This window comes from Comamonas sp. Tr-654 (assembly GCF_011752915.1).
Lineage (GTDB): Bacteria > Pseudomonadota > Gammaproteobacteria > Burkholderiales > Burkholderiaceae_C > Comamonas.
Window position 1 is genome coordinate 340451 of the sequence record NZ_VWWQ01000005.1, and the last position, 112305, is coordinate 452755.

General features: G+C 61.4%; 107 protein-coding genes, 1 tRNA gene and 1 pseudogene (2 of these 109 only partly in view). 50 read left to right on the plus strand and 59 right to left on the minus strand.

What is annotated here, in order from left to right:
- Together F3J24_RS24955 and F3J24_RS24825 are read right to left on the minus strand one after the other, a co-directional pair.
- A protein-coding gene (locus F3J24_RS24955) for a hypothetical protein (RefSeq protein ID WP_167008965.1) crosses the window boundary here: on the minus strand, positions 1–445 show its 5' portion. It extends 44 nt beyond the left edge of the window; 445 of the gene's 489 nt are visible here — the first part of the coding sequence; it begins with the start codon at positions 443–445; its stop codon lies off the left edge, out of view.
- Positions 446–584: 139 nt separating this feature from the next.
- On the minus strand, positions 585–914 hold the full coding sequence (locus F3J24_RS24825) for an HNH endonuclease (protein WP_370527740.1): 330 nt from the start codon (positions 912–914) through the stop codon (positions 585–587).
- 154 nt (positions 915–1068) lie between these two features.
- On the opposite strand from F3J24_RS24825, the gene F3J24_RS17275 reads away from it, so the two are divergent.
- Entirely contained in the window at positions 1069–1527 is a 459-nt protein-coding gene (locus tag F3J24_RS17275) for a hypothetical protein (protein WP_205244826.1), read from the plus strand.
- Positions 1528–1659: 132 nt separating this feature from the next.
- On the opposite strand, the gene F3J24_RS17280 is transcribed toward F3J24_RS17275, so the two are convergent.
- From F3J24_RS17280 to F3J24_RS17305, 6 genes are all read right to left on the minus strand, one after another.
- Positions 1660–2094, minus strand: coding sequence for a hypothetical protein (locus tag F3J24_RS17280; protein ID WP_167008973.1), 435 nt, complete (start codon positions 2092–2094; stop codon positions 1660–1662).
- A 2-nt stretch (positions 2095–2096) separates the two neighbouring features.
- A complete protein-coding gene (locus F3J24_RS17285) occupies positions 2097–2432 on the minus strand; it encodes a hypothetical protein (RefSeq protein ID WP_167008976.1) in 336 nt (111 codons plus the stop codon).
- A gap of 385 nt (positions 2433–2817) precedes the next feature.
- Positions 2818–5553 (minus strand): VapE domain-containing protein, encoded by a 2736-nt coding sequence (locus tag F3J24_RS17290; RefSeq protein WP_167008979.1) that lies wholly within the window; start codon positions 5551–5553, stop codon positions 2818–2820.
- A 77-nt stretch (positions 5554–5630) separates the two neighbouring features.
- Positions 5631–5939, minus strand: coding sequence for a hypothetical protein (locus tag F3J24_RS17295; protein ID WP_167008981.1), 309 nt, complete (start codon positions 5937–5939; stop codon positions 5631–5633).
- The gene (locus F3J24_RS17300; protein ID WP_167008984.1) at positions 5936–6457 is read right to left on the minus strand and encodes a hypothetical protein; all 522 of its coding nucleotides are present in this window, start codon (positions 6455–6457) and stop codon (positions 5936–5938) included. The genes F3J24_RS17295 and F3J24_RS17300 overlap by 4 nt, the downstream gene beginning before the upstream one ends.
- Before the next feature lie 207 nt (positions 6458–6664).
- Positions 6665–6904 (minus strand): helix-turn-helix domain-containing protein, encoded by a 240-nt coding sequence (locus F3J24_RS17305; RefSeq protein ID WP_167008987.1) that lies wholly within the window; start codon positions 6902–6904, stop codon positions 6665–6667.
- Positions 6905–6974: 70 nt separating this feature from the next.
- Here F3J24_RS17305 and F3J24_RS17310 point away from each other — a divergent pair, with 70 nt between their 5' ends.
- Complete coding sequence (locus F3J24_RS17310; RefSeq protein WP_167008991.1) at positions 6975–7718, plus strand: helix-turn-helix transcriptional regulator; 744 nt, start codon at positions 6975–6977, stop codon at positions 7716–7718.
- On the opposite strand, the gene F3J24_RS17315 is transcribed toward F3J24_RS17310, so the two are convergent.
- Genes F3J24_RS17315 through F3J24_RS17325 form a run of 3 tightly spaced genes read right to left on the minus strand, consistent with a single transcriptional unit; the run spans position 7715 to position 9455 of the window.
- On the minus strand, positions 7715–8074 hold the full coding sequence (locus F3J24_RS17315; protein WP_167008994.1) for a HEPN domain-containing protein: 360 nt from the start codon (positions 8072–8074) through the stop codon (positions 7715–7717). The two genes, F3J24_RS17310 and F3J24_RS17315, sit on opposite strands and share 4 nt — an antisense overlap.
- The gene (locus tag F3J24_RS17320) at positions 8074–8616 is read right to left on the minus strand and encodes a hypothetical protein (RefSeq protein ID WP_167008997.1); all 543 of its coding nucleotides are present in this window, start codon (positions 8614–8616) and stop codon (positions 8074–8076) included. Before F3J24_RS17320 ends, F3J24_RS17315 begins: the two co-directional genes overlap by 1 nt.
- An 8-nt stretch (positions 8617–8624) precedes the next feature.
- A complete protein-coding gene (locus F3J24_RS17325; protein WP_167009000.1) occupies positions 8625–9455 on the minus strand; it encodes a TIGR04255 family protein in 831 nt (276 codons plus the stop codon).
- A 101-nt stretch (positions 9456–9556) separates the two neighbouring features.
- On the opposite strand from F3J24_RS17325, the gene F3J24_RS17330 reads away from it, so the two are divergent.
- Positions 9557–9787, plus strand: a complete 231-nt coding sequence (locus F3J24_RS17330) for a hypothetical protein (protein ID WP_167009003.1) — start codon at positions 9557–9559, stop codon at positions 9785–9787.
- 700 nt (positions 9788–10487) lie between these two features.
- Here F3J24_RS17330 and F3J24_RS17335 read toward each other — a convergent pair.
- Positions 10488–10805 carry a hypothetical protein gene (locus F3J24_RS17335; protein WP_167009006.1) on the minus strand — a complete coding sequence of 106 codons (318 nt, stop codon included), beginning with the start codon at positions 10803–10805 and terminating at the stop codon, positions 10488–10490.
- On the opposite strand from F3J24_RS17335, the gene F3J24_RS17340 reads away from it, so the two are divergent.
- The 10 genes from F3J24_RS17340 to F3J24_RS17395 all read left to right on the plus strand — a co-directional run bounded on the left by F3J24_RS17340 (position 10804) and on the right by F3J24_RS17395 (position 18581).
- Entirely contained in the window at positions 10804–11070 is a 267-nt protein-coding gene (locus tag F3J24_RS17340) for a hypothetical protein (RefSeq protein WP_167009009.1), read from the plus strand. The genes F3J24_RS17335 and F3J24_RS17340 overlap by 2 nt on opposite strands.
- 142 nt (positions 11071–11212) lie before the next feature.
- Complete coding sequence (locus tag F3J24_RS17345; RefSeq protein WP_167009012.1) at positions 11213–11356, plus strand: hypothetical protein; 144 nt, start codon at positions 11213–11215, stop codon at positions 11354–11356.
- Positions 11357–11501: 145 nt separating this feature from the next.
- The gene (locus tag F3J24_RS17360) at positions 11502–12494 is read left to right on the plus strand and encodes a hypothetical protein (protein WP_240154358.1); all 993 of its coding nucleotides are present in this window, start codon (positions 11502–11504) and stop codon (positions 12492–12494) included.
- The gene (locus F3J24_RS17365) at positions 12491–12766 is read left to right on the plus strand and encodes a hypothetical protein (protein WP_167009021.1); all 276 of its coding nucleotides are present in this window, start codon (positions 12491–12493) and stop codon (positions 12764–12766) included. Before F3J24_RS17360 ends, F3J24_RS17365 begins: the two co-directional genes overlap by 4 nt.
- A gap of 14 nt (positions 12767–12780) precedes the next feature.
- Entirely contained in the window at positions 12781–15108 is a 2328-nt protein-coding gene (locus tag F3J24_RS17370) for a ParB/RepB/Spo0J family partition protein (RefSeq protein WP_167009024.1), read from the plus strand.
- Positions 15105–16463 carry a hypothetical protein gene (locus F3J24_RS24830; RefSeq protein WP_205244827.1) on the plus strand — a complete coding sequence of 453 codons (1359 nt, stop codon included), beginning with the start codon at positions 15105–15107 and terminating at the stop codon, positions 16461–16463. Before F3J24_RS17370 ends, F3J24_RS24830 begins: the two co-directional genes overlap by 4 nt.
- Complete coding sequence (locus F3J24_RS17380; protein WP_167009027.1) at positions 16460–16855, plus strand: hypothetical protein; 396 nt, start codon at positions 16460–16462, stop codon at positions 16853–16855. Before F3J24_RS24830 ends, F3J24_RS17380 begins: the two co-directional genes overlap by 4 nt.
- Positions 16852–17376, plus strand: coding sequence for a hypothetical protein (locus F3J24_RS17385; RefSeq protein WP_167009030.1), 525 nt, complete (start codon positions 16852–16854; stop codon positions 17374–17376). Before F3J24_RS17380 ends, F3J24_RS17385 begins: the two co-directional genes overlap by 4 nt.
- Before the next feature lie 2 nt (positions 17377–17378).
- Entirely contained in the window at positions 17379–17654 is a 276-nt protein-coding gene (locus tag F3J24_RS17390; protein WP_167009033.1) for an AlpA family transcriptional regulator, read from the plus strand.
- Positions 17655–17783: 129 nt separating this feature from the next.
- The gene (locus F3J24_RS17395) at positions 17784–18581 is read left to right on the plus strand and encodes a hypothetical protein (protein ID WP_167009036.1); all 798 of its coding nucleotides are present in this window, start codon (positions 17784–17786) and stop codon (positions 18579–18581) included.
- A gap of 59 nt (positions 18582–18640) precedes the next feature.
- Here F3J24_RS17395 and F3J24_RS17400 read toward each other — a convergent pair whose 3' ends face one another.
- Entirely contained in the window at positions 18641–19930 is a 1290-nt protein-coding gene (locus tag F3J24_RS17400) for an integrase arm-type DNA-binding domain-containing protein (RefSeq protein ID WP_167009039.1), read from the minus strand.
- Between the two features lie 242 nt (positions 19931–20172).
- Between F3J24_RS17400 and mutS the strand changes: the two genes are divergently transcribed.
- On the plus strand, positions 20173–22764 hold the full coding sequence (mutS, locus tag F3J24_RS17405; RefSeq protein WP_167009042.1) for a DNA mismatch repair protein MutS: 2592 nt from the start codon (positions 20173–20175) through the stop codon (positions 22762–22764).
- Positions 22765–22826: 62 nt separating this feature from the next.
- On the opposite strand, the gene F3J24_RS17410 is transcribed toward mutS, so the two are convergent.
- Complete coding sequence (locus F3J24_RS17410; RefSeq protein WP_167009045.1) at positions 22827–24752, minus strand: methyl-accepting chemotaxis protein; 1926 nt, start codon at positions 24750–24752, stop codon at positions 22827–22829.
- Between the two features lie 273 nt (positions 24753–25025).
- On the opposite strand from F3J24_RS17410, the gene F3J24_RS17415 reads away from it, so the two are divergent.
- Positions 25026–26009 (plus strand): proteasome-type protease, encoded by a 984-nt coding sequence (locus F3J24_RS17415; protein WP_167009048.1) that lies wholly within the window; start codon positions 25026–25028, stop codon positions 26007–26009.
- Between the two features lie 60 nt (positions 26010–26069).
- Complete coding sequence (locus F3J24_RS17420; RefSeq protein ID WP_167009051.1) at positions 26070–26945, plus strand: alpha/beta fold hydrolase; 876 nt, start codon at positions 26070–26072, stop codon at positions 26943–26945.
- 137 nt (positions 26946–27082) lie between these two features.
- Here F3J24_RS17420 and F3J24_RS17425 read toward each other — a convergent pair whose 3' ends face one another.
- On the minus strand, positions 27083–27907 hold the full coding sequence (locus tag F3J24_RS17425) for an undecaprenyl-diphosphate phosphatase (RefSeq protein WP_043374335.1): 825 nt from the start codon (positions 27905–27907) through the stop codon (positions 27083–27085).
- A 213-nt stretch (positions 27908–28120) separates the two neighbouring features.
- Here F3J24_RS17425 and F3J24_RS17430 point away from each other — a divergent pair, with 213 nt between their 5' ends.
- Positions 28121–28399: a PsiF family protein gene (locus F3J24_RS17430; RefSeq protein WP_167009054.1), complete on the plus strand. Its 279-nt coding sequence runs from the start codon at positions 28121–28123 to the stop codon at positions 28397–28399.
- Positions 28400–28471: 72 nt separating this feature from the next.
- Here the strand turns inward: F3J24_RS17430 and F3J24_RS17435 are convergent, their stop codons facing one another.
- On the minus strand, positions 28472–29725 hold the full coding sequence (locus F3J24_RS17435) for a PepSY domain-containing protein (RefSeq protein WP_167009057.1): 1254 nt from the start codon (positions 29723–29725) through the stop codon (positions 28472–28474).
- Entirely contained in the window at positions 29725–31914 is a 2190-nt protein-coding gene (locus tag F3J24_RS17440; protein WP_167009060.1) for a TonB-dependent siderophore receptor, read from the minus strand. The genes F3J24_RS17435 and F3J24_RS17440 overlap by 1 nt, the downstream gene beginning before the upstream one ends.
- A 271-nt stretch (positions 31915–32185) precedes the next feature.
- On the opposite strand from F3J24_RS17440, the gene F3J24_RS17445 reads away from it, so the two are divergent.
- The 4 genes from F3J24_RS17445 to F3J24_RS17460 are packed head-to-tail and all read left to right on the plus strand — an operon-like array spanning position 32186 to position 34809.
- Positions 32186–32590, plus strand: a complete 405-nt coding sequence (locus tag F3J24_RS17445) for a DUF2306 domain-containing protein (protein WP_167009063.1) — start codon at positions 32186–32188, stop codon at positions 32588–32590.
- 36 nt (positions 32591–32626) lie between these two features.
- Positions 32627–32911 (plus strand): 2TM domain-containing protein, encoded by a 285-nt coding sequence (locus F3J24_RS17450; protein WP_167009065.1) that lies wholly within the window; start codon positions 32627–32629, stop codon positions 32909–32911.
- Positions 32912–32935: 24 nt separating this feature from the next.
- Positions 32936–33997: a sensor histidine kinase gene (locus tag F3J24_RS17455; RefSeq protein WP_167009067.1), complete on the plus strand. Its 1062-nt coding sequence runs from the start codon at positions 32936–32938 to the stop codon at positions 33995–33997.
- Complete coding sequence (locus F3J24_RS17460; RefSeq protein WP_167009069.1) at positions 33994–34809, plus strand: LytTR family DNA-binding domain-containing protein; 816 nt, start codon at positions 33994–33996, stop codon at positions 34807–34809. Before F3J24_RS17455 ends, F3J24_RS17460 begins: the two co-directional genes overlap by 4 nt.
- On the opposite strand, the gene F3J24_RS17465 is transcribed toward F3J24_RS17460, so the two are convergent.
- Positions 34796–35467: an ATP-binding cassette domain-containing protein gene (locus F3J24_RS17465; protein ID WP_167009070.1), complete on the minus strand. Its 672-nt coding sequence runs from the start codon at positions 35465–35467 to the stop codon at positions 34796–34798. The genes F3J24_RS17460 and F3J24_RS17465 overlap by 14 nt on opposite strands.
- Before the next feature lie 117 nt (positions 35468–35584).
- On the opposite strand from F3J24_RS17465, the gene F3J24_RS17470 reads away from it, so the two are divergent.
- A complete protein-coding gene (locus tag F3J24_RS17470; RefSeq protein ID WP_167009072.1) occupies positions 35585–35950 on the plus strand; it encodes a hypothetical protein in 366 nt (121 codons plus the stop codon).
- A gap of 92 nt (positions 35951–36042) precedes the next feature.
- Positions 36043–36538: pseudogene (locus F3J24_RS25170) on the plus strand (SRPBCC domain-containing protein).
- A 159-nt stretch (positions 36539–36697) separates the two neighbouring features.
- Here the strand turns inward: F3J24_RS25170 and F3J24_RS17480 are convergent.
- The 6 genes from F3J24_RS17480 to F3J24_RS17505 all read right to left on the minus strand — a co-directional run bounded on the left by F3J24_RS17480 (position 36698) and on the right by F3J24_RS17505 (position 47322).
- Complete coding sequence (locus F3J24_RS17480; RefSeq protein WP_167009074.1) at positions 36698–36994, minus strand: hypothetical protein; 297 nt, start codon at positions 36992–36994, stop codon at positions 36698–36700.
- A gap of 197 nt (positions 36995–37191) precedes the next feature.
- Positions 37192–37515 carry a hypothetical protein gene (locus F3J24_RS17485; RefSeq protein ID WP_167009076.1) on the minus strand — a complete coding sequence of 108 codons (324 nt, stop codon included), beginning with the start codon at positions 37513–37515 and terminating at the stop codon, positions 37192–37194.
- 63 nt (positions 37516–37578) lie between these two features.
- Positions 37579–39156: an efflux transporter outer membrane subunit gene (locus F3J24_RS17490; RefSeq protein WP_205244828.1), complete on the minus strand. Its 1578-nt coding sequence runs from the start codon at positions 39154–39156 to the stop codon at positions 37579–37581.
- Between the two features lies 1 nt (position 39157).
- The gene (locus F3J24_RS17495; RefSeq protein WP_167009078.1) at positions 39158–42331 is read right to left on the minus strand and encodes an efflux RND transporter permease subunit; all 3174 of its coding nucleotides are present in this window, start codon (positions 42329–42331) and stop codon (positions 39158–39160) included.
- Complete coding sequence (locus F3J24_RS17500; RefSeq protein WP_167009080.1) at positions 42328–45528, minus strand: MdtB/MuxB family multidrug efflux RND transporter permease subunit; 3201 nt, start codon at positions 45526–45528, stop codon at positions 42328–42330. Before F3J24_RS17500 ends, F3J24_RS17495 begins: the two co-directional genes overlap by 4 nt.
- A 24-nt stretch (positions 45529–45552) precedes the next feature.
- Positions 45553–47322, minus strand: coding sequence for an MdtA/MuxA family multidrug efflux RND transporter periplasmic adaptor subunit (locus tag F3J24_RS17505; protein ID WP_167009083.1), 1770 nt, complete (start codon positions 47320–47322; stop codon positions 45553–45555).
- 268 nt (positions 47323–47590) lie between these two features.
- Here F3J24_RS17505 and F3J24_RS17510 point away from each other — a divergent pair, with 268 nt between their 5' ends.
- Positions 47591–47974 carry a nuclear transport factor 2 family protein gene (locus F3J24_RS17510; RefSeq protein WP_167009086.1) on the plus strand — a complete coding sequence of 128 codons (384 nt, stop codon included), beginning with the start codon at positions 47591–47593 and terminating at the stop codon, positions 47972–47974.
- A gap of 63 nt (positions 47975–48037) precedes the next feature.
- Here the strand turns inward: F3J24_RS17510 and F3J24_RS17515 are convergent, their stop codons facing one another.
- The 6 genes from F3J24_RS17515 to F3J24_RS17540 form a co-directional block, all read right to left on the minus strand.
- Positions 48038–48685 carry a CoxG family protein gene (locus F3J24_RS17515; protein WP_167009089.1) on the minus strand — a complete coding sequence of 216 codons (648 nt, stop codon included), beginning with the start codon at positions 48683–48685 and terminating at the stop codon, positions 48038–48040.
- A 13-nt stretch (positions 48686–48698) separates the two neighbouring features.
- Positions 48699–49940 carry a VWA domain-containing protein gene (locus F3J24_RS17520; protein WP_167009092.1) on the minus strand — a complete coding sequence of 414 codons (1242 nt, stop codon included), beginning with the start codon at positions 49938–49940 and terminating at the stop codon, positions 48699–48701.
- Positions 49927–50847 (minus strand): MoxR family ATPase, encoded by a 921-nt coding sequence (locus F3J24_RS17525; RefSeq protein WP_167009095.1) that lies wholly within the window; start codon positions 50845–50847, stop codon positions 49927–49929. Before F3J24_RS17525 ends, F3J24_RS17520 begins: the two co-directional genes overlap by 14 nt.
- A gap of 177 nt (positions 50848–51024) precedes the next feature.
- Positions 51025–51810, minus strand: coding sequence for a xanthine dehydrogenase family protein subunit M (locus tag F3J24_RS17530; protein ID WP_167009098.1), 786 nt, complete (start codon positions 51808–51810; stop codon positions 51025–51027).
- A gap of 35 nt (positions 51811–51845) precedes the next feature.
- On the minus strand, positions 51846–54233 hold the full coding sequence (locus tag F3J24_RS17535) for a xanthine dehydrogenase family protein molybdopterin-binding subunit (protein ID WP_167009101.1): 2388 nt from the start codon (positions 54231–54233) through the stop codon (positions 51846–51848).
- Positions 54234–54266: 33 nt separating this feature from the next.
- Positions 54267–54737 carry a (2Fe-2S)-binding protein gene (locus F3J24_RS17540; RefSeq protein WP_167009104.1) on the minus strand — a complete coding sequence of 157 codons (471 nt, stop codon included), beginning with the start codon at positions 54735–54737 and terminating at the stop codon, positions 54267–54269.
- A 158-nt stretch (positions 54738–54895) separates the two neighbouring features.
- Here F3J24_RS17540 and F3J24_RS17545 point away from each other — a divergent pair, with 158 nt between their 5' ends.
- The 4 genes from F3J24_RS17545 to F3J24_RS17560 all read left to right on the plus strand — a co-directional run bounded on the left by F3J24_RS17545 (position 54896) and on the right by F3J24_RS17560 (position 59314).
- A complete protein-coding gene (locus F3J24_RS17545; protein ID WP_167009106.1) occupies positions 54896–56068 on the plus strand; it encodes a helix-turn-helix domain-containing protein in 1173 nt (390 codons plus the stop codon).
- A gap of 345 nt (positions 56069–56413) precedes the next feature.
- Entirely contained in the window at positions 56414–57034 is a 621-nt protein-coding gene (locus tag F3J24_RS17550) for a TRAP transporter small permease subunit (protein ID WP_003069181.1), read from the plus strand.
- Positions 57035–57053: 19 nt separating this feature from the next.
- Positions 57054–58892: a TRAP transporter large permease subunit gene (locus F3J24_RS17555; protein WP_167009109.1), complete on the plus strand. Its 1839-nt coding sequence runs from the start codon at positions 57054–57056 to the stop codon at positions 58890–58892.
- A 215-nt stretch (positions 58893–59107) separates the two neighbouring features.
- Positions 59108–59314: a hypothetical protein gene (locus F3J24_RS17560; protein WP_167009112.1), complete on the plus strand. Its 207-nt coding sequence runs from the start codon at positions 59108–59110 to the stop codon at positions 59312–59314.
- On the opposite strand, the gene F3J24_RS17565 is transcribed toward F3J24_RS17560, so the two are convergent.
- The 5 genes from F3J24_RS17565 to xseB form a co-directional block, all read right to left on the minus strand.
- Positions 59287–60369: a TRAP transporter substrate-binding protein gene (locus F3J24_RS17565; RefSeq protein WP_003052850.1), complete on the minus strand. Its 1083-nt coding sequence runs from the start codon at positions 60367–60369 to the stop codon at positions 59287–59289. The two genes, F3J24_RS17560 and F3J24_RS17565, sit on opposite strands and share 28 nt — an antisense overlap.
- 185 nt (positions 60370–60554) lie before the next feature.
- Positions 60555–61637: an ABC transporter substrate-binding protein gene (locus F3J24_RS17570; RefSeq protein ID WP_167009114.1), complete on the minus strand. Its 1083-nt coding sequence runs from the start codon at positions 61635–61637 to the stop codon at positions 60555–60557.
- 189 nt (positions 61638–61826) lie between these two features.
- Positions 61827–63695 (minus strand): 1-deoxy-D-xylulose-5-phosphate synthase, encoded by a 1869-nt coding sequence (gene dxs / locus F3J24_RS17575; RefSeq protein WP_167009117.1) that lies wholly within the window; start codon positions 63693–63695, stop codon positions 61827–61829.
- A 66-nt stretch (positions 63696–63761) separates the two neighbouring features.
- Positions 63762–64703 (minus strand): polyprenyl synthetase family protein, encoded by a 942-nt coding sequence (locus F3J24_RS17580; protein WP_167009120.1) that lies wholly within the window; start codon positions 64701–64703, stop codon positions 63762–63764.
- A 38-nt stretch (positions 64704–64741) separates the two neighbouring features.
- Entirely contained in the window at positions 64742–64981 is a 240-nt protein-coding gene (gene xseB, locus F3J24_RS17585; protein ID WP_003052843.1) for an exodeoxyribonuclease VII small subunit, read from the minus strand.
- A 434-nt stretch (positions 64982–65415) separates the two neighbouring features.
- Here xseB and F3J24_RS17590 point away from each other — a divergent pair, with 434 nt between their 5' ends.
- From F3J24_RS17590 to flhC, 5 genes are all read left to right on the plus strand, one after another.
- A complete protein-coding gene (locus tag F3J24_RS17590) occupies positions 65416–66555 on the plus strand; it encodes an aromatic ring-hydroxylating dioxygenase subunit alpha (RefSeq protein WP_167009123.1) in 1140 nt (379 codons plus the stop codon).
- An 83-nt stretch (positions 66556–66638) separates the two neighbouring features.
- Entirely contained in the window at positions 66639–67553 is a 915-nt protein-coding gene (locus F3J24_RS17595) for a DMT family transporter (RefSeq protein WP_167009126.1), read from the plus strand.
- A gap of 197 nt (positions 67554–67750) precedes the next feature.
- Complete coding sequence (locus F3J24_RS17600) at positions 67751–68662, plus strand: sulfurtransferase (RefSeq protein ID WP_167009129.1); 912 nt, start codon at positions 67751–67753, stop codon at positions 68660–68662.
- A 580-nt stretch (positions 68663–69242) separates the two neighbouring features.
- Complete coding sequence (gene flhD, locus F3J24_RS17605) at positions 69243–69569, plus strand: flagellar transcriptional regulator FlhD (RefSeq protein ID WP_003069145.1); 327 nt, start codon at positions 69243–69245, stop codon at positions 69567–69569.
- A 38-nt stretch (positions 69570–69607) separates the two neighbouring features.
- Positions 69608–70159 (plus strand): flagellar transcriptional regulator FlhC, encoded by a 552-nt coding sequence (flhC, locus tag F3J24_RS17610; protein ID WP_003052834.1) that lies wholly within the window; start codon positions 69608–69610, stop codon positions 70157–70159.
- Positions 70160–70389: 230 nt separating this feature from the next.
- On the opposite strand, the gene ppc is transcribed toward flhC, so the two are convergent.
- On the minus strand, positions 70390–73239 hold the full coding sequence (ppc, locus tag F3J24_RS17615) for a phosphoenolpyruvate carboxylase (protein WP_167009132.1): 2850 nt from the start codon (positions 73237–73239) through the stop codon (positions 70390–70392).
- Positions 73240–73317: 78 nt separating this feature from the next.
- On the opposite strand from ppc, the gene hemC reads away from it, so the two are divergent.
- Genes hemC through F3J24_RS17635 form a run of 4 tightly spaced genes read left to right on the plus strand, consistent with a single transcriptional unit; the run spans position 73318 to position 77549 of the window.
- Positions 73318–74262 carry a hydroxymethylbilane synthase gene (gene hemC, locus F3J24_RS17620; protein WP_167009135.1) on the plus strand — a complete coding sequence of 315 codons (945 nt, stop codon included), beginning with the start codon at positions 73318–73320 and terminating at the stop codon, positions 74260–74262.
- 13 nt (positions 74263–74275) lie between these two features.
- Positions 74276–75109 (plus strand): uroporphyrinogen-III synthase, encoded by an 834-nt coding sequence (locus F3J24_RS17625; RefSeq protein ID WP_167009138.1) that lies wholly within the window; start codon positions 74276–74278, stop codon positions 75107–75109.
- A complete protein-coding gene (locus tag F3J24_RS17630) occupies positions 75106–76221 on the plus strand; it encodes a uroporphyrinogen-III C-methyltransferase (protein ID WP_167009141.1) in 1116 nt (371 codons plus the stop codon). The genes F3J24_RS17625 and F3J24_RS17630 overlap by 4 nt, the downstream gene beginning before the upstream one ends.
- 17 nt (positions 76222–76238) lie before the next feature.
- Positions 76239–77549 (plus strand): heme biosynthesis protein HemY, encoded by a 1311-nt coding sequence (locus F3J24_RS17635; protein WP_167009145.1) that lies wholly within the window; start codon positions 76239–76241, stop codon positions 77547–77549.
- Between the two features lie 122 nt (positions 77550–77671).
- Here the strand turns inward: F3J24_RS17635 and F3J24_RS17640 are convergent, their stop codons facing one another.
- The 3 genes from F3J24_RS17640 to F3J24_RS17650 are packed head-to-tail and all read right to left on the minus strand — an operon-like array spanning position 77672 to position 82327.
- Positions 77672–78958: a cytochrome c gene (locus tag F3J24_RS17640; protein ID WP_167009148.1), complete on the minus strand. Its 1287-nt coding sequence runs from the start codon at positions 78956–78958 to the stop codon at positions 77672–77674.
- A complete protein-coding gene (locus F3J24_RS17645) occupies positions 78951–79520 on the minus strand; it encodes a (2Fe-2S)-binding protein (protein ID WP_003052822.1) in 570 nt (189 codons plus the stop codon). Before F3J24_RS17645 ends, F3J24_RS17640 begins: the two co-directional genes overlap by 8 nt.
- Positions 79520–82327 carry a molybdopterin cofactor-binding domain-containing protein gene (locus F3J24_RS17650; RefSeq protein ID WP_167009151.1) on the minus strand — a complete coding sequence of 936 codons (2808 nt, stop codon included), beginning with the start codon at positions 82325–82327 and terminating at the stop codon, positions 79520–79522. Before F3J24_RS17650 ends, F3J24_RS17645 begins: the two co-directional genes overlap by 1 nt.
- Positions 82328–82851: 524 nt before the next feature.
- Here F3J24_RS17650 and F3J24_RS17655 point away from each other — a divergent pair.
- The 4 genes from F3J24_RS17655 (at position 82852) to F3J24_RS17670 (ending at position 85609) form a co-directional block, all read left to right on the plus strand.
- On the plus strand, positions 82852–83400 hold the full coding sequence (locus F3J24_RS17655) for a cytochrome b (RefSeq protein ID WP_167009154.1): 549 nt from the start codon (positions 82852–82854) through the stop codon (positions 83398–83400).
- A gap of 148 nt (positions 83401–83548) precedes the next feature.
- Positions 83549–84112, plus strand: coding sequence for a YceI family protein (locus F3J24_RS17660; RefSeq protein WP_003052816.1), 564 nt, complete (start codon positions 83549–83551; stop codon positions 84110–84112).
- 82 nt (positions 84113–84194) lie between these two features.
- A complete protein-coding gene (locus tag F3J24_RS17665; protein ID WP_003052814.1) occupies positions 84195–84770 on the plus strand; it encodes a YceI family protein in 576 nt (191 codons plus the stop codon).
- A gap of 182 nt (positions 84771–84952) precedes the next feature.
- Positions 84953–85609, plus strand: coding sequence for a VOC family protein (locus F3J24_RS17670; RefSeq protein WP_003052811.1), 657 nt, complete (start codon positions 84953–84955; stop codon positions 85607–85609).
- Positions 85610–85724: 115 nt separating this feature from the next.
- Here F3J24_RS17670 and F3J24_RS17675 read toward each other — a convergent pair whose 3' ends face one another.
- The gene (locus F3J24_RS17675) at positions 85725–86066 is read right to left on the minus strand and encodes a zinc ribbon domain-containing protein YjdM (RefSeq protein WP_167009156.1); all 342 of its coding nucleotides are present in this window, start codon (positions 86064–86066) and stop codon (positions 85725–85727) included.
- Between the two features lie 269 nt (positions 86067–86335).
- Here F3J24_RS17675 and F3J24_RS17680 point away from each other — a divergent pair, with 269 nt between their 5' ends.
- Together F3J24_RS17680 and galU are read left to right on the plus strand one after the other, a co-directional pair.
- A complete protein-coding gene (locus F3J24_RS17680; protein WP_167009160.1) occupies positions 86336–89227 on the plus strand; it encodes a valine--tRNA ligase in 2892 nt (963 codons plus the stop codon).
- A gap of 72 nt (positions 89228–89299) precedes the next feature.
- Positions 89300–90187, plus strand: a complete 888-nt coding sequence (gene galU / locus F3J24_RS17685) for a UTP--glucose-1-phosphate uridylyltransferase GalU (RefSeq protein WP_003052802.1) — start codon at positions 89300–89302, stop codon at positions 90185–90187.
- Between the two features lie 70 nt (positions 90188–90257).
- Here the strand turns inward: galU and F3J24_RS17690 are convergent, their stop codons facing one another.
- The 3 genes from F3J24_RS17690 to cysM all read right to left on the minus strand — a co-directional run bounded on the left by F3J24_RS17690 (position 90258) and on the right by cysM (position 92280).
- Positions 90258–90485 carry a sulfurtransferase TusA family protein gene (locus tag F3J24_RS17690; RefSeq protein WP_003052800.1) on the minus strand — a complete coding sequence of 76 codons (228 nt, stop codon included), beginning with the start codon at positions 90483–90485 and terminating at the stop codon, positions 90258–90260.
- Between the two features lie 68 nt (positions 90486–90553).
- Positions 90554–91177 (minus strand): NUDIX domain-containing protein, encoded by a 624-nt coding sequence (locus F3J24_RS17695; protein ID WP_167009165.1) that lies wholly within the window; start codon positions 91175–91177, stop codon positions 90554–90556.
- Between the two features lie 197 nt (positions 91178–91374).
- Positions 91375–92280: a cysteine synthase CysM gene (gene cysM, locus F3J24_RS17700; RefSeq protein WP_167009168.1), complete on the minus strand. Its 906-nt coding sequence runs from the start codon at positions 92278–92280 to the stop codon at positions 91375–91377.
- 40 nt (positions 92281–92320) lie between these two features.
- Between cysM and F3J24_RS17705 the strand changes: the two genes are divergently transcribed.
- The 3 genes from F3J24_RS17705 (at position 92321) to F3J24_RS17715 (ending at position 95104) form a co-directional block, all read left to right on the plus strand.
- Positions 92321–92405, plus strand: a tRNA-Leu gene (locus tag F3J24_RS17705).
- Between the two features lie 220 nt (positions 92406–92625).
- The gene (locus tag F3J24_RS17710) at positions 92626–93123 is read left to right on the plus strand and encodes a thermonuclease family protein (RefSeq protein ID WP_167009171.1); all 498 of its coding nucleotides are present in this window, start codon (positions 92626–92628) and stop codon (positions 93121–93123) included.
- A gap of 295 nt (positions 93124–93418) precedes the next feature.
- Positions 93419–95104, plus strand: coding sequence for a DUF262 domain-containing protein (locus F3J24_RS17715; protein WP_167009174.1), 1686 nt, complete (start codon positions 93419–93421; stop codon positions 95102–95104).
- A gap of 341 nt (positions 95105–95445) precedes the next feature.
- Here F3J24_RS17715 and F3J24_RS17720 read toward each other — a convergent pair whose 3' ends face one another.
- Both F3J24_RS17720 and F3J24_RS17725 read right to left on the minus strand, forming a co-directional pair.
- Positions 95446–96111 carry an SOS response-associated peptidase gene (locus tag F3J24_RS17720; protein WP_167009177.1) on the minus strand — a complete coding sequence of 222 codons (666 nt, stop codon included), beginning with the start codon at positions 96109–96111 and terminating at the stop codon, positions 95446–95448.
- Complete coding sequence (locus F3J24_RS17725; protein WP_167009180.1) at positions 96111–96725, minus strand: hypothetical protein; 615 nt, start codon at positions 96723–96725, stop codon at positions 96111–96113. The genes F3J24_RS17720 and F3J24_RS17725 overlap by 1 nt, the downstream gene beginning before the upstream one ends.
- A 92-nt stretch (positions 96726–96817) precedes the next feature.
- On the opposite strand from F3J24_RS17725, the gene F3J24_RS17730 reads away from it, so the two are divergent.
- The 4 genes from F3J24_RS17730 (at position 96818) to F3J24_RS17745 (ending at position 98333) form a co-directional block, all read left to right on the plus strand.
- Positions 96818–97039, plus strand: a complete 222-nt coding sequence (locus tag F3J24_RS17730; RefSeq protein WP_167009183.1) for a hypothetical protein — start codon at positions 96818–96820, stop codon at positions 97037–97039.
- A gap of 259 nt (positions 97040–97298) precedes the next feature.
- Positions 97299–97553: a hypothetical protein gene (locus F3J24_RS17735; RefSeq protein ID WP_167009186.1), complete on the plus strand. Its 255-nt coding sequence runs from the start codon at positions 97299–97301 to the stop codon at positions 97551–97553.
- Positions 97554–97613: 60 nt separating this feature from the next.
- On the plus strand, positions 97614–97898 hold the full coding sequence (locus F3J24_RS17740) for a hypothetical protein (protein WP_167009189.1): 285 nt from the start codon (positions 97614–97616) through the stop codon (positions 97896–97898).
- A 39-nt stretch (positions 97899–97937) separates the two neighbouring features.
- On the plus strand, positions 97938–98333 hold the full coding sequence (locus tag F3J24_RS17745) for a hypothetical protein (protein ID WP_167009192.1): 396 nt from the start codon (positions 97938–97940) through the stop codon (positions 98331–98333).
- 52 nt (positions 98334–98385) lie between these two features.
- On the opposite strand, the gene F3J24_RS17750 is transcribed toward F3J24_RS17745, so the two are convergent.
- The 14 genes from F3J24_RS17750 to F3J24_RS17815 all read right to left on the minus strand — a co-directional run.
- A complete protein-coding gene (locus F3J24_RS17750; protein WP_167009195.1) occupies positions 98386–99528 on the minus strand; it encodes a tail fiber domain-containing protein in 1143 nt (380 codons plus the stop codon).
- Between the two features lie 3 nt (positions 99529–99531).
- A complete protein-coding gene (locus tag F3J24_RS17755; protein WP_167009198.1) occupies positions 99532–100149 on the minus strand; it encodes a GCN5 family acetyltransferase in 618 nt (205 codons plus the stop codon).
- A 70-nt stretch (positions 100150–100219) separates the two neighbouring features.
- Positions 100220–100468, minus strand: coding sequence for a hypothetical protein (locus F3J24_RS17760; protein WP_167009201.1), 249 nt, complete (start codon positions 100466–100468; stop codon positions 100220–100222).
- Positions 100469–100497: 29 nt separating this feature from the next.
- Positions 100498–101193, minus strand: coding sequence for a DUF4376 domain-containing protein (locus tag F3J24_RS17765; RefSeq protein WP_167009204.1), 696 nt, complete (start codon positions 101191–101193; stop codon positions 100498–100500).
- Positions 101194–101261: 68 nt separating this feature from the next.
- On the minus strand, positions 101262–101927 hold the full coding sequence (locus F3J24_RS17770; protein WP_167009207.1) for a hypothetical protein: 666 nt from the start codon (positions 101925–101927) through the stop codon (positions 101262–101264).
- A gap of 337 nt (positions 101928–102264) precedes the next feature.
- Positions 102265–106134 (minus strand): hypothetical protein, encoded by a 3870-nt coding sequence (locus tag F3J24_RS17775; RefSeq protein ID WP_167009211.1) that lies wholly within the window; start codon positions 106132–106134, stop codon positions 102265–102267.
- Positions 106134–107801, minus strand: coding sequence for a hypothetical protein (locus F3J24_RS17780; RefSeq protein ID WP_167009214.1), 1668 nt, complete (start codon positions 107799–107801; stop codon positions 106134–106136). Before F3J24_RS17780 ends, F3J24_RS17775 begins: the two co-directional genes overlap by 1 nt.
- Before the next feature lie 9 nt (positions 107802–107810).
- Positions 107811–108374 carry a hypothetical protein gene (locus tag F3J24_RS17785; protein WP_167009217.1) on the minus strand — a complete coding sequence of 188 codons (564 nt, stop codon included), beginning with the start codon at positions 108372–108374 and terminating at the stop codon, positions 107811–107813.
- A complete protein-coding gene (locus F3J24_RS17790; protein WP_167009220.1) occupies positions 108371–109087 on the minus strand; it encodes a DUF6682 family protein in 717 nt (238 codons plus the stop codon). The genes F3J24_RS17785 and F3J24_RS17790 overlap by 4 nt, the downstream gene beginning before the upstream one ends.
- 3 nt (positions 109088–109090) lie before the next feature.
- Positions 109091–109744: a SlyX family protein gene (locus F3J24_RS17795; RefSeq protein ID WP_167009224.1), complete on the minus strand. Its 654-nt coding sequence runs from the start codon at positions 109742–109744 to the stop codon at positions 109091–109093.
- A gap of 85 nt (positions 109745–109829) precedes the next feature.
- Complete coding sequence (locus F3J24_RS17800; protein WP_167009227.1) at positions 109830–110279, minus strand: hypothetical protein; 450 nt, start codon at positions 110277–110279, stop codon at positions 109830–109832.
- Positions 110280–110349: 70 nt separating this feature from the next.
- Positions 110350–111474 (minus strand): N4-gp56 family major capsid protein, encoded by a 1125-nt coding sequence (locus F3J24_RS17805; protein WP_205244830.1) that lies wholly within the window; start codon positions 111472–111474, stop codon positions 110350–110352.
- A 143-nt stretch (positions 111475–111617) separates the two neighbouring features.
- A complete protein-coding gene (locus F3J24_RS17810; protein ID WP_167009232.1) occupies positions 111618–111842 on the minus strand; it encodes a hypothetical protein in 225 nt (74 codons plus the stop codon).
- Positions 111842–112305, minus strand: the end of a protein-coding gene (locus tag F3J24_RS17815) for a hypothetical protein (RefSeq protein ID WP_167009234.1). Its footprint extends 517 nt past the window's final position; the window shows 464 of its 981 coding nt (coding positions 518–981); its start codon lies off the right edge, out of view; its stop codon occupies positions 111842–111844. Before F3J24_RS17815 ends, F3J24_RS17810 begins: the two co-directional genes overlap by 1 nt.

Below are 112305 nucleotides of genomic sequence, written 5' to 3' on the forward strand. Positions count from 1 at the left end.
CGAGTGCGCCGAACAGGTCGTCCTGTGCGCCCTGCACTCCCGTGTCCTTGCGCACCCGCGCCAGGGACGGAATGGTCAAACATGCTTTCGGTAACCATTGGCCCAGCTCCATCTTGAGGCGGACCTCATCTTTGGCCCATGGCATTTCAGTGACCCACCCAGTCTTCGATGTCTGGGTGCGCCCCTTCTCCTCGCACTTCTCGACGGCCTTGAGCCAGTCTGCGAAGGTGCGAACGATCACGGCGATTGGGATGCCGGCTGTCATGTGCTCGATGCCAGCTTTGCGCAGCGAATCGCAGATGTAGTCGTACAGCTCCTGCTCGCTCGCCGTCAGCTGCAGCTGCTGGGGCGCAGCCGGAGAATCGATTTCTGTTTTGAGCCCTGTTACCTGCCCAGCACCCACGGCTGGCGGCTGGACCGCAAACTCCGCAGTCTTGCTAGTCATGGTCGTCCTCGGTTAAACCCCCAGGGGGTAGTTTTCGTTTCCCATAAAAGTTCGCCTGGGGGCTCGGTTTCCGGTCGGGTCGAGGTGGACTTTTTTCACCCCCCCTCCCCCTTCCCGCGTTTTCAAATGAGAATCCCTCTCATTCATCACGATATCCGCCCCACGCCCGTTTGACGCCGCGCGCCCGCTCGGCCTTCGACTTGATGTCGTGGCAGTCGTCACACAGGGGCTGCACGTTGTCCTCGGTGTCGGTGCCGCCCTCTTCGAGAGACTGGATGTGATCGCGCTGGGTTGCCAGCTTGACCACGCCATTGCGCCGGCACTCACGGCACAGCGGCTCGCGCGCAAACAGGTCAGCGCGCAGACGTTGCAGAGGCCTGCCCGTGATGCGCTTGGCAGCGGTGGGCTTCTTGGCCCATGACTGCTTCGGGTGCTTTGGACATCTGCCCGTGCCATCGCGGACCAGCACGCCGCAGCCAGGATGAGAGCACGGACGCGGGGCAGCATTTGGCACCTGATACCTCCCCAGTAAATGCAATCGCAAATAAACACTCAGCCTACGTGTCGAAGAGGACTTCATCTAAACAGCAAATAAGATGAGAGACCGAGCATTTCCAAGACACATGAATTCGAATAGCTATCTCATTTTGGCCACGGCATACGCAATGGTTATCTCCGTTACTTGTGCTGGCAGCAGCTTCAGGTCTGGTCGCCCAAACGAATTGACTAGGTCAGCCCTCACAATCGCCTTTTTCTCGCTCCTCCTGTTTTGGTATCACTCTGTTGCGATCGGACAATCCAAAGAAAATATCCGATCGTTCAATGAAACAGTCATCTTGTTTATGGTTGCTCTTGTCTACTGCACGCAATTCGATACTTGCAAGGTGAACAGGTGGCACACCTTGGTCTGCGGCGGTCTCTTATTTCTTGCAGGAATACTCTTGAAAATTACTCACGACCCTGACGCGCACGATCCAAATCAGCTCGCTCTCAGTCAACAATTTTTATATTTAAGCGGTGTTGCGACAGGTATCGGTGGGGGGATGCTGGCAAACTTTCAACTCTCCCCCACAAAGCAGTAGCGGGCAACCAGCGCGCCCAACACCCAGGCCACAAAAGAAAACCCCGCACAGCGCAAACTGGCGGGGTTCCCGGCAAGGACTCAGCGGTTAGGGGCACCGAGCACTAGCTTGCCGCAAATGTACTGCAACTCTCTATGTTGTAAAACTCCCCCGCCTGGCCATGTACTCACGGCCACGGGCCAACGCTTCTTTCTCTTCCTTGATTCTGGTCTGCTCCTGCAACCAGCCAGCAATGAAGCGGTCTGCCTGATCGAAGTGAGAGTGGATGGTACTGGGGCTCTTGCCTGCGCTGCGGGCAATCAGCTGCACGCCGAGATCCTGCAGGTAATAGGCATACAAGGTCTCATACAGATGGCGTTTGGTTAGCTTCATAGCCTCCACGGCCTGGTTGGTTTCCTCGCCTTCCTGGTCAATGTGCGGAATAGCGCTGCCGTTGTAGCTGTTGCGGCTCCATACATCCACCGCCAGCACGTTCACCGAATGAAAGCCCAGGCCGCTGCTATTGAGCCGTGCCCGCCAAAGTGCCCAGTTATCCAGGCGGCGCTTGATGTGCTCGATCCGCGCCATGGTCAGGTGCCCCCCAGATCACCATGGCCGGCGATCATGCACACGTGTGCACAACCCATGCGGCCTATCAAGCGCGAGACCTCAACCGCCCGGGCAAACCGCGTGAACGGTGCACCGACCACCTCACCACCCTCACAGGCCCAGAAGTAGTCGGGCCGACCAGTCAAACCCATGCGGACGATGCCCCACACAGACTTGTCCTTCTCGGCGTACCGAAGAATCGTTTTATAGACCTCGGGCATCTTGGCCTTGATTCGATGCTGCCCCTGCGTGATCAACCAACGCTCATGCTCTGACCACTGACTGTTCACTTTCTGATCTGTTTGTCCTTTGTCCATTCTGCCCACCCTTTGTATATAGAGTTCAGAGAACCCGCCTGCAAGCCACGCGCACGCGCACCTGCACCCCTAACGCATCGGCCTGTGCCCGCCCGCCAGTCCAACTCCGCAGACACCAGGACACCGCAACCATTCGGCAATGCAGCGGCCTCAACCCTGGAAACCAGGAGTAGGGGTATCTGGTGAGGTCCATGCAAAACGCGTGGACATCGTGGACATGGACGGACATCAACCGATAGGCACACCAAAGCAGGCCGTCCCCGCCACTGCACCGCAAGCCAGGCACACCATTGCCATAGCCGCTACGTGGACGCGAATCACGCCTCCAGCCACGTAGGCAGTGCAGCGCGATTCAGGCGCTGCCCTCCATTGAAAAGATTGGTAATCAGAACGGCGCATCGTCCCCGTCCCATGCCACCGCATGGTCAGGCGCAAAGTCAGGCGGCAGAGGTGGCGCCACAAAGGTCACGCCCTCCACCGCCTCGACCACACCCGGAGCCACCGCTGGCGCCTGCTCATCCAAACCACCCACACGCTCTTGCGGCGGCCAGTTCTTCGGTCGCACATAGCCCCAAGGCCTAGGTGCCACACTGCTACGCTTGCGCTCCCAGCCCTCATGCTTGAGCCAGCTGGTGATCTGTCCCTGCAGTCCTGGCGGCGCTTTGGCTGGGTCTGCACCCAGGGCCTGCACCAGCTGCGGCAGCGTCACAAAGTCGGCCAGCTCATTGACCACGCTCTGTATGCCGTTCTGCATCGGCACCCGAGTCAGCACCTGCAGCAGCTCGCCATCGACGGCGGTTTCCACCAGGCGGCTTTCCTGCATCGGCTTGAACAGGCGTTCCTCCTGCTCGCCCGTGGGCGTGTAAGCCTCGCCCTGCAGATAGCGTGCAAAGGCCTCGGCCAGCAGCTGCTCGCGGTACTTGGCCACAAACTCGGTATTGATCTGGCGCTTGACCGGGATCGGCCAAAAGCGCCGGTTGCCCGTGCGGTCGCGCAAGTACGTGTCCTCATTGGTGGTACCCACCAGCACGCATTGACGCGGGAAGGATTCGACCGTGGTGCCATAGGCCACCCGGTAGCGGTCCACCTTGGCCGAGATAAAGGCCTTGATTGCGCCCACCTCCGATTTGCTGAAATGGGTCAGCTCAGCAATCTCGTACAGCCACAGGCCTTGCACCTGCTCCTGCGCTTCCTTGCCCTTGCCCACCTCAAACGGCGTGTCGCTGAAGTATTCGCTCGTGGCCAGCGTCTCCACCAATGTGGACTTGCGCAAACCGCCGCTGCCCTCAAGCACCGGGCAATAGTCAAACTTGCAACCCGGCTCCATTACCCGATAGACCATGCCCAGCAGCCAGAACCGGCCCACCAGGCCTAGGTACTCAAACAGCGCGGGCTTGATCGTGCCGGGCTTCTCGCCCAGCACATGCACCAGCCAGTTGTCCACGCGCGGCTTGCCATCCCACTTCAGGCCCGTCAGATAGTCCCTGATGGGGTGATAACGCCTCGTGGCCGCGACCGTCAACATACCCTCTTCCAGCGCGGCCTTGCTGATGCTCGGCAGCCCATAGGTATCGGTCAGCCACTTGCCCAGCAGCAACGAATCGGCATTGCGCACCTCGCCGGGCTTGGCATAAGGCCAGGGCCAAGCCTTGCGGCACTGCACCGTGTTGCGCAGCTCGTCAAAGCCCAACACATCCTTGATGTCCGGCAGGCGCTCCAGGCAGCGAATCACAAACTTGCGCGAGACATTCCAGCGCTTCTTTTCGCCGTCGTAATAGAACGACATCCAGCCCGGCACCATATAGCCTCCGATCTTGACCATATCGTCGTCAAAATCGTCGTCATCACTGCCGCCCGTGCCAACGGGATCATCGCTTTTTGGCAGCTTGCCACCACCGCCACCCGCAGCCACAGGGACGTCAGCCTGAGTGGGCGCGTCTGCAGGCGCATCTACAACAGGCAAAGGCTGCGCCCGGCCAAGGAAGGCCAGCACATCCTCGCCCGTCCAGCCCTCAACTGCGATGGCGTCCTTGCAGTCCCAGCCGCTGGGCTTCTCGCCTGGCGCGGGGATGGGCAACAGCTGCACCTTGCAGCTCTGATCGGCCTGCAGCACCCCGCCAATGTCCAGCATCGCCTTCATGCCTGGCTGCTTCTCCGCAGGCAGCAATGGCTTGCTGGCCTCCAGTGCGGCCTTGGCCTCAGGGTCATCCTTTACCGTGGCTTGCTCGGCCTTGGTCAGCTTCTCGCGATGGGCATCACAGTCAGGCCACAGCAGCACAGTACAGCCGGCCAGCCATTCCCACATGGCCTTGACCCAGGCCTTGCAGCCACCGGGCCAGGACACCACGCAATAGATGCCAGGGGCACATGCATCCAGCAGGGCTTGCAGCACTTGAGCCTTGACCTCGCCCTCAACCAGGATGACAGTGCGCTCACCAGGGCGTGTGCCGCCAGGGAAATACAGCGGCCTTGGTTCGTCCCAGGTGCGCCACTTCCATGCCAGGCTGCCATCGCGGTCAGACTTCGCAAAGGTATAGGGCAGAGTATCTTTGCCGCCACCGCTGGTGCCGAAGCGCAACACATAGCCCAGCAGATCTGCGCCGTCGCGGTACTCGGCCGTGTTCTGCAGATCTTCAGGCTTGCGGTGATAGTGAGCAAATGTGGGCTTGGACGCGATAGAAGGCACCGGCCACACCGAAGTCCAGCCCTCTTTTTCCTTCTGAGGCTTTGGTGGCGGGGCTGGGCGGGGATTGGCTGGCGGCACCACAGCAGCACCGCTGGCCGTCTTTACCACACCTGCCACATCCTCCAGGCCCAGCTCGCGCGCAAGCTGCAAGGTGGCCTGCACCGGGGTCAGTCCATGAATCGCTGCGTACAAACTGAGCAAGTCATGGCCTGATTTATCCGAATTGAAGTCAGACCAATAGCCGGCCTTCTCACCCTCCAGGCGCACACTGCAGCTGCGGCCTTTACCACCGCCCAGGTTTGCGCACTTCCACTCATGCCCATCTCGCTTGCCGCCACGCAGCCATGCCTCGACCAACGTGTCGATCTGATCCAGCAATGCATCAGCCAGCGCCCGAAACTTGAGCGGCGGCAATTCTTCGCGGTGCTCTTTCATGCAGCACCTCCAGTCCTGCAAAAACAGAAGAACACGCCGGCGTCCCTAACACCGGCAGCGTGCGCCATATCCATTCATTACCCCCAGAGTTGCAGAGCCTGTGAAAGCCCAAAAGCCGCATCGTTCGCGGCGTCGTTTGAATCTGTTTGCGGGCGGCCGTACTCCGCTGCTGGCCGGTTGCGGCCGGGCACCTTGCGCTCACGCACCTGCACCAGGCGCCCGTAACGCTTCATGTTCCCGACCGTCTGACGAATCGCCTTGAAGGCCACGGGCGCCGAAGCCATCAAATGGGCGGCAATCTCTGCCAGAGTCGGGGCGCGATCAGGCGTCCACAGCTGCTGTACGGTCTGCTCGATGGCCAGGCTGATTTCTCCTGCGGGCCTCATGGCTCTACCTCCAGGCCTGCAGCGCGGCGCACATTGCGACGCAAGCGCAACAGCAGCTCCACCTCATCCATGATCTGGGCGCACATTTCCTCGGCCTCGGCCGGTTCCACGCGCTTGTCCTCAAGGACTCGCATGCCCATGGCAGTCAAGCAACCGCCCTCCACGCCCAGCTGCAGCAACTTCTTCTGAATGGCCTCGGCCTCGCAGGGCCAGCCACCAGCAGGGGCCGGGGGCAAGGCCATGGCCGCCATGCCGTACTGCTGGTTCAGCGCCGTCAACCACCTGAGCGCGTCAGGGTCGCGGGTTTCCTGCATCCACTCCGTCAACAGCTCCAGCATTTCCAGGTTGATCCATTCGCCATCCACACCACGCAGGCGGGCACGTAAGGTCTCGGTGTGGATGCTGCGGCCACGGCGCACGGTCAGGAAGGTGGCAGCGGCAGGTACGCCGCCGGGGGTGTTACGCACCGCGTTGTAGAGCACATCGCGCCATGCATTGGGAGACAGATAGCAGGTCACAGCCCACCCCCTTGAAACAGAAAAATTTCAGGCTTTCGGCCCGCGACCGCAGCAACGACACTGCGTCCATGAATAAAAAAGCCCACCGCCCGCTGCACAACAAGCCACACACACCTGCCCGCGTGTGCAGCACCTTGATGGAACGGGGAGACAAGACGCCCGGCAGCTGTGCAGCTCCGATCTGGGCGGTGGATGAAAGTCAGGCAGTCAGCCATGGGGTGACTCCTGCGCAGCAGATTGACGCAGCACGCCCCACTCGACATCAGGACGCAATTTCTCGCAGGTCACGGCCCGGTTAGTGAGCCGCTCAATGACGGGGCACCGCTCTGCAGGCACCGGTCGATGGCCCCGCAACCACTGATGGACGGCCGATGGGGTGACGCCCAATAGCCGAGCGAGAGCGCTAACACCCCCAACCAACTCCGCCGCTGTGCTGATCGAATTCATCCAGCAAATATAGCAATGCTAAATATTTAAATCAAGCCATGCTACACAATATATTTATTAGCATTGCTAAATGATGATCTGGACCCCTGAAGAAGAAGCTCATCGGCTTGCCGCACGATTTCGCGACGTGAAGCAGGCTGCTTTTGCTCGTGAATTCAATGTACCCGGCGGCGCATCCATGATTAGCCAGCACATCAAAGGACACCGCCCTATCAGTCTGGAAGCAGCGCTGGCATACGCCAAAGGTTTTGAGTGCACCTTGGCAGACATCAGCCCACGCCTGGCTGCCAGCATTTCTGCAGCGACCAAACTCTCCTCCAAAGACGGCACTCAACAAAAGTCAGTTGTGAATCCCGCAACGGAAGCACCTGCAGACGGCTACGTAAGGCTTCAACACCTCTCGCCACGGCCGACCATGGGTAGCGGCGCACTGCTTGACGAGCCCATCCACGTGGTGCGCCACCTAGATGTGCTTGAGCGATGGTTGATGGAAGAAGTGGGCAGCTGTAATTACAGCAAAGTGAAGGTATTGACAGCCGTGGGGCGCAGCATGATGCCCACGATCAATGACAAGGACTTGGTGTTTGTCGACATATCGCACCGTGCGGTGGATGCGCCGGGCATTTACGTCGTCGACGTGGCAGGCCGGTTGCTGCTGAAGAAGGCCATGATCAAGGCCAACGGCACTCTGGTACTGCGCAGCGACAACGCTAGTGAGTACCCAGATGAAGAGACCTACAACCTTGCCAGTTACGTCGATGAAATCACTGTGTGTGGCAAGGTTCTTGCTTGGTGGACGCTTAGAAAGGGCTAAGGCCGTAAAACCCTAATAACTTTTTCTGAAAGCCGCAGTGACTCCCCCCCCTCTCTGCGGGCACAAATCTTATCAGTAAAGTAATCGGCTTTTTTGCGATGCTCTTTCAATGAACGCAAGTCATTGGCAACTAGATTGTGTGCTGCAACTTTTGACTCTTGATAATGACTAATAACCAACTCATGAGAGTTCGGGTTATTTCTATAATCTAAATTAGCAACATCACGTGCAACCAAAAATGCAGCATAGTAAGCTCGCGACATGCAGGCACGCAAACCTGCTTCTCCTAGATCTTGCTGCGCGTATAACTCTTTAGCCACATGCAGATAATGCTCTGGTGAGAATGACGGGAGCATTATGCTATCGATATAATATTATATTTGTTTGCATTAGACAAAGTAATACTTTTAGATATTACTTCAAATACACGAAGTTCCTTCTCGATTAACTTCTCCATTGGCAATTCATGAGCATCCACACGCAAAATTAATTCAGCATGAATTTCACTATCAGCAATGAGTTCATAGTCAATTTTATAACTACGAAACTCACTCTGAACCAAGTTAAAAATTTGTTGCATTGCGGCAATATCATAACCTTGCCGTAATTCACAAAATTCACAAACTGCTCTAAATCCAAGAATTGACCAACGACTTATTGCTTGACCTTGCTGGAGAGCCGTTTGCTGAGTGCTGTATTCACTCGGAAGAGTAACAACCCAATTTGAAAGGGCGTTGCTGCTTAGCAATCGAAGATCATTCGACTTTTTTACAGGAGCATGAGCACGAACACCATCACTCAGATGAAAAATAGTCCCCAATGTGGTAGGCCTGTCATCGGTGAAGACATAACCACTAGGGAAGACCACTTCATCAATTGTTGTGCAATTAGTATCCATAAGTCACCTCAATTTAAGCCAATTTGTTTTAGTTTTGAATCACTTAGCACTTCTTTCAACAATTCCTTATTTAAAGAGTGCAGAGTAGTTAGCATAAATGGTATGGAAAGCTTATCTTTTAGATCAGAAGTCAAGATGGGGCCATCCAAACTTCTCAATACAGCACGATGCTCTACCTTAGAAACAAATTTCCCATTAGTTCTCAGCAAGCCATTTGAAATATTTACTTGTTGCAGAATTTTATATTCGGTATCCAACCAATTGCCAAACCACCCCTGAAACACATGCCACAGCAAGCCTGCTTCATATATTGCAGGAGTTATATATTTGCAACCCTTCCTAAAAACCTCACTTACCGAATAATTACCCTCATGCAATTCATCTTGATATATAAATCTATCAGATACCCTAAAACCGATCTCCTGCACTACAAGATCTTTACCCAATCCATTTAGAACAGCGGTTAGTATTTTTTCTGCATCTGATTTGAATTCTTTAAACCCTTTGTAATCAAAGCATTCAAAAATAATATTTTGATCAAAAATTCGTACGCGTTTCCCGAAAGTGCCATCTTGCATTGCCGCAAAACGACTAACCTCATGCAGTTCTGAAAAAGCTTCTGCCTTCACTGACTTGCCAGGCGCGGGTTCATCAGGGAATTCAAAAGATTGCGCAAACTCTTCTTCCTCACCTGGTAGCTCATCCTTCAACTTCTCAGCCAAAAGTTTCTTGAGCCCCATCAACGCAGGCACATCAAAACTATCTTTGAAGACAAACGCAAGGGCGATCACTTCAACCGCGTTCGCTTCAGATCCAGGACGAGAGACGGCAAAGTTCATTAAATTCTCATCAAACTTGACGCCACAGCGTCAGAAGTAATAACTCACATGCGTTTTCGCACATGCGAAGCCTATGTTGCTATCAATTAAGTAGCTAAAACTTGTCTCCAGAAGCTCTACCCAGCTTTCTTGAGCGTAGTTTTTCAAGCGGCTTGATCTTAACCGTTGTTGCAATTTCAGCCACCGTAAAAGCCTTTCATTGGTTGAAAAAAAACGATGGTTTCCGTGCGGCAACTCCACCTCACCACAAAAAAAACAGGCGCAGTATCCTGTTCAAAGTTACTTTGTTCAAAGCCAGCACACAGCTTCAGCCCTCCAAAAAAAATATCTAAGCATTTGATTTTTATAGATATTTCAATCAGACTCCTCACTCAGCGTGTTGTACAGCACTTCCCGCCGCGAACTGCAAAGTGACTTTTCAACTGTCTCATGCGCACTTTTCAAGATCTCTGTGCACACGCGTGCACAGGTCCAAAGTTACTTTGCTCATTTCAAGAAATGATCTCTAGGAGACTTGCGCTGTCGTCCGGGAATGATCGCTGTACCCACGTGTGCATGGGCCCAAGTCACTTGTTCCTGATGCCTGGAGCTGAACTTCAGCACCATACAGACGCCTGTACCCCAATTCCTTCAAGCCGCTTGAAGCCACTTCACCACATCACAAGCGCACAAAGTAACTTTGGCACTTTTCTTAAGTTTCAAGCAGCTTGAGTTTTATACTTAAAATTTAGCAATGCTATTGCAAATTTCATAAAGCATTGCTACATTTCAGCTCATCGCAGTAATGCGATGGGTACCACGGCATCGGCCGGGCCAGCCCCGGTCGTTAAAAACCTGCTGAGCACATACAGCACCCCTTGGTGCCTTGCCCTGCCCCGCGCAGGGCAAACCTAAGCGCATTGCCACCCCGGCCAATGCGCTTAGGTTTGTGCCGCGCCCGTGGTTCTTCTCCTCCCTCCCCCTCTTACTTGCCACGGGCTATGCGGCCTTTTATGCCCCCAAGAAAAAACCCGCCGAAGCGGGTTTCATGGGTTAGCTCTTTGGTATCGCCAGCCAGTCAGCGTCTGGCGACTCACCATCTGGCCGCTTGATCCACACGATCTTCAAACGGTCCAGCAGGTCGTCCGTTGCCCATGCAGGCAGGGGGCGCCATTCCGAGTCCGGCTGGTGCGCCTTGCGGTCAAACGCAGCCTCATGCGTAGTGTTCGCCAACGCAAATTGCACCAGCTCTTCAGAAGCCAGCTCAGTGATGAGCCGGTGATTGTTCGTGTAAGCAGCTGCTCGCTTCGATTGCGGATCAATCAGCAACGAGTACGGCAGCTTTGATTTTTCTGTAATGGAGATAGCCATGGCAAGAGTCTTTCATATCGTCGGTGATCAAGGCAGTGGCAAGTCTATGCAAGCCAAGGCTTTGAGCAAGTATTTCGAGGCGCAAGACCTGCATTGCGCTGGAGTTGATGACCCCAAGAGCGAGTTCATCACAGACCGCGCCGAAGCCCTCACGCAATGGCCGAATGCGGATGTGATCTTTATCGAACACGCACCAGGCAAGCCCTTCGCGACCGAGCCCGGAGACACCATCATCAATCTTGAAGTGGTCCTGTCACCTCGCTAGTTCCAGACCGTTGAATAGCCTCTGTATGTGCTCAGCACGATCTGCCCGCCCCGACCAGGCGGGCTTTTTCTTGCCCAAGGAGCAGAGGATGAGTATCAGACAAGCCTGTGCACACGTGTGCACAACAGATGCAGAACTGCAAATGCAGATTGGCGCTCGCACTTTCCGTATTCGCGTGGGTGGTCACAGCTATACCGGCCAGTACCTGAGTGGCAGTCTGGCCGTGATGCTGGCCCAGTGCTTCCATCGCAAGCACAACGCAGCAGCAGTGAGGGTGCAAGCATGACCGCCCCCATCATTCAACTGGACGGGGCACCCACATCCCGAATGCGCAAACGCAACCGGCGGGCCTATATCCGCTCGGCGGCAATCTGTGCAGTGGCTTTGGCCTTGGTCGCACTGCGCGTTGCAATTGACGCTGGAGTGTTGTGATGCCCAACGCATTGACCGACACCCAGATCCAACTCAGCGGCGTGCTGCTGCGGGACGCCGAAGTGCGCACCCGACTCATGGGTGATGACAACACCCCCATGCCCGTGCTCTGCCTGGTCATGCAGACAGATGGCCGCTGCACCGCCCCCGTGCGAGCCGAGCAGGTCTACCCAGCCGCAATGCGCGGTGATGCCGACCGTGCTGCCCGCGCCTTGAAAAAGGCATACGCGTCACGGTCTGGGCACCCATCGCCGAGCTGCGCACCACGCTGGGAATGTCCAGCCGCATCGAAGTCCACGGCCGCGACACGCAGGCCCACGCAATCCCACCCAAGGAGGCAGCACATGCCCATGCTTGATCCCGTTATCGTTGCCCTGACTGGCCCCGCCGGCGCGGGCAAGGACACCGTTGCCGACTACCTGGTTGAACACAACGGCTACATAAAACTGGCCTTTGCCGATGCGCTGCGCGATGAAGTCGGCCGCGCCTTTGACGTGTCGATCCAGCTGCTCACCCAGCGCGAAACCAAAGAGCACCCCATGTCGGCACTGGCGCTGCGCCGCTGCATGGACAACGAGTTTGTCAATCGCATCTGGGTCCATCTTGACAAGCTGGACCTGAGCGCACCCCGCAGCCCGCGCCAGATCATGCAATGGTGGGGCACAGAATACCGCCGCGCCAACAATCCCCATTACTGGCTCGATGCTCTCACGACGCGATTCGTCAGGGCACACAGAGACGGCCAGAACCGCTTTGTGGTGACTGATGTACGCAACGCCAACGAAGCCGAACTGCTGCGCGAGCTGGGCGCCAGCCTCTGGCAGCTTACCCGACCCGGCTTCGCCCCCCAGCCAGGTGCACACAGCACCGAAACCACGGGCGCCGAGTTCAACCCCGATCACCAGCTGGTCAACGACCACAGCATCACTCACCTGCACAAGCAGGCCTATGCGCTGCTGTCCAAGCTCGGCAAAGCCCAGGAGGCAGCATGACCTCATCAGTTATAGAGCGCACTGTCACCACAGCCACAGAAGCCCCCAGCACTCCCTTGCTGTTTGTGGTCTGGATCGAAACCAACTGTGGCGAAGGCCCAGAGCCTGATTGGGAAATGGACTGGGCTCTGGGATCTGGCCGCGAGCTGGAGCCACTCCCCCTCGCCCTCGATCACGCCGCCGAGTGCCGTGCGGCGGGATATCCCACGCTGATCATGCTGCCAGGTCAAACACCTCGCGCAGACGGTCTTTTCACCAATCCCGCCTATTAATGAGGTTTGGAACCATGACCGACACCCAAGATACCGTCACCCAGGCCTTGCCCACGCCAGGCGCTGGCGAGCGCATGGACCATGTGCCCATCACCAGCATTGCTCGCAGCCTGACCAACCCGCGCAAGCACTTCGACCCTACCAAACTGCAGGAGCTGGCGGACAGCATCGCGGCCAGCGGCGTGCATCAACCCATTCTGCTGCGCCCGCTGCCACCCCACCGCCTGGAAGACACGCACCGCGAAGCCCGCGCACTCAAACAGCCTGCGCCCGAGTATGAGCTGGTGGCAGGCGAGCGCCGCTGGCGTGCCTGCCAGCTGGCCAAGGTCACTCAGATCCCGGCCATGATCCGCCCGATGACCAACGAGCAGGCCCTGGAAGCCCAGGTGATCGAAAACCTGCAGCGCGAAGATGTGACCGAGCTGGAGGAGGCAGAGGGCTATGAGTCGCTGATGAAGCACAGCAAGCTCAATGCGGATCAGGTCGGCGCAAAAATCGGCAAGAGCCGAGCCTATGTCTACAGCCGCCTGAAGCTGCTTGACCTGTGCCAGCAAGCACGCGAGGCATTGCGCGAAGCCAAGATTGATTTCAGCCGCGCCCTGCTGGCTGCCCGCATCCCCAACGAGCAGCTGCAGATCAAAGCCGTTGATTTCATGGTCAAGGAAGACTGGCAAGGCGACCTGCCCGGCTATCGCGAATGCGCCAAGCATGTGCAAAGAGAGTTCATGCTGCGGCTGGACACCGCGCGATTCAAGATCACTGACGCCAGCCTAGTGCCTGCCGCAGGAAGCTGCATGGACTGCAAAAAGCGCACTGGCGCAGAGCCAGAATTGTTCAGCGATATCGACAGTGCAGACGTGTGCACAGACCCCAAGTGCTTTCACGAAAAGGCTGACGCGCAAACTGCGCTGCTGGTGCGCGACGCCCAGGACAAGGGGCAGAACGTCATCACCGGCGCCGAAGCTGCAGAGCTGGCCTCGGACCACTGGGGCAACACAAAGCTCAAGGGCTATCGCCGCCTGGACTCTACCGAAGACAGCCCGACCGACGTACCGCTGCGCAAGATCATTGGCGCGCAGATGGAAGCCGAAGGCATCCAGCCCACCAAGGTTGAGCACCCCCGCAAAAAGGGCGAGCTGATCGACGTGCTGCCCAATGAAACCGTGCTGCGCCTGCTCAAGATTGTGGACGGCCAGGCCAAGGCCTCAAAGGAAGTGGCCAAGGAAGTCCGCGCCTTTGCTGATGACAAAAAGGCCAAGGCGAAAGCCAAGGCCGAAGCCAAGTTTGAACGCGTTTGGCGCGATGGCTTGATTGATCGCACCTGGACTCAAATCATTACCAACCCGGGCGTTGCTTTCACCACTGAAATTCACCGCTATCTGGTGCTGCGTACTGTCCGGGGACTATCCAGCGACGATGCTGCGGCCGTGGCTGATGTACTGGGCCTGGACCGCGTCGGCGCGCACAACGCATTGATTCAGCACGCGAAGGAGACAGTCGACCCAGATCATCTGCACATGCTCTGCATCATGCAGACAGACAGCCGCGTAAATGACCATAGCTATGGGGACCGCGTTGCCAATGAAGGGCTGATGCTGGTATCTGGCGCGGTGCTGAAAGACCAGCTGCAGCAGGCGATCAAGGAAATAAAAGCATCCGCAGCTGACGAGCACCTGCCCAAGCCCGAACCCGTCAAATCTGCCGCCCCAAAGGCCGATCTACCCCAACACCCCGCTGCGCGCGCTGGCGGTGATGGCGGGCGAGGCAATGCCAAGAAAGGCAAGAAGCCCGCTGCGCAGGCCGGCGAAGTGCCGAAAACCAGCGCTGCGCATGCGTCTGCCCAGATCGCTGAAGCGTTGCAGGAGTTGGAAGGATCAGGCGCGGCCGCAGCCGCGCAGGGCATCGAAGGGACGCCTGTGGCTATCGCCCAGGCACCCATATCAGGCGCTAAAGCGCAAGGCAACAAAGCAGCCCCTGTAGCCGCCAAGGCGGCTCATGGTCTGCCGCCCGCCTCCGAGATCGAGGACGACTTCCCCTATCCAGACGATGACGCACAGCAGCCTGCTGATGCGCAGGCTGCGACCGTGGACGCTGGCCAAGGCAGTGCTGACGCGAAGACTGGGGCTGCAGCGAAGCAATGGACGGCCGAGGAGCTGGTGGCCGAGCGCGTGCTCATCAAGTCCAACGCCACCGGCAAGCAACAAAAGCCATGGATCGGCTACGAGGGCACGGTCGTGGCCCAGATGGGTCCCGAGGCCGTGGACGTATCTATCGTGCGCGCGCCACGCTGCAAGCCCATTCGCGTGGCCTTCCATATCTCTGAAGTCGAGGTGATCCAATGAGCACAACCACACTCTTGCCCTGCCCGTTCTGCGGCCAGCATCCCACCGATTACGCAATCGAGCCGCATACCCACGTCCTCCAGTTCGCCGGCGGAAAGATGCCCGACCACCAGGGCAGCCACGTCATCGAGTGCGCATGCGGCTGCGGAATGATCGAGGCGACACGCGAGGCAGTAGTTGCCGTTTGGAATCGTCGGCCGACGCCCGCAGCAGTATGCGAAGTCATGGGGCTGGTGCAGGACTACTTTGTGACCGGCACGGATGAGGCGCGCGACGCCATCGAAACCAAGCTGAGCGCACTGCTGGCGGCAGGCGCAGCGCCTGTGACTCAAACCGAAGCAACTTGGTGCGAATACATCGCAGGGATGATCGGGTGTTATCTCAAGGAGCCAGACGAAAGCTCTCGCGTCAAAGCCATTGCAGGAATCATTGAACGCCGCTTGTGGGCTCTGCCTTCGCCAAAGCCAATGGCGCGAGCTGAGAAGTCCGATTCCTTTGAGGCATGGGCCAAAGCTGAAGGCGGCCCGTTTGCCCTTCACAACTGCGGCCCCTACAACCGCGATGCAATGAAGCTGGCGGGAATGGCATGGCATGCAAGCGCCCTGCTGGCCGGAGTATCTGCACCGGCTGCGCTGGCGGTGCCGGATTGGTGGGTGCAAGTGGTGCGAAGCGCTCACAAACTCGCAAAAGCCCGCGCGTTTGATCTGCCTGATACCGACCACAAGAAAGATATGTGGGAGGAGCAATCCGAAGAACTAGGAAAGCTGCTTGATGCACTTACCTCAAGTGCACCCCAGGCGCAGGCAGATGCGATGACAGCGGCTATCGAACAAATCCTTGGTGAAGCCAAGCGGGCCAGGCAAAAATTCCCAACATGGCCCACTGATCCTCTCCACGCCCTTGCAATTCTTGGCGAGGAATTCGGAGAACTGACAAAGGACATGCTCCAGCTCACCTACGAGCCGCACAAGACCAACAAGGACAAGGTGCGCATCGAGGCGATCCAAACTGCGGCAATGGCGCTACGCCTCTTTCAGAGCCTAGACCACTACAAATACCGCCCCAGCAAGCAGCACTCTCAAGAAGCAGCTACGGGCGAATGGCCAAGACTTGGTGATTTGATTCGCTACGGCGCCGGCGCCACAGCACTGGCATTGCACGGCAAGCCGCATGCGAGCGGATGGCACGGAGTCCAATGCATGGGCGGCCACGCTTTCTACACATCGGTACAACGCCCCTCGATTGAAGACAGAGAAATGTGGGCCGATTGCGCAGTGCGATATCGTCAAAAAAGCACAGAGGAAGGACGCCGAGAAGCAGGACTGGAGTCGTTTCACGGAGGCACCGAGGTATGACGCTGCCCCATATTTCTCCTCTACATGAACCATTCAGCGGCCAGGATCAAGTGATTGGCCATCTGCTGATGCGCGGCCAGCAGCAAGTCGCTGACTTCGACACCTTGCAGGAGTCCAAGGCCGCGCTGATCAAGGATCTGAAGCAGCGTGCAGACGCATGCACAGCAGCATCAGACCTCACCGAAGCCGAGGCGCTGGAGCACCGTCGCAAGGAATACGGGCTGACCAAAGGTCAGTTTGCGGCCGTGCTCGGCTTGGCCGCTGCCAACTATGGCGCGGTCACCTTCGGAAAGCGCCGCCTTCCTGCAGCCAGCATCGGCCGCGCGGCCGCAATCGGCGTGCCGCTGCAGCCGATGCTGGCCGGCCGAAAAATCAAGGAAGCACGTCCATGAGCCGCCGTCACTTTTTCAAGCCAGCGCCAAAGCACGGCCGCAACCCGCTGATGGTCTTCAATCAGCACAACAGCAAGCTTACGCCTGCTGAGGTTGCCGACACCATGGGGCCGCTGCGCACGGCCTTTGCGCACATCCGCGAGGGCGTGGCCACGCACAACGAATATGTGGTGCTGCACTCGATCATGCTCATCGCTGGAGAAATCGAGCGCATGGGCATCGTGCGTGGCCTGCAGGAGCACATCAACGCCGCGTTGCTTGCTTGCGAAAGCTACCAGGCGCGCAGCGGCCACGCTGACAACTGGCGGCCCAGCGCTGTCCAGTTTCACGAACTGGACGCCCTACGCGAAATGGTGGATCTGCATGAGTTTCAGCTGCAGCAGCTCACGGCCCGTGAAGTGCACCAGGCAGCCCGCCGTCTGATTGCACGCACGCAGTCCGCCGGCGGCGATGTCTACCAGGCAGACAACAGCATGACCACCCTGACACCCCACAAACAAGAACAAAGAAAGCGAGCCTGATCATGACCACCATCGCATTCAACTGCACTCCCGCTGCGCTTGATAAAGAAATGGCTGCTGCCTACTGCTCGGTGGGCGTCACCATGTTTGAACAGATGGTTCAAGACGGGACTGCCCCCAAAGCCCGCCGCTTCCCCGGTCGCCGCCGCGTTGCATGGCTGCGGTCAGAGCTGGATGCCTGGCTGGCTGACTTGCCGCTGTCCGACTTGCTGCCGCCTGATAACACCGGGGCCAAGAAGCCTCGACAGGCACGGAAGCGAACTAGCGCAGTAATCTAGTCAAGTGACCACATGCATTTTTAGAAGAAGCCGACTCATCATGTCGAAGCATCGCTTCATGATGGTAAGCAAATTGATGATTTCTATTGCAAAATTTAGACGAGTCATAAATCATCAAATTTAACCGCCATGGAATTGATACGCAGCCTAGCCCTAGCGCAACTAACAAAAGCGATGAACTGCTCCTGTCCGAGCACAATACCGAGGTCCGGGGAGAGCGGAGAAAAGGTTAACTGCTTCGCAGTTTATATCGATATTGACAAAAAACCTTACCTGCTTGTTGAGCGAATCGATGGAGAGACTCTTGATTGCCTAGAGTGGAATGGCGAGCGATTTGCAGATAAAAAAACAATCAACTTTAGCGAAGTACTCGACAACTCTCTATCGGTTACACACTTCTACGGACTGTCCGAGGTTAACTATAGAGGATTTAAAGATTTTGTTATTGGGCGATTGCTACGCGCCCCATACGCAATTCTCTTTTTCAAAAAAGTAGCGGGGGCTTTGGAACAGTATCTATTCAATAAGAAAAAGCTAGTCACAAAACAAAGAATAGAACTCTTAAATTTAATGGTTAGACTTCACCTAGAAGGCAAAAACGTTCCATCTCCCATCGGTCTCATGTCTCATCTGTACTCATTGAAATGGGTGCTTCACCCAGACAGAGCGGCGCAGATTAAAAAGATACAACTCACCCTAGATTCATTTGTTGATTCAGGTGAAATCTCATCAATCCAGAATGGAGAATATAGAGTCAATGGGAAAGCGCTTCATACAATTGAGCTATTCGAGGAGCAAGAGCGAAAACATAGAGAGAGCGTGATAATTCAACGATTAACCATCTTTCTCAGTATCGCTATTGTTATTCTTACAGCAGTTCAAGCAGAAATATTAAAGATACCAACCATCTGGGATCTAACCAAATAGTCAAAAGCGCACTATTAATCTAAAGGTTACAGCGTTGACAGAGGTTCGAACGCATAAGCCTAATTTAGACATAACGCCTCCCAGTACTCAGACAGTCTGGTCAACCACTCCCGCCGCTCTTTGTCATAGCTGTGTCGGTTGTAGACGCCCACAATCCCGCTGGGCAAGTGCCCGAGCACCGCCTCAGCCACGCCATCCGGGCATCCCAACATCGCCAGAGTCGTGCGAACCGTGCGTCGCAGGTCATGTGGCGCCCAGGGATCAATATCCAGCTTCATCTTTCCGTTGGCACCCAGCCGACCGTTGGTTCCCGGCCGACTGCACCACGCTGCGACACCTAGCACCTTCTGCTCGACATAAGGCAGCATCGAACCCGGCTGCGATGGGAAGAGATGGCCAGCTCCATAAGCTGCAATGCGCCGGCGCACCAACACCAGGGCACGCCCAACCAAAGGCACGCGCAAATCAGTTGCCAAGTCATTGCGCGCCATCTTGAGCTTGCCACGTGGAATGGTCCACCACCAGCCATCCGCCTCCTGAGTGACCTCCTGCCCCATCATTTGCACCAGCTCCGAACCACGGCAGCCTGTCCAAAGGTACAGGGTAAAGAGATCATCCAGCAGGCTGGACAAGTTAGGCAAGAAGCGAATCAGAGCCACAACCTCCGGACCTTGAAGTGCACGTAGCTTCACACCCTGGTGCTCACCATCTACGATCTTTCCGCGACTGCGAAGCTTGCCCTTGAGAATCAGTCGCCACCAGTTAGGGGTCTCTTCAGAGATTCGGCCGGCGTCGAGCGCATAGTCCCAGGCTGCGCCCAACTCCGTCCGCAGATTGTTGGCCAGGACGGGAGCATGCGCGCCAACCTTCTCCAAAAGCGCGAACGCATGTGTGCGCTTCACATCCTCTGGCTTCATGGGCAACAGAAAATCTGCGTAACCCAACATGAGGCGCCGCGTTTCCTTCTGCCCTTTGAGCTTGCGGTGGCGCTCCACATGGCCCTGCAGGTAATCCTCAATCAAACGCTCGACGGTATAGATAGCCTGCGCCTCTTTGAGATGGGCCTTGGCCTTTGTAACCGCACTGGCCTTCTTCTTTTCCTTGGCCAGGTCTTCGCCGGCATCACGCCTAGAGCGCAACTCATCCCACATACCTAGCGCCGCAGCGTAGGTCATGGCGGGCCACTGCCCCATCGACACCTGGCGCATCCGAGCATCAATGGGGCTTTTATATCTGTATGTCCAAGTCTTACGAGTGGCAGTAGCCACAAGTCGCAGGCCCGGAGCATCATCGACAATAATGTGCTCCCCAGCCGCCAGAGCCTTGGCCTTCTTCGCATCGAACCCCATGCCGCAGTTCCTGATCGGCGTAGGTTTCCCGAGAGGACCCCAACCAGCTCAGCGTAGATTCATAAAGATCAACGCCAAAAACCTACGCCAAAGCGCGAAGTTTAGACGGGTTTTGGCATGACGCTGACACACTGTAAATAAAAACAGCCAAACAAACTAAGTGATTGATTTAAATAATAGTTATGAGTGAATCCTGGATAAATCAAACACTTAGCGCCACGCCATTGGAGTTGCATACCCCAATGTTCCAGCAATATCTCCCAATCAAAGCGCAGTATCCCGACACCCTCGTTTTCTATCGCATGGGCGATTTCTACGAGCTGTTCTTTGGCGATGCCGAGAAGGTCACGCGCCTGCTGGACATCACGCTGACCTCGCGCGGCCAGACAGCCGGCCAACCCATTCCCATGGCGGGCGTGCCTTTCCATGCACTCGAAAACTATCTGGGCCGCCTGATCAAGATGGGCGAGTCGGTGGCGATCTGTGAGCAGGTTGGAGAGATTGGCGCAGGCAAGGGCCCGGTCGAGCGCAAGGTGGTGCGTGTGGTTACGCCCGGCACGCTGACCGATAGCGAACTGCTGTCCGACAAGAGCGAAGCCATCCTCGTCGCCGTGCACACCGCCGGTCGCCAGCGCGTGGGCCTGGCCTGGATGGCCGTGACCCAGGGCCGCATCCATATGGCCGAATGCGCGGCCGATGAACTGGGTGCCTGGCTGTCGCGCATTGCGCCCAGCGAGGTAATCTACAGCGCAGGCGTCACCGAGCGCTTCGAGCAGGCATTGTTTGCCGTCAAGCACAGCAGCGCCATCAGCTGCCCTCTGTCTCCTCGACCCGACTGGCAGTTCGACTCTGGTCTGGGCGAGCGCAAGCTGCTGGAGCTGCTGGGCGCGGCCAGCCTCAAGGCCTGGGAGGCCGAAGGCCTGCCGCTGGCCCATGGCGCCAGTGCCGCCCTGCTGTCCTATGCAGAACATACCCAGGGCCGCAACCTGACCCACATCCACGCCATCCAGGTGCAACGCGACGACGAGCTGATTGCGCTGCCGCTGGCCACGCGCCGCAATCTGGAACTGGTCAAGACGCTGCGCGGCGAAGATTCGCCCACGCTGTTCTCGCTGCTGGACAGCTGCATGACCGGCATGGGCAGCCGTCTGCTCAAGACCTGGCTGCTGGAGCCCGAGCGCAATCGCAAGTCCGCCATGCAGCGCCTGGAAGCCATAGGCGTGCTGCGCGGCACGGGAGCAGGCATGGCACCCTGGCAAGCCCTGCGTGCCGAGCTCAAGGGCGTAAGCGATGTGGAGCGCATTACCGCCCGCATCGCCCTGCGCCAGGTGCGCCCGCGCGAGCTGGTAGGCCTGTCCAAAACGCTGGAAAAGGCGAAGCTGCTGGCGCAGTCCGGACAAGCCCCATCCGCCTATCTGACGCAGATCTTCAGCGACCTGATTCCACCCGAAGGCTGTGCCGAGCTGCTGGCCCGCGCAATCCTCGAAGAGCCGGCGGCTCTGGTGCGCGACGGCGGCGTGATTGCCACGGGCTTTGATGCCGAACTCGATGAGCTGCGCGCCATCCAGAACAACTGCGACGAGTTTCTGCTGGAGCTGGAGGCCAAGGAAAAGCTGCTCACCGGCATTCCCAACCTGCGCGTGCAGTTCAACAAGGTGCATGGCTTCTATATCGAGGTCACCAACAGCTACAAGGACGCAGTACCCGAGCGTTTTCGCCGCCGCCAGACGCTCAAGAACGCCGAGCGCTATATCACGCCCGAACTCAAGGCTTTCGAGGACAAGGCCTTGTCGGCCCAGGAGCGAGCGCTGCAGCGCGAGAAGTTCCTGTTCGAGCAGCTGCTCGACCAGCTTCAGCCCCATGTCCCCCAGCTCACGCGCGTGGCCCACTCGATTGCCGCACTGGACGTTCTGTGCACGCTGGCCGAGCGCTCTCTGACGCTGAACTGGGCCGAGCCGCAGTTCGTCAGCCAGCCCTGCATAGAGATCGAGGCCGGCCGCCACCCCGTGGTGGAAGCACGCATGGCCGAGACCTCCAGCGGCAGCTTCATTGCCAACCACACGCGCATGAACCTCAACACGCGCATGCAGATCATTACCGGCCCGAACATGGGCGGTAAATCGACCTATATGCGCCAGGTGGCCTTGATCGTGCTGCTGGCCAGCATGGGCAGTTATGTGCCGGCTGGCGCTTGCCGCCTGGGGCCCATCGATGCCATCCATACGCGTATCGGCGCAGCCGACGATCTGGCCAATGCCCAGTCCACTTTCATGATGGAGATGACCGAGGCCGCGCAGATTCTGCATTCGGCCACGCCCCACTCCCTGGTGCTGATGGACGAGATCGGCCGCGGCACCAGCACCTTCGACGGACTGGCCCTGGCAAGCGGCATTGCCAGCCAGCTGCACGACAAGACCAAGGCGTTCACGCTGTTTGCCACGCACTACTTCGAGCTGACCGAGCTACCCACCAAGGCCAAGGCCGCCGTCAACGTGCATGTCAGCGCCGCAGAGTCGGGCAGCGACATCGTGTTTCTGCACGAGATCCAGGCCGGCCCTGCCAGCCGCAGCTACGGTATCCAGGTGGCCAAGCTGGCCGGCATGCCTGCAGGCGTTCTCAACCATGCTCGCCATGCGCTGGAAGCCCTCGAATCCCAGGCCGGCGAGAACGATCTGCAGGTCAATCTGTTCGATGCACCGGAGCTGGTGGACGCCAGCGCCACGCCCAGCCCGCTGGACCAGGCCATGGCCGCCCTCAACCCCGATGCACTGAGCCCGCGCGAAGCGCTGGAGGTGCTCTACCAGCTCAAGAAACTGAGCACCAGCGCCGCCTAAGAACAGGTTCTAAGCCCCGCGGACTCAAGCCCGGGCCCGATCTCTTCGGGCCCGGCTTGCGTTCATGCCTCCAGCAGTTGCTGTTGCCGCTCCTGCACGGACGGGCGGCCCTGGGACCTGTCACCCAGCTTGAAGGCTGACACCTCGCCCATCAGACGTGCGGCCTGCTCGCGCAGGCTGACCGCCGCAGCGGCCGACTGCTCGACCAGGGCGGAATTCTGCTGCGTGGCATCGTCCAGCCCGGCCACGGACTGGTTGATCTCGGCAATGCCGCGCCCCTGGGTCTGCGAAGCGCCGCTGATCTCCTCGATGATCCGCGTCACCCTGGCCACGGCGTCCAGCAGCTCCTGCATGGTGGCGCCTGCATGCTCCACCTGCTGCGATCCGCTGCCCACCTGGGCCACGGAGTCGGTGATGAGCTGGCGCACTTCCTTGGCGGCTTCGGCCGAGCGCTGAGCCAGGCTGCGCACCTCGGCCGCAACCACGGCGAAGCCCCGGCCCTGCTCGCCGGCGCGCGCTGCCTCCACCGCCGCATTCAGCGCCAGGATATTGGTCTGGAAGGCAATCGAGTCGATCACACCGATGATGTCGGCAATCTTGCGCGACGCGTGGTTGATGCCTTCCATGGTCACCACCACCTGTTGAAAGGCCGCACCGCCACGCTCGGCCACGCCGCGCGCCGACTGTGCCAGTTCACCCGCGCTGCGCGTGGCCTCGGTATTGGCCTGCACGCTATCCGTCAGCACCGACAGCGATGCCGCCGTCTGCTGCAGGGCACTGGCCGCCTGCTCGGTGCGTTGGCTTAAGTCCTGGTTGCCCTGGGCCACCTCGGAACTGGCCACGGAAATCGAATCGGCGGCCTGGCGCACGGCCCCCACCATGCGCTCCAGCGATGAGACAAAGCGGTTGAAGGCCGAGGCCAGCGCCCCCACCTCGTCATTGCTCTCCACCGGCATGCGACGGCTCAGATCGCCATGGCCATCGGCAATCTCCTCCAGCATGCGCGCCGCGCGTCCCACGGGTGCCGCAATCGCCCGACTCACCAGCCAGATCACCAGCAGGCCTATGCCGCCGCCCACCAGACCGGCCACGGCCGAGGTCAGCGCAATGGTGCGGCGCACGCCGCCCAGCACCTGCGCCTCGGGGAGCTCGGCAATCACGTACAGGTCCAGCTCGGGCACGTAGGAGGAGGCAATCAGTTGACGGCCCGAGGGTGCCTCGTACATGGCATGGGCAAAGCGCTCGCGGTTCAGCAACGCAGCGCTGAGCCCTGCACTGAAACCGGGCCGGTCCTTGAGCCAGTGCTTGCCGTCCACCAGCGCCGGATCGCGGTGCACAAGAATGCTGCCGTTGCCGCGCACCAGGGAGACCGAGCCGGACTCGCCCACCTGGTAGGCGCGCACGGCCTGCGCCAGCCCATCCACCGACAAGCCCAGGCCCGCAATGCCCTGCCTGCCCTGGCCCGCATCGAAGCGGACATTGATGAACAGCATATAGGCGTTGGAGCTAACGTCCTTGTCGATCTCCAGCACCTGCGACTTGTCGCCGGCCAGCAGCTCGTAGAACCACTGGTCGCCCTGGCCCTTGGGCGCCAGCCTGCGCGTCACGCCCTGTTCGCCAAAGTACTGGCCCGTGGTGCCCGACACCCAGAACACCGACGAGGCCCCGGCCTGCTGCTTGACCGCCTGGGCGTATCTGGCCCAAGCGGCATTGCCGTCCTCGGGCTCGCCCGCAGCTTCCCAATCCAGCACATAGCTGTTGCCGGCCAGGGATCTGGCCATGGCCAGCGGCGTGCCTATCTGGCGCAGGATGTCGTTGCGGATCTCCCCCACCACGGCCGGCAGCTCCTGCCCCACCACACGCTCGCGCAGGCTGGCGCCTGTCAGCACAAAGCCCAGCGTCGTGGAAATCGCCACGAACAGCAGCAGGCAGGCCAGCATGCTGGACATGAGCTTGGTCCGTATCGACAGGTTGCGAAATGCGTGCATGGGAGGCCCTCTTCTAACCAGCTGTAAGCAAGTGTTCTATCAAGGGGCGGCATCTTCTCACGCATACAGGCTCTGCATCTCAGGGACTTCCTCATCCCGGCCCTGCAGCCGTGCCTGGGCAGGGCATTGGCAACAGTTACAGGGCCGCCACCGGCGTTATTAAAACCCTTCTAAAATCACGTGGCAGCCTGCGTTTTCAGCTATCTATTTTGAAGCACAAAGCGCTTGCTGTGCCTGACATTCATACGTTTTTCATTATTGTCTCTATCACCCATGACATACTGCGTCGCCCTCAAGCTCAACGCCGGCCTGGTGTTTCTGTCCGACTCCCGCACCAATGCAGGACTCGACCAGATCAGCACCTTCCGCAAGGTCATGCTGTACGAGCAACCGGGCGAGCGCTTCATGGTGCTGCAATCGGCCGGCAATCTGTCCATCACCCAGTCGGTGCGCGAGCTGCTGGAGAGCTTTCAGCTGCACGACACGACCACGGACGAGATGCTGACGATCTGGAATGTGCGCAGCATGTTCGATGCCGCACGCGTGCTGGGCGCTGCCGTGCGCCATGTGCATGAGCGCGAGGCCACGGCCCTGCAGCGCGCCGGGGTGGACTTCAATGTCTCCATGATTTTCGGCGGCCAGATCCAGGGCGAGCGCATGCGCCTGTTCCAGGTCTATTCGGCGGGCAACTTCATCGAGGCTACGGGCGAGACGCCCTACTTCCAGATCGGCGAATCCAAGTACGGCAAGCCCGTGCTGGATCGCGTCATCACCTCCGAGACCCCGCTGGACGAAGCCGCCAAATGCGCGCTGGTGTCTATGGACAGCACGCTCAAGTCCAACCTCTCGGTGGGCCTGCCGCTGGATCTGATCGTCTACGAGAACAACCGCTTCGCCACGGACCGCATTGTCTGCCTGGACGCCGACAATCCCTATCTGCGCATGCTGCACGACAGCTGGGGCGAGCGCCTGCGCCATGTCTTCGACAGCATCGACGACCCGGCCTGGGATGGCGGCCAGACCGATACGCCGATTCGCATCCACAGCCCGCGTGCGCACCCGCTGGTCAAGGTCGGAGCACCGGCCGCCTCGCGCTCGGCCCATGGCCTGGGTGCGGGCAACTGCCCGCCCGCCGCACTGCGCCAGCCCGTAGTGCCGGCTCAGGCGGGCCTGAGCATGGCCGATGAATACCAGCGCCTGCAGAGCGCCGAAGAACAGGCGCGCGTGCAAAGACAGGCGGCGCTGTCCAGGCGCTAAACTGATCGACGCATCCAACGCCCCTTCGGGGCGTTTTTACTGTCCAGTCCGACTCGCGCCATGTCCCAGCCCACTGCCACCGCCAGCACGACGAACACCCTGCCCGTGGTCTTCGCGCATGCCAACAGCTTCCCCATAGGCACCTATCGCCTGCTGTTTTCGCTGCTGCGCCAGCGCGGCATCGACGCCGGCGGCGTGCAGCGCTTCGGCCACGACCCGCAGCGCCCCGTCACCAACCACTGGCCGCATCTGGTGGACGAGCTGATCGAATACATCGAGCAGCAGGTCGATCAGCACGGCCGGCCGGTCTATCTGGTGGGCCACTCGCTGGGCGGCATTCTGAGTTTTCAGGCGGCCTCCAAACGCCCCGATCTGGCACGCGGCGTGCTGCTCATCGACTCGCCCCTGCTGGGCGGCTGGAAGGCGAACGCCGTGGGCCTGGCCAAGCAGACGCAGATCGTGGCCTCGGTCTCTCCCGGCAAGATCAGCCAGCGCCGGCGCACCACCTGGGCCAGCAACGAGGAGGCCCTGGAGTATTTCCGCAGCAAGAAGGCGTTTGCCCAGTGGCACCCCCAGGTGCTGCAGGACTATGTGCAGCACGGCCTGGAGGACGACCAGGGCAAGCGCAGCCTGCTGTTCAAGCGCGAGGTGGAAACGGCCATCTACAACACGCTGCCCAGCAATCTCAACAACCAGCTCAGGCGTCACCCCGTGCGCTGCCCGGTGGCTTTCATCGGCGGTCGCTCGTCGGTGGAGATGCGCCAGGTGGGCATGGAGATGACGCAGCGCATCACGCGCGGGCGCATCACCATGCTGGACGGCGGCCATCTGTTCCCCATGGAGCGGCCCGAGGCCACGGCTGCCGCCATCGAGGCTTCGCTACTCAATATGGAGCAGACCATTCTGCAGAAATCCACTGGCAGTACTCACAAATAAGTAGCTTCTTGCGCTTTTCATATAACGATTTCAGCATTAAAACCATCTGAAACTCAATAAAAACAAGCGCTGGAAGCTATGAAAAAAGCCGCTTGCAATCACGCAAGCGGCTTTTTTTGTGAACAGCGCCAAGGCACTCAATGGTGCCAGTCCACGATGCCGGTATAGGCCGTCACCAGCACGATGACGCCGAAAACAATGCGGTACCAGGCGAAGGGCACAAAGCTGTTGGTGGAGATAAAGCGCAGCAGCCAGCGCACGCACAGCCAGGCACTGATGAACGAAAAGATCAGGCCCACGGCAAACAGCGGCACATCCGCCATGGACAGCAGCGCACGCTCCTTGTAGAGGCTGTAGACGCCCGCACCGATCAGCGTGGGCATGGCCAGAAAGAACGAGAAGTCCGTGGCCGCCTTGCGCGACAGGCCCATGAGCATGCCGCCGATGATGGTGGAGCCGCTGCGGCTGGTGCCGGGCACCAGGGCAAAGCACTGCACCAGGCCGACCTTGAGCGCATCGAGAGCCGTCATATCGTCCACAGACTGCACGCGGGTGGCAGCGGCGGGCCGGTTCTCGGCCCAGAGAATCACGAAACCGCCAAGGATGAAGGTGGTCGCCACGATGACGGGCGTGAACAGATGCTCCTGCACGTATTTGCCGAACAGCAGCGCCAGCACCACGGCAGGCAGGAAGCCGATGAAGACGTTGAGCGCGAACTTCTGTGCCTGGCGGCTGCTGGGCAGCTCCACCAGCGTGTCCCGGATCTTCTGCCAATACACCAGCATCACGGCAAAGATGGCCCCGGTCTGGATCGCAATCTCAAACACCTTGGCCTTGCCGCCGACGAAGCCCATCAGCGACCCCGCCAGGATCAGGTGGCCGGTTGAGGAAATCGGCAAGAACTCGGTCAGCCCTTCCACAATGCCCATGATGGCGGCCTTGACCAGCAATAAAGTATCCACGCGAATCGTCCTTTGGATGCAGGGTTGAAGCAAAGGCGCCCATTATCCGCTCGCCATTTTCCCGTTCGCGCTCACAAGACCTTTTCCGGCCGCCGATCGACAGACAATCGCAAACTTTTACAAGACACGGTCGACGCTTCTGGGCAAAGTCACGCGCTTGTGCTGCAATAGCTGCGCGCCGGTTGTCGGCGTTTTTTCAAAAATCACACCATCATGAAAAAATTTGTGGTCCTGGCTATCGTGTCCCTGGCCTGCAGCATGAGCATGGCTGCTGGCGACAAACCCAAAACCGCCCAGCAGCAGCTCATGGGCACCTGCAACACCGAAGCCACCGGCAAGAAGGGCGATGAACGCAAGGAGTTCATGAAGTCCTGCCTGTCCGACGGCAAGAAGCGTCAGCAGGAACGCATGAAGAGCTGCAATGCCGACGCCGCCGGCAAAAAGGGCGACGAGCGCAAGGCCTTCATGAGCGAGTGCCTGAAGAAGGACTGAGCCGCCTGAGCGGCTTTGCCGCTCCCGCGCAGCGCGCAATGCACAAAGCCACCGCAAGGTGGCTTTGTGGTTTCAGGCGGAGGCAGCTGCCAGGGCGGTTCGCCGGGCGCGGCATTTTTTCCACCAGATGACGACGCCGGTGATGGACAGCATGGCCACCATCACGCCGACCACCGATATCAGCACACGCCCGAAGGTGCCCAGGATGCGACCGCTGTGCAGCGGCAGCTGCAGCTGCACGAAGACATCGGCTCCCGTGCCGTGCCAGGGACGATAGCTGCCCAGCACCTCGCCGCTTTCCGAGCTCACATAGACATTGGACAACCCCATGCCCATGGCTCCGGTCTCGTCGTCGGGATCGAAGAAGGACACGTTGTAGAACGGGAAATCCCCGCCATACCAGATGCCTCCGGCCTCGGTCTTGATGCCCAGCTGCACCGCCTCCTTGCGCGCGATCTCGATGGCCGTGGCAAAGCCGATCTTCGGCTCGATAAAGCTGCCGAAAGGCGCAGGCTTGAGCGTCTCATAGGGGCCTGGCGTGGTGGTCGAGACCTTGCTCATCACCGGGTAGAACACCTCGCGGTAGAGGTTGATCGAGAACGAGGTAAAGGCCACGATGACGATCACGCCCCAGATCCACAGCCCGCCGGCTCGGTGCAGATCGAAATTGAGCTTGTAGGCACCGGCGCCCCAGCGTATGCGCCAGGACGGCATCCAGCGCGCCCACCAGGACTTGCCGCCAGCCTTGGCGGGGGCATCACCGGCCGCAGCCACCTTCTTCTTCACCGGCAGGGTCAGCACCAGCGCCCAGAAGCTGTCGGCCAGCCACAGCAGCGCGAGACCCCCCATGAACCAGTAGCCCCAGCGGTTGGTGCCCGCAAACGTGGGACTGAGCAGGCTTTCATGCAGATGGCGCAGCCAGGGCATGAGATTGCGCCAGCTCAGGGCCAGGCTCTTGGAGTCGCGGTGGCCGGTGATGGCACCCGTTACCGGGTCCACGAACACCGTGTTGTAGCCGAGCACATGGGGCTTGCCCGTGGCCTGGTCCACCAGCGGGCGCACCAGAAAGGAAGCCGCCTCTCCCTCGCGCAGGCCCAGGCTCATATAGGATATCTCGACGCGCGCATCGGCCGCCTGCACGGCCTGGGCCAGTTGCAGCGGCGTCTGCAGCGGGCCACGTCCCACCGTGTGCAGCATGTCGGCGTTGAGCCAGTCGTCGATTTCATGATCCCACGAGAGCACGGCCCCCGTGAGACCGGTCATGACCAGGAAAGCCGCGAGAAACAGGCCTACCCAACGATGAACCACGGTCCACAAAGCGCGCATCAGAAGTCCACGCTGGCGGTCAGCGAGAAGGTACGCGGTGCGCCCTGAACCAGATAGCCGTTGGTCGCATAACCGCCGACCGAGGCCCAGTAGTTGCGGTTGGCCACGTTGTCCACGCGTGCATTCAGTGTCACCAGCTTGCCGCCGACGTCCATCAGGTAGCGAGCACCCAGGTCAAAGCGGGTCCAGGCCGGCACGCGCTGGGTGTTGCCTGCATTGGCGTACTGTGCGCCGGTATACATCAGCCGTGCATTCAGTGCCAGGCCGCGCACGCCCGGCACATCCCAGTCGGCGCCGATATTGGCCTGACTGCGGGGCACGCCCACCACGCGCTTGCCATCATTGGCACCACTCGCCGTGGTCACGTATTTGGCGTCCAGCAGGGTCAAGCCGCCGAGCACGCGCAGGCCCTTGACGGGCTCGCCGAACACATTGAACTCCAGACCGCGGTTGCGCTGCTTGCCGAACACGCCGTAGACATTGTTCTCCACATAGGCGCTGGGCATGCTGGTGGTGAAGAAGGAGGCGCTGGCACCGATATTGCCGCCGTCGTATTTCAGGCCTGCCTCCTTCTGACGGGAGACATAGGGAGAGAACACCTGGCCTGCGTTGCTGACGACCTGACCACCGTTGGTCATGGGCGCGCTGCCACCCTTGGCCAGCCCTTCGATGTAGTTGGCATAAGCCGACACCTCGGGGGTCAGCTTGAACACCAGGCCCGCCACCGGCGTCACGCGGCTCTTGTCATAGCTGCCCGAGCTCGCGCCCGTCGTGGCATCGAAGCCGTCGACCTTGATGGTCTGGTAGCGCATACCCACCGTCAGCAGCAGGCGCTCGTCCATGAAGCCCAGGGTATCGGCCAGCGCCAGGCTGCTGGTCTTGATGCGCTCGGTCTCGCGCGGGCTGCCCAGTATGCCGCCCAGTCCGTTATAGGCAGGCGCAGGCAGGGCCACCGGGTTGTAGATGTTGTTGCTCTGGCCGGTTGCATAGTTGTAACCCCAGGCATTGCGTTCGCTGGAATCGAAAGCCGACAGCGAAGCCACCACCGAATGCTTGACCGCGCCGGTTTCAAACTTGCCGCGCACACCCAGCTCGCCGGTCGTGACGCGGTTCTTGCGTGTGTTGTCGAAGCGGTTGACCACAGCATCGCCAGCCGCGCTGGACAGCGTCAGGCCCGACAGAGCGTTGTCCTCGCTGCCCCGGCGCATGCCTACAGCGGCCCAGCCGGTCCATTGGTCGTTGAAGTCGTATTCCCCGCGCACGGTGCCGAACAGGTCGCGGCTGTTGGAGTAGGTCCAGGGCTGGGCGTAGTTGGTCTTGCTGTCGGGAGCAGCCGGAATGGGCAGATTGCCCGAAGGCGTCAGCGAGGGACGCGGCGCCGTCAGCTTGTGCTCCTGCCAGCCCAGATCGGCCGACAGACGTGCACGGCTGCTGCGCCAGTCCAGGCCCAGCGAACCGACAGTGGTGTGGACCTTCTCACCGCTCACGCCGGTGCCGCCGCTGCGACGCGCAAGGTTCAGGCGCACACCGGCTGCATCATCGGGGCCGAAGCGGCGGGCCACATCGGCTGCGGCATAAGCCTGCCCGCCGCTGGCGCCACCCAGGGTGACCCGATTGAGCGGCTCGTTGCCGGCGCGCTTGGGCACCACATTGATCAGGCCGCCCAGACCGCCGCCGCTGACGCTGCCCGCACCCGCGCCGCTGAGAAAGGCATTCGCTCCGCGAAACACTTCCACGCGCTCCACGAACTCCGACGCCATGTATTGGCGCGGCACCAGACCGTACAGACCGTTATAGGCCACATCATCGGAATACAGCACAAAGCCGCGCACAAAGTAGGCCTGCTGGAAATTGCCGAAGCCGCGCGCCGAGCGCACGCCCGCATCGTTGAGCAGCACGTCGCCCACGCTCTTGGCCTGCTGATCCTGAATCAGATCGCTGGTATAGCTGGTGGCGGAAAACGGAGTCTCCATCATGTCCTGGTTTCCCAGCACGCCGACACGCGCGCCGCGCGCCACCTGCCCGCCCGCAAAAGGCTTGGCCAGACCCTGGGCCGAAGCATCGGCGCTGGCCTCCACGGTCACGGTCTGCAGGGCAGCTTCTGATTCAGTGCCGGAAGTCTGGGCAAAAACGGTCTGCTGGCTGCACAGTGCGAGGGCAGCCAGGGAAATTGGTCGGAGCAGGAACATTTTTTAAATTATTGAGAATGATTTTCAGAATCGTTAATTTTAGTAATCAATTCCATCCAGATACCAAACACCCTGAAATCTCAACGGGATCCACGGCAAACAGCCAATCCTGAAACCGTCGCGTGGTATGTGTGCGCGCACAAACCAGGCAGCCACACCCGTCACACCCACGGAGTTGCAGCTGGCTCCCGGCTTCTGTCACTTCGTCGCAAAGCGCTGGTCGTCAGCAGGCCCGGCTTGCACAGTCATATGCAAGCACCAGGAGCCAGCCATGACACTCACACCTCTGATTGCCTTTCACATGGGTTGCGCCATCGCAGCCACCTTGACCGGAGCCATTGCACTCTGGGCCAGGCGCCAGGCCGGCCCGCTGCCCTGGGTGCACAGAATTGCAGGCCGTGGCTTTGTGCTGCTCATGCTGGCCACCGCCATCTCCGCGTTGTTCATACGCGATTTCAAGCTGCCCAACTGGGCAGGCTTCACGCCCATCCATCTGCTGATCCCCGTGACGCTGGGCGGCATGGCGCTGTCCTTGTGGCATCTGGCCCATCAACGTATCGGCCAGCACCGCAGCGTCATGCGCAAGCTGTACTTCGGCAGCTGCGTGGTCGCAGGGCTGTTCACGCTGCTTCCAGGCCGCCTGCTCGGCAATCTGCTGTGGCAAGGACTGGCCTGATCCCCGCATTCATCCCAAGCACTACAAGGAAAAGACATGAACCCGATCTCTGAAGACGCCCTGCACCGCCAGGCACGCCGCCGCGCCAGCATGAAGCTGGGCTGGTATATCCATGCTGCGGTCTATGCCGCAGTGAATCTGGGACTGATGACCCTGGCACTGAGCCAGGGACGACACTGGGCCGTCTACCCGGCGCTGGGCTGGGGTCTGGGCCTGCTGATACATGGCGCCGTGGTCTGGCTGCTGGCGCCTGGCAGTCCGCTCTTTCAGCAGTTGCTGGAGCACGAGCTGAAAACACTGAAACGCAGCGAAAAGCGATAGATGCCAAGCCTCCCATCACCTACCATGCCCGTCATGTCCATGTTTGCGCCTGCCCACCTGCTTCGTCACGCCGGCATCACCGTGGCGGCCTGCCTGCTGATCGCCGCGGCCCTGACCGCTCTGGGCCAGGGCCTGTGGGATATCAATCTCGCCTACTCGCTGACCATCGGCCTGATCAGCTGGCTGAGCATCGATCTGCTCAGGCTGCGCTGGCGCGAGTCCGACCAGATCCAGTGGCCGCGCGGCATGCGCGGCATGGCCGTGGTGCCGCTGGGAATTGCAGCAGGTCTGGTTCTGGGCAATCCGCTGGGTAGCCTCTATGTTCAGCAGTTCCATCCCGAGCTGCCTGCCACAGGCAGGCCCTCGCTATGGCTGCCGTTTGCCATCACCATGGCGACCAGCATTGCCATGTCCTGGGGCTTTTATGTAGTGGGCAAATCGCGCCATCTGCAAATGCAGGCAGAGCAGGCCCAGCGCCAGGCCGCCGAAGCCAGGCTCAGCCTGCTGCAGGCCCAGCTGGAGCCGCATATGCTGTTCAACACCCTGGCCAATCTGCGCGTGCTGATTGCAAGCGATGCGCCACGTGCCGAGCAGATGCTCGACCATCTGATTGCCTACCTGCGTGCCACGCTTGCCGGTTCACGCAACGGCACCCACAGTCTTGCCAGCGAGTTTGCCTTGCTGACCGACTACCTGGCCCTGATGCAGATCCGCATGGGCGACAGACTCACCTACTCCCTGACACTGCCCGCCGATCTGGCCGGACTGCCTGTGCCGCCCCTGCTGCTGCAGCCGCTGGTGGAAAACAGCATTCGCCATGGAGTGGAGCCCCAGCTGGCCGGCGGCCATATTGCCGTTCAGGCAGAAATGCTGGATGACAGCCATCTCCTGCTCAGCGTGCATGACAATGGCCTGGGCCTGCCCGAGCTGCCTGGCCAGCCGCCTTCGGGCTCAGGCTTTGGCCTGCAGCAGATTCGCGAACGCCTGGCCAGCCGCTACGGCAGCGCTGCCCGCTTCGACCTGACAGCAGACAGCGCAGGCGGAACCAGGGCCTGCATCGTATTACCCCTGAAGCCCCAGCCATGAACACCAGCCCGCCGCGCGCCCTGATTGCCGAAGACGAACCGCTGCTGGCCCTGGCATTGCAGCAATTGCTGGGCCAGCTCTGGCCCCAGTTGCATATAGAGGCCAGGGTGGCCGACGGCATCAGCGCCGTGCAGCAGGCGCTGACCCGGCTGCCCGATCTGCTGTTCCTGGACATTCGCATGCCCGGCCAGACGGGGCTGGAAGCCGCCGCCGAAATCGCCGATGCCTGGCCCGAAGAGCAAGCGCTGCCGGCGATTGTCTTTGTCACAGCCTACGACCAGTACGCCTTGGCGGCCTTCGAGGCCTGCGCCATGGACTATGTGCTCAAGCCGGTGCAGGCGGCGCGCCTCGGCCAGACCGTGCAGCGCCTGCAGCAGTGGTGGCAGCAGCGCCAGCCGGTACAGGGCACGGACCTTGCCATGCAGAATCACCGTCAGCTCGAACAGCTGCTCGGGCTGCAGCAGCAACTGCTGGGGCAAGCCCCCGCCGCGCTGCAGATCATTCAGGCCAGCGTCGGCAACCAGATCCATATGGTGAGGGTGCAGGACATCATCTACCTCGAAGCCGCCGACAAATATCTGCGCGTGCTGACGGCCAGTCAGGAGTATCTGATCCGTACCCCGCTGAAGGAGTTGCTGCCGCAGCTCGACGCGCGCGAGTTCTGGCAAATCCATCGCGGCACCGTGGTGCGGGTGCAAGCCATTGCCAGCGCCCAGCGTGACGAGTCCGGGCGCCTGAGCCTGCTGCTGCGTGACCGCCCTGAAAAGCTGGCGGTCAGCCGTCTGTACGCAACACGGTTCAAGGCGATGTAGCCAGCACCATCACATCCTCCCAGTCCACACCCTCCATGGCATCCCAATGGGCCACGATGACACTGCGGGGCCGTGCCGGATTCTTGAGCTCGGCGGCCATGGCCGCCAGCGCATGCAGCACATAGCGCTCGGACGGCTTATCCAGCGCCGCCAGCGGCTCGTCGATCAGTACCAGCTCGGCGGCGCTGGCCCAGCCCGCAGCCATCCACAGCTTGCGCTGCGTGCCCGATGACAGGGCCAGCAGCGGCTTGTGCAAATGCGGCTCCAGCCCGAAGCCCTGCACATGCTGCTCGAACTGCTGCTGCGACCAATGCGGATACAGCGTGCGCTTCAAAGCCACCCAGCTCTCGGCCGGCATCTGGTTGTAGACATCGTTGAGCGGCTGACGTGGGTCCTGCCAGAAGCAGGAGCTTGCAACCAGGCGGCCGTTGTCGGCGAACGGATAGTGCAGCAAGCCCATGCGCAGCGGCAATTGCCCTGCCAATGCCTTGAGCCAGCTGGTCTTGCCCGTGCCCTCGTCGCCTTGCAGCAGACACAGTCCGGCATGCCAGCAATGCGAGGCCTCATGGGCAACCACCCGGCCCGGGTAGCCGAAGCTCACCTGCAGAGCCTGCACCATGCACAGCGACTCGCAGCCATCATCGAGTTCAGAATTCATAGCTGACAACGCCTTGTATATATACGTCTACGGCTGATTTTGACCAAAGAACCTACAGCCATGCGCGAAGCAAGGCACAGGCACAATGGCGTCCCCCTCAACAGCGCGCAATATGCCATGGCTCTGGATTATCTGGAATTCGATTACAGCGAAGATGAAGAAGGCACGGGCACCTGGGACGCCATGGCCAGCGTCAAGGCCGAGCGCGTGCCGGCTTTGGCCGGCGAAATCGAAGCCCTGCTGCGCTGGGCCAGTCAGAAGTTTGCCGCCCGCCAGGGCCCCCTGGAAGACGGCAATGACTGGGACTATGACCTGCAGGCACAGGACGATGACGGCGAGCCCCTGAGCGCCCGCTTCGACAGGGCTTCAGGCAAGCTGGAGCTGCAGGCCTCGGCCACGGGCCGCACCACGGTCAACCTCTGTCTTTCGGGCTCCGCGCAGTTCGGCGATGCACTGCGCCAGGCCTTTGATCTCGAAGCCTGACATCCAAGCCTGAGTCTGCAGCGCCTGAAGCTTGAAGTCGGATGCGCGCTGTGCACAATGGATGACTCCAAGCGATCTGCAAAGGCATGTCCATGACCGAGCGACTCTCTGCCCCGTTTGTCATCGAGCAATTCTTCAAGGCACCGCGCGAGCTGGTCTACGCGGCCTTCACGCAAGGCGAGCACCTGAGCCAGTGGATGCGCCCGCCCGGCATGATCATGACGCAGTGCGAAGTCGATCCACGCGAAGGCGGCAGCTTTCATTACGGCATGCGCGCCGAGACCATGCCCCAGGCGCCCGTCATGTGGGGCAAATGGAGCTTCAGGGAGCTAAAAGCGCCCGAGCGCATCGTCGTCGTGGTGCAGTTCAGCGATGCGGATGGCGCCGCAATGGCCGCTTTACACCTTGTCGACCACCACGCTCAGCGAGGAAGCCGGCGGCACGCGCCTGTATCTGGAATGGCGCGCTCTCGATGCCAGCCCGGTCGAAGAAGCGCTGTTCAACAGCTCGCATGCCAGCATGAAGATGGGCTGGAGCGGCAGCATGCAGTTGCTGGCCGGCTATCTGGCCAATGTACAGGCGGCCTGATCACGAAGCGTCAAGCGCGTTGAGCGGGAAGACGCACGGACCGGGGGCGCCTGGCCACCGCCTGCCGCTTCCCGGCGGTCAGCACCGTGACGCCCCAGCCCGTGCGGCGTTCAGCCCCTGAATAAGCATTCTCCAAGCGTCACCAGCAGTCAAAGCGGATCAGGAAGCCTCGCGCTGGAACTTCCACTTGCTGTCCCCTTTGTCAAAGACGAACAGCATGTCGATGGTGCTTTCCAGACTCTGGTTCTGAATGGTGCAGCGATAGCCCGGACCATCCTGTCGGCAGTTTTTCACGCTGACCTCTTTATCCAGCGCCTGATTCAGATCGGCCCTGCCACTCGCGGTCGCGTAGTAGTCATAAAGCGCTTGCTTGACCTGGGTTTCGCTAGGTGCGCCGTTGTTGCTGCACCCCGCAACGGCAGCGACAGTCCCTAAGAGCAAAGCTTTCTTCAACATCTCGGACTCCCGTTGAAACGATAGCCGGCATGCCAAGCCCTGCCGCAGAGATGGCGGCCAAGCATGGCCGGGAATGGCCCAAGTTTTATCACGAAGCGGTCTGACCTATCCCCAAAATCACGGCGGGACAGGCGTACACAGCAGCTGCACGCCAGCGCGCCATAGTCAAGACCATGCGTCCGGTCCTGCCGCCGGGCTCAGCAGTCCATATCCTGACGCTGCCTGGGCGGCTCGGCCGCATTCCTGCGACTGGCTCCGGCACGCCCGGCCTTGCTCCACTGATAGTCCACTCCATCGGGCGTCTTGCCGTCCTCGACCGCAGACACGCCCACGGGCCCGACCATATCGCGCAACTCCGACGAAATCACCACATGGGCATGGCGCTCGTCCTTGCGCAGCTGCTGACACAGAGCCAGCGCCTCGCTCATCTGCGCATCGGAGAAGGCCTGGCATTGCGGCTGCCAGACCGGTGTCTGGCCCTCAGGCTCGGAATTGCGCAGGTAGAAAACAGCAATGCTCATGGTTTGATCTTCACAACAACGGAGCAACGGTTGTAACCCAGACCACAAGCCTGCACGGCGCGCTCACTCTTTGCGCAGCCCCGCGTCCAGCGGCTCCCAGCGCCCGGCCACATTCTTGAGCAAGGTGTTCACGGCCGTCAGCCTGCGGTTTCTGACGCTGTTGAGGTTGTTCTGGGCACTGAGCACCGTCGTCTGGGCCGAGATCACGTTCAGATAGGCCACGATACCGGCTTGGTACTGGTTGTTGGCCACGGTGAGCGACTTCTGCGCTGCGGCCAGGGCCTCGGTCTGCACCTGCTCCTCCTGCGCCAGATTGACGGCAGCGACCAGATTGTCCTCCACCTCCTGCAGCGCCGTCAGCACAGTCTGCTTGTAGGTGGCGGCATTCAGGTCCAGTGTGGCACGGGCCGACTCCACGGCCGCCGAACGCGCTCCACCGTCAAACAGACTCATGGCCAGCGCCGGTCCCAGCGACCAGAACAGATTCGGTGCATTGAGCAGATCGGACAGCACGGAGTTGCGATAGCCGGCCGATGCCGACAGGGTCAGCGAAGGGAAATAGGCCGCACGCGCCACGCCGATCTGCGCATTGGCCATGGCCACGCGGCGCTCGGCGGCAGCAATGTCGGGGCGCCTCTCCAGCAGGGTGGAGGCCAGCATCTCCGGCACTGCAGGCGGCGTCGGCAGGTGGCCGGTCACCGGCAGGCTGAAGTTGGCCGGAGCCTTGCCCAGCAAGGCCGCCAGCGCATGCTCGTACTGGGCGCGCGTGATGCGGGCTTCCAGCAGGCTGGCCTGGGTGCTCTTGTACTGGGACTGGGCCTGGGCCACATCGGCCGAAGACACCACGCCCGCCTGGTAGCGATTCTGCGTGAGCTTCAGGCTTTGCTCATAGGCCTCCAGGCTCTCCTGCAGATACTTCATCTGCGCCTCGGCGGCACGCAGCGAGAAATAGGTCTGTGCCACCGACGCCTGGGCCGACAAACGGGCCGCAGCCAGATCGTCGGCACTGGCCTGGGCCGAAGCCCGGCTGGCATCCACCGCGCCCGAGAGCTTGCCCCAGAGATCCAGCTCCCAGCTGGCGCTCAGGCCCAGCGAGAAGTTGTTGTTGATGCTGCCGCTGCGTGCTACGTTCTCACCGTTGGTATTGCTGTAGGTGCCGCCGCCGGTCAAGGCACGCGAGCCGCTGCCCGTGGTGCTGAGCGTGGGCAATTGCGCGGCGCGACTGCTAGCGACGGCCGCCTGGGCCGAGCGCAGACGGGCCACGGCCTGCTCCACGCTGGGATTGCCTGCGGCTGCCGCTTGCTGTAGCTGATCCAGCGTGCTGTCGCCATACACCGTCCACCACTGGTCGGGCACTGCCGCAGCCGGGCTGGCCGCCGAACTCTGCGCCGGCTGCCAGACGCCGAACTGCGCAGCCTCGGGCGTGGCCTCCTTGAACCGGACCGGCACATCCAGCCGGGGCGGCTGATAGGCGGGTTGGGTGGAACAGGCCGCCAGCGCCAGCGCAGCAGCAAGCGGCAGAAGACGCGGCATCCAGCGGGGCAGCGCCTTGGGAGAATTCTTCATAAAAGTGAGCTGCTTACGCTTACCCTGATTTGGTTTAAAGCCGATTTGATTCCAAAAATGTGCTGACATATTCATCTCACTTCGCCTCAGCGATGGCAGAGGCCTGGCCGCCGCACCTTCTGGCCGGACGGCGCGCCCAGAGGCGCAACACGCTGCGGCGCACACGGTCCAGCAGCACATAGACCACGGGCGTGGTGTAGAGCGTGAGCAACTGGCTCAGCAGCAGGCCGCCCACGATCGCGATGCCCAGGGGCTGGCGCAGCTCGGCACCATCGCCCCGGCCCAGGGCCAGGGGCAGCGCACCGAACAGGGCCGCCATGGTGGTCATCAGAATGGGGCGCAGGCGCAGGTGGCAGGCCCGATAGATGGCCTGGGCCGCCGTGGCATGGCCGCCTTTCTCGCGCTCCAGTGCGAAGTCGATCATCATGATGGCGTTCTTCTTGACCAGTCCGATCAGCAGGATCACGCCGATGAAGGCGATCAGCGAGAACTCGGTCTTGAACCACATCAGCGCCAGCAGCGCCCCCACGCCGGCCGAGGGCAAGGTGGACAGAATCGTCAGCGGATGGACGAGGTTCTCGTAGAGGATGCCCAGCACCAGATAGATGGTGAGGATGGCCGCAAGAATCAGCAGGGGCTGGCCGGCCAGCGCCTGCTGGAAGGCCCCGGCCGAGCCGCTGAAGCTGCCGCGAATGGACACCGGAACGCCCAGCTCCAGCATGGCATTGCGGATCGCGTCATTGGCCTGCGACAGCGAGACATTGGGCGCCAGGTTGTAGCTCACGGTGCTGGCCGGCGTGCCGCTCTGGTGCTGCACGGACAGCGGCGTGGTCGAGGTGGTGATCTTGGCAAAGGCCGTCAGCGGAATCTGCTGGCCCGCGCTGTTGACGAAGAAGAAGCCGCGCAGTGTCTCCGGGCTCTGCAGATACTGGGACGAGGCCGTCATCACCACACGGTACTGGTTGAGCGGGTTGTAGATCACGCCCACCTGGCGCTGGCCGAAGGCATCGTTGAGCGTATTGTCGATCTGCGCCACGGTCAGGCCCAGGCGAGTGGCCTGGTCGCGGTCTATGACCAGCTTGGTCTGCATGCCGTTGTCCTGCACATCGCTGTTGACATCGGTCAGCTCCGGCAGGGTGGACAGCACCTGACGGATGCGCGGCTCCCACAGGCGCAGCTCGGCCGTATCGTCGGCCTGCAGCGTGTACTGATAGGAGGACATGCTCTGGCGCCCGCCAATGCGCACATCGCTCTGGGTCATCATGAACAGACGCGCACCGGGTTCGTCCTTGAGCTTTTCACGCAGGCGGTTGATGACCTCGTCGCTCGACACCTTGCGCTCGGCCATGGGTTTGAGCGACATGAACATATTGGCCGAGTTGGCCTGGCCGCCGCCGGTAAAGCCGGTCACATACTCCACGGCCGGGTCCTGCTGCACCACATCGAGAAAACGCTTGATGCGGCGCTCCATGGCCTGAAAGGACGTGGACTGGTCGGCACGGATGAAGCCCATGACGCGGCCCGTGTCCTCGCTGGGCATGAAGCCCTTGTCTATGGTCTGGTAGAGATGGATGTTGAGGCCGATGACCGCCACCAGACTGAGCAGTACCACGGGCTGGTGGCGTAGCCCCCAGGCCAGGGTGCGGCGGTACAGCGCCGTCACACGCGCCTCGAAGCGATCCATGGCCAGCGAGACACGCAGCCAGAAGGCATCCCAGCGGCGCGTGAACGGGCGCCGGGCACGCTCGGCGCGTCTGCGCTCCTCGTCGGCAGGCGTGCGCAGCAGGGCCGCGCACATCATGGGCGTGGTGGTCAGCGAGATGATCATGGAGACCAGAATCGCCGCCGACATGACCACGGCAAATTCACGAAAGAAGCGCCCCACGATGCCGGCCATGAACAGAATGGGCACGAACACCGCAATCAGCGACAGGCTCATGGAGACCACGGTGAAACCGATTTCGCGCGCGCCTTCGATGGCCGCCTGCATCGCGGACTTGCCGCGCTCCATGTGGCGCATCACGTTCTCCAGCACCACGATGGCATCGTCCACCACAAAGCCTGCGGCCACCGTCAGCGCCATCAGCGAGAGATTGTCCAGCGTGTAGCCACACAGGTACATGATGCCGAAGGTACCCATCAGCGAGGCGGGCACGGCCACGGCCGGAATCAGCGTGGCACGCAGCCGGCGCAGAAAGACGAACACCACCATGATGACCAGCGCTATCGAGATCAGCAGCGCGTTCTGCACCTCCTTGACCGAGGCGCGCAGCGTGGGCGTACGGTCCGAGATCACCGTGACGTCGATGGCCGGATTGATCGATGCCCTGAGCTGGGGCAGCATGGCGCGCACCTTGTCCACGGCCTGCAGGATATTGGCGTCGGGCTGCTTGAACACCTGCAGCAGCACGGCGGGCTTGCCGTTCATGACGCCGTAGTTGCGTATGTCCTGCACGGAGTCGGTGACGTCGGCCACATCAGACAGCCGCACCGCATTGCCGTTGTTCCAGCGCAGCACCAGGGGCGCGTATTCGGCGGCGGTACGAGCCTGGTCGTTGGTCGCCACCTGCCAGTAATGGTCTTCACGCTCCACGGCTCCCAGGGGGCGATTGGCATTGGTGGCGGTGATGGCCGTACGCACGGCATCCAGCGATACACCATTGGCCGCCAGACGCACCGGATCCAGCTCCACGCGCACGGCCGGCAACGCGCCGCCGTTGATCGATGCCTGGCCCACGCCTTCGACCTGGGCCAGCTTCTGTGCCAGCACCGTGGAGGCCGCGTCATACATCTGACCACGCGTGAGGGACTGGGATGTCAGCGCCAGAATCATGATGGGCGCGTCTGCCGGGTTGACCTTGCGATAGGTCGGGTTGCCCGGCATGCCCGAGGGCAGCAGCGTGCGCGCCGCATTGATGGCGGCCTGCACGTCATGGGCGGCGCTGTCCACGGTGCGCGTCAGATCGAACTGCAGCGTGATGCGCGTGCTGCCCATGCTGGAGCTGGACGTCATCTCGTTGACGCCGGCAATCGCGCCCAGGGCACGCTCCAGCGGCGTGGCCACGGTGGCCGCCATGGTATCCGGCGCCGCGCCGGGCAGGCTGGCGGTCACAGAAATCGTCGGATAGTCCACCTGCGGCAACGGCGCCACCGGCAGCAGAAAATAGGCCACGCCGCCCACCAGGGCCATGCCTATGGTCAGCAGCATGGTCGCAATGGGCCGGAAGATGAAGGGCGTGGAGATACTCATGGACGCGCCCCGTCCCTGCCGCCATCCTCGGCCTCGCCCATGACTTCGGCTTCGGAATGCGGCACATGCTTGACGGCTGGCAGGCCGCGCCTGGTGCGCCAGCCCTCGGCCCAGTTCTCAAAGGTCAGATAGATCACCGGCGTGGTGAACAGGGTCAGCAGCTGGCTCAGCAGCAGACCGCCCACCAGGGTCACGCCCAGCGGCTGGCGCAGCTCGCTGCCCACGCCCGTTCCCAGCATCATGGGCAGCGCACTCAGCAAGGCTGCCAGCGTGGTCATGAGAATCGGGCGGAAGCGCAGCAGACAGGCCTGGTAGATCGCATCACGCGCGTTCATGCCCTCCTCACGCTGGGCGTCCAGCGCGAAGTCGATCATCATGATGGCGTTCTTCTTGACGATGCCGATCAGCAAGATGATGCCGATGATGGCGATGATGTCCAGATCCAGACCCGACACCAGCAAGGCCAGCAGCGCCCCCACGCCCGCCGACGGCAGGGTGGAGAGAATCGTGATCGGGTGAATCGTGCTCTCATACAGCACGCCCAGCACGATGTACATGGTGATGATGGCGGCCAGCACCAGCAGCAGGGTATTGGACAGCGAGGCCTGGAAAGCCAGCGCCGCGCCCTGGAACTGCGAGTCCACCGACAGCGGGATCTGCCCTTCGTCGCGCAGCTGCCCGATGACGGCCTGGGCCGCCTCCACCGCACGGCCCAGCGACACGCCGGATGCGGTGTTGAACGAAATGGTGGCCGCAGGCAACTGCCCCACATGGTTGACGGCCAGTGCCATCGGGCGCTCGCTCACCGTGGCAATCGAGGACAGCGGCACCGGCGCTCCGTTGCTGGATGCAGCATAGATGTTCTGCAAGGCCTCGGGCCCAATCTTGAACTGCGGCGCCACCTCCAGCACCACCCGGTACTGGTTGGATTGCGTGAAGATGGTGGAGATCAGGCGCTGACCGAAAGCGTTGTAGAGGGCCGAGTCCACCGACGAGACCGTCACGCCGAGGCGGCTGGCCTGGGCACGGTCGATCTGCACATAGGCCTGACGGCCCTGGTTCTGCAGATCGCTGCTCACATCGAGCAACTGGGGCAGTTGCTGCAGACGCTCCACCAGAATTCGGGTGCTGGCCGTCAGCTGATTCATGTCCGGCGAGGAGAGCAGCAGCTGATACTGGGTGCGGGCCTGGCGGTCCTCTATCGTCAGATCCTGCACAGGCTGGGCATAGAGGCGAATGCCGGGCACGACCTGGGAGTCGTCGGTCAGGCGATTGAGCACCACCGGCAGGCGGTCACGCTGGGCATGGGGCTTGAGGTCGATCTGAATGCGGCCGGTATTCAGCGTGGTATTGGTTCCATCGACACCGATAAACGAGGAGATGGAAGCCACGGCCGGGTCCTTCAGCAAATGCTCGGCCAGCGCCTGCTGGCGCTCGGCCATGGCGGCAAAGGAGATGGACTGGTCAGCCTCGGTGGTCGCGGCAATCGTGCCCGTATCCTGCTCGGGGAAGAAGCCCTTGGGCACGACGAAGTACAGCAGCACCGTGACCACCAGCGTGGCGATGAACACCAGCCAGGTCAGCTTGCTGTGATCCAGCACCCAGGTCAGCATGCGGCCGTACTCGGCAATCACCTTGTCGAAAAAGCGCGCGACCGCAGCGCCGAAGCCCTTGGACTGCGCCTGGTTCTTCTCGCCCTCGGGCTGGTGGCGCAGCAGGCGCGCGCACAGCATGGGGGTCAGCGTGAGCGAAACCACCGCCGAGATCAGAATCGCCACCGTCATGGTGATGGCGAATTCGTGGAACAGACGCCCCACCACATCTCCCATGAACAGCAGCGGAATCAGCACCGCGACCAGGGAGATTGTCAGCGAGATGATGGTGAAGCCGATCTGCTTGGCACCCTTGAGTGCGGCCTGCATGGGCGCCTCACCCTTTTCCACATAGCGGGCAATGTTCTCGATCATCACGATGGCATCGTCCACCACAAAGCCCGTGGCAATGGTCAGGGCCATCAGCGTGAGGTTGTTGATGGAAAAGCCCGCCAGATACATGACGCCGAAGGTGCCTATCAGCGACAACGGCACCGCCACGCTGGGAATCAGCGTGGCCGATGCGCTGCGCAGAAACAGGAAGATCACCATCACCACCAGGGCGATGGCCAGGGCCAGCTCGAACTGCATGTCCTTGACCGAGGCGCGAATGGTCACGGTGCGGTCGGTCAGCACCTGCACGTCGACGGAGGCAGGCAGCGTCTCCTTGAGCTGGGGCAGCAGGTTCTTGATGGCATCGACCGTCTCGATCACGTTCGCGCCGGGCTGGCGACGGATATTGAGAATCACGGCCGACTTGGAGCCGGTCTCCGGTGTGCCCGACCAGGCGGCCAGACGCGTGTTCTCGGCGTCGTCCACGGTCTGCGCCACATCGGACAGGCGCACGGGATTGCCGTTCTTGAAGGCGATGATGAGGTTGCGGTACTCGGCCGCCGACTGCATCTGGTCGTTGGCATCGATGGTCGATGCGCGGTTGGGGCCGTCAAAGCTGCCCTTGGCGGTCTTGACGTTGGCCGCCGAGATGGCGGTGCGCACATCATCCAGCGTCATGCCGAAGCTGGCCAGCGCAGCCGGATTGGCCTGAATGCGCACGGCCGGGCGGCGCGCGCCGGCAATCGCCACCAGACCCACACCCTTGACCTGGGAGAGCTTGGGCGCAAGGCGGTTCTCCACCAGGTCGTTGATCCTGATGACGGGCAGCGAAGGCGAGCTGATGGCCAGCGTCAGCACCGGCGCATCGGCCGGGTTGACCTTGCTGTAGAGCGGGGGCATGGGCAGATCGCTGGGCAGCAGATTGGTGCCCGCGTTAATAGCGGCCTGCACCTGCTGCTCGGCCACGTCCATGGACATATCGAGCGCAAAGCGCAGGCTGATGACCGATGCGCCGCCCGAACTGGTCGAGGACATCTGATCCAGCCCCGGCATCTGACCGAACTGGCGCTCCAGCGGAGCCGTGACGTTGGAGGTCATCACATCGGGGCTGGCCCCGGGGTAGAGGGTGGTGACCTGTATGGTGGGATAGTCCACCTCGGGCAGGGCCGAGATGGGCAGCAGGCGGTAGGCAAGAATGCCCGAGATCAGCACCGCCACCATCAGCAAGCTGGTGGCGATGGGCCTGAGAATGAAGAGGCGCGAGAGATTCATGATGGCCGCAGGCTCTGACTATGCTCAGCGAGCTGCGCCGCTGCTGTCGCCCTTGCCGCCAGCTGCCGTACCGGTCTGACCACTGGCTTCGCGCTCGGCGCGCAGCTTCTGGAAGAAGGCACGGCGCTCTTCCGGCGACAGGGCCTCCAGCTTGGCGCGCTGCTCGGGACTCAGCTGGGGGCGGTCACCCCGGCCCTCGGCTCTTTCGGCTCGGCCCTCGCCGCCGTCACCACGCTCGGCGCCGGCCTGAGGTCTGGCCTCGTTCGCAGCGGCAGGCTTGGCATCCGGCTTCGCATCGGCCTTGGCGGGACTGCCTTGTGCCTCACGCGGCTGATCGCCACGGGCGTCCGCGCCACGAGGTCCTGGGCCTGGGCCCGCATTGCCGCCATTTCCGCCGCGCTCGGCGCGCAGCTTCTGGAAGAACTCCTTGCGTTCCTCGGGCGTCATCTTGGAGACTTTTTCACGCTGCTCGGGACTGAGGTTGCGCATCATCCCGCGCGGCTGGTTGGCAGCATCCTGCACGGCCTGGTCGACCTTCTTGACTTTTTCGGAGTCCACCACCGTCACCTGCGCGCCTTCGCGCAGGCGGTCGATGCCGTCGGTCACCACCTTGTCGCCGGGCTCCAGCTCGCCGCGCACGCTTACATAGTCACCATCCGTCACCCCCACCGTGATCTTGCGCTGCGTGACCGTGTTGTCGGGCTTGACCAGATAGACAAAGTTGTTCTGCACCGCATTCGCGGGCACGACCAGCGCCTGATCGATCTGGCGCAGCTGCAGCTTGACGTTGACGAACTGATTCGCGAACAGCTTGCGCTCCGCATTGTCGAACGATGCCTTGGCCTTGACCGTGCCCGTGGTCGTGTCGATGGTGTTGTCCAGCGCATTGAGCTGGCCCTTGGCCAGCATCTGCTTTTGCTCGCGGTCCCAGAGTTCGACGGGCATGGCCTTGCCCTCTCGCAACTGCTGGGCCAGCGTCCCGACATGGGCTTCGGGGACGGAGAAAACGGCATCGATGGGGCGAATCTGGGTGATCGTCACCAGCCCGTTGGTATCGGAAGGGTTGACCACGTTGCCGAGGTCGGCCTGGCGCAGGCCGAGGCGGCCCGAGATGGGGGCCGTGATCCTGGTATAGCTCAGCTGCAGCTTGGCCGCATCGACCTGGCCCTGATCCGCCGCTACCGTGCCCTGCAGTTGGCGCACCAGTGCGGCCTGGGTATCGACCTGCTGGCGGGCAATCGAGTCCTGGGCCTGCAGCTCCTTGTAGCGCTGCAGATCCAGCTGCGCATTCTTGAGCTGGGCCTGATCGCGTGCCAAAGAGCCCTGCACCTGCGCCAGCGAGGCCGCAAAACTGCGCGGGTCGATCTCGGCCAGCAACTGACCAGCCTTGACCTCGTCACCTTCCTTGAAGTGCAGCTTGAGCAGCTCGCCCGAAACCTTGGCACGTACCACAGCCGTGGCACGTGCATTCATGGTGCCAATGGCGCTGACGAGCACACGCATGTCACGCTGCTCCACCACGCCTACGCTCACAGGCTGAGCCTGGCTCATGCCGCCGGGGCCGCCTGGCCCTGCGCGACCGTTGCGCCCGGCGCGAGCGCCAGGCCCACCCGCTCCTTGTTTAGGAGCTGCAGACACAGACGTATCGCCACTTGCACTCTGTTTTTGCGTATACCACCAATAGCCGCCACCAGCGGCCGCCACAGCGAGCACCACAGTGACAAGCAAGGCAGGCCGGACCTTGCCCTGCTGTAAGGATTGACGATTGGGGTGCAGATTGGATGAGCTGGACATGGTTGAGCGCAGGAATTTCGAGCCTGAATTGGCGCCAATGGTATCCAGTTGCAAGCAAATTCCTGGTCTGGCAGCGCCGGCTTTGCCAGCATTTACCCCTGCTTTACCTCGGGTTTACCTCGTGAAGTTCCCTCTTGGCAGACTAAAACAGTGCTGACTTTCATAGTCGCAATGCCGGCGTTTTGAGGCCTCATGCTTGGCGGCTGACACTGCCCCTTGCTGCGTCCGCCTTGCGGCGCAAGGAATCCGGCTCCAAGGAGAAACCCATATGACCACCGAACGCCTGACCAATCACCCCGAAGAAGCCGCCGTGCGCGTGCCGCTGGAGCTGTACATGCGCGGCCATGCCGAAGACAAGGCCGAACACATGCGCGCAGCCTTCATGCCTACGGCGCGGCTGGAGTCCGTGCGCGAAGGCCCGCTGACATCCTGGGACCTGGACTTCTACTGCCAGCGCTTCAAGAACATGCCCGCTGCCGACGAAGCCACGCGTCGCCGCGTCATCGACTCCCTGGACATCGTGGGCACGGCCGCCATGGCCAAGGTCACTCTCTACCATGGCGCCGTGACCTTTACCGACTACTTTGTGCTGCTCAAGACCGAGCAGGGCTGGAAGATCGCCAACAAGGCTTTCCACGCCCAGCCTCAATAAGGCCAAGCCACCTGCACCAAGCCCCTGGCTTCAGGCTCAGGGGCTTTTTTATTCATGCGCTGGTCAGCGAGTCAGCAGCCAGAGCGCGCCCAGCACGATGACAGCCCCCAGGCCCCAGGCCCAGACGGGGATGCCAGACGATTCGCGCGGTGGCGCCGAGGGTGTGGCGTCCAGCGGGGCATAGCTGGTGGAAGCCGCGTCATGCTCCCAGGAGCGTGTATCCAGCTCCTCTGAACCGCCTTCGTCTTCGGGCGGCTCGCCAGCGTGACGCTGCTGCATCAAGGTTTCGAAGCGCGCAAAGAAATCCTCCGCCATGCTCTTGGCCGCGCCGTCGATCAGGCGCTGGCCCAACTGGGCAATCTTGCCGCCGACCTGGGCCTGCACCTCGTACTGCAGCTCGCAGTGGCGTTCATCGGTGGGAGTCAGATCCACCTTGGCCTGGCCCTTGCCGAAGCCGGCCACACCGCCCTGCCCTTCAAAGGCAATCGTGTAGCTCTTGGGCGGCTGCACGTCCGACAGCGTGACCCGGCCGTTGAACTTGGCCGATACCGGACCGATCTTCACGGACATGATCACGGCATAGGAGCCATCGCCCGCATCCTCGAACTTCTCGCAGCCGGCCAGGCATTGCTGCAAGGTTTGCGGATCGTTGAGCGCCTCCCAGGCCTGCTGCTGGCTCACGGCAAGAGGACGGCTGGCATGCATTTCCATGGTGTTCTCCTTTTCAATCTCGGTGCGGCAGTTGCAGCAGCTTCGCCAAATGGGCAGCCAGTTGCTGCAATGACTGCAGGTTGTGCACGGCCAGCATGGCATGGCTGTGACGATGCAGCACCTGCGCGCCTTTGGCCAGCGGGGCATACCCGTCAAAGCGCAACAAGGGGTTGAGCCAGACAATGCGCGCGCTGTGCCGTGCCAGCCACTGCAGCTCCCGCTCCAGCAGCGCACTGTCGCCGGTATCCAGCCCGTCGCTGACCAGCAGCACCAGGGTACGCCTGCCCACCAGATGGCGCGCCTGCTGCCGGTGCAGCTGTGCCAGGCATTCCCCCAGGCAGGTGCCGCCGCCGAAATCGTCGATGTCGCGATTGAGCTGGGCCAGCATGGCATCGGGGTCGCTGTGGGCAAAAGCCCGGTTCAGCTCCTGCAGGCTGGTTCCCATGCTGTAGACATGGCGACGCAGCTGCGGATAGCGCCGGGGGCTGGTGGCCTGGTGCAGAAATGCCAGCAACAGACGCACATAACGCTCCATGGAGCCCGACACATCGACCAGCGCCAGCCAGGGCATGGGCAGCCGCTTGCGCCTGCGCCATTTGAGACTTGCCAGCTCGCCGCCCGTGGCTGCCGCAGCTTTCAGACTGGCGGGCCAGTGCACACGCAACCCCGAGGCGCGCAGCTCGCTTCTGCGACTGCGATAGCTGGGCAGCGGCAAGCGGATATCACGTGCCAACTGCTGGACCAGGCGGTACTCGCTGGCACTGAGCTGGTTGAAATCCGCATGCTGCAGCCTGTGCCGGTCGCTGGCCGACATGGCGGCATCCAGCGTCAGTTCCTCGCTCGCGGGCTTTTGCTGTGCGGCACGAATCGCTGACAAGGCCTCCTGCACACGCGGCCTGTGACGCGGCCTGGCCGCCTCCGGTGCGCCAGGTAGCAGCTGGCTCAGAAGCTGCTGCGCCACCTCGGGATTACGAAAGTAGGCAGCAAACAATTCGCGAAAGACCGCCAGGTCCTGTTCGCGTGAGACCAGCACAGCCTCCAGCGCGGCGGCCATGTCCTCGCGGTTCACGCCCACCAGCATCAGGCCTTGCTGGGCCAATGCCAGGCGCTCGGCATCCACCGCCAGCCCCGCACGGCGCAGCGCACGGCCGAACCCCAGCAGATTGATGGGCAGCTTGCCGCTGCGCGCGTCCCCCCACCAGCTCACGCTTGCGGGCCGGGCCGGCGACTGCGCTTGCAGCTCAGGCTGTGGCATCGGGCTCCAGCAATTGCTGCAGACGCTCTGGCGTGAGCGCCGCCACATCTTCGCGCTGCTTGAACAGAATGCCCGCCGTCTCGTGCACCAGCTCGGGGTCAATGACCAGGGTGTCTAGCGCCACCAACGCCTTGGCCCACTCCACGCTTTCGGCAATGCCGGGTGTGCGCTCGAACGCATCGGCAAACGGGCGGCTGCGCAGCCGGTCCACAAAACGGGCGATCTGTTCGGTCAACGCCGCCCCGGCTTCTGGCACCTTGGACTGGACAATGGCCAGTTCGCGTTCGCGCTCGGGATAGTCCAGCCAGTGGTAGAGGCAGCGGCGCTTTACCGCATCATGCAGATCGCGCGTGCGATTGCTGGTCAGAATGGTGACCGGCGGCAGTTCGGCCCTGATGACTCCCAGTTCGGGAATGCTGACCTGGTACTCGCCCAGATACTCGAGCAAAAAGGCCTCGAAAGGCTCGTCGGCCCGGTCCACCTCGTCAATCAGCAGCACCGCGCCAGGCGCGGGCGCCTGCAGGGCCTGCAGCAAAGGGCGGCGTACCAGATAGCGCGGCTGATAGACCTCCTGCTCGACAGCTTCCAGTTCCGCCGCGCCACGCAGCTCGGCCGCGCGCAGATGCAACAGCTGCGCCGCGTAATTCCACTCATACAGCGCTTCACGCTGCTCCAGGCCGTCATAGCACTGCAGCCGGATCAGCTGCCGCTCCAGCACCTGGGACAAAGCCTGGGCTAGCGCGGTCTTGCCGACGCCCGGCTCGCCCTCCAGCAGCAGGGGCCGCTGAAGCCTGAGAGCGAGAAACACGGCCGTGGCCAGACGCCGGTCTGCAAAATAGCCCACCTCCTGCAAGGCGGCCAGCAGCCCATCCACCGACTGCAGAGCGCTCTTCACTTCGGTATTCATAGCTGCTTGCGCTTTACTGATAAGGGATTAAGCCACTTTTCATTCAAAATCACATCCCATGAACGTCACACTGCCACAACGAGACGGCAAGCAGGCGCCCATGCCGACCGCCCACTCGCCCTGCCCGTGGCGAGACTGCCCTAAGCCCAGTAGGAGCAGCCACTCAGACAACGCCGCTCAGGGAGAGAGCAGTTGATCCACCGCCCGCTGTGTCAGAACGCTGATCAGCTGCGCCCGGTAGCGCGCACTCGCGTGCAGATCGCTGTTGAGTTCGCTGTCATCGATCGGTACCGCTGCGGCTGCTGCGGAAGTAAAGCTCTGATTGAGCGCAGCTTCCAGCTCCGCATGGCGGAAGACAGATAGTCCCGCACCGGTCACGGCCACGCGCACGCCCTGCGCCGTCTGTGCCACAAACACGCCCACCAGCGCAAAGCGCGACGCGGGCTGCTTGAACTTGATATAGGCCGCAGTCCTGGGCACGGGAAAGCGCACAGCCTTGATCAGCTCCCCCTCTTCCAGTGCCGTGGTGTACATGCCCTGAAAGAAGTCGTCTGCCGCAATCTCGCGCCGGCTGGTGACCACGGTGGCACCCAGGCCCAGCACCGCGCTGGGATAGCAGGCCGCAGGGTCGTTGTTGGCCAGCGAGCCGCCAATCGTGCCGCGCGCGCGCACCTGGCGGTCGCCAATACCGCCGGCCAGCTCGGCCAGGGCGGGAATGGCGGCCTGCACCTCGCGGCTGGCGGCAACATCGGCATGACGGGTCATGGCGCCGATCTCGACCTGATCGCCGCCGACGCGGATTCCCGACAGGCCATCGACCTGATTGAGATCCACAATCGCGCCGGGCTGGGCCAGGCGCAGCTTCATGGAAGGAATCAGGCTCTGACCGCCGGCCAGAAACTGGCCGCTGGCAGCGCTCACCTCATCCAGCGTCCGGGGATTGGAGTAACTGAAGGCATACATATGTGTTGTCCTCTCTTCCTCTCAGTCGGGTGTACTCAAGGGCGTGCAGCATCGATGGCTTCCCACACGCGGTGCGGGCTGGCAGGCATGTCCAGATCCTTGACACCCAGCGAATGCAGGGCATCGAGCACGGCGTTGATCACGGCCGGCGGCGAGCCTATGGCCCCGGCCTCGCCACAACCCTTGGTACCCAGCGGGTTATGGGTGCAGGGAGTGCAGACCGTACCCAGCTTGAAGTCGGGCAGATCGTCGGCGCGGGGCATGGCATAGTCCATGAAACTGCCGGTCAGCAACTGACCCGAGTCACGGTCGTAGACGCAGTTCTCCAGCAGCGCCTGACCTATGCCCTGGGCCAGTCCGCCATGGACCTGACCCTCCACGATCATGGGGTTGATGATGGTGCCGAAATCGTCCACGGCACTGAAGCGGTCGACGCGCACCACGCCCGTGGCAGGGTCCACCTCGACTTCGCAGATATAGGTGCCGGCCGGGAAGGTGAAGTTGGTAGGGTCGTAGAAAGCAGTCTCGTCCAGCCCCGGCTCCAGCTTGTCCAGAGGGTAGTTGTGCGGCACATAGGCCGTCAGCGCAATCTGGGCAAACGGCAGCTTTCTGTCAGTGCCGCGCACCGTGAACTCGCCTCCCGCGAAATCGATGTCGGCATCGCTGGCCTCCATCAGGTGAGCGGCGATCTTCTTGGCCTTGGCCTCGATCTTGTCCAGCGCCTTCATGATGGCCGCCCCTCCCACGCTGATGGAGCGCGAGCCATAGGTTCCCATGCCAAAGGGCACACGGCCCGTATCGCCGTGGACGATCTCGACATGTTCGACGGGAATGCCCAGCCGGGCCGCCACCACCTGGGCAAAAGTCGTCTCATGCCCCTGGCCATGACTGTGCGAGCCCGTGAACACCGTCACGCTGCCCGTGGGGTGGACGCGCACCTCGCCGCACTCGAACAGACCGGCACGTGCGCCCAGCGCCCCGGCAATATTGCTGGGAGCCAGACCGCAGGCTTCGATGTAGCTGCTGTAGCCCAGGCCGCGCTTGAGGCCTCTGCCCTCGCTGGCTGCTCGCCGCGCCGCAAAGCCTGCCACATCGGCCAGTTGCTCGGCCTGATCCATGCAGGCCTGGTAATCGCCGACGTCGTACTGCAGCGCCACGGGCGTCTGATAGGGAAAGCTGGTGATGAAATTGCGGCGCCTGATCTCGGCCTGGGACAGATTCATTTCCCAGGCACAGCGGCTGACCAGGCGCTCGAGCAGGTACGTGGCCTCGGGACGGCCAGCGCCCCGGTAGGCATCCACGGGCGAAGTGTTGGTGAACCAGGCATCGACCTCGATGTGGATTTGCGGCGTGGTGTACTGGCCCGCCAGCAATGTTGCATAAAGAATGGTGGGCACCGCGCTGGCGAAAGTGGACAGATAGGCGCCCAGATTCGCGTCGGTGTGCACACGCATGGCGAGGAACTTGCCGTCGGCATCCATGGCCATCTCGGCATGGCTGACATGGTCGCGGCCATGGGCATCGGTCAGAAAGGACTCGCTGCGATCGGCCGTCCACTTGATATTGCGGTTGAGCTTCTTGGCAGCCCAGGTGAGGCAGACATCCTCGGCATACAGAAAGATCTTGGAGCCAAAGCCGCCGCCTACATCGGGCGCAATCACTCGCACCTTGCTCTCGGGCAGCCCCATGACGAAGGCCGTCATCAGCAGCCGCTCCACATGCGGGTTCTGGTTGGCCACGTACAGCGTGTACTCATCCATGGCGCGGTTGTAGCTGCCTATGGCCACGCGCGGCTCCATGGCATTGGGGATCAGGCGGTTGTTGACCAGGTCCAGCCGGGTCACATGGGCAGCGCCGGCAAACACCGCATCCACAGCCGCCTTGTCGCCAATCGCCCACTGGTAGCAACGGTTGTCGGGAGCGATCTCGTGGACCACGGCCCCGGGCTTTTTGCCGCCCGCCGCGTCGGCCACATTCACCACCGCAGGCAGCACCTCGTAGTCAACCTCCACCAGCTCGGCCGCATCACGCGCCTGCTGCAGGGTCTCGGCAACCACCATGGCCACCTGATCGCCCACATAGCGCACGGTATCGAGGGCCAGAATCGGGTGCGGCGGCTCCTTCATGGGCTCGCCATTGGTGCTGGTGATCAGCCAGCCGCAGGGCAGGCCGTTGATGCCGGCTGCCGCCACATCGGCCCCCGTGAGTATGCCGATCACGCCCGCCGCCGCCCTGGCGGCATCCACGTTGACGCTGCGCAGCCTCGCATGGGCATGGGGCGAGCGCACAAACACCGCATAGGCCTGTGCGCCCAGCGTGATGTCGTCCGTGTACTGGCCCGCTCCGGTCAGAAAGCGATCATCCTCGCGGCGCAGGACGGCTTCGCCGATATGCGGCAGCTTGGAAAAGTCAGATGCACCCATGGTGTGTCTCCTCTTCTAGTTGTGATGCGCTGCTCAGGTGGCGCTCATGCCGTCGCGACCCGCTTTGACGGCGGCGACGATGTTCTGGTAGCCCGTGCAGCGGCAGATATTGCCTTCGAGCAGTTCGCGGATCTCAGCATCGGTGGCCTGAGGCTTCTGGCGGCACAGGTCCACGGCACTCATCACCATGCCGGGCGTGCAGAAGCCGCACTGCAGGCCATGGCACTGCTTGAAGGCCGCCTGCATGGGGTGCATGGTTCCATCGGCTGCGGCCATGCCCTCTATGGTCTGGACCTCGGCACCCTGGGCCTGCACGGCCAGCATGGTGCAGGACTTGATGGCCTTGCCATTGACCAGCACCGTGCAGGCTCCGCACTGGCTGGTATCGCAGCCCACATGGGTGCCAGTCAGGCGCAGCTGTTCACGCAGCGCCTGCACCAGCAAGGTATTGAGGGGGACGTCAATGCTGGCCGCGCGGCCATTGACCGTGAACTGAACATTCATCGTGATGCCTCCTGCCTATATCCGAAGAATTGGGTAACAAAGCACAACCTCACTCTCTATGGTGGGCAGTTAGCACCATGCAAGGCGCTAGGGTTGACCCCCAAGCCAGGCGAAACACGCACAGATATTCTCAAAATGAAACACTGTCCGGAGTCCGCATGTCGCCCGCCAGCCTCGCCACATTCGCGCAAGCCGCAGCCCATCCTGGTGCACGCCATTCCCTGCTTGCCCAGGCCAGGCAGCAGTTGCTGGCGATGGACTCACCCCATGCGCTGGTACCGTCTGGCCTTGCCCCCTGGCTCTGGCGCTCGTGGCAGCGCTGCGTGGCGCAGGGCCGTCATCCCGCTCAAACAGTGGAGTTCGAGGCCGTCGGACCTCACGCGTTGCGCCACGCCCAGGAAAAGCACCAGTTGCTGCTGCAGGCCGCAAGCCCGGTCATGACGCAACTGGTCGCGGCCGTGGGTGCCATGCGCTACTTCTGCCTGCTGACCGATGCGCAGGGACTGGTACTGGAAGTGCAAGGCCCCGTCGACCATAGCGATCTGCGCGCGCTGGCCGTGGGCCGTGTCGGTGTGGACCTGTCCGAGCGCGGCGTGGGCACCTCGGCCATAGGCGCGACACTGGCCGAACTCAGCCCGGTATGGCTGCACAGGCAGGAGCATTTTTTTGACGATCTGGGCGACTACAGCTGCGCAGGTGCTCCGGTATTCGGCCCTCAGGGCGAATGCCTGGGCATGCTGGACATCACCGGCATTGATGTACCCGAGCGGCCCGAGCTGCTGCTGCTGGCGCTGCGCTGCGCACGCGCCATCGAAGATCGATTGCTGCGAGCCCTGCCTCACACCCTGCTGCTACGCGTGAACTGGCCCGGCGGGCCGCTGGGCCAGGAGGGAGAAGGCCTGATGGTGTTTGATGCCGAAGGCCGATTGCTGGGCAGCAATACCGTGGCCAGGCAACTGGCGCCACGTCCTCTGCAAGCCCCCGGGGAGGACTCGCTGATTCAGAGCCATGAGCTGCTGGCCCTGCCCTGGAGCCATCTGATCGAGCATGCGCGGCAGCGGCCAGAGGCGCCACTGCAACTGCCGCTGTGGTCCGGGCTGCGTCTGCTGGCGCTGGCACAGGCCGGCCCCTTGCTGCGCGCGCCCGTCATGACAGGCTCCGGCACAGCCAGCCGGGGAGTACCTGCCAATGCCATGGCCACGCCACTGCGCACCAGCGAGTTGCTGCTGATTCAGCAGGCCATGCAGGAGGCGCACGGAAATGTAAGCGTGGCAGCCCGCAACCTTGGATTGAGCCGGGCCACGCTCTATCGTCGACTCGCCAGCAAATAAGAGTCTTGGACCTGGTTCGAAGCAGTTCGACTCTCTCCGGATTTGCCCTAGTTTCAGCACACAGACCCCTCCTCGACAGCAGGCGCACACTAGCATCAGAGCCCATCGAGAACCCAAAATACCTCAATAAAACAATCACCTAAGCGGCACCAGCCATGCGCTTCCAGCTATCGTGCGCATAGCAGACACCACTGACGCTCGGGCACCACATTTGCGTGCGTATTTGTAAAAAACACCATACCTGCGTCCGTAGAATCGCCTGTTCGGTTCAAAAACTCAGATCGCCCCTAAGGCTTACCAGCCCCAACAGCGCGACGCATACACGGCCTACTTTTTGGAGACACCATGCAGGCTTTACTTGCCCTGTCCAGGGCTATCGACAGGCTCAACGCCTTTGTCGGCAAATATTCAATCTGGCTGATATTTGCCGCCACCTTCATCAGCGCCGCCAACGCCATTGTTCGCAAGGCCTTCGACACCAGCTCCAATGCCTTTCTGGAAGTCCAGTGGTATCTGTTCGCATGGTCCTTTCTGATTGCGGCGGGCTACACCCTGCTGCACCGCGAGCATGTGCGCATCGACGTGATCAACAGTCGTCTGTCCAAAAAGGCCCAGGTCTGGATCGACATCATCGGCTTTGCCTTCTTTCTCACTCCTCTATGCCTGACCATTCTGTGGCTGAGCATGCCAGTGGTGATTCAGATGTACCAGTCCGGCGAAATGTCGGGCAATCCCGGCGGACTGATCCGCTGGCCTGTGTGGACAGCGATTCCTGTGGGCATCACCTTGCTGCTGCTGCAGGGCATCTCCGAGCTGATCAAGCGCATTGCCTTCCTGACCGGTGACGGTCCCGACCCCATGGGCAAGCTCAGCGACAAGAGCGCCGAGGAAGAGCTGGCCGAGGCCCTGCGTGCCGAAGCCGATCGCAAGCAGGCTGAGGCGCTGGCCGCCCAGGCCAAGGCATAACGGTAGCGGGAGACAATCAATGGAATTCATCGCTACCAACTACGCCCCCATCATGTTTGCGGGGCTGATCTGCTTTTTGCTGCTGGGCTTTCCAGTCGCCTTCAGCCTGGGTGCTGCGGGCCTGGCCTTCGGTTTTCTGGGCATCGAACTGGGCGTCTTCCCCTCCTCAGTGATGGCCTGGCTGCCCCAGCGCCTGATCGGCATCATGGCCAACGACACCCTGCTGGCCGTGCCCTTCTTCACCTTGATGGGCCTGATTCTCGAACGTTCCGGCATGGCGGAGGACCTGCTTGACACTGTCGGTCAGGTGTTTGGCCCCATCCGCGGCGGTTTGGCGCTGGCGGTGATCTTTGTGGGTGCCCTGCTGGCTGCCACCACCGGTGTGGTTGCCGCCTCGGTGATCTCCATGGGCCTGATCTCTCTGCCCATCATGCTGCGTTACGGCTATGACCGCCGCCTGGCATCGGGCGTGATTGCGGCTTCGGGCACGCTGGCCCAGATCATCCCGCCCTCGCTGGTGCTGATTCTGATGGCCGACCAGTTGGGCAAGAGCGTTGGCGATATGTACAAGGGTGCCTTCATCCCCGGCTTCATGCTCATGGGCCTGTACGTGGTCTGGGTGGCATTCCTGGCCATCTTCAAGCCCCATACCGTGCCTGCACTGCCACCCGAGGCACGCATCTACCGCGAGTCCAACGGCAACTCCGGCTATATCTCGCTGGTCGTGGTGATGGGTCTGTCCACCATCGTGGCCATCTTCCTGGCCAGCCATATGGCCGACCTGCACACTTGGTGGCAGGGCAAGGAAGTCACCGAAGTCGCCACCGACGAGAAGATCGTCACCGCCATGTGCGGCGGCACCTTCATCGCCTTCGTGATCGCCTCGCTCAACCGGGTGCTCAAGCTGGGCCTGCTGTCAAAGCTGGCCGAGCGCGTGACCTTTGTGCTGATCCCCCCTCTGCTGCTGATCTTCCTGGTGCTGGGCACCATCTTCCTGGGCATTGCAACACCTACCGAAGGCGGTGCCATGGGCGCCATGGCGGCACTGATCATGGGTTTTGCCCGCCGTCGCCTGAACATGGACCTGCTCAAGCAGGCCCTGGCCTCTACCACCAAGCTGGCCAGCTTTGTGATGTTCATCATGATCGGCGCCACCACCTTCAGTCTGGTCTTCCAGGCTGCAGACGGCCCCAAGTGGGTAGAGCATCTGCTGACCAGCCTGCCCGGTGGCCAGGTGGGCTTCCTGATCGTGGTCAACATCATGATCTTCTTCCTGGCCTTCTTCCTGGACTACTTTGAACTCTCGTTCATCGTGGTGCCGTTGCTGGGCCCCGTGGCCGAGAAGATGGGCATCGACCTGATCTGGTTCGGCGTGCTGCTGGCCGTGAACATGCAGACCTCGTTCATGCATCCGCCCTTCGGCTTTGCACTGTTCTTTCTGCGCTCCGTCGCACCGGACAAGCAGTATGTGGACAAGGTCACGCACAAGGTGATAGCGCCCGTCACGACCATGCAGATCTACAAGGGTGCCGTACCCTTTGTGCTGATCCAGCTGGTGATGGTGGGCGTGCTAATTGCCTTCCCCGGCATCGTGACCGGCGCGCTCGACAAACCCGTGGTCGTGGACATGAACAAGGTGGGCGACGAAATGCTCAACCAGCTCAACGATGCCGGCGGCGGCTATGGTGCGGACAACCCGTTTGGAGCACCTGAAGGTGGTGAAGAAGGCTCTGCCCCTGCTGCCCCTGCCGAGGGCAGCCAGCCGGCACCGGCGGCACCCGATGCCAGCGGCTATGGATCCGATGACCCGGCCAAGGCCCTGCAGGATTCACTGAGCGCGGCGCCTGCCGCCAAGTAAATCGACACTGCTACCGACACAGCCCCGGCTCGCCAGAGCCGGGGCTTTTTCATGGCTTGAAGATTGATGGATGATAGATTCGCTACCCTGCAGGAAGCCACCATGACCGTCACTGAACTGCTGACTGATGTCGGCCACCCCTGCGCAGATCTGCTGTATCAACCGCCAATGCCCAGGAGTCTTGTTTAGAGCCGGCCTATCGCAGCAGCGATGGAATGCTGACAACCGAAGGAATATGGGAACTGCCCTGCCGAGCCGATGTCATCCGCGTATCGAATGACACCTCCGAGGCAGCGCAGGTGGACTCCCAGCATGATCTCGATGGCATGAAAAAACCGCAGCAAGCTGCGGTTTTTCAACAGCCAGCGCATGGCGCCGGTGACTCTGATCGGGATCAGATCTTGGCAGTCGCCATGTACTGATTGAAGGGGAACTCGGAGAAGCGGTTCCACAGGATCTGGTCGCGCTGGAAAGCGCGCATGTCCTGGTGAATCTTCTTGAATTCGGGCGACTTGGCTTCGTGCTCGGCAAACACTTCCATGGAGGCCTTGAAGCCGGCGTCCATCAGTGGCTTGGGGAACATCTTCAGCTGGGTCTTGTTGGCCACCAGGCGCTTGATGGCCTGAGGGTTGAGCACCTGGTACTTGCTGGTCATGTCGGCGGCAGCCACGCGGGTTGCGGCGTCCAGGATCGCCTTGTTCTCGGGCGACAGCGCGTTGTACTTCTTCAGATTGATGAAGAACTCCAGGTCGGCAGAACCTTCCCACCAGCCGGGGTAGTAGTAGTAAGGCGCAACCTTGTTGAAGCCCAGCTTCTCATCGTCGTAGGGACCGACGAATTCCACGGCATCCAGCGTACCCTTTTCCAGGGCCTGATAGACATCGCCGGCAGGCATGTTCTGTGCCACCACACCCAGCTTGGCCATGGCTTCGCCGAACACGCCGCCACCCAGACGCATCTTCAGACCCTTGAGGTCTTCCACGGTCTTGATTTCCTTGCGGTACCAGCCACCCATCTGGGTCGTGGTGTTGCCTGCGGATGCAGTCTTGAAGTTGTACTTGGCAAAGAAGGCATCCAGCAGCTTGCGGCCATTGCCATGGTCTTTCCAGCCGTTCATCTGCAGCGTGGTCAGGCCGAAAGGCACGGCGCAGCTGAAGGCGAAGATGGGGTCCTTGCCGGTGAAGTAGTAGGCCGCAGTCTGTGCCATATCGATGGTGTCGCCCTGCAGTGCATCCACCACACCGAAAGCGGGCATCAGCTCGCCAGCGGGGTGCACCGAGATCTCGAACTTGCCGCCCGACATGGCCTTGACCACTTGCGACAGCTTTTCAGCGCTGCCGAAGATGGTGTCCAGCGACTTGGGAAAGCTCGAGGCCAGGCGCCAGCGCACGGCGGCCTGGGCGTGAACAGCGGGTGCTGCGCCCGCAGCCAGCACGCCGGCGATACCGGCATTTTTCAGAATGGAACGACGATCCACTTTAGTCTCCTTGAGGAACGAATTGGCCGACACAGACCACTGATCTATGCCAGCTTGACTTATGCAACAGGCACAAAATGTACACGAGTCAATCGTTCAGCATGCGATAAAAAGTGACCGTTCATTTAAGAAGTTCTACCTAGTGAGGTGCATCAAATTAGGCCTTGGCGGGCGGCCATCACTGCTTACAGACGTACCGCGCTCATATAGCTGGCATAGCGAAATTCAGAGAAACGATCCCAGAGCAGTTGGTCATGCTGGAATCCGCGCATGCTGCGGTGAATCTTCTTGAACGATGCCGACTTGGCCTCATGCTCGGCCATGGTGGCCATCACGGCCTTGAAGCCTGCATCCATGAGCTCGCGTGGAAAGGCGCGCAGCTGCACGCGTTCGCTGAGCAGCTTCTTGAGTGCCGCAGGGTTGTACGCCAGATACTTGGCCGTCAGATCCTTGGCGGCCAGCGCCGCCGCGGCTTCCACCATGGCGCGCAGCTCGGGCGTCAGGGCTGCAAAGGACTTGGTATTGATGAAATAGGCCAGCTCGGCACCGCCTTCCCACCAGCCCGGATAGTAGTAATAAGGAGCGATCTTGCCGAAGCCCAGCTTCTGGTCGTCATAGGGCCCGACAAACTCCACCGCATCGAGGCGATTCTTTTCCAGCGCCTGCTGCGCATCCGCAATAGGCATGTTGACGGCTTGCACGCCCAGCTTTTGCAGCGCATCACCGAGCAGGCCGCCACCGGCGCGCATGCGCAGCCCGTGCAGATCCTGCACGGTCCTGATTTCCTTGCGGTACCAGCCGCCCATCTGCGTGCCGGTGTTGCCGGCGCTCAGGCTCTTGATGTTGTACTGGGCGTAGAAATCATCCATGAGCTTGCGCCCGCCGCCCCACTCCATCCAGGCATCCATCTGCCGTGCCGTCAGACCGAAGGGCACGGCGCACCCGAGTGCAAAGCAGTAATCCTTGTCCGTAAAATAGTAGGGCGCCGTCAAAGCCATTTCGACCACGCCGTTCTGCACTCCCTCCATCACGCCAAACGCGGGCATCAGCTCGCCTGCGGAGTGCACGCTGACCTCGATCTGGCCGCCCGACATGAGACGCAGCGACTGGGCAAATTTATCGGCCCCGCCAGAGATGGCATCGAGGACTTTGGGAAAACTCGTCACCAGGCGCCAGCGCAGCACCTCCTGGCTGTGCACCGCCGGAGCCACGCCCGCTGCCAGCACACCGGCCATGCCCACATGTTTGACGAGTGAGCGACGATCCATGAATATTTCTCCGCTAGTAGTTGTCGATTGCCAAGCCGGCAGCCACAGGCATTCTAGGAACGCAGACGCCGTCCGTGTGGCGATTCACGGTTGCCGTCAGTTTTCTTGACGGCAAGCAAAGAAAAAGGCCCTTCATGGAAGGGCCTGGTGTCAATCCATGGGACTTGCGCAAGCCATGCCCATATCGCGTCAGCCTGCAGCCAGACGCTTGCGGATGGAGGCTTCGATGCCTGCGGCATCCAGTCCCTGCAACGCCAGCAGCCTGGCGGGATCGCCATGCTCGATGAACGCATCGGGCAGGCCCAGCTGCAGCACGCTCTTGCTCAGACCATTGCCGGCCAGGCATTCCATCACTGCACTGCCAGCGCCGCCCATGACGCAACCCTCTTCCAGCGTGACGATGAGCTCATGCTCGGCCGCAATCTTGAGCAGCAGTGCTTCATCAAGCGGCTTGGCCCAGCGCATATTGGCCACGCTGGCGTCGAGCGCTTCGGCAGCTTGCAGCGCGGGGTAGAGCAAGGTGCCGAAAGCCAGAATCGCCACCTTCTTGGAGCTCGACTCGCGGCGCATCTCGCCCTTGCCAAAGGGCAGACCTTCCAGACTCTCCAGCGGCGTCACACCCACTCCGGCACCGCGCGGATAGCGCACGCAGACAGGGTGATCCTGCTCATAGGCCGTGGTCAGCAACTGGCGCGTTTCGCGCTCGTCGGCCGGGCAGGCCATGCTCATATTGGGAATGCAGCGAACAAACGCAATGTCATAGGCGCCGGCGTGCGTGGCCCCGTCAGCCCCCACCAGACCTGCGCGGTCCAGCGCGAACACCACGGGCAGGTTCTGCAGCGCGACGTCGTGAATCAACTGGTCATAGGCACGCTGCAGGAACGTGGAATAGATGGCCACCACAGGCTTGACGCCTTCGCAGGCCATGCCGCCAGCAAAGGTCACGGCATGCTGCTCGGCAATGCCCACGTCGTAGTAGCGACCTGGAAAGCGCTTGTGGAACTCAACCATGCCCGAGCCCTCGCGCATGGCGGGCGTGATGCCGACCAGGCGCTGATCCTTGGCGGCCATATCGCAGAGCCAGTGGCCGAACACCTGGGTGAAGGTCTGCTTGGCAGGCGTGGTGGACTTGACCAGACCGACGGCCGGATCGAATTTCCCGGGCCCGTGATAGGCCACGGGGTCGGCCTCGGCCAGCTTGTAGCCCTGGCCCTTCTTGGTGACCACATGCAGGAACTGCGGGCCCTTGAGACCCTTGATGTTCTCCAGCGTGGGGATCAGCGAGTCGAGGTCATGACCGTCGATGGGACCGATGTAATTGAAGCCGAACTGCTCGAACATGGTGGCAGGCACGACCATGCCCTTGGCCTGCTGTTCCAGGCGCTTGGCCAGCTCCAGCAAGGGCGGCACCTGCTTGAGAACGCTCTTGCCCACATCGCGGGCCTTGGCATAGAACTGCCCGCTCATCAGCTGTGCCAGATAGCGATTGAGCGCGCCCACGGGCGGGCTGATGCTCATGTCGTTGTCGTTGAGGATGACCAGCAGATTGGCATCATGCACGCCGCCGTTGTTCAGTGCCTCGAAAGCCATGCCGGCCGTCATCGCACCGTCGCCGATCACGGCGATTGCACGGCGATCCTCGCCTTTTTGCTTGGCGGCCAGCGCCATGCCCAGCGCAGCAGAGATGCTGGTGGACGAGTGTGCCGTGCCAAAGGTGTCGTACTCGCTCTCGGCACGCTGAGGAAAGCCGGACAGGCCACCGAATTGGCGCAGGGTGGCCATGCGATCGCGGCGACCGGTCAGGATCTTGTGCGGATAGGTCTGGTGGCCCACGTCCCAGACGATGCGGTCATAGGGCGTGTTGAACACCGAGTGCAGCGCCACGGTCAGCTCCACCGTCCCCAGGTTGGAGCTGAGGTGCCCGCCGGTCCTTGAGACGCTGTCGATCACATAGTTGCGCAGCTCTGCGGCCAGCGTCTTGAGCTGGGCACGCGAGAGGCCGCGCATGTCTGCGGGATCGTTGATGTTGTGCAGCAGGGAAGAAGTATTCGTGGACATGTTCTATATTTTTTAATAGCTGCTAGCGCCAGCCAATATTCGGTTACAGAGCTTTTCCATTCAATCTCAATGGGTGCGCTGCACGACCATATCAGCAAGTGCGGCCAGGGCCTGGGTATCGGCCAGACCGCTGCGCGTCAGCGCGGCGTGAGCCTGCAGGCGCAACTCCTCGGCATGGGCTCTTGCAGCCTCCAGCCCCAGCAGCGATACAAAAGTGGGCTTGTCATTGGCCGCATCCTTGCCCGCCGTCTTGCCCAGCGTTGCAGAGTCGGCCACCACATCCAGAATGTCGTCCACCACCTGGAAGGCCACGCCCAGAGCCTGGCCGTAGTCGGTCAGCGCGGCCAGTGCCCTGGCGTCGGTCTGTGCATTGCAGGCGGCCCCCATGAGCACACTGCCCAGCAGCAGCGCACCGGTCTTGAGACGGTGCATTTCGCGCAGCTGCGCCTCGCTCAGCTGCTTGCCCACGCTGGCAAGGTCGATGGCCTGACCGCCGGCCATGCCGTTGCTGCCCGCTGCCGCGCCCAGCAGTCGGCACAGCCTGGCCTGCATAGAGCAGGGAATGCCGTCGTCTTCAGGCAGCAGCAGCTCGAAGGCCAGGGCCTGCAGAGCATCACCGGCCAGCAGGGCCGAGGCTTCGCCGAACTGCACATGCACGGTGGGCTTGCCGCGGCGCATGGTGTCGTTGTCCATGCAGGGCATGTCGTCGTGCACCAGGGAGTAAGCATGAATCAGCTCCACGGCACAGCCGGCACGCAGCGTGGCCGCAGCCTGACCGCCCACCGCCTCGGCGGCCGCCCAGACCAGCAGCGGTCGCAAGCGCTTGCCGCCATCAAGCACGGCGTAACGCATGGCCTCACCCAGACCCGCAGGTGCATTGATGCCCACCCAGCGCGACAGCGCTTCTTCGGTGCGCGCCAGTCGCTCCTGCATCCAGACGGAAAAATCCAGGGCAGTCTTGCCCTCGTTCAGAGGCGTCGATGGTTCGGCAATCATTGATTCATTCATGGGCTGCATCTTCAAGGCAAAACGCGCGGACACCGAGATCAGTCCTGGGTCCAGGCAGACAGCTTGCCTTCGTCCAATACCTTGACCTGCTCCTGCACGGCATCGAGCTGGCTACGGCAAAAAACCAGCAGCTCCGCAGCGCGCTGGTAGCCGCTGAGCATCTGCTCCAGCGGCAGCTGACCGGATTCGATCTGTGCAATCAGTTGCTCCAGCTCCTGCAAAGCAGCTTCATAGCTGACAGGCTGTTCAGATTTCTTGGCGGCAGCGGCCTTGGGCATGGATGGTGTGGTTAATGTTGGACGGAAGCGACGATTTTAGGCGTCCCTGCACCATTGGCGTGCAATGCCCGCAAAGCCGGCTGGCGCGATATGTTTTGGCTGTGAATTCCCGACCGGTCCGAGCCTGCCGCGCCCGCCTTTTTGCCCAGCGGCAAGGGTTTGCAGGCGGCTGGCAACTTGCTGACAGGATCCAACGACACATGGACGAAATAACGTCAATACACGTACCAGAAAAACGGAAATAACCCCACAGCCTATAATCCCATTCCCGTCAAGCCGGCCCCGTGCCTGGTCATTCTGGTCGGGCAAACGCGTCGGCAGGCCATGCGCCACCGCCCATTGCCTGAGGCCCGTGTCCAGACAAGGCCGGTTTCGTTTTTTACCGTGTGCGCACGTGCACCCTCCCTGTGGGGAGTCTTTAGGTCAAGTCATCCATGACTGATTTAAGTCTTCAACTGCAGCAGGCCGCAAGCCAACTACCAGTTTCAAGTTATTTCGACGAAGCGCTGTTCCAGCGCGAGTTGGAAACGATTTTCAAGCGCGGCCCGCGCTATGTGGGCCATCAGCTGGCCGTTCCTGAGATAGGCGACTACTACGCCCTGCCTCAGGAAAAAGAGGGGCGAGCGCTGGTACGCAATGCCAAAGGCGAGATCGAGCTGATCTCCAACGTCTGCCGCCACCGCCAGGCCGTGATGCTCAAGGGGCGCGGCAATCTGCTGTCCGAAGGCAAGGGCCATGCCGGCGGCAACATCGTCTGCCCGCTGCACCGCTGGACCTACAGCACCAGCGGCGAGCTGCTGGGCGCCCCCCACTTCAGCCACGACCCCTGCCTGAACCTCAACAACTATCCGCTGCGCGAGTGGAACGGACTGCTGTTCGAGGACAACGGCCGCAACATCGAGGCCGATCTGGCCGGCATGAAGCTGCGCGAGCAGCTCCAGTTCGACGGCTTTGTGCTCGACCATGTCGAGATGCACGAGTGCAACTACAACTGGAAGACCTTTATCGAGGTCTATCTGGAGGACTACCACGTCGGCCCCTTCCACCCCGGTCTGGGCAACTTCGTCACCTGCGACGATCTGAAGTGGGAATTTGCCAGCGAGTACTCGGTGCAGACCGTGGGCGTGGCCCCGAGCTTCGGCAACCCGGGCTCGGACATCTACAAGAAATGGCACGAAGTGCTGCTGGCCTACCGCAACGGCGAACTGCCCGATCGCGGTGCCATCTGGCTGACCTACTACCCCCACATCATGGTGGAGTGGTATCCGCATGTGCTGACTGTCTCGACCCTGCACCCGCTGGCCGTGGACAGGACGCTGAACGTGGTGGAGTTCTTCTACCCCGAGGAAATCGCCGCCTTCGAGCCCGAGTTCGTGCAGGCCCAGAAGGCCGCCTACATGGAAACCTGCATAGAGGACGACGAGATCGCCGAGCGCATGGACGGTGGCCGCAGGGCCCTGTATGAACGCGGCGACAACGAAGTCGGCCCCTATCAGAGCCCCATGGAAGACGGCATGCAACATTTCCATGAGTGGTATCGCCGCATCATGGGTGACAGCGTTCCCCAACGCTGAATGAGGTAAACCTCAAGACTGATAGCTGCTATCGCTTACCCCATAAGCACAGCAGCTATTTTTTATGCTGAATTGAGTGAGATATGCAAGCCCTGTGGATGGTGTTGGCCGCGTTGATTTTTGCGGTCATGAGTGTGTGTGTGAAGTTTGCCTCCCAGGACTTCAATGCGGCGGAGATCGTGTTCTACCGCGGCCTGGTCAGCATGGCGCTGCTGGTCTGGCTGGCCAGGCGCAGCGGCGTGACGCTGACCACCCAGTACTCGCGCGAGCATGCCTGGCGCAGCTTCGTCGGCGTGATCTCCATGGGAGCCTGGTTCTACGCCATCGGCCATCTGCCGCTGGCCACGGCCACCACGCTCAACTCCATGAGCAGCATCTGGATGGCGGTGTTTCTCATCGCCCAGGGCCTGTGGATGCGCCACACCCTGCGCAAGTCCTATGCGGCCGAACCCGAAACCCGCCGCGCCATTCCGCCCTTCCCCTGGGGCCTGGTGTCCACGGTGGTGGCGGGCTTTGTCGGCGTGCTGCTGGTATTGCGCCCGACCAGCGCACCGACCAGCGAATGGGTGGCCGCGCTCGGCGGCCTGTTTGGCGGCATGTTTGCGGCCATGGCCTATATGCAGGTGACCACCCTGTCGCGCCTGGGCGAACCTGAAACCCGCGTGGTGTTCTATTTCTCGGTCGGTTCGGCCATTGCCGGCGGCATCACCATGCTGTTCACCGGCATCTCGCCCTTCCCCGGCTGGAGCGCTCTGTGGCTGGTGCCCGTGGGCGTGCTGGCCGCCGTGGCACAGGTCTGCATGACCAAGGCCTATGCCTCGGCCGGCAGCAAGAGCAACACCCTGGTCGTCGCCAATCTGCAGTACTCGGGCATTGTGTTTGCCGCCCTGCTCAGCTTGGTGCTGTTCGGCGAGAGCATTCCCCTGATCGGCTGGGGAGGCATCGTGCTCATCGTCGCTAGCGGCGCCGCAGCCACCGCCTTGCGCTCCAGAGGCTGATCGTGCCGGGGGTGCCGAGCATCTGTTCCATGCCCCCCTGCCTGTAGCAGCGGCCAGGCCAGATCCGCGCGGCTGGCCATATCCAAACAATGAAGCCCGCTTGAGTCCGATGCGCTGACCCGATCGCATAATGGTTTGCATCGCGCAAGGCTGCACGCAGTGCCGTCTGCAACAGTCAATCTTTGGAGCAGCAAGCCATGAATCACTCGACGCCCGAGCACTACAACACCCTGATTTCCGTCGAACAGCTGGCCCGGCTCAAGGCCATCGGCAAGCCCTTGATGGTGTTTGACTGCAGCTTTGACCTCATGAACCCGCCTGCCGGCCGTGAGCAGTATCTGCAGGTCCATATCCCGGGCGCCGTCTTCGCCGACCTGGACAAAAATCTCAGCGCACCGCATGGCACGCCCGGCGAGGATGGACAGGTCGCCACCAGCGTGCAATCGGCCTCGGGCGGTCGCCACCCGCTACCCACGCGCGAGCGCTTTTCCGCCTGGCTGTCCTCCATAGGCTTTGCCAACGATATGCAGGCCGTGGTCTATGACCGCAATGCCGCCAATTACTGCGGCCGCCTGTGGTGGATGCTGCGCTGGGCCGGCCACGATGCCGTGGCGGTGCTCGATGGCGGGCTTCAGGCCTGGCAGGCGGCCGGCCAGCCCCTGGGCAGCGGGGAAGAGCCCGGCCATTTCCAGTCCAACTTTGAACTGGGCCAGCCGCTTGAGACGCTCAAGACCGTCGCTCAGGTTGAGGCCGATCTGGGTCAGGCCACCCAGACCCTCATCGATGCCCGCGCCCCGGCTCGCTACCGCGGCGAGGTGGAGCCCCTGGACCCGGTCGCCGGCCATATTCCGGGCGCGCTGAACCGCCCCTTCAGCAGCAATATCGCCGCCGATGGACGCTTCAAGCCCGCAGCGCTGCTCAAGGCCGAGTTTGACGAGTTGCTGGCCGGACGCGATCCCTCCAGCGTGGTGCACCAGTGCGGCAGCGGCGTCAGCGCCACCCCCAATGTGCTGGCCATGCGCATTGCCGGCTTTGCGCCCACGGCCTTGTTTGCCGGCAGCTGGAGCGAGTGGTGCAGCCAGCCTTCGCGGCCGGTCGAACGGGGCTGAGCCTGACGCATGCCGGTGCCGCGCCAGGCACCGGCCTCGAGCGGACACGCCTGTCTCCCGCGCTTGCCGGGTTCACTCCCTGATCCTTGAGCAGGCCAGACCGTGATCCGCGCCCTACCCATGTAGGCAAGGCCAGCTCCATCGCCGTGCACCGGGTCTTGGCAGCATGGCCAACGCCCATGTCCGCGCTCGCATGTCGATGCAGCATGGCAACCCGGATGCAGGCCGTTATCACAGGGAATCCGGGCCGTCTTGTTTCATAGGCGATCAGATACCGAACAAAAAGCCGCCTATTTCCTCGTTTGTCATCTTCCGGACAGATTCACAATACATGCACCAGCGGATTCCGGCCTGATGCAATGTCAGCCCCCAACCGGCATCCCAAGTCATCCCGAAGGACGGCAAGGCAGTAAGGGAAATCTTACAGGCCTGCCTGTAAAACCAGACCGGCGATACCGACGCTCCCCGACTTCAGTTCGATCAGGGCTTGAAACACAATTCATTTCAACAGATCGAAACACTTTTAACGTCTTGTTTGTGTGTGCCGTGACGGTCTGTCGAGATTGAAAGGACTGGACCCATGAACAACGAACAACTGCTTGCCGAGATCCGCGAAGCCAACCTCACCTACCTGATGCTGGCCCAGACCCTGATCCGCCAGGACAAGGCCGAGGCCGTGTTCCGTCTGGGTCTGAACGAAGAGTCTTGCGACCTGTTGGGCTCGCTGTCTTCGGCCCAGGTGCTCAAGCTGGCATCGCGCAACACCTTGCTGGCCAGCTTCCGCGCCGATGACGAAATGGTCTGGAGCCTGCTGACCAACCACAGCAGCAACAAGATCGGCAACGCCGCCACCAATACGCTGCACGCCAACATCCTGATGGCCAGCCGTGTCTCCGAAGTGCTCTGAGCACCCGATAGCGACTACCTGGTTTTAAGGAGAGACAGATGCCCGCCGCCAAGACTGCCACCAAAAGCGTTCTGAACGAATCCAAGCAAATCGAGCGCGCCGCCATGCTCATCGAGATGGGCGCCCGCATGCAAGTGCTGGAGTCCGAGACCACGCTGTCTTATGAACGCCTGATCCGGCTGTACAAGGAAATCTCGGGCAAGTCTCCCTCCAAGGGCCAGCTGCCGTTTTCCACAGACTGGTTTCTGACTTGGCAGGAAAACATCCACAGCTCGCTGTTCCTCAACATCTACGAATACCTGTCCAAGGGTGTGGAGCTGGATTCGGCCGAGCAGCTGACCAAGGCCTACCGCCTCTATACCGAACAGATTCAGGCTGCCGAACTCGAGGTGCTGCTGTCCTTTACCCGCGCCTGGCGCCTGGTGAAGTTTGTCGATGCACAGATGCTGACGCGCACCCAGTGCTCGGTCTGCAAGGGCCAGTTCGTGACCGAGCCTTACGAGAATGCGCGCCACTACCAGTGCGGTCTGTGCAATCCTCCCGCTCGCGCCGGCAAGAGCAAGGCGGCTGGATCCTTGATGCTTCACTGAGGGGTTGACTCCCCCTGAGCCGCTTTGCGGCCTCCCCCTGAGGGGACGACATCCTCGCTGCGCGGCGGCGCTTGCTTGATGTCTCGCTTTTGGAGCATGCCTGCTTGAAGGCTCTTCAACTTTCATAGCTATTAGCGCCATACATAAAAGGGTTTGAAGCATTTATTGGCTTCAAACCCTTTATTCATTGGCGACAACAGCTCCATATTCAGGAGCAGCCACCAGCGGCCTCAACCCGTGTTGCGCACTCCGGCGGCAATGCCGTTGATGGACAGGTGGATGCCGTTCTTGACCCTGTCGTCGGTCTGTCCCGCACGCCAGCGGCGTACCAGCTCCACCTGCAGATGGTTCAGAGGATCGATATAAGGGAAGCGGTGGCGGATGGAACGCGCCAGCGCGGAGTTGTGCTCCAGGCGCTGCTTGTCGCCCGTGATCTGGTTGAGCGCTTCCACCGTGCTCTGCCACTCGGCCTCGATCGCACCGAAGATGCGGCGGCGCAAGCGCGTGTCGGTCACCAGTTCGCTGTAGCGCGAGGCCAGGTTCAGGTCGCTCTTGGCCAGCACCATATCCATATTCGAGAGCAGGGTGCGGAAGAACGGCCACTGGCGGTACATCTTCTGCAGCAGCGCCAACTGCGCCTTGGCATCCTTGCCGGGGCGGTGGATGAAGGCCTGGATCGCAGAGCCGAAACCGTACCAGCCCGGCAGCGTCAGGCGGCACTGACCCCAGCTGAAGCCCCAGGGAATGGCGCGCAGGTCTTCGATGGCCTGGGTCGCTTTGCGCGATGCGGGACGCGAGCCGATATTGAGTTCGGCGATCTCGCGAATCGGCGTGCTGCTGAAGAAGTAACTGGTAAAGCCCGGAGTCTCGTAGACCAGCGCGCGATAGGCCGCCATGCTGGTTTCGGACAGAAACGCCGCAGCCTCCAGGAAGGCCTTGGTCGCCGGCTTGGTCGGCTGCAGCAGCGTGGCCTCCAGCGTGGCGGCCACCAGGGTCTCCAGATTGCGGCGCCCGATCTCGGGGTTGGCATATTTGGAGGCGATGACCTCGCCCTGCTCGGTCAAGCGGATCTGACCACGCACCGTGCCTGGCGGCTGCGCCAGAATGGCCTGGTAGCTGGGGCCACCGCCACGTCCCACGGTGCCGCCACGGCCATGGAACATGCGCAGCCGGATGCCGTAATGATCGGCCAGATCGTCAAACAGATCGACCAGCGCAATCTCGGCCCGGTACAGCTCCCAGTTGCTGGTGAAGATGCCGCCGTCCTTGTTGCTGTCGCTGTAGCCCAGCATGATGTCCTGCTCGCCGCCGCTTTTTCGAACCAGCTCGGCAATTCCGGGCAACTGGTAGTAGCGGCGCATGATGGGCGCGGCATTGCGCAGGTCCTCGATAGTCTCGAACAGCGGCACCACGATCAGATCGCATTGCGCACCGTCCTGCAGGGTGCCGCGCAGCAGGCCCACTTCCTTTTGCAGCAGCAGCACTTCGAGCAGATCGCTGACGGTCTCGGTGTGGCTGATGATGCAATGGCGAATCGCCTCGCCGCCCAGACGCTCGCGCAGGCGCTTGGCGGTCTCGAAGATGGCCAGCTCGCTGCGCGTGTGGTCGCCATAGTCGCCGCCCATGACGCGCAGGGGGCGTGCGTCTTCGAGCAGGCGCACCAGCAGCGCGCATTTGGCGTCTTCCTCGAGAAGGCTGTAGTCGAGCTCGACCTTGGCGACCGAGAGCAGCTCGCGCACCACTTCCTCATGCTTGTCCGAGCTTTGGCGCAGATCCACCGTGGACAGGTAGAAGCCGAAGACCCGCACCGCGCGCATCAGCGGGCGCAGGCGCTGCGGCGCCAGGGCATCGCCGTGATAGCGCGACAGCGAGTCGTCGATGATCTGCAGGTCGGCCAAAAACGCATCGGCCGATGCATAGGCATTCTGGGGCGCCACGGCATGGCGTGCCGCCTCGCCGCCCGTCAGCTGCTTGAGCGTCGCGGCCAGCCGCGCATAGATGCCCGTCAGCGCCCGGCGATAGGGCTCGTCGCTGCGGTGCACATTGTGGTCGGGAGAGGCATCGGCCAGCGCCTGCATCTCGGGCGTGATGTCGACCAGGTTGGCCGACAGCGACAGCTCGCCGCCCAGGTAGTGCACCTCGCGCAGATAGTGGCGCAGCGCCACGTCGGCTTGGCGCGACAGGGCCAGCTCCAGACTCTCGGCCGTCACAAAGGGGTTGCCGTCGCGGTCGCCGCCAATCCATTGGCCCATGCGCAAAAAGCTCTGCTCGGGCAGCTTCTCGCCCAGCTCCTGCTCCAGCTGCTCGTAGATCTTGGGGATCTCCTGCAGGAACGTCGCCTCGTAATAGGACAGGGCGTTCTCGATTTCGTCGGCCACCGTGAGCTTGGAATGGCGCAGCAGCCGGGTCTGCCAGAGCTGGGCCACGCAGGCACGCAGTTGCGCCTCCACCCGCGTCAGCTCGCGCGGAGTCAGTGCATCCTTGGCACTGTTGTAGAGCTGGGCGCGCATCAGGATATCGTCGCGCTCGGCCAGCAACTGGGCAATGCGGCGCTCGGCCGTCAGAATGCTCTGGCGCTGCACCTCGGTGGGGTGGGCCGTCAGCACGGGCGAGATGAAGCTCCTGGCCAGCGTGTCGACCACCGTGGCGGGCGAGATGCCAGCCCAGCGCAGGCGTGCCAGTGCCACCTCGATGCTGCCTTCCTGTGTGTTGCCGGCGCGCTCGTGCACGGCGCGGCGGCGGATGTGGTGGCGGTCTTCGGCCAGATTGGCCAGGTGCGAGAAATAGGTGAAGGCGCGAATCACGCTCACCGTCTGGTCGCTGGACAAGCCCTTGAGCAGCTTCTTGAGCGCCTTGTCGGCCGCTTCGTCGGCATCGCGCCGGAAGGCCACCGAAAGCTGACGCACCTGCTCGACCAGCTCGTAGGCCGGCCCACCTTCCTGCTCGCGAATCACATCGCCCAGAATGCGCCCCAACAGCCGTATGTCCTCGATCAACGGCAAATCCTTATCGGTCTTGCGTGCCGGCTTTTCGCCATGTTTGTCTGCATGTGCGGCGCTCTTGGGGCGGGCGGAAGGCATGAACTATTCTCCTTGGGCACGGTGTAAGGCAACTCGCCATGCTAGCATTCCCTGTTACCCGTTCGAGACCGCGCCGTCATGAAATTTTCTGCATCCTCACCCACATCCATCGTCATTGCCACACGCGAGAGCCAGCTGGCCATGTGGCAGGCCGAGCATGTGCAGGCGATCTTGCGCGGCCGCGGCCACAGCGTGGATCTGCTGGGGATGACGACCAAGGGCGATCAGATTCTGGACCGTGCCCTGTCCAAGGTGGGCGGCAAGGGCCTGTTCGTCAAGGAGCTGGAAGTGGCTCTCGAGGAAGGCCGCGCCGATCTGGCCGTGCACTCCTTGAAGGATGTGCCCATGGAGTTGCCCGAGGGCTTTGAGCTGGCCTGCGTGATGACGCGCGAAGACCCGCGCGATGCCTTTGTCTCCAACCGCTATACATCGCTGGACGAACTGCCCCAGGGGGCCGTGGTCGGTACCTCCAGCCTGCGTCGCCAGGCGCTGCTGCAGGCGCTGCGCCCCGATCTCAAGATCGAGGCCTTGCGCGGCAATGTCAACACCCGCCTGCGCAAGCTCGACGAAGGTCAGTACGACGCCATCGTGCTGGCAGCCGCCGGCCTGATGCGCCTGGAGATGAGCGATCGCATCCGCGCCAGGTTCGATCCGGCCCAGATGCTTCCCGCCGCCGGCCAGGGCGCTTTGGGCATCGAGGTTCGTGCAGACCGCCAGGACATCATCGACGCCCTGGCCCCGCTGGCCCATATGCCCACCTGGCTGACCGTGACCGCCGAGCGCGCCGTCAGCCGCTGCATGGGCGGCAGCTGCTCCATGCCGCTGGCCGCCTATGGCCGCTTTGAAGGCGACACCCTGCACATGGATGCGGCCTGGGGCGACATGGAAGGCGACAAGGGCCTGGTGCGCGTGCAGGCCAGCGCCAGCGTCACGGACTTTGCCAGCGCCAATGCGCTGGGCGAACAACTGGCCGCGCAGTTGCAAGCTGCGGGTGCCGTGCCTGCGGCGCCCAAGCAGGACTGAGCCGCACCTGCCAATGCGCCGCGTTCTGGTCACCCGCCCTTTGCATGATGCGAAACCCTGGGTCGACGCGTTTCGCGCCCGCGGCCTGCAGGCCGAGGCCTTGCCGCTGCTGGCCATCGCTGGCTGCACGGACCCGACTGCCCTTCAGGCTCTGCTGAGTGCACGCCAGCTGGCGCTCAAGCCCGGGCAGTACCGGGCCGTGATGTTTGTCAGCGGCAATGCGGCGCAGTATTTCTTTAGCTCAAACCCATCTCAAACGCTTACTGGTCAATCGCTTCTAGCTCCCGATACAAGAGCATGGACTCCCGGTCCGGGTACGGAGCGTACCTTGCTGGAACTCGGGCTGAGCTCCCACCAGATCGACGGCCCCAGCCCAGATGCTGCCCAGTTCGAGTCCGAAGCGCTGTGGCAGAACGTCCATGACCAGATTCGAGCTGGCGACCGCGTGCTGATCGTGCGCGGCGCAAGCCCCGCCACCGGCAATGCCGGCAAGCCAGTCCCTTCCACTCAAGGTGCAGGCCGTGACTGGCTCGCAGCCCGACTACGTGAAGCCGGCGCCGAGGTGGAGCTGTTGGCCGTGTATGAGCGCCAGCTTCCCAGCTGGACGGCGCAGCAGCTGGATGTCGCGCGCCAGGCCGCCAGCGACGGCAGCCTGTGGCTGTTCAGCAGCTCGGAAGCTGTTGCCAACCTGCAACAGCTTCTACCCCAACAAAAATGGCACCTGGGGTTAGCGCTCACCACCCATGAACGCATTGCCAGCAAAGCACTTTCAGCAGGTTTCGGTCGGGTTTTGCACAGTCGCCCAAGTCTGGACGATGTGGTGGCGTCTATAGAATCGGCTCTATGAGCTCCGATGCCATCCCCACCTCCGACAAGCAACCCACAGCCCCATCACCCAGCCAGGACCATCCCGCCCCCGTTCAGACCGGGCGGGGCGCGCCCGTGGCTCTGGTGCTGACGCTGGGCACGGTGGCCGCCGCCGCCCTGGTTGCCTGCGGCATGCTGTGGCAGCGCGTGGGCAATATGCAGGAGCAATTGGCGCGCCAGTCGGCACAGTCGGGCGCTCAGTCGGTGGAGGCACGCACCCTGGCCAAGGACGCTCAGGATCTCGCTCGCGACAGTGCTGCACGCGTTTCCGTGATGGAGGCCCGAGTGGCCGAAATCAGCCTGCAGCGCAACCAGCTTGAAGAGCTGATGCAGAGCATGTCGCGCTCGCGCGATGAAAACCTGGTGGCCGATATCGATTCCTCGGTACGCATGGCCCAGCAGCAGGCCGAGCTCTCGGGCAGCCTGCAGCCACTGGTCGCCAGCCTCAAATCGGCGAGAAAGCGTGTGGAAAGCACGGCTCAGCCACGCCTGGCGCCTGTGGTGCGCGCCATTGATCTGGATCTGGACAAGCTCTCGCGCATGAGCGTGACGGACACCACGGGAGTGCTCAGCCGTATCGAAGACCTGATCCGCCAGGTGGACGACCTGGCCCTGATCAACGATGTGGGTCGCCCGCGCGCGCGCGATGCCCAGCCCCGCAAGACGACGGCCGCCCATGACACACCCGAGGACGCCAATCTTTCGCCCACGCAGTGGATCTGGTGGCAAGGCCAGGGCCAGCGGGTCTGGGACTCCTTCAGGGACGGCGCGGCCGATCTGGTGCGCGTGCGCCGCATCGATCATCCCGAGGTGGCCCTGCTGGCCCCCGAGCAGGGCTATTTCCTGCGCGAAAACCTCAAGCTGCAACTGCTCAATGCCCGTCTGGCCCTGCTGTCGCGCCAATGGGAGTCGGCCCGCGCCGACCTGAGCGCGGCAGGCGCCCTGCTCAACAAATACTTTGACGCACGCTCGCGGCGTACCCAGATCGCCCAGGCACAGCTGCAGCAGATTCAGGCCAACCTGCATTCGGGCGGACGCGTGCAGCTGGAAGACACGCTGAATGCACTGGCCACTGCGGCTGCCGGCCGCTAAACGGGGAGGACACAAAGATGCGCGCCGCCTTGTGGTTGATGGGTCTGTTTGCCGTGGCCGTGGCCATGGCCTTGTTTGCCGGCAATAACCAAAGCTCGGTCACTTGGTTCTGGTCGCCCTACCGGGTGGACATGTCGCTGAACCTGGCCCTGGTTCTGCTCTTTCTCGCGTTCGTGCTGCTCTATGCCGCGCTGCGCGCCCTGGCGGTGCTGCTGCAAATGCCGCACCAGGCACGCCGCTGGCGCATGCAGCAAAAAGAGCGCGGCATGAACCAGAGCCTGCTCGAAGCGCTCTCGCATCTGCAAGCCGGTCGCTTCTTGCGCGCCCGCAAGTCCGCGCTCACGGCCCTGTCCACCGAACAATCGCTGCGCGACGCCAAGGCCGGCCTGCCTTATGGCGAGCGCCTGAACGCCACCGCCCATCTGATCGCCGCCGATGCCTCCCATGCCTTGCAGGATGCCGCCCTGCGCGACCAGCACTGGCAGCAGGCTCTGGAAGTGCTGCCGGTGCCCGGCAACACTCAGGACTCGGAAATTCGCGAAGGCGCGCAGATGCGCGCCGCCCGCTGGGCACTGGACGACCGCGATGCCGCCGAATCGATCCGGCGCCTGGGCGAGCTGCCGCTGGGTGCGGGCCGTCGCACGATTGCCCTGCGCATCAAGCTCAAGGCCGCACGCCTGTCCGGCAACACGCAGGTGGCGCTGGACACCGCCCGTCTGCTGGCCAAGCACCGCGCCTTCTCTCCCGCAGCCTCGGCCAGCGTGGTGCGCGGCCTGCTGCTGGCCAGCATCCGCGATGCGCGCGACACCTCGTCGCTGCAGCAGTTCTGGCTGTCGCTAGACGAGGACGAGCGCGCCATGCCCGAAGTGGCCATTCCGGCCACCGAGCGCCTGATCGAGCTCGGCGGCGAAGCCCAGCAGGCGCGCACCTGGCTGCTGCCGGTTTGGGAACATCTGCTGACCCAGCCCGGTCCGCGCACGGAAACGCATCTGCCCAAGCTGGTGGAAGTGCTGCAATCGTGCCTGGGCAAGCTGGATGGCGCCTGGCTGGCGCGCATGGAGGCTGCGGCCAATGCCAACCCGCGCGAGCCGCGCCTGCAATACCTGGCCGGCATGGCCTGCGTGCAGCGCGAGCTGTGGGGCAAGGCCCAGCAGTTGCTGACCCGCGCCGCGCCGCTGCTGCAGGACCCCCTGCTTCGCACCCGCGCCTGGCAGCGCCTGGCGCTGATGGCCGAGCACCGTGGCGATATGGAGGCCTCGGCCATCGCCTGGAAACTCGCAGCCCAGGCCATGGTGGTGCTGCCGGACAATCCGGCGCAGGACGAATAGGCGCCGCCTCGCAAGGAACACGGCGTCGCGCGGACGCTGGCCCTGCACCCTTAGCGCAAAGCAAAAGGCCACGGCCGCCGCGGCAAACCGCGAGCGACCGTGGCCTCAAGCCAGGTCTGGACTTACTTGCTGTGCTCTATGGTCTTCACATGCTCCGCCACCTGCGCGGCGGTCACGTCGCCAGGGCGGCCGCCCCAGGTCTGACGCATGTAGTTGACCAAATCGGCCATCTCCTCGTTACTGAGCTTGTCGGCATAGCCCGGCATGGTCTGCATGCGCTCGCCATGGGCCAGATCACGCTCGTGCACGCCCTCGCGGATCACGCGAATCAGGTTGATGGGCGTGGGGAACATGGCTGTGGTGTTGGTGCTCATGGGCACCGACGAATGCGGCTGGCCCTGGCCCTGCGCACCGTGGCAGCCCGCGCACAGACCCAGGTACAGGTTCTCGCCCTTGACGCTGGTCTGCCCCTCGGCAGCCTTGACCTTGGGCCCGGGCATCTCGCGATTTTGGGTCAGGTAGGCGGCCATGGCGCGCACATCGGCCTCCGCCATGCGCGAGGTGGAATGCTCGAGCACCGATGACATGCGGAAAGTCATGACCCCTTGCGGCGACAGGCCGGTGCGGAAGAATCTGACCAGATCGTCCTTGGTCCAGCCGCGCTCGCTCAGGGCATCGGGGGTCAGAGCCGGAGCGTACGAACCTTCGATGGTATTGCCCTCGAGATAGCGCGAGCCATCCATGGCGAAGGTGGCCTTGGTGCGCGGGCTGTGGCATTCGGCACAGTGGCCCAGCACATCCACCAGATACTTGCCGCGCACCAGTTCGTCCACCGACATGTCGAACTCCTTGGCTGCGGGGCGATTGAGCGCATTCCACATGGCCACGGCAGGACGGATGTTGAACGGGAAGTTCATCTCGCTGGGCTTGTTGGCGACTTCCACGGCCGGCTGCTTCATCAGCCATACCCAGAGCGCATCGACATCGGCACGCGTGATCTGGTGGTAGCTGGCATAGGGCATGGCCGGATACAGGTTCTTGCGCCCTGGCGCCATGCCGGCAGCCACTGCCCGGTACAGATCGTCGGCCGTCCAGCCGCCGATGCCGTGCTCCTTGGAAGGCGAGATATTGCTGCCGTAAAGCGTTCCCATGGGAGTGACCATGGGCACACCGCCCGCCAGCTCCGCCCCCGTGGCAGGCGAGCTGTGGCAAGCCGCGCAGTCACCACCGCGAAACACCTGCTCGCCGCGTTTGTACAGCGCGTCGAACTCCTGCGGACCCAGATTGGCAAAGTCCACCGTGGCCGGCGGGACGTCACCGCTTGCGCTGCCGTACAGGTACATGCCTCCGGCCACGAGCACGCCCAGAACGGCGGCTGCGCCCAGGCCCTTGATCCAGGTCTTAGCCATTGTTCACGACCTCCTTGCTGCGCTTGCCTGTGGTCAGGCCCGGCGTCTTCAGGATCACGTCGCGCACGGCGTTGTAGTAGCGCACATAGCCGGTGCAGCGGCAGATATGGGGCTCCAGCTGCTCCTCGATGGCTTTTTCCACCTCATCGGCGGGCACGGGGTGCTTCTGGAGTTTTTCCACCAGCACGGTGGCCGAGTTCACAAAGCCGGGCGTGCAGTAGCCGCACTGGAAGGAGTAGTGCTCGAGAAAAGCCTTCTGCACCGGCGAAGGATGGACCACGCCCTTATCGTCCACCGAGGCAATGCCCTCCACGGTACGGATGGTCTTGCCGTTGAGCCAGGTCACGCCGGTCACGCAGGCGGGCACGGTGATCGAGCCTTTTTCCGGGTCGTCGACGATGATAGTGCAGGCGCGGCACACGCCCTGGCCGCAGCCCAGGCGCGTGCCGTTCATGCCCGCGTATTCCTGCAGGAACTCGATCATCATCAAGTCCTTGGGAACATCGACGGGGCCTACCTGTTTGCGATTGATGGTGGCGGAAAATTGAATACGGTCCTGCATCACAGTGCCTCTTTGATTTTGTCGGGGGTCACGGGGGTCGCATGGAAGCGCTTGCCCGTGGCATGGGCGATGGCGTTGACGCAGGCGGCGACCACCGGGATCATCACCACCTCGGCCATGCCCTTGGGCGGATCGGTGCGCGACAGCGGCGGCAGCACCACACCCTCGGCCGTCCATACGGCCACTTCGCTGGCGCGCGGCACGTGGTAGCGGTTCAGGTTCCACTGGCCGTTGCCAGGGCCGGTCTCATGGAGCGGCAGGTCTTCGTACAGCGCATGGCCAATGCCCATGGCCACGCCGCCCTGGATCTGGCCGGAGACCAGCTCGGGCACGATCTGCGTGCCGCATTCCAGCCAGGTCTTGTGCGAGAGGATGTTCACCTTGCCCGTGCCCGGGGACACGGACAGCTCCACCATGGTGGCGCAGGGCGCGTAGTACACCGTGCCCGCATTGGTGCGCTGCACCGGCGGGTAATAGACCTTGTCGCGTGCGATGAAGGCATAGCCGCCGGATTTCATCGCAGCCTTCTTGGCCTCGCCGGCACCCTTGCCGTACTGCACGGACAGGGCATCGATCATGGCCTGGAACTTTTTGCCCTCGACCGTGAAGTCGGCCTTGGCCCAGGCCCACCGGTTGAAGGCATGCACGCAGACGCCGGTCACCATGCCCAGCTCGTGTGCGCGCTCGGCCAGGCGCTCCAGGCTCAGCGGCTCCAGGCCCTCGGCCACGAGCATACGATCACGCCACTCCAGCATGTCTTCGGTGACGGTGCTCGGCAGCAACTGACCGCCACCTTCCTTGCCGGACCAGATCGACTGGGCCGCCGGCCACAGGCAGAGCTTGAGCAGCAGTTGCGCCGCCTGCTGCGTGGCGTGGCGGAAGTAGTAGGCCGAGTTCGAGGCCGATACCGGCGAGACCAGGCGCGGTGTCCAGGTCGGGTCCCGCGCCAGTTCGTCCTCCTTGGCCTGGGGCGTGGTGTAGGGCTCGTCCTTGGTATGCAGCGGCAGGTTGTCCCAGTGGTTGACTGCGAAGTCCACATCGTCCGCCGGGCGGCCCAGGAAGGGCTCGACCGCCACCAGCTGCGCCGTGGTGCTGCCGGTGCCGATCTCGGTAGCGATGTGACGCATCTTGATGCGGCCCTCGGGCGTGATCTCCAGCTGCGCGATCGAGGCTTCCGCCCCGGTGCCGAAGTCCTTTTGCACCGCACCGAAGCCTATGCCGTAGCGCAGGCCGGGGTTGGCAGCCTCGAAGTCAGCCTTGCGCTTGGCGCGCTCGGTCCACATCGCATCCTTGGCAGCCATGTCAAGGATCTCGCCGATACGCAGATGACCCGAGGGCGAGGCGCCCTGAGTGTTCTTCATGCTGCTCTTGAGCACATTGCGTCGGCGCAGCTCGATGGCATCCAGCCCGATCTCCTGGGCAATCTCGTCGACCAGCATCTCGGTATAGGCCATGGACTGAACCGTGCCGTAACCGCGCATGGAGCCAGCCGTGACGCCGATGGAGGGGTACACCTCGGTCGACAGGTCGCTCTCGGGGAAGTAGTAGATGGACTGCGCCGCCGTCACCGCCACCGTGCCCACCGAAGGGCTGAAGTTGGTCACGCCGCCGCCGTCGCCCACCATATGGCAGGTCAGTGCGTGGAACTTGCCGTCCTTGTCCACCGAGATCGCGGTCTCCACATCGAAGGGATGGCGCTTGAGTGCGAACTGGAAGTGCTTCCAGCGGTCCAGCGCCAGCCGCACCGGGCGGCCCTGGGCGTACAGCGACGCCAGTGCCACGTAGAACGGGAAGGGGTGGTGCTCTTTCTGGCCGTAGCCCACGGTGTAGGAGCTGATGTAGTCGAGCTGGTTCAGCGGCAGCTTGCTGTCCTTGAGCATGTGCATCACATGATCGGCCGTGCCGTAGGGCGCCTGGCTCGCGGCCACCATGTGCAGCGCACCGCTGTCACGTTCATACCAGGCCAGGCCGTTTTCCATTTCCATGGCCACATGCTCGATGGACTGGCTGTAGTACTTGCGTGCAAAAGCACGCAAGCCGTCCTTGGGCTGCTTCATCTCGGCCTGGATACGGGCCGACTCGCCCATCAGCGCCCCGAAGGCAGGGTGGGTGCTGTCGGGCCAGTGCACGCCTTTTTCATCGAGCTGCGGCCAGATGACGGTGTTCTTCATGGGCGAGAACCTGTCCTCGCCATAGCCGTCCTCGCCCTGCACTCGTACATAACGCGCGGCCACATAGGGTGCGCGCGGTGGCTGGGCAGCCTCTGCACCGAAGCGGAAGATTGCGTCATTGAAGCGCAGGCGCTGGTTGGCCACGCGGAACTTCTCGTAGTCGTGCCAGATGGCCACGGCCACCGGGTGCCCCAGCATGGGCGAGACCTGACCCTTCTTGACGAAGAACTCGCCGTAGAAGCCCGGCTCGGGCATTCCCACGCCGTCGGCGGCGATGGACTCGGCGTCGATCAGCACATCGGGCTGGTAGTCGCTGCCCAGCGCCGACAGATCCAGGCCTTCGTAGATGCGGTCGGCGCGCGGGATGTGGATGGTCAGCGCATGCGACTGCTGCGCGGGCCAGCCCTGCATGTCCCTGGCGCGCAGGTCGATGGCAAAGACCTTCTGCCCGGTGACCTTGGCCAGGCCGTCGCGGCGGTAGTTGAGGGTGTTGCCATTGATCCAGTGGGTCTCCTGACCGCTGGCGGGCGTTATCAACTCCGCAAGCGCGTCTTTGACCGGGCGCACACTCGCAATCACGCCCATGGCGGCGGCAGCCTTCAGAAAACTGCGCCGATTCAAGTCCAGTTTGGACACGGTTCCAACTCCTTGCTGCAATGCGCACAGCAACAGCAAGGACTGGCGTGGGCACATCGCTAGATGACTATGTATTCCAGGACGTTGTAGGCGTCCAAGAGTCAAAAAGCAGGTGATAACGGCTGCAGTTGTTGTCGGCATTACTGCCCACATATCGCCAGCCTTGGCCGTCCGCCACGCTTTGGTCTTTGAAAAAGACTAAGAGGCGCGGAGTATAGAAACAGCGGCTGCAAAGCCAGTCTGCGTATTCAAATCACAAGTTAATTACTCGGAAAATTGATCCCCATCAGCACTAGCTCCCGACATTGGTGCTTGTCGTGCAAAGCGGTATATCCATATTCCGCTCAATGCTGAAGAAGTCTGCTGCCCTGCTGCAGCCTGTGGTCCGGGCTTTGGTCATTCAGCTTTTTTGAATTGAGACCTCAATCCTGCTGAACCTTTTTGCATTCGCCGCTTCATACACTGCATATCAATTTCAGCAGGCCCTCAGTGCCCGCAACCCGCACTTTCTGATTGCAGTTTCCATGAACTCAAGCTCCCGCTACACCGGTACCGCCATCGCCCTGCACTGGGTTCTGGCTCTGGCGCTGATCGGCATCTTCGCCTTTGGTCTCTATATGACAGGCCTGCCTTTCTCGCCGACACGCCTCAAGTACTTCAACTGGCACAAATGGGCAGGCATGACGATTCTGATCCTATCCGTGCTGCGCCTGGTCTGGCGCGTCACCCACCGGCCGCCGGAGCTGCCCGAAGCCGTCACCCGCACCATGCCGGGCTGGCAGCGCATGGCCCACCATGGCGTGCACCACCTGATGTATGCACTGTTCTTTGCCATCCCGCTGGTGGGGTGGATGTACAGCTCGGCCGCTGGCTTTCCCATCGTGCTCTTCGGCCAACTGCCTCTGCCCGACCTGGTGAGCAAGAGCCCCGAACTGGCCGAAGCACTCAAGCCCTGGCATGGTTATCTGGCCTACGCGCTGGCAGCCCTGGTGGTGATGCATGTCGCCGCCGTCATCAAGCATCAGGTCATTGACCGCGACGGACTGCTGTCACGCATGATTCCAGGCCAGTAGCCCCCCTGAGCGGCGTTGCCGGGACGGCCCCGCCGCCTCCCCCAGGGGGACGACAGCTTTGCTGCGCTGCGGCGCTTGCTTGCTGTCTCGCTCCTTCAAGCCGCACCGGTTTTTGAGTTTTTTGTACGTTCATCACAAGGAGTTTTTGATGAAAATCCTTTTTTCCTCCGCACTGATCGCCACCGCCTTCATGGGCACTGCTGCCCAGGCGGCTCAAGCCCTGGTGCCCGCACAAAGCGCCGTCAACTTTGAAGCCAAGCAGATGGGCGTTCCGCTCAAGGGCCACTTCAAGAAGTTCGACGCCCAGATTGCCTTCGACGCCGCCAAGCCCGAGAGCAGCAAGATCCATTTCACGGTCGATACCGGCAGCGCCACCATGGGTGCCAAGGAAACCGATGCCGAACTGCCCAAGGCAGACTGGTTCAACGTTGCCAAGTTCCCCCAGGCCACTTTCGACTCCAGCGCCGTCAAGGCTCTGGGCGGCGGCAAGTTCCAGGTGGACGGCACGCTGACCATCAAGGGCAATGCACAGAAGGTAAGCCTGCCCGTGACGCTGACCCAGTCCGGTGCCACCACCACGGCCGCTGGCACATTGGCACTCAAGCGCCTGAACTTCAAGATCGGCGACGGCGACTGGAAGGACACCTCCATGGTGGCCGACGAGGTCAATGTGCAATTCAAGCTGGCTCTGACCGGCGTCGGCAAGCTTTAAGCGCTTTTCAGCTCCAGCCCTTGATGGTCAAGCGCTGATAGCTCATGTTTTGATAGTTCCAATCCCTGAAGGAGTATTCACCATGCGTTCCACTCTGTTCGCCCTGGCCGCCGCGTCCCTGTTTGCCACCGCTGCCCAGGCGGCGCCTGCCACTTACGCCATCGACCCCACACACACGTTCGCGACTTTCGAGATCGATCACTTTGGTGCTTCCACCAACCGTGCCCGCTTCGACAAGAAAAGCGGCACTGTGCAGTTCGACAAGGCTGCCAAGACCGGCAAGGTGGAAGTGACCCTGGACATGACTTCGGTGAACTCCGGCACGCCAGCCTTCAACAAGCACCTGCAAAGCGCCGACATCTTCAACGTGGAGAAATTCCCCGAAGCCAAGTTCGTTTCCGACAAGTTCGTGTTTGACGGCGACAAGCTCAAGGAAGTGACTGGCCAGCTGACACTGCTGGGCAAGACCGCCCCTATCACCGTCAAGGCTAACAAGTTCACCTGCTACGAAAGCCCCATGCTGCAAAAGCGTGAGGTCTGCGGCGGCGACTTCGAGGCCACCATCGACCGCACCCAGTGGGGCGTGAACTACGGCATCCCCTACGGCTTCCCCAAGGAAGTGCGTCTGGTCCTGCAGATCGAAGCCGTGAAGCAGTAATCCGTCCGCAAAGACTCTCGAGTGAAGCCCTTTGCGGGCTCTCTCTTTGGCCTGGCCCGTGCAAACGGTCCGGGCTTTTTTGCATCTGCACCCCGCCAATTCCCCCAATGAAAAATTTACTTTAGGTTAATCAATTACGAATAGTAGAATAAAACCACTCACACAATCGAAGGAGACATCGCATGAGCCAAGCCGCCCCTACTCCGGTTTACTCCCAGCCCCGGCGTGCGGACATGAGTCAGCTGCCCGCACCTGCCGCTGTGCAGCAGCTGCACCACTACGCCTACAAGGCCAAGGATGCGGAAGAGACCCGTCACTTCTACGAGGACATCCTGGGCCTGCCGCTCTATCACATCATCCAGAGCGACTACGTCCCCTCCACCGGCGAGTACTGCCCCTACACCCATTTCTTCTTCCGCCTCAAGGACGGCTCCTTCATCGCCTTCTTTGACATTGGCGACGACGAAGCAGCCCTGCCCTCCCCCAACACGCCCATCTGGATCAACCACATCTCCTTCCGCGTGGACTCCGTGCAGGAACTGGAAAACACCAAGGCCCGCCTGCAGGCCTGCGGCGTGGAAGTATTGGGCGTGACAGACCACCACATCTTCAAGAGCATCTATTTCTTCGACCCCAACGGCATCCGCCTGGAGCTGACGGCCCAGTTGGCCGACGAACTGCAGATGCTCAAGGAAAGCAAGACCGCCCATGCACGCCTGGATGAGTGGACGGCGCGCAAGGAACAGTGGCGCAAGGAACGCGCCGAAGGCAAGTCCGGCGCTCCGCTCAAGCCGCAAAGCAACGACCGCCCCGAGTTCGTGCCTCCTGGCACGGTTTAAGAACAGCGCTTCGGGCGCCCCTGACAGCTGCCCGTTCAAATGAAAATCGAAGTGCGGCAATAAAAAAGGCATCCCCAGGGATGCCTTTTGCGCTTTGGGCCGGTCAGACGCCGACTCAGGCCTTTTTCACGAACTCCGTCTTCAGGCTCATGGCACCAAAGCCATCGATCTTGCAATCGATATCGTGATCTCCATCGACCAAGCGGATGTTCTTCACCTTGGTGCCCACCTTGACCACACCTGCCGAGCCTTTGAGCTTCAGATCCTTGATGACGGTGACGCTATCGCCATCCTGCAGCACATTGCCTACGCTGTCGCGGTAGACCTTGGACTCCGGCTCGCCGGCTGCCTGAGACTCGGCGGACCACTCATGCGCACATTCGGGGCAGACTAGCAGGCCTGCATCCTCGTAGGTGAACTCGGAACGGCATTGGGGACAGGGGGGAAATGTGCTCATGGGTAATCCTCTCGTTGCGCGCCCGGGTTGCGGAAACCTCCGGGCCGACCGCTATCTGCGCCGGGATGGCTCAGGCCATCCTCGTGCATCTGGGCCATGGGGTGGCAAGCCAGGGCTGTGGATGCAGTTTACCCGCCCGCTCTTCGCGGCCCTGCCGCAGCCAGTACCCACCTGCGCCGCTCACATGTACCAGATCGCTAGAATCGGTCAATCCGTCTCGAACTATCGACCGCATCCCCAGGGATGCCGTTTTCCTTGACAAGCAAACTATGAGCGACACCCCTGCACAAACCGGCCTGGAGAGCCTGTCCAAATCCTTCGAACCCGCTGCCATCGAGGCCCACTGGGGCCCCGAGTGGGAAAAGCGTGGCTACGGCCACGCCGGCGTGCGCGGCACGGGCAAGCCCGATGCAACCCAGCCCTCGTTCTCCATCCAGCTTCCGCCTCCCAATGTGACCGGCACGCTGCACATGGGCCACGCGTTCAACCAGACCATCATGGACTCGCTGACACGCTACCACCGCATGAAGGGCTACAACACGGCCTGGATTCCCGGCACCGACCACGCAGGCATCGCCACCCAGATCGTGGTGGAACGCCAGCTGCAGACCCAAGGCGTGAGCCGCTATGACCTGGGCCGTGACGAGTTCACCAAGAAGGTCTGGGAGTGGAAGGAACAATCCGGCAACACCATCACCACGCAGATGCGCCGCATGGGCGATACCGTGGACTGGAGCCGCGAGTACTTCACCATGGACGACAAGCTGTCCAAGGTGGTGACAGAGACCTTTGTGAAGCTGTACCAGCAAGGCCTGATCTACCGCGGCAAGCGCCTGGTGAACTGGGACCCGGTGCTGCAGTCTGCCGTTTCCGACCTGGAAGTCGAGAACCAGGAAAAGGACGGCTCGCTCTGGCACATCGCCTACCCGCTGACCAGCGGTGAAGGCAATCTGGTGGTCGCCACCACCCGCCCCGAAACCATGCTGGGCGACGTGGCTGTGATGGTCCACCCCGAAGACGAGCGCTATCGTGCCCTGATCGGCCAGACCGTGACCCTGCCGCTGGTGGGCCGCCAGATCCCCATCATTGCCGACGAATATGTGGACCGGGAGTTCGGCACCGGCGTGGTGAAGGTCACGCCTGCCCACGACCAGAACGACTATCAGGTGGGCCAGCGCCACAAGCTGCCCATGATCTGCGTGCTGACGCTGACAGCCAAGATCAACGACGAGGCGCCCGAGAAATACCGCGGCATGGACCGCTTCGTGGCCCGCAAGGCCATCGTGGCCGACCTGGAAGAGCTGGGCCTGATGGTCGAGATCAAGAAGCACAAGCTGATGGTGCCGATCTGCGACCGAACCGGCCAGGTGATCGAACCCATGCTGACCGACCAGTGGTTCATTGCCATGAGCAAGGTCAGCGACCAGGACCCGACCGGCAAGTCCATCGCCCAGAAGGCCATCGACGCTGTCGCTTCCGGTGAAGTCCAGTTCGTGCCCGAGAACTGGGTCAATACCTACAACCAGTGGATGAACAACATCCAGGACTGGTGCATCTCGCGCCAGCTGTGGTGGGGCCACCAGATTCCGGCCTGGTATGACGAGGAAGGCAACATCTATGTTGCCAAGAACGAAGCAGAAGCCCAGGCTCAGGCCCCCGGCAAGAAGCTGACCCGCGATGCCGACGTGCTGGACACCTGGTACTCCTCGGCCATGGTGCCGTTCAGCACCATGGGCTGGCCCGAGCAGGGCAATGCCGCCGACGATGACTACAACCTTTACCTGCCCTCCTCGGTACTGGTGACGGGTTACGACATCATCTTCTTCTGGGTCGCCCGCATGATCATGATGAGCACGCACTTCACCGGTCGCGTGCCGTTCAAGCATGTGTACATCCACGGCCTGGTGCGCGATGCGCAAGGCAAGAAGATGAGCAAGTCCGAAGGCAATGTGCTGGACCCCGTCGATCTGATCGACGGCATCTCGCTGGAGCCGCTGCTGGACAAGCGCACCACCGGCCTGCGCAAGCCCGAGACCGCTCCACAGGTGCGCAAGAACACGCAAAAGGAATTCCCCGAAGGCATCCCAGCCTACGGCGCCGATGCGCTGCGCTTCACCTTTGCGGCCCTGGCGTCTCTGGGCCGCAGCATCAACTTCGACAGCAAGCGCTGCGAGGGTTACCGCAACTTCTGCAACAAGCTCTGGAATGCTTCGCGCTTTGTGCTGATGAACTGCGAAGGCCATGACTGCGGCCTGGCTCCTCACACCAAGGAACAATGCCAGCCCGGCGGCGAATTTGCCGGCTATATGCACTTCAGCCAGCCCGACCGCTGGATCGCCTCGCAGCTACAGAAGGTCGAGGCCGAAGTGGCCAAGGGCTTTGCCGAATTCCGCCTGGACAATGTCGCCAACACGATTTACGACTTCGTCTGGAACGAGTTCTGCGACTGGTATCTGGAAATCGCCAAGGTGCAGATCCAGACCGGCAACGAAGCCCAGCAGCGGGCCACCCGCCGCACGCTGATCCGTACGCTGGAAGCGATTCTGCGTCTGGCCCACCCCATCATTCCGTTTGTGACGGAAGAACTGTGGCAGCAGGTTGCGCCCGTGGCCGGCCTCAAGGGCGACTCCATCGCCGTGGCTCGCTACCCCGAAGCCCAGCCTGAGAAGATCGACGAAGCATCGATTGCCTACGTTGGCCGTATCAAGCAGATGGTGGACGCCTGCCGTGCCCTGCGCGGCGAGATGGGCGTCTCGCCCGCCCAGCGCCTGCCGCTGCTGGCCGTGGCCGGCAATGCCGATGATTCGGCCTTCCTGCGCGCCAATGCCGACGTGCTCAAGAACCTGGCCAAGCTCAGCGAAGTCAAGGTGTTTGATGACGAAGCCGCCTGGGCCACCGCGGCTCAAGCCTCGCCCGTGAACGTGATGGGCGACATCCGCCTGGCGCTGTTCGTGGAGATCGACGTGGAAGCCGAGAAGGCCCGCCTGAGCAAGGAAGCCAAGCGTCTGGAAGGTGAAATCGTGAAAGCCAATGGCAAGCTGAGCAACGAAGCCTTCTGCGCCAAGGCGCCCGCCGCCGTGCTGGAGCAGGAGCGTAAGCGTCTGGCCGACTTTGGCGCCACGCTGACACGCATCAACGAGCAACTGGCTCGCCTCGGTTAAACACCGCTAAACTGCCTGATAAAACAAGGCGCAGGCAACTGCGCCTTTTTTCCATCCAGAAAAGACAAGCACATGAGCAATCAAACCCGCGTCCGCAAAGCCGTGTTCCCCGTTGCAGGTCTGGGCACCCGTTTTCTGCCCGCCACCAAGGCTTCCCCCAAGGAGATGCTGCCCGTGGTGGACAAGCCGCTGATCCAGTATGCAGTGGAAGAGGCTTACGAGGCCGGCATCCGCGACATGGTGTTCGTCACTGGCCGCAGCAAGCGGGCCATCGAAGACCATTTCGACACCTCCTACGAACTCGAGAACGAGCTCGAGAATGCCGGCAAGCAGGCCATGCTGGACCTGGTGCGCAGCGTCAGCCCGGCCGACATGAACTGCCTGTTCGTGCGCCAGCCCCGCTCCCTGGGTCTGGGCCACGCCGTGCTGTGCGCAGAGCCTCTGGTAGGGAACGAGCCCTTTGCCGTGATTCTGGCCGACGACCTGATGACCGGAGAGAATGGCGGCCCCGGCGTGATGGCGCAGATGACGGCTGCCTTCCAGAAGCAGGGCCGCTCGCTGCTGGCCGTGCAGGAAGTGCCGCTGGAGCACACCAAGCGCTACGGGATCGTCAAAGGCGAGCCTGCGGGTGGACCGCTGATGCGTATCGACGAGATCGTGGAAAAGCCTGCTCCCGAAAAAGCCCCGTCGCGCATGGGCGTGGCCGGCCGCTATGTGCTGACTCCGGCCATCTTCGACCAGATCCGCAACCAGCCCCAGGGCGTGGGCGGAGAGATACAGCTGACCGATGCCATAGAGCGCCTGATGCAGCACGAGGCCGTCTACGCTTTCCAGTACGCAGGCAAACGCTATGACTGCGGCAGCAAGGAAGGCTTTCTGCAGGCCACGGTGGAACTGGCGCTTCAGCACCCCGATGTGGGCGACAGCTTTCGCGAGTACCTCAAGAACTTGAGCCTCTAAGCCCGGCCCTCCAAGCCCCTGATGAAAAAGGCCTGCAAATGCAGGCCTTTTTCACGTCAAGCACCGGTCTTCAACGTCGGCGCAGGATATGGATGAATTCATCACCCACCGTCTGCTGCTCCACCAGTTCATTGCCGGTCTGCTTGGCAAAGGCCTGGAAGTCCCGGATGGAGCCGGTATCCGTGGCCACGACCTTGAGCAACTGACCGCTTTGCATGGCGGCCAGCGCTTTCTTGGCCTTGAGAATGGGCAGCGGACAGTTCAGGCCGCGGGTGTCAACTTCTTGGTCTACGTGCATGGGGTGAATTCCTCGTCAGCGCCGATTGTAGAAAAACCGGGCGCTGGCAGTGCCAGCGCGGTCTTTGCTCAAACCAAAGCCGGGGCCACCGTAAAGCGCGGGTCCTCAGCCCAGCGTCGCACAGGCCATTTGGCGGGATCAGGCTCGGGGTTCTGACCGGGACGGAAAGCACCGAAGCGCGGCTCAAAGCCTTTTTGCTTGATCCACTCTGCCAGCGCATAGCCCGTGCCCGCAGGCCAGCACAACGACTCCTCGGCCGTCTGCCAACGATACTCCAGCAACTCCGGAGAAAGCCTCACGTCTTCGGGCCTACCCTCCACGCGCACATGGTAGGCAATCAGCACCTGATTCATGCGCAAAAACTCCGAGCAGCACAGCAGACGCAGCGCTTTCACGCGCAGCCCTGTTTCCTCGAGCACCTCGCGACAGATTCCGGCTTCGGGCGATTCACCGGCCTCCATAAAGCCTGTGATCAGGCCGAAAACGCCGTGCTGCCACAGCGCATTTCGCGCCAGCAGCACGCGACCATCGTCACCTTCCACTACGGCCGCTAGTACCGGCGTGGGATTGCCCCAATGCGTGAACCCGCAATTAGGGCAGCGCAGACGCTGCACCTCGCCACTGTCCTCGCTGGCCACAATCCATTGCAGCTCGGTCGCGCAATTGGAACAAAAGCGGACTTCATAAGCCATGAGGCTCTCCGTATTCTTCACGACTTACGCAAAACGGGTTCAGGCGAGGCGGCTGTCTCAGAAGGCGGGCCGCTGTTGCATTCTTGTTTGCGTAAGTCCTATTCTTGATATTGATAGCAGTCAGCGCTTGATAGATAAGCGCTGCCTGTCATTTGGAGCTTTGATTCAATTTTGCGCTATCACGCAAAAGACATGGCTCATGCCGGAAACACGCCCGTGGAGAGGTAACGATCACCGCGGTCGCAGACCACAAACACGATGGTGGCGTTCTGCTCGCGCTTGGCAATCTCCTGGGCCACCCATAATGCACCGGCGGCCGAGATGCCCGCGAAGATACCCTCTTCACGCGCCATGCGGCGGGCCATGTCTTCGGCATCGTCCTGGGACACATAGACCAGCTCGTCGACCAGCGAAGCGTCATAGATCTTGGGCAGATATTCCTCGGGCCACTTGCGGATGCCAGGAATGCGTGAGCCCTCGGAAGGCTGAGCGCCGATGATCTTGATGTTCGGGTTCTTTTCCTTGAGGAACTTGGCCACGCCAGTAATGGTTCCGGTGGTACCCATGGCACTCACAAAGTGGGTGATCTCGCCACCGGTCTGCTCCCACAGTTCTGGGCCTGTGGTTTCGTAGTGGGCCCGCGGGTTGTCGGGGTTGGCAAACTGGTCCAGCAACACGCCCTTGCCCTGCGCCACCATCTGGTCGGCCAGATCGCGCGCATATTCCATGCCGCCGCTCTTGGGCGTCAGAATCAGTTCGGCACCGTAGGCCTTCATGGTCTGGGCGCGTTCAATGGACAGATCCTCGGGCATGATCAGAATCATGTGATAGCCCTTGATGGCAGCAGCCATGGCCAAGGCAATGCCGGTGTTGCCCGACGTTGCCTCAATCAGTGCATCGCCCGGCTTGATTTCGCCGCGCTCTTCAGCACGCTGGATCATGGACAGTGCAGGCCGGTCCTTGACGGAGCCAGCCGGGTTGTTTCCTTCGAGCTTGCCCAGCACTACGTTTGCACGTTCTCGGTTGGCATCCGCGCCGATACGTTGCAATGCCACCAGCGGCGTGTGACCGATAGCATGTTCGATGGTCGAATAAGTTTTCATGTCCAATACTGTGCCATAATTCGCGTCTGCGCTAAGCGAAGCCCGGGTGGTGAAATTGGTAGACGCAGGGGACTCAAAATCCCCCGCCGCAAGGCGTGCCGGTTCGATTCCGGCCCCGGGCACCACTTATGTAATGCTATAACTTTTGAAGACGTTCCGGGAACTGTTCCGGCATGTGTTCCGGTTTTTTAGCAAAAAGAGAGCCTGCATGATGATCCATCTTGCAGGCTATTTTTTTGCCTCCTCGGCATACAGATGCCCGAGAAATGGCTATTCCGAGCAGTCAAAAAAAGTTTGCATCTTTGTGGTTCAGGCCTAAATAGCACTGATGGCTACACTCAGCCCATGCTCTCAGCCACCCTCCTCTGCCTTGTCGTTGGCATTTCAGACGGCGACACCCTGACAGCTCGATGCGGCGAGCCAGGACAATACGAGCAAGTCAAGGTGAGGCTGCAGGGCATCGATGCCCCTGAGCGCAAGCAGCCATTCGGGGAGCGTGCCCGGCAGGCACTGGCCGAGCTGACATTTCAGAAAGAGGCTGAGCTGCGCTGCACCAAGACAGACCGGTACAAGCGACAGGTGTGCTCTGTCTGGGTTGCACCCGCATCAGCGCCTACCGGGCCGCGCACACTCGATGCAGGCTTGGCCATGGTCACGCAAGGCATGGCCTGGTGGTATCGCGCATATGCCCGCGAACAATCGCCGCTGGAGCGCGGGCAATATGAGTTTGCGGAGCAAGAGGCCAAGGCTCGAAAAGTTGGACTTTGGCAAGATGCCGAGCCAATCGCGCCATGGGATTGGCGTAAGGCCTCACGCGAGCTTCGACAAAGCCCAAGTCCGTAAACGACCCATTGCTGTCTTTCGATCCATATGAAGCTACGCCCTTTACGTGGCGAAAGGCAACATAGGCGTTTTGCGACGTACTCCATGAAGCCGGCTACTTGCTGACGTTCCACGATGACTCTCCAAAGCTGGCTATTAATAAGGTGATATGTCCAAACGTCAGAGACGACAAGTAGGAGGAACGAAGTACTACAATTAGTTATGAAAGTAGTAAAGTATCGGGCGTGTCCTGAAAATGTGTTTGGAATGGGGTCCTCAAAATGGAGTGCCCTAGCCTAATTTCGTAGAGCAAGAGATGAAAATTCAGTGTATCGAAAAAGATATACGTCAAGTCTTAGAGACTGGAACGTATCTAATTCCACGTTTTCAGCGTCCATTTTCTTGGGATGAGGACAACGTTGAAGAATTTTGGGTTGATAGCACATCGGACCTAAAAAAGGACTACTTCATCGGGTCGTTTGTCTCCTACAACATCTCAAGCTCCTCCTTTGGTCTTGTGGATGGCCAGCAGCGCATTACCACTATCACGATTGCTCTGTGTGCTATTCGGGATAAGTTCAGCGATTTGGGTTTTGCTGCACCTGCCAAAGGGGTGCACCGTTTGATTGAAACGCGGGACCTAAACGATCAAGCACAGTTCGTTCTTAAAACCGAGACCTCATATCCCTACCTACAAGCGAAGATCCAGAGCCTTGAAAAGGAGGAGACAGAGATTGACGTGGGTGAAGAAGAGGAAGCGATCAGTGCTGCCTACAAACTCATCCATTCCCTCATCGATCAGGGCGTAAAGGAGGCCGCCTCTAAGGTTGATCCTTCAAAAGCAAAGACTGCTAGCAAAAAGTGGTTGGAACGTGTACGGGATAAGATCCTAGGTCTCAAGGTGATTTCGATCACCCTGGACAACCAAGACGACGCGTATCTGATTTTTGAGACGCTCAACACTCGGGGCAAGGACCTCACTGCCGCAGATCTTGCGAAGAATCATCTGCTGCGGCTGCTTCCTTCAAAGGGTAAGGCCATTGACAGGCCCAAAGACCATTGGACGGAAATTCAGAGCACTTTGGAGCAGGCCAGCAGGCCGATTCAAATGGCCACATTCCTTCATCACCACTGGCTTTCAAAGCACTCCTTCACGACAGAGAGGGAGCTTTTTAAAGCCATCAAGAGTGAAGTGTCTGCCACCAACGTGCGCGCATTCTTAGATGAGCTCAGGACCGATAGTGATCTTTACCGTGGAATTATTGAACCCGAAAGGCTCTCCTTTTGGAACAAGGGAAACCGGGATATTGAAGACTCGCTTCGGTGCATCTCGGATGTTCTGAATATCCAGATCGCAAATCCATTCCTCTTGACGGTGCTACGTCTGTTCAGTTCCAAGAAACTTAAAGATGGCCAGGTGCGAGAGATTTTCTGGCTCGTGGAGCGCTATCACTACCTGTATACGACGATCAGCAATCTGCCGTCATCTGGCGGTGTGAGCAAAATGTACGCTTCTCATGCACGAGCTCTGGCATCTGCTACTGACGCAAATGCTCGCGGTCTATGCATCAACGAGTTCAAAAAGAAAATTAAAGGCAAGGTGCCTGCTCGGGATACGTTCATCACACGGTTTAAGGCACTCAATTACTTGACGCCAAGGCACAAGGAGATCATCGGCTACACCTTGTGGAAGATCTACAAGCACCGAAACCCAGCAGTCGATGTTGACCGCGGGGGGCAGTCGCTCGAACACCTTCTTTCACAGAACACCGGTGCCCCGTCATTGCACAGCATCGGTAATCTTTTGGGTGTGCCCGTGAAGTACAACGCAGAGGTTCTTGCGGCCAATAGCTTCGCGGCCAAGAAAGCTTCGCTCAAAAGTCATGGCTACATCTTGGAGCCTCAGATCGAGGCTGCAACGACTTGGGGAACAGCAGAGATAGAGCGTCGAACTGGCGACTTGGCAGCGCTCGCTTATGACGAGGTTTGGGCCATCAAGTAGCCCTTGTTAGAGCGACCTCTAATCGGAACCAAGTGAATGCAAGTGCGCTCATGTGACAGTGCAAGTGCGTGTGGCTTGGTTGTGAATTGCCCTGATTTTCGTGCGCTTACTCCCGCAGATCGCATAGGAGGTCGGCTGTCGCACTCGGATATTCGTGCAATATTGGCTGCCAACAGAGCCCTTACTCAGTTTGTGTGTGTTTTCACTACTAAGGCAACCGACAGCTTTCAAGTGGTTCGGTTCGCCTCTGGCCTTCGAAACCTTGAGTGTCCGTCACCTGAAGCCGTCACCTGTGAGTAAACCTCTAAGGGCTGCTTCTGGCCGATAGCAGGCGCCTGGAACTAGGCCGGTGCGGCATCGAACACGCCAACCGGTGCCAGACACAACAGTTCAGACGCTTCCTTCTGAGTCCCCGCTAGCCACTGATCCACATCCTGCATCTCGATCGGTATCACACTGCGTTTGTCCTGCTGGTCGGCCGGCAGCCTGGGGTCTGGCTTGTGCATGCGGCTCATCAGGGGATGTGAGTCGGCATTGATGGTCAGCATGGTGTAGCTGTCCACCAGCTCTCCGGACGCTGGATCCTTCCAGCGATTCCACAGCCCGGCCAGCGCCCAAGGCGCGCCATCGGCCCGGCGAAACCTCCACCACACGTTTTTCCCTGTCTCCCAGTTCGGCTCGTCAAAGCTCCAGGCAGGAATGATGCAGCGCTGGCCGCGCGCCCAGGGCGTCTTGTAGCTGGCTTTGCTGGCCAGCTCTTCGGATCGCGCATTGTTGGTGCTGTACTTCAGCACCCGCTCTTTTGCGAACCAGGGGATCAGCCCCCACTGGCCCGTCACCCCCTCGATGCTGTAACCCGGGTCATCGACCGCGCGGCGCAGGAACGGCCCTGACGCTCGGGGGAATATGTCCAGGCGCTCATCCTTCCACCAGCCCGGAGATTCCCGGCCAATGCGAAAGTGACGCTCTATCTCTATCTCTGAGGGGGTGTTAAAGCGGTTGCACATCAGTCGCCATCGTTGATGTCACCGCCTCCAGCATACTGAAGCTCCTCGTCAAGCTCGCGCCAATACTCGGCCATGACCTGCCGCGCCTCATCCAGAGACTCCAGCTTCATGCAGCGCTTGACGTAATCGCTTGGGGATTCATCAATCAACAGGGCATACCTTGCATGCCAGGCACACATCTTGATGACCGCACCCGCAAAGCGGCGCTGTTCTTCAGAAACCCAAGCCCCTTGCTCAATGAGTCCAGCATCCGCTGCAAGCCCATTCAGCAACGCGATCTTGGATCTTGAGATGGTGTAGCTGTCTTCCTTCCTGATTTCCTCTATAGGCTCAGGGAGCATCACACGCTCCATGTACTCGTTCGGTGGTGCAGCATGCTCTATGGATTGGTAAGCGTTTCGGGCGCAGCGCTCGATGATCGACCCGGCAAACGTGCGCATCTCCTCGGTGACCCACTCGCCTTGGCCGATGAGGCCAACCTGGGTAGCCAGAACATTCAGCACTGCCACAGTGGACTTGGGCTGCGGTATCAGAGAGCTGTATAGCTCCCGCTCCACATCACCAAACTCCCCAACATCGTCTTCATCATCGAAGTCATCTTCAGAATCGGTCATGGGGGACCTCCTTTAGCCGAGCTTCAATTTGACTCCGATCAACCCTGCTTGTAAATTTACTGTATAAATAAACAGTATTCGCAGGAGGCCTTATGCACATCGAGCATCATTACAACTGGCGCTATCAAGACCATCTCGGCAAGTGGCGCACGACTAGCTACCTCTGCTCCGAGGAAAGGATCAAGAAGGAACACCCAGACGCGACCCCGGTTGAAGGAACGCTAAGAGTCATCGAAGTGGCCGACACGTTGGACGAATACTGGAAGCGCACGCACCAAAACACAATGCTGGGTGTAGTGCGCAAGCCTGAATGATGATGACCTGTGACGACTGGCACCCGACCCTACTACACACACCGAGCCGATACGGATATCCCACTGCGCGCATCCTGCCTGGCCGCGCCAGCGACTACATCACAGAAGCAGTTCACCCCGGATGGGTGCTTGTGGTCACCATCGAGGGTGGTCTTGTGTTCTTTGGGCCTGGCCCGGCAAGCGTGACGCGCTCCCCTGCCCCTTTCTGAGCCTCCGGCATTCAAATCCTGCGGCTCGATGAATCGGCAACAATCACGCCATGACCGATGAATCCCCCATCCACACCGTCCACAAGCGCGTTTGCCACACGTTCCTCCGGCACTGGAAGGCCCACAACAACGCCTATCCCAAGCTGATCAAGATGACGCCGGAAGAACTGCGGCAGTTCAACATCGTCAACGCCTTTGCCAAGCCCGATGAAATGTGGGGCGTCCCAATTGAAATCGACCACAACACCACGGGCGTGATGATTGCGGTCGATGGGACGGAAATGCCTTTGATTGAAGGCTACTGACAGACTGGATGGACTCGGCTGCACCTCTGATACATTCCTTCACAAAGGAGAGAAAGAGGAATGGAACAGCCACCCGACACAGACGATATGCCCATGTTTGCCCGAGGCATCGCAGGCCCTCTGGGCAAGCTGACCTGCGACGCCAAGACTAAGATCGATGAAGCCACCCATGAACTGTGGCTTCAGCACTGCGCTCAGCGCGGCCAAGATACGGCCAGCGTATTGCGGGATTGCATCTACGCCCTCGTTCACGGGAAAACCTACCGCCAAATGGTGATGGAAAAAGCGCAGCTCGAATCCACACAGATCCTCGCCGCAACCCAGCTACTGAAGAGCAAGGACTAGCCCTCTGCTACATTCCTTCACATAGGAGGAATGATAGAGATGAGAGCTTTTCAAATCGTGATGAGCATTGCCGCCATGACGCTTGTCGGATGCGCGACCCAAGAGATTGCGACTGTTCGCCAAGCCGACTTAGATAGCTGGAAGGGAATGCCAGTGGAAGCACTGGACACGCATTCACTTTTTTCGACGATGCAGATGACAACTCGTACAACCTCATCAGGAGTCGAAATCAGGAACTATATAAATGCTCTCAAGGGTACGTACTGCGGTGGCACTGCCTTTAGTGCCAACTGCGTGGACAACAACGTTACATGCAACAATCTTTTCTATATCCGGAACGGCCGCGTGTTTGAATATGCTCCAACTGGTCAATGCATGACGAATGACTCTGTAAGGCCGGAAAAGCGATACCTCAGCTTAATTCAAGCTTCCTGATTCATGAGCAAGCGCTGCAACAAACTGCTTGCCTCCCCGATACTGCCCAGATTTACCGGTGCCATGGCCGCCTCCCAACTCTAGAGGCGATGCTGTCAACTTGCTTTGACAGTTCTTGAACGGCCCCCATTAAGAGCCCGTTTGCGCTGATGAGGTCAATTTTTTTTCCTTCTGGCGCAACAGCATTTCCGGCATTCCGCTGAAGATCTTGCGCCATTGGCCCCACGTGAACCGCCCCACCATCCGCAGCCGCAGAGTTCTCTTTGTAGCGCCACAGCGCAACTGGCGTATCCTTTACAGCACTCAGCGCGCCTTTTGTGGAAGCAGCCTGTATATCGCGCTTCTGTTCTCGATCTGAGGTAATTTGGGTTGGTGTGTTGTTGCCCACCGGCCTCCCCAAATACGCTGCCCCCATCATGCCGGCTGCGCTCCCCAGCGCGCCCCAAAGTCCGTTATTGGCAGAGCCTGACGCAATCTGCGTCTGACTGATCTGGTTGTACGTATTCGCGGCCCCGGCCAGCCCGGCCTGGGCGCCTGCGTAGCCTGAATTCAGAATCCCCTGCCCACTGGCAGCAGACCCCAGTGCGGCATTGGCACTGCCCACCGCACCCGCGCCCAGCTGCGAGGCGATAGAGGCATTGGTGCCCTGTGCACTGGCAATATTGCGCCCCAGGTTGGCCGCGTCCATGCGCCGGGCATAGCCCTGCTGCTCCACAGTCTTCATGGCTGCATTTGCCGCGCCGGCCTTGGCTTTGGCTGCGCCAATGTCCAAGGACCCAGCCATGGCCATCACCTTGCCGCTGGCGGGGTTCACCCCCGAACGCTCCATGGCGCGCATCGTGGCGTCGCGCTGGGCAGCGATACTGGTTTCCACATCGGCGCTTGCGGCTGCAGCCTCAGCGGCGCGGCGCTCCGGGGTGTCATAGGCCTGGGCATCGGCCACCAGCTTCTGCTCCAGCGGGCGGAAGGTGCTGGTGTAGTCCTCATAGCCCGCCTGGGCCACCTTGTTCTGCAGGTTCTGGGCTTCCAGCTGCGAGCGCGACACCTGGTCGGCAATCGCCGTGGCCGTTGCGCGTTCATCGGCCGTCTCGCCGTAGATCTGCTTGGCCCAGTCCAGTTGCTCCCTGGACAGCTGCGCCTGCATCAGGGCGGCCGCGTTGGCCCCGGAGTTATCAACCTTGGTGCTTTTCCCCATCGCTCAGTCCTTTCCGGCGCGCTGCGCCCGCTCCTGGCCACAGCCAATCCGTTTCGAGAAACCCGTGTGGGTTATCTGTCCACCCACAAACCGCGCCAGGCGGCCGGCATTGTTGGCCTCGCGCGAATGGCAGCTCATCTGCACGCGGCCCAGCTGCGCCAGCACCCGCTCGGCATAGCGCCACAGGTGCACCACCACCATGCCGCCGCGCGCGCCCTGCTCCATAAACAGCATGTCGTCACAGGCCACTGGCTCCCCAGTATTCAGGTCCTGATACAGGTTCAGCCACACGCTGCCCAGCAGCAGCCCGTCACGGCGCACGGTCAGAATCAGCAGCTGGCCGGTGCGCTCAATCTGGCGCAGCTCATCCCACTGCACGTGGGCCGTCACGCCAGGCGGCAAGGTTTCCTCGAGGAAGCGCAGGCGCTGGGCGGCCAGCTCGCCGGCTGCGGGGTCCGGCCCCAACTGCTCGGCCTGGAACACCAGATCGCCGCGCCGCTCCACGGCCACCGCGCCCACGGCTAGGTCCGGCAGACACTCGGCCACCACCTCGCGCGCCACCTCGATGGTCAAGGGCTGTCCGATACGTTTGGCCAGGGCCACAGCAAGCAATCCACGCATGGGTTCTCCAGCGCCAGCAAATCCGGCAGGGCACATGAAACGACGGCCCGGCCCCAAATTCAAGGGGGTATCAGGAGACGGGCTTCGCCTCCACGTCCGTCACGCCGGCGGCATCAGTTGGCTCTGCAGACACAGCCGCGGCCGCTGCTGCCTTTTCGCGCTCGGAGGCCTGGCCAGCTGCATAAGCTTCCTGGGCGATGCTGTTCATCAGCTGCTGAATCGTGCCCACGATGCCTGCCGACAGCTCGGCAGTCAGCTTGTTGCCGACGTTGCTCTGCAGGACTTCATTCAGGCGGGGGTTGATGGCGTCTACGGTCATGGTGGCTCCTCTATTTGGTAATGGGTTGCTCAGGCTTCGACGGGCTCGTCTTGCTCTGGTGTTGGTTCAGGCGCGGGCGCGGGTCCGGACCAGCTGATGGATGCCACGGCCTGGGCATCCTCTGCAGCCTGAATCTCTGCATAGAGTGCGCGGCTTCGCTGGTGAATGCTGTCCACATGGGCCAGCAGGGCAAAGCCCACGTTGATCACCGCGTCGGCATCGAGCTCCACTGTGGTGTTGTCCGCCAGGGTCCAGTTGATCGCATAGGGCTGGCCAGCATCACGCGCGATCTTGGCTGCCATCGATGCGCCCACGATGCGCGCGCGGCTCTCTGCATCGCTATCGAAGCGGCCCACACCGGCCAGGTCGAATCCGCCGCATTCCAGCTGGTCGCGGATGGCCTTGATTTCTGCCCACTTCACGGCCTTGGCAGTACCGATGTCATCGGCCGCCACATCCGCCACAAAGGTACCGCCTTCCAGAAGACCACCCACCTGTGCCACCAGGCCGCGCTCGAGCGAGCCCCAGGGGTCCTGCACATCCAGCGCGGCAAGCGGCAGCACCGGGTACTCCTGCCAGCGCAGGTTTTGATTGTTCGCCGCGTCCTCGGCTGTCAGGTACATATGCACCTGCAGCTGCAGTCCCTGGTCCTGGATTTCAGCCTTGACCACCCGGTGGGCGCCGGCCATGCCGTTGTTGGTGTTGATAGCTTTCAGAACCGTCATATCGGCCTCCTTTAAAAAATCATTCGTACAAATTTGAAAAGCACATCAGCTGAATTTCCCGCTCGCGCTCATAATCCGACGGTGTCTACAACAAGGTATTGGCTGTTGTTGTATTGACCGTTCATTGACGGGAAGTTTGGATTTGCACTTTCACTTTTATAATATGCCCACAAGGAAGTTCTTCCGATTTCGACTTGTGCCCCATTAAATTTCGTATACGCGTATTGAGAGCCAATGCCTCTATATACATTAGGTTGAGCACCAAACCAAGCATCTACCGTGTCCTTGGCTTGATATACAGGAATTAACGCGACATTTGAAGAAGGCAGTGCAAAAGTACCCTCCCCATTGATGACATCAATAATCTTCAAAGGCCCGTAGTTTGAGTCGAAGGCAATAATCCCCTGAGCGTTTCTAATCCTAAGTCCAGCTCCGGAAATTGGCGCGTTCGGTTGGCGATGGAAGATATACACCTCAACTGGCCCCAGGCCGGAAAGGTTTGGTCGCTGAACAAGTTGCAACTTGGTTCCGCTGGCCCTCAAATGGCAGGTAGGTGTAGTGGAGCGGATAGCTGTGATGGCCCCGGCCGGAACCGACAACTCTGACAAGCCAATGTTTTGATCAGACGTCTGGGCAGGGGTGACAGTCTGCTTCGAGTGCAGGACAAAATTGGGGAACGTGTCATTTATCTGAAATGTCCCGTAGTCATTTTTAACCCTAAGACCTGCAGCCATCAGCGCACCCCCACAAGCACTTCTATCTGAGCAAATCCAGCGTTCCTATACCATTCGCTAAATACAGACCTACTCCAAAAAGCAGTTTCCCCTGAGAAACTGAAGACAGGCATGCATTCGACGCCAACGCTGTAAATGTCCATGTCCATGTCCAAGTAGCCTGCATTGAACACGGGCACAATGAAAGGTATCCCCTCCGTTAATCCGGGTACATTGGCCGACCCAGATAATGAAGTTCCCGCCGGAATAATGATGGTTCCTAATAGGCGCCCAAGTCGAACCGACGTATCGAAAACTACGGTCCCGGCTGCATTACGAATTCGCAGACCTTGTGGCATTAGAGAATCCCCAGTTCAACACGCAAAACATTGTTCTCATCCCACACCCGAATCACGCCAGACGAACCAGGCTGGGGTCGAATGTCAATCTCACCAAATCGGCCCGCGAGAGCGGCAATGCTCGGCGTAGTGATGCCGTCAGGCAAGATGTTGGTATTGGAGCTAGGCGTCCAAGGTGACAGTTCGGTCTGGTTGGGGTTGGCCAGTCCGATGAACGGTCGGGTCAAGAACATGTAGCAGGACTTATCCGTCTGATTCGCAAGTAGTGGCCCTTGCTGCATCAAGATCACCATCGACACTGCACCAGCCGGAACCGTGACAAATCCACCAGCACGAACGTAATTGCTTAGGACCTGCCCGCCGCCTGGAGAATTGACGATGTCATTACCGAGCTTGGTCAAGCCAAACGCTCCACCGCTAGCATTGCGGAACTCCGCATGAACACGACCATTGCAGCGGTGCCATGCACCGTAAATACTGAGTTCATAGCGCTCACCAGGAACCACCGATACAGGGCTGCTGTAGACACTCTTGAAGTAGGTGTCGATAGAGCCCCCGGCGCCGTACTGCGTAACATCCTGCATGAAATATGTAGGGCTCCCGGGTACGGAATAGTCGGCGTTCAGGTTGACGCTTCGCAAGCAGCTCTGATACTGCGAGTGAGGTGACCAGAAACCCCAAAACGCAAGACCTGGCGTAAACGCCGAGTCAGGGCATAGGTTGCCGCCGGTACCAACAGTCAGCTTCTCCGCAGTCACAGATCCTGCCGCGAGCTTGTCGACAGTGATAGCTCCAGCCGCGATCTGGGCGGCGGTCACAGCATTGGCGGCAATAGTGCCCGCCGTAACTGCGTTGGCCGCGATCTTGCCTGCAATGACAGAGTTTGCGGCCAGATGCGTAGAGGTGATCGTGCCGGCCGCGATCCGCGCCGCATCCAGAGTACCGGCGGTAATCTTGTCCGCGGACAAGTTCCCGATCATCGCGTTGACGATAGCGCCGTCCTGAATTGCAGCAGTGCCTACTGCGATAGCACCGACTGCGATCTTGCCTGCAGTGATAGCCCCATCGACAATCAGCTTGGCCGCGTTGCGTCGACGGATGTACGGAAGAGCGATCTGTACCCATGGCGCAGTGCCGGAAGCGTGCGCGAATCGGAAGTACAGGCGCTTAGGTGTCGTACCCGTGTACTTCACAGCGACTTGAGACTTGCCCCAAGCATTAATGTCTACAGTAGAGTTACATGTAGTCCCGTAGATCGCAATGTTGCTGACGGCCTCCAGAGCTACGTCAGTTGTAGAAAGTTCGCCCGAAGGTGCGATAGTGATGAAGCTGATCTGACTTGCTTGAATGTCAGTCTGCTGTACCCACCACTCGACCAAAAACTCGTCCCCAGGCTGAGCAAGTGTGCCGCCAGTACTAGCGACATCAGCTAGGCTGAAGTTTACCGTTCCTGGGCAGATAGACAGCTCTCCAGAAGAGCCTGTAGTACGAGAAAAGATGATAGTCCGGGTCGCTGGAATTCCTGCACCTGAAGGTTCGGCGACCCGAATTACGTCTGCGCCGAATGTCGTAAGGCGCGACCAGCCAGAGGGTGCTACGTTGTTAGCAATCGCGTCATTTGCGAAAGCGTTGTTCTCGATAAGGTTATCCGACAGAGCAACCGCCAGCTTCTCTACCGTGATGGCCTTAGCTGCGATCTGTCCAGCGTTCACAGCTCCAGCAGCGATCTTCGCTGTTGTGATCGCGTTGGCCGCGATCTCGTTGGCCGTTACAGCGTTTGCTGCAACCTTACCGGCCACCACGGAGTTGGCGGCAAGTTGAGTGGCTGTGACTGACCCGGCTGCGAGTTCGTTTGCCGTGATAGCGCCGGCTGCGATCTTGGCTGCAGTAACGGCTCCAGTAGCGAGTTCCGTAGCGGTGATCGTTCCAGCTACGATCTGACCTGCCGTAATGGAGTTAGCGGCGATCTGGCGTGCCGTGATAGCCCCATCGACAATCAGTTTGGCCGCGTTTCGACGACGGATATATGGGATGGCGATCTGCATCCAGGCTGCAGGGCCCGTCTCCAGAATAGCGTGAGAGAAACGGAAGTAGATTCGCTTTGGAGTCGCCCCGATGTACTTCGCCACAACTTGAGACTTGCCCCAGTTGTAAACACCTATCGTGGAGTTGCAAGTCGTTCCGTAAACATCAACATTGCTGATGGGTGTCAGGGCCACGTCCGAGACAGAAATACCTCCATCAGGTGTAGCAGTGATAAAGCTGATCTGGCAGGCTTGAACAGTTGACTGCTGTACCCACCACTCCATGAGGAACTCATCCCCAGGCTCTACAAGTACGCCTCCAGTACCTGCAGCGGCTGTCTCGCTGAAGTTCACGGAAGTCGCGTTGATCGAGAGTTCGCCAGTGGAACCCGCATCTCGGGCGAAGATAATCGAACGAGGGGCCGGAATGCTAGCGCCAGTAGGCTCCGCTACTCGAATTACGTCATTCCCGGTGTTGAAGATACGAGACCAGCCAGAGGGCGGTACGTTGTTAGCAATTACGTCATTCGCAAAGGTATTGTTGGCAATCAGGTTGTCCGACAGCGCAACCGACAGTTTCTCTACGGTAATGGCCTTGGCTGCGACCTGCTCGGCGCTGACTGCACCCGCAGCGATCTTGGCCGACGTGATTGCGTTGGCAGCAACGGTGTCTGAAGTTACGGCGTTGGCTGCGATCTTGCCTGCCACCACAGAGTTTGCGGCCAGCTTCGGGGTAGTGATAGAACCGTCGGCAATCTGTGTCGCCGCGATCTGGCCCGCCAAGTCTACAACCGACACATCTGTGGTGTACTTTGTGCCGTCCCATCGGTAAAGCTTGCCCTGCCATGTGAGCGCTTCAGTCGACTTCACAGTCGGCAGTGTGGGGGACGTTGACACTGTCACAGGCTGAATACCTGCCGCGAACTTCGCAATGTCAACCGCTCCTGCTGCAATCTTCTCTGCGGTTACGGCATCAGAAGCAAGTTTTCCGGCGCTCACTGCTCCTGCTGCGATCTTGCTCACCGTCACCGCATTGTCGGCTAGGTTGGCCGCGTCAATCTGCCCCGACAGGTCCACCACAGCAACCTCGGCCGTGTACTTGCCACCATCCCACCGATAGAGCTTGCCCTGCCAGACAATGGTGCTGGTGCTCTTGACCGTGGGCAGTGTGTCCGACGTGCTCACCGATACGGGCTCGATGCCCGCCGCGAACTTGGTCGCGTCCACGGCCTGGGCCGCAAGCTTGGTGGTGCTCACCGAGCCATTGGCCAGGTTGCCAGCCTCCACAATCAGCGGCCCCAGATCGTTGTTGCCAATCCTGCCCGTCTGCACATCCAGGCCGTTAGTGCCGCCGGCGGGCGATACCGACTGCACGCCATCCTGGGACTGCCATTTGATCCACAGCCGGTAGCGCGTCCCCAGCGCCGCGGGATAAGCGCCGATGGTGCCCTGGAACTGGAACAGCACCACGGCCTGGTCGAACGTCGGCGCCGTGCTGCCCGTCTGCAGCACGCCATACACCACCGTCCGGTCGTGCCCGTGCCCCTGGGTGTATCCGGGGGCATCGTGCTCCACAAACACCGTGCTCAGGCCTGCCGACACCGTGAAGCCCGTGGGCATCGGCGGCGGTGTCAGATCCGGCTCGGTGTCGCCTCCCCCCGGCACACCGGGCACTAGGCCACCGCCCGCGCCCGGCTTGGCAATCCCGGAATCAATCAGGTCCCTGGCCGTCAGGGCCCGACCATTGCCGGCGCGCCCCATCAGCACGCGCAGCTCTTCGGTCACGCGCTGGTTCCAGTTCGGCGCGCTCGTGTTGGGTAAATCCTTGCGGGGGGGGGTGGTCATCAGCGCAGCTCCTCCACGGCCTGTGCCAGGGCCACGCCCTGCACCGCCTGCTGGCCCGACAGATCAATCTGCCAGGCCCGCGCAGGAATTGGCGGCAGGCGGAAGGCCTCTGGCCCCGCCGCAGAAAGAGTGAACTGCACACCAGAACTCACCGCCACACAGCGCGGGCCAAAGGTTGCGATATGCGCCGCCACCTCGCGCGCACTCAGCTCCAGGGCATTGAGCTTGAGCGTCACCGGGTAGCCGTCCGCCACCACCTTGCCCCAGCCAAAGCTGGCCGGCGCCGGCATCGCAAACACCTTAGACACAAAGCGCGCGCTCATCAGCGCCGCGCCCGCATCCCATTTGCGCACCTTGGTTCCGTCCAGCACATACAGCGCATCCTGCAGCCGGTCCAGGTACAGCGCGTCATAGCCTTTTTCTAGATGGAAGAGGCCCGCGGGATTGATCGGGTCCACCAGAAAGCCGCGCCGCGCGCCACCGGCATCGGTATAAAAGCCCAGAAACAGCCCTTCATATAAACCCGCCACCATGCCCGCCGGGTTCATGGCCTGCCAGTCATCGCGCGTCAGCAGCCCGTTCGTGATCAGCTTGGCACCGCCCGCGCCGTAGTAGGCCAGTCCATCCGGCGCCGGCCAGGCCACGCCATGACCAAAGCTCACCACCGCCTGCGGTGCCAGGCAGGCCTGCCCAACCTCCAGCGGCTGCTCGTCCAGGCTGTCCGGTGAAGTCCCGGCCACCAGGACCGGGTCGGCCGTGGTCAGCACCAACAGCCGCTGCCCGAAGGTGGCCAGCGCCAACGGCTTCGCGTCCGGCGGCAATGTCTCATAGGCCATGGGCCAGGCATAGGGCTTGTAGGCCTCACAATAGCGCACCGCATTGCCAGTGATGCCCGCCATCATCCCGTTCCACATGGTTGTCAGGTACGACAGATCCTGGGGCGGCTCCAGCCAGTCCACTGTCTCCAGTACCTCGCCCAGCGTGCGCCCGTCGTCCGTCGTGCTCTCCACGCCCGCGGCAATCTCGCGCAGAAAGAAGAATTCCGCCGTCCCTGTCGTGCCGGTCTGCGTGCGGTAGATACGCACCCGGTTGATAGTGAAGGCGCCCGCAGGCGGCGCCTGGATGGCCGTGATATTGACCGTCGCGTCCGTGGGCACCGTCACGGCGGCCGACACCGGCCCGGGCGCGCTCTCCTCGCCCTTGTCCGTCACATAGGTGTAGACGTAGTAGCGCACCTCGGTCTCCGTGCTACTGCCATCGGCAGCCGCCACCGTGGGCGCGGAAATGGGCGCGGGCACCCCCAGCTTACGCCAGGCCGCCGGATAGCTGCCGCCGGCCAGCGCAATCGTGTTGTCCGTCCACTTGGGGAAGCCGTCGCCGGTGTAATACGTCCGCTCCGTCGTGTCATCGGCCACCATGCCGCGCACGGCATGGACAATGCCCGTCCACGAAAACCAGTAGCGCCCATCCTCAGCCACGTCGCGCCCGAAGCGATAGATGGACTGCCTCCCATCAGGAACCGTGGCTACGTCCAATGGATCGCGCCAGGGCCGGAAGTCGCCGCGCCCCGGTTTCTGGTTCCACGAAACCGTGCCCACCGTCTCCGGCAGCAGCTTGGGGTGTGGCGCATTCACGGCGCCAGAGAAACCAGAAACCGTTACCTTCATCACCACCCCTCAGAAATACGGGCGCACGCGCGGCCGCACCGCCGCCCGACCACGCCACACCTCGACATTGATGGTTTCGCAGCGCGTATTGAAGTCGCCGCGTAGCACGGGATCACCGCGCAGGCGCGCCACGGCACCGAGAGCAATCACTTCGCTGTATTGATCGAACACCGCGTCATCGATGCCCAAGGACATATCGCCCGGTTTGAGCGTCACATCCAACACCAAGCCCAGGTCAGCCGCTACAGGGCGGCGCAGCACCACCCTGCGTGCATCCGGTGTCATCAGGTATTGACCGTCGCCCTGGCCCTGACGCCACAGAACCAGGGATCCATGCCCCAACAGATCTGCACCCTCCACCCGCACCAGAGTGGTCTGCTCGGGCAGCGGGATGGCGTATTCAGACTGACCGTCCACCGTGATGATCGGCTCCAGCGTCACGCGCCAGGCGCGCGTGCGATGGCAGAAGTCCTGGGCCGCGCGGCGCAGCTGGTGCACCACGGTCGGCTCAGGCGTGCCGAGCTCCACCGCGGGCAGCACGTCGGGGAAGAAGTCCGCCCAATCGCGCATCATTGGCCCACCGGCACCGTCGCGGCGCTGCTGCCCTGGCGGAAGTTCGGATTACCCACCGACACGGGAGCTGCCGACAGCGTGGCCTTCAGGTCGATGCCCAGCGCTGTCGCAAACGCTGCGTAATGCGCCTGAGCGCGTGCGCCATTGCCGGCATAGTCGGCATCCTTGAGGTACACGCGGTACAGCATGTAATCCAGAAGCGAGTTGGCGTAGATGTCCGCCACCGAGATATCGCCCACCACCGCCGTATAGTCAGACCCCGCCGCCGGCTCCGCAATATCCGTGGGCGTGGCCGAATAATTGACCTCCAGCTTGGCCGCAATCGTCGCCGGCGGATACACCCAAAAGGCCTTGGGCTCGCGCGGGTCGTACATGAAATGCACGATCTCGGCCGCGCCAGGGATGCTATGCCAGTTGGGCATCTGCGCATCCAGAATCTCGCGGCTGCAGATACGCACGGCGCGCTTGCTGGTAGCGGTGGAATTGCGCTGCACATCGATCAGCTTGGCACCATCGGCCGGCAGTGCCTGCTTAGTACCGGCCACGCAATCGATCACCGCGCTCTTGTTGAACGCATCAGGACGGTGCAGCATGATTTCACGCTGACCGTCATTGAGGTAGCGCACCCACTCGCCCACTGGCCAGCGGATCGAGGTGGTGTCCTGGGTGGTCACCACGCCGCGCTGAATCACGTCCTTGGCTGCAATGGGCATGGATTACTCCTTGGAGCCAGCGCGCAGGGCATCCGCCAGCAGGTCGCGCAGCTCGCCCACCTTCACGCTGTTGCCCTTGGGCAAGCTGATTTCGTTGGACTCGGCAAACGTGCGGATCTGAGCCGCCGTCCATTCGCTGATGTCGATGGTTTCGCCCGCTTCGTTGGCGAACACATAGGGCGACTCGCCGGCACGCTCATCCGTACTGGCGTTTTCGCCCTCGCTAGAGGCCTGCTCCATAGGCTTGTCAGCGCCCTCGCCAGCCTTGGCACCATCGCCAGTGCCTGAATTGGCAGAGACGGAGGTGGACTCACCGGCAGAGGCAGCGGCAGCTGCTGCTTGGTTCAGCTCCTGTACCTGGCGCTTCAGCGCTTCAATCTGGCTGGATTGGTCGGCCACCACCTTCTGCAGCTCTTCAGCGTCAACGGGAGCGGTTGCACCAATACTGGCGGTCAGTTGCTGGGCGACAATGCCGGCCAGCTCGACAGGCTCATACAGGCGATAGGCCTCGGTGATGGACAGCAGTCGCGCGGCGGCTTTTTCGTGCAGCACCTCGGCCACCACGTCCTTCTTGTCGTTGGGCTTGAACTGAATGGATTGGCCGTAGAGCTCCACGGTCGTGGGAGCTGTGCGGCGGTATGCGTGGATGGCGGTCATGTGGCACTCCTTGCCTGTTCAATAAAGAAAGGGCCGCGCGCACGGCGCAGCCCCTTTACACACTCATTGCCTGGGGCTGCGCGGCTCAATAACGCATGCGGACCAGTGCCAGCACTTGCTTGCTGGCGGTTGCAGAAGTCGCGGCCGCTGTGGTCACCTTCAGGCCCAGCTTGCGCACGGTGTCGCGGTTGGCGAATGCCAGCGCAGCCGAGTTGGCTGTGGCAGTGGAGCCCGCCGCGCCCACGCCGGGCTTGAGGCCGGTGTCGTAGACGGTGGCCAGGTCAGTGCCGGCCGCATTGATCACGCCCAGGGAAAACGCCAGCGTGGGGGCCGCGTTGCTATCCAGCTGGGGCGCTACCACGTCCACCGCCACCAATTGCACGTTGGGGGGAATGTCCAGCAGCTCCAGCAGATCGTTGGCTGCGAGAGCAACGCTGGGCAGAGTCAGGTCCACGGCCACCGTCAACACACTGGCGTCGAAGGGTTGCGGCACAGCCTTCTTGCCGGTCGCAACATCGGATTGATATTTGGGCATTTGAAGCTCCTATGTCTGATGAGGGAAAGGGCTGGTGAAGCCACGGCCCACGGCGCGGGCCGCGGGCTCATCAGGCATTGGGGTCGGTGTTGGCGGTGTCCAGAGCCATCACGCCAAAGTCGCGTTTGACGTTGCCGTCCTTGGACTTGTAGGTGGCCTTCTTCACGCCCATGATTGCGTGGGTGCCGATGGCAACGCTGTTTTCGTGGTCCTTGGAAACCTCGGTCCAGCGGAAGCGCGTGCCGGTTTCGTTGTCGCCGTAAGCGATCAGCGCGGCCTGTGCACCCAGGAGCAGCGCGCGGGCGGCGTTCACATTGGAGCCTGCGCCGTAGTCGTTGAAGCGGATCACGTTGCGGTGCTTGTGCAGCACCACATCGTTGTACATGCCCAGCGTGCCCTGGAAGATCGGGTTCTTGTTACCCTCAGCCGCCGCGGCTGCCTTTTGGATGTCCAGCCAGCCACCGGTGCCCGCGTCCTGGCGCATGGCGTCGGCCTGGTAGGTGTGCATCAGGCAGATGTAGTGACTGCCGCCCTCGATGGAGACGGGAATCATCGACAGCTCGTCGGTACCGTCGCCGCCCATGGTTTCGGCCTTGGCCACGGCCTTGTCGATCAGGCGCAGCTTGAAGGTGTCGGCAGCGGTCAGCGAGGCCTTGGATGTGGCCGCGCCGCCATACAGGATGTGCTGGCTGTCGGGTTCCGTCAGGGGGTTGACCTGGAAGAAGGGATTGCTGGCAGACCAGACAAAGCCCGAGCCATGGCCGCGCGAGCCCGACAGATAGATGAAATACAGCTCGTCTTGCAGACGCTTCCACCAGTCAGTGCCGGCACGCTTGGCATCGCTGCGCAGGTCGCGCAGGGTGCGCTTTTTGGTCATGCGCGAGCCCAGATCCGCGCCGCCGCGCACCTGGTCAATGCGCAGACGGTCGGTGTAGTACTTGAGCGGCGCTTCCTTGCCTTCCAGGGTCTCATCGCCAATGATGGGTTCCTGGTTGATGGGCATAAGCAGGTCAACGGTCACTTCGTCACCGGCGCCTTGCTGAAGGTCATCGATTCGCTGGATGGGCAGACGCGAATCCTTGCCATTGCCCACGAACTTCCGGGACCAATAGCTTTCCTTGTTGATGGCAACGGCCATCAGAGAGGCCCACTTCTTGACGGCTTGCGGGTCGTTGACGCCGATCAAAGTACGCATAACGCAACTCCTGCCCTTGCGAGCACTGAGCGCGTCTTGCGCTTGAACCGGGTAACTGCCCCCGGCGGCAATCTGCTGCATGAAGATGGCGCCAGCAAAGGCGCCGCAGCTAGGAAAAAAGAATAATCCTGAATTCCAGGAAATCAAGTACCCATGGGGGCGTGGCGCCGCGCATGCAGGGGCTTGTGGCCCCGAGGCTCGTCACCCCGTGCATGCGTGGGCTTGTCCACCACCACGTCGTCCTCCAGATGCAGGCTCAACTCAGCGCGTTGGCCCGTGCGTTGGCGCAGCGTAACCACCACGCGGCCGCCGTCGAAAGACAGGCTCTCGCCCGCCTTGATCTGTCGTATGAGTCTGCGTCCGGACATCAGGCCCCCAGGTAGCGTTCTTGTTGATCGGCTGTCATGCGAGCCAGGGCTTTTTCCAGCGCCGTGCCCTCCAGGCCATCCAGGTGAGCGAACTCGCTGCCCACCGAAGCGTCGGCTGCAGCGGGAACACCAGCAAGCGTGGGCGGTAATGTCGATCGGTCAGCAGCGGCCGGCTTGCGCGTGGCTGGTGCGGCTGGCGCGGCCGCGGGTGCAGCACCTGGCGCGGCAGCTGCAGCCGCAGCAGCGGGAGCTGAAGCCTTGCCAAAGCGGCGCAGCATCAGTGCCTGGGCTTCAGCCAGAGCATCACGGGAAGCGGCCATATTGCCCAGGGTGTCGGTCAAGCCACGATCTGCCGCATCTTGGGCAAATAGGCGGACAGCGCGGTCGAACTGCGCGCCTGCCTCGCCGTCCAGGTCAATGCCGGCAGCCTTCAGTTCCTTCTGCGCCGCGCCCAGGTGCTGGT

What these genes read in the sequence shown, in the direction of transcription:
- F3J24_RS17275 (WP_205244826.1), top strand. Translation starts at nt 1,069, where the DNA reads ATGAATTCGAATAGCTATCTCATTTTGGCCACGGCATACGCAATGGTT.
- F3J24_RS17280 (WP_167008973.1), bottom strand. Translation starts at nt 2,094, where the DNA reads ATGGCGCGGATCGAGCACATCAAGCGCCGCCTGGATAACTGGGCACTT.
- F3J24_RS17285 (WP_167008976.1), bottom strand. Translation starts at nt 2,432, where the DNA reads ATGGACAAAGGACAAACAGATCAGAAAGTGAACAGTCAGTGGTCAGAG.
- F3J24_RS17290 (WP_167008979.1), bottom strand. Translation starts at nt 5,553, where the DNA reads ATGAAAGAGCACCGCGAAGAATTGCCGCCGCTCAAGTTTCGGGCGCTG.
- F3J24_RS17295 (WP_167008981.1), bottom strand. Translation starts at nt 5,939, where the DNA reads ATGAGGCCCGCAGGAGAAATCAGCCTGGCCATCGAGCAGACCGTACAG.
- F3J24_RS17305 (WP_167008987.1), bottom strand. Translation starts at nt 6,904, where the DNA reads ATGAATTCGATCAGCACAGCGGCGGAGTTGGTTGGGGGTGTTAGCGCT.
- F3J24_RS17310 (WP_167008991.1), top strand. Translation starts at nt 6,975, where the DNA reads ATGATGATCTGGACCCCTGAAGAAGAAGCTCATCGGCTTGCCGCACGA.
- F3J24_RS17315 (WP_167008994.1), bottom strand. Translation starts at nt 8,074, where the DNA reads ATGCTCCCGTCATTCTCACCAGAGCATTATCTGCATGTGGCTAAAGAG.
- F3J24_RS17320 (WP_167008997.1), bottom strand. Translation starts at nt 8,616, where the DNA reads ATGGATACTAATTGCACAACAATTGATGAAGTGGTCTTCCCTAGTGGT.
- F3J24_RS17325 (WP_167009000.1), bottom strand. Translation starts at nt 9,455, where the DNA reads ATGAACTTTGCCGTCTCTCGTCCTGGATCTGAAGCGAACGCGGTTGAA.
- F3J24_RS17340 (WP_167009009.1), top strand. Translation starts at nt 10,804, where the DNA reads ATGGCAAGAGTCTTTCATATCGTCGGTGATCAAGGCAGTGGCAAGTCT.
- F3J24_RS17335 (WP_167009006.1), bottom strand. Translation starts at nt 10,805, where the DNA reads ATGGCTATCTCCATTACAGAAAAATCAAAGCTGCCGTACTCGTTGCTG.
- F3J24_RS17345 (WP_167009012.1), top strand. Translation starts at nt 11,213, where the DNA reads ATGCAGATTGGCGCTCGCACTTTCCGTATTCGCGTGGGTGGTCACAGC.
- F3J24_RS17360 (WP_240154358.1), top strand. Translation starts at nt 11,502, where the DNA reads ATGCCCAACGCATTGACCGACACCCAGATCCAACTCAGCGGCGTGCTG.
- F3J24_RS17365 (WP_167009021.1), top strand. Translation starts at nt 12,491, where the DNA reads ATGACCTCATCAGTTATAGAGCGCACTGTCACCACAGCCACAGAAGCC.
- F3J24_RS17370 (WP_167009024.1), top strand. Translation starts at nt 12,781, where the DNA reads ATGACCGACACCCAAGATACCGTCACCCAGGCCTTGCCCACGCCAGGC.
- F3J24_RS24830 (WP_205244827.1), top strand. Translation starts at nt 15,105, where the DNA reads ATGAGCACAACCACACTCTTGCCCTGCCCGTTCTGCGGCCAGCATCCC.
- F3J24_RS17380 (WP_167009027.1), top strand. Translation starts at nt 16,460, where the DNA reads ATGACGCTGCCCCATATTTCTCCTCTACATGAACCATTCAGCGGCCAG.
- F3J24_RS17385 (WP_167009030.1), top strand. Translation starts at nt 16,852, where the DNA reads ATGAGCCGCCGTCACTTTTTCAAGCCAGCGCCAAAGCACGGCCGCAAC.
- F3J24_RS17390 (WP_167009033.1), top strand. Translation starts at nt 17,379, where the DNA reads ATGACCACCATCGCATTCAACTGCACTCCCGCTGCGCTTGATAAAGAA.
- F3J24_RS17395 (WP_167009036.1), top strand. Translation starts at nt 17,784, where the DNA reads ATGGAATTGATACGCAGCCTAGCCCTAGCGCAACTAACAAAAGCGATG.
- F3J24_RS17400 (WP_167009039.1), bottom strand. Translation starts at nt 19,930, where the DNA reads ATGGGGTTCGATGCGAAGAAGGCCAAGGCTCTGGCGGCTGGGGAGCAC.
- mutS (WP_167009042.1), top strand. Translation starts at nt 20,173, where the DNA reads ATGTTCCAGCAATATCTCCCAATCAAAGCGCAGTATCCCGACACCCTC.
- F3J24_RS17410 (WP_167009045.1), bottom strand. Translation starts at nt 24,752, where the DNA reads ATGCACGCATTTCGCAACCTGTCGATACGGACCAAGCTCATGTCCAGC.
- F3J24_RS17415 (WP_167009048.1), top strand. Translation starts at nt 25,026, where the DNA reads ATGACATACTGCGTCGCCCTCAAGCTCAACGCCGGCCTGGTGTTTCTG.
- F3J24_RS17420 (WP_167009051.1), top strand. Translation starts at nt 26,070, where the DNA reads ATGTCCCAGCCCACTGCCACCGCCAGCACGACGAACACCCTGCCCGTG.
- F3J24_RS17430 (WP_167009054.1), top strand. Translation starts at nt 28,121, where the DNA reads ATGAAAAAATTTGTGGTCCTGGCTATCGTGTCCCTGGCCTGCAGCATG.
- F3J24_RS17435 (WP_167009057.1), bottom strand. Translation starts at nt 29,725, where the DNA reads ATGCGCGCTTTGTGGACCGTGGTTCATCGTTGGGTAGGCCTGTTTCTC.
- F3J24_RS17440 (WP_167009060.1), bottom strand. Translation starts at nt 31,914, where the DNA reads ATGTTCCTGCTCCGACCAATTTCCCTGGCTGCCCTCGCACTGTGCAGC.
- F3J24_RS17445 (WP_167009063.1), top strand. Translation starts at nt 32,186, where the DNA reads ATGACACTCACACCTCTGATTGCCTTTCACATGGGTTGCGCCATCGCA.
- F3J24_RS17450 (WP_167009065.1), top strand. Translation starts at nt 32,627, where the DNA reads ATGAACCCGATCTCTGAAGACGCCCTGCACCGCCAGGCACGCCGCCGC.
- F3J24_RS17455 (WP_167009067.1), top strand. Translation starts at nt 32,936, where the DNA reads ATGCCCGTCATGTCCATGTTTGCGCCTGCCCACCTGCTTCGTCACGCC.
- F3J24_RS17460 (WP_167009069.1), top strand. Translation starts at nt 33,994, where the DNA reads ATGAACACCAGCCCGCCGCGCGCCCTGATTGCCGAAGACGAACCGCTG.
- F3J24_RS17465 (WP_167009070.1), bottom strand. Translation starts at nt 35,467, where the DNA reads ATGAATTCTGAACTCGATGATGGCTGCGAGTCGCTGTGCATGGTGCAG.
- F3J24_RS17470 (WP_167009072.1), top strand. Translation starts at nt 35,585, where the DNA reads ATGGCTCTGGATTATCTGGAATTCGATTACAGCGAAGATGAAGAAGGC.
- F3J24_RS17480 (WP_167009074.1), bottom strand. Translation starts at nt 36,994, where the DNA reads ATGTTGAAGAAAGCTTTGCTCTTAGGGACTGTCGCTGCCGTTGCGGGG.
- F3J24_RS17485 (WP_167009076.1), bottom strand. Translation starts at nt 37,515, where the DNA reads ATGAGCATTGCTGTTTTCTACCTGCGCAATTCCGAGCCTGAGGGCCAG.
- F3J24_RS17490 (WP_205244828.1), bottom strand. Translation starts at nt 39,156, where the DNA reads ATGAATATGTCAGCACATTTTTGGAATCAAATCGGCTTTAAACCAAAT.
- F3J24_RS17495 (WP_167009078.1), bottom strand. Translation starts at nt 42,331, where the DNA reads ATGAGTATCTCCACGCCCTTCATCTTCCGGCCCATTGCGACCATGCTG.
- F3J24_RS17500 (WP_167009080.1), bottom strand. Translation starts at nt 45,528, where the DNA reads ATGAATCTCTCGCGCCTCTTCATTCTCAGGCCCATCGCCACCAGCTTG.
- F3J24_RS17505 (WP_167009083.1), bottom strand. Translation starts at nt 47,322, where the DNA reads ATGTCCAGCTCATCCAATCTGCACCCCAATCGTCAATCCTTACAGCAG.
- F3J24_RS17510 (WP_167009086.1), top strand. Translation starts at nt 47,591, where the DNA reads ATGACCACCGAACGCCTGACCAATCACCCCGAAGAAGCCGCCGTGCGC.
- F3J24_RS17515 (WP_167009089.1), bottom strand. Translation starts at nt 48,685, where the DNA reads ATGGAAATGCATGCCAGCCGTCCTCTTGCCGTGAGCCAGCAGCAGGCC.
- F3J24_RS17520 (WP_167009092.1), bottom strand. Translation starts at nt 49,940, where the DNA reads ATGCCACAGCCTGAGCTGCAAGCGCAGTCGCCGGCCCGGCCCGCAAGC.
- F3J24_RS17525 (WP_167009095.1), bottom strand. Translation starts at nt 50,847, where the DNA reads ATGAATACCGAAGTGAAGAGCGCTCTGCAGTCGGTGGATGGGCTGCTG.
- F3J24_RS17530 (WP_167009098.1), bottom strand. Translation starts at nt 51,810, where the DNA reads ATGTATGCCTTCAGTTACTCCAATCCCCGGACGCTGGATGAGGTGAGC.
- F3J24_RS17535 (WP_167009101.1), bottom strand. Translation starts at nt 54,233, where the DNA reads ATGGGTGCATCTGACTTTTCCAAGCTGCCGCATATCGGCGAAGCCGTC.
- F3J24_RS17540 (WP_167009104.1), bottom strand. Translation starts at nt 54,737, where the DNA reads ATGAATGTTCAGTTCACGGTCAATGGCCGCGCGGCCAGCATTGACGTC.
- F3J24_RS17545 (WP_167009106.1), top strand. Translation starts at nt 54,896, where the DNA reads ATGTCGCCCGCCAGCCTCGCCACATTCGCGCAAGCCGCAGCCCATCCT.
- F3J24_RS17550 (WP_003069181.1), top strand. Translation starts at nt 56,414, where the DNA reads ATGCAGGCTTTACTTGCCCTGTCCAGGGCTATCGACAGGCTCAACGCC.
- F3J24_RS17555 (WP_167009109.1), top strand. Translation starts at nt 57,054, where the DNA reads ATGGAATTCATCGCTACCAACTACGCCCCCATCATGTTTGCGGGGCTG.
- F3J24_RS17560 (WP_167009112.1), top strand. Translation starts at nt 59,108, where the DNA reads ATGCTGACAACCGAAGGAATATGGGAACTGCCCTGCCGAGCCGATGTC.
- F3J24_RS17570 (WP_167009114.1), bottom strand. Translation starts at nt 61,637, where the DNA reads ATGGATCGTCGCTCACTCGTCAAACATGTGGGCATGGCCGGTGTGCTG.
- dxs (WP_167009117.1), bottom strand. Translation starts at nt 63,695, where the DNA reads ATGTCCACGAATACTTCTTCCCTGCTGCACAACATCAACGATCCCGCA.
- F3J24_RS17580 (WP_167009120.1), bottom strand. Translation starts at nt 64,703, where the DNA reads ATGAATGAATCAATGATTGCCGAACCATCGACGCCTCTGAACGAGGGC.
- xseB (WP_003052843.1), bottom strand. Translation starts at nt 64,981, where the DNA reads ATGCCCAAGGCCGCTGCCGCCAAGAAATCTGAACAGCCTGTCAGCTAT.
- F3J24_RS17590 (WP_167009123.1), top strand. Translation starts at nt 65,416, where the DNA reads ATGACTGATTTAAGTCTTCAACTGCAGCAGGCCGCAAGCCAACTACCA.
- F3J24_RS17595 (WP_167009126.1), top strand. Translation starts at nt 66,639, where the DNA reads ATGCAAGCCCTGTGGATGGTGTTGGCCGCGTTGATTTTTGCGGTCATG.
- F3J24_RS17600 (WP_167009129.1), top strand. Translation starts at nt 67,751, where the DNA reads ATGAATCACTCGACGCCCGAGCACTACAACACCCTGATTTCCGTCGAA.
- flhD (WP_003069145.1), top strand. Translation starts at nt 69,243, where the DNA reads ATGAACAACGAACAACTGCTTGCCGAGATCCGCGAAGCCAACCTCACC.
- flhC (WP_003052834.1), top strand. Translation starts at nt 69,608, where the DNA reads ATGCCCGCCGCCAAGACTGCCACCAAAAGCGTTCTGAACGAATCCAAG.
- ppc (WP_167009132.1), bottom strand. Translation starts at nt 73,239, where the DNA reads ATGCCTTCCGCCCGCCCCAAGAGCGCCGCACATGCAGACAAACATGGC.
- hemC (WP_167009135.1), top strand. Translation starts at nt 73,318, where the DNA reads ATGAAATTTTCTGCATCCTCACCCACATCCATCGTCATTGCCACACGC.
- F3J24_RS17625 (WP_167009138.1), top strand. Translation starts at nt 74,276, where the DNA reads ATGCGCCGCGTTCTGGTCACCCGCCCTTTGCATGATGCGAAACCCTGG.
- F3J24_RS17630 (WP_167009141.1), top strand. Translation starts at nt 75,106, where the DNA reads ATGAGCTCCGATGCCATCCCCACCTCCGACAAGCAACCCACAGCCCCA.
- F3J24_RS17635 (WP_167009145.1), top strand. Translation starts at nt 76,239, where the DNA reads ATGCGCGCCGCCTTGTGGTTGATGGGTCTGTTTGCCGTGGCCGTGGCC.
- F3J24_RS17640 (WP_167009148.1), bottom strand. Translation starts at nt 78,958, where the DNA reads ATGGCTAAGACCTGGATCAAGGGCCTGGGCGCAGCCGCCGTTCTGGGC.
- F3J24_RS17645 (WP_003052822.1), bottom strand. Translation starts at nt 79,520, where the DNA reads ATGCAGGACCGTATTCAATTTTCCGCCACCATCAATCGCAAACAGGTA.
- F3J24_RS17655 (WP_167009154.1), top strand. Translation starts at nt 82,852, where the DNA reads ATGAACTCAAGCTCCCGCTACACCGGTACCGCCATCGCCCTGCACTGG.
- F3J24_RS17660 (WP_003052816.1), top strand. Translation starts at nt 83,549, where the DNA reads ATGAAAATCCTTTTTTCCTCCGCACTGATCGCCACCGCCTTCATGGGC.
- F3J24_RS17665 (WP_003052814.1), top strand. Translation starts at nt 84,195, where the DNA reads ATGCGTTCCACTCTGTTCGCCCTGGCCGCCGCGTCCCTGTTTGCCACC.
- F3J24_RS17670 (WP_003052811.1), top strand. Translation starts at nt 84,953, where the DNA reads ATGAGCCAAGCCGCCCCTACTCCGGTTTACTCCCAGCCCCGGCGTGCG.
- F3J24_RS17675 (WP_167009156.1), bottom strand. Translation starts at nt 86,066, where the DNA reads ATGAGCACATTTCCCCCCTGTCCCCAATGCCGTTCCGAGTTCACCTAC.
- F3J24_RS17680 (WP_167009160.1), top strand. Translation starts at nt 86,336, where the DNA reads ATGAGCGACACCCCTGCACAAACCGGCCTGGAGAGCCTGTCCAAATCC.
- galU (WP_003052802.1), top strand. Translation starts at nt 89,300, where the DNA reads ATGAGCAATCAAACCCGCGTCCGCAAAGCCGTGTTCCCCGTTGCAGGT.
- F3J24_RS17690 (WP_003052800.1), bottom strand. Translation starts at nt 90,485, where the DNA reads ATGCACGTAGACCAAGAAGTTGACACCCGCGGCCTGAACTGTCCGCTG.
- F3J24_RS17695 (WP_167009165.1), bottom strand. Translation starts at nt 91,177, where the DNA reads ATGGCTTATGAAGTCCGCTTTTGTTCCAATTGCGCGACCGAGCTGCAA.
- cysM (WP_167009168.1), bottom strand. Translation starts at nt 92,280, where the DNA reads ATGAAAACTTATTCGACCATCGAACATGCTATCGGTCACACGCCGCTG.
- F3J24_RS17710 (WP_167009171.1), top strand. Translation starts at nt 92,626, where the DNA reads ATGCTCTCAGCCACCCTCCTCTGCCTTGTCGTTGGCATTTCAGACGGC.
- F3J24_RS17715 (WP_167009174.1), top strand. Translation starts at nt 93,419, where the DNA reads ATGAAAATTCAGTGTATCGAAAAAGATATACGTCAAGTCTTAGAGACT.
- F3J24_RS17720 (WP_167009177.1), bottom strand. Translation starts at nt 96,111, where the DNA reads ATGTGCAACCGCTTTAACACCCCCTCAGAGATAGAGATAGAGCGTCAC.
- F3J24_RS17725 (WP_167009180.1), bottom strand. Translation starts at nt 96,725, where the DNA reads ATGACCGATTCTGAAGATGACTTCGATGATGAAGACGATGTTGGGGAG.
- F3J24_RS17730 (WP_167009183.1), top strand. Translation starts at nt 96,818, where the DNA reads ATGCACATCGAGCATCATTACAACTGGCGCTATCAAGACCATCTCGGC.
- F3J24_RS17735 (WP_167009186.1), top strand. Translation starts at nt 97,299, where the DNA reads ATGACCGATGAATCCCCCATCCACACCGTCCACAAGCGCGTTTGCCAC.
- F3J24_RS17740 (WP_167009189.1), top strand. Translation starts at nt 97,614, where the DNA reads ATGGAACAGCCACCCGACACAGACGATATGCCCATGTTTGCCCGAGGC.
- F3J24_RS17745 (WP_167009192.1), top strand. Translation starts at nt 97,938, where the DNA reads ATGAGAGCTTTTCAAATCGTGATGAGCATTGCCGCCATGACGCTTGTC.
- F3J24_RS17750 (WP_167009195.1), bottom strand. Translation starts at nt 99,528, where the DNA reads ATGGGGAAAAGCACCAAGGTTGATAACTCCGGGGCCAACGCGGCCGCC.
- F3J24_RS17755 (WP_167009198.1), bottom strand. Translation starts at nt 100,149, where the DNA reads ATGCGTGGATTGCTTGCTGTGGCCCTGGCCAAACGTATCGGACAGCCC.
- F3J24_RS17760 (WP_167009201.1), bottom strand. Translation starts at nt 100,468, where the DNA reads ATGACCGTAGACGCCATCAACCCCCGCCTGAATGAAGTCCTGCAGAGC.
- F3J24_RS17765 (WP_167009204.1), bottom strand. Translation starts at nt 101,193, where the DNA reads ATGACGGTTCTGAAAGCTATCAACACCAACAACGGCATGGCCGGCGCC.
- F3J24_RS17770 (WP_167009207.1), bottom strand. Translation starts at nt 101,927, where the DNA reads ATGGCTGCAGGTCTTAGGGTTAAAAATGACTACGGGACATTTCAGATA.
- F3J24_RS17775 (WP_167009211.1), bottom strand. Translation starts at nt 106,134, where the DNA reads ATGACCACCCCCCCCCGCAAGGATTTACCCAACACGAGCGCGCCGAAC.
- F3J24_RS17780 (WP_167009214.1), bottom strand. Translation starts at nt 107,801, where the DNA reads ATGAAGGTAACGGTTTCTGGTTTCTCTGGCGCCGTGAATGCGCCACAC.
- F3J24_RS17785 (WP_167009217.1), bottom strand. Translation starts at nt 108,374, where the DNA reads ATGATGCGCGATTGGGCGGACTTCTTCCCCGACGTGCTGCCCGCGGTG.
- F3J24_RS17790 (WP_167009220.1), bottom strand. Translation starts at nt 109,087, where the DNA reads ATGCCCATTGCAGCCAAGGACGTGATTCAGCGCGGCGTGGTGACCACC.
- F3J24_RS17795 (WP_167009224.1), bottom strand. Translation starts at nt 109,744, where the DNA reads ATGACCGCCATCCACGCATACCGCCGCACAGCTCCCACGACCGTGGAG.
- F3J24_RS17800 (WP_167009227.1), bottom strand. Translation starts at nt 110,279, where the DNA reads ATGCCCAAATATCAATCCGATGTTGCGACCGGCAAGAAGGCTGTGCCG.
- F3J24_RS17805 (WP_205244830.1), bottom strand. Translation starts at nt 111,474, where the DNA reads ATGCGTACTTTGATCGGCGTCAACGACCCGCAAGCCGTCAAGAAGTGG.
- F3J24_RS17810 (WP_167009232.1), bottom strand. Translation starts at nt 111,842, where the DNA reads ATGTCCGGACGCAGACTCATACGACAGATCAAGGCGGGCGAGAGCCTG.